102 protein-coding genes, 2 tRNA genes and 1 other RNA gene (1 of these 105 running past the window's edge) are annotated in these 115,343 nt (G+C 59.9%); 45 read left to right on the top strand and 60 right to left on the bottom strand.

The window, feature by feature from the left end:
- Positions 1–282: 282 nt before the first annotated feature.
- Positions 283–1,482 (bottom strand): tyrosine--tRNA ligase, encoded by a 1,200-nt coding sequence (gene tyrS / locus Q0Y02_RS08275; protein ID WP_297766850.1) that lies wholly within the window; start codon positions 1,480–1,482, stop codon positions 283–285.
- A 174-nt stretch (positions 1,483–1,656) separates the two neighbouring features.
- Here tyrS and Q0Y02_RS08280 point away from each other — a divergent pair, with 174 nt between their 5' ends.
- Together Q0Y02_RS08280 and Q0Y02_RS08285 are read left to right on the top strand one after the other, a co-directional pair.
- Positions 1,657–2,976: a peptidoglycan DD-metalloendopeptidase family protein gene (locus tag Q0Y02_RS08280; RefSeq protein ID WP_297766852.1), complete on the top strand. Its 1,320-nt coding sequence runs from the start codon at positions 1,657–1,659 to the stop codon at positions 2,974–2,976.
- Positions 2,966–4,066 carry an anhydro-N-acetylmuramic acid kinase gene (locus Q0Y02_RS08285; RefSeq protein WP_297766854.1) on the top strand — a complete coding sequence of 367 codons (1,101 nt, stop codon included), beginning with the start codon at positions 2,966–2,968 and terminating at the stop codon, positions 4,064–4,066. The genes Q0Y02_RS08280 and Q0Y02_RS08285 overlap by 11 nt, the downstream gene beginning before the upstream one ends.
- Before the next feature lie 193 nt (positions 4,067–4,259).
- Here the strand turns inward: Q0Y02_RS08285 and Q0Y02_RS08290 are convergent, their stop codons facing one another.
- The 6 genes from Q0Y02_RS08290 to Q0Y02_RS08315 form a co-directional block, all read right to left on the bottom strand.
- The gene (locus tag Q0Y02_RS08290) at positions 4,260–4,793 is read right to left on the bottom strand and encodes a phosphatase PAP2 family protein (protein ID WP_297766856.1); all 534 of its coding nucleotides are present in this window, start codon (positions 4,791–4,793) and stop codon (positions 4,260–4,262) included.
- 201 nt (positions 4,794–4,994) lie between these two features.
- Positions 4,995–5,333 carry an iron-sulfur cluster insertion protein ErpA gene (erpA, locus tag Q0Y02_RS08295; protein WP_297766858.1) on the bottom strand — a complete coding sequence of 113 codons (339 nt, stop codon included), beginning with the start codon at positions 5,331–5,333 and terminating at the stop codon, positions 4,995–4,997.
- Positions 5,334–5,424: 91 nt separating this feature from the next.
- The gene (locus Q0Y02_RS08300) at positions 5,425–5,889 is read right to left on the bottom strand and encodes a polymer-forming cytoskeletal protein (RefSeq protein ID WP_297766860.1); all 465 of its coding nucleotides are present in this window, start codon (positions 5,887–5,889) and stop codon (positions 5,425–5,427) included.
- Between the two features lie 9 nt (positions 5,890–5,898).
- Positions 5,899–6,624, bottom strand: a complete 726-nt coding sequence (locus Q0Y02_RS08305) for a DUF6776 family protein (RefSeq protein ID WP_297766862.1) — start codon at positions 6,622–6,624, stop codon at positions 5,899–5,901.
- Between the two features lies 1 nt (position 6,625).
- Positions 6,626–7,675, bottom strand: coding sequence for an N-acetyl-gamma-glutamyl-phosphate reductase (gene argC / locus Q0Y02_RS08310; RefSeq protein ID WP_297766864.1), 1,050 nt, complete (start codon positions 7,673–7,675; stop codon positions 6,626–6,628).
- Between the two features lie 81 nt (positions 7,676–7,756).
- Positions 7,757–9,175, bottom strand: a complete 1,419-nt coding sequence (locus Q0Y02_RS08315; RefSeq protein WP_297766866.1) for a chloride channel protein — start codon at positions 9,173–9,175, stop codon at positions 7,757–7,759.
- A gap of 115 nt (positions 9,176–9,290) precedes the next feature.
- On the opposite strand from Q0Y02_RS08315, the gene hemJ reads away from it, so the two are divergent.
- The 6 genes from hemJ (at position 9,291) to hemL (ending at position 16,249) form a co-directional block, all read left to right on the top strand.
- The gene (hemJ, locus tag Q0Y02_RS08320; protein WP_297767010.1) at positions 9,291–9,734 is read left to right on the top strand and encodes a protoporphyrinogen oxidase HemJ; all 444 of its coding nucleotides are present in this window, start codon (positions 9,291–9,293) and stop codon (positions 9,732–9,734) included.
- 72 nt (positions 9,735–9,806) lie between these two features.
- A complete protein-coding gene (locus Q0Y02_RS08325) occupies positions 9,807–10,565 on the top strand; it encodes a hydroxymethylpyrimidine/phosphomethylpyrimidine kinase (protein WP_297766868.1) in 759 nt (252 codons plus the stop codon).
- Complete coding sequence (gene thiE, locus Q0Y02_RS08330; protein WP_297766870.1) at positions 10,562–11,194, top strand: thiamine phosphate synthase; 633 nt, start codon at positions 10,562–10,564, stop codon at positions 11,192–11,194. The genes Q0Y02_RS08325 and thiE overlap by 4 nt, the downstream gene beginning before the upstream one ends.
- A 163-nt stretch (positions 11,195–11,357) precedes the next feature.
- Positions 11,358–14,156, top strand: coding sequence for a M12 family metallo-peptidase (locus Q0Y02_RS08335; RefSeq protein WP_297766871.1), 2,799 nt, complete (start codon positions 11,358–11,360; stop codon positions 14,154–14,156).
- Positions 14,150–14,599 (top strand): DUF6174 domain-containing protein, encoded by a 450-nt coding sequence (locus Q0Y02_RS08340; RefSeq protein ID WP_297766873.1) that lies wholly within the window; start codon positions 14,150–14,152, stop codon positions 14,597–14,599. The genes Q0Y02_RS08335 and Q0Y02_RS08340 overlap by 7 nt, the downstream gene beginning before the upstream one ends.
- Positions 14,600–14,968: 369 nt before the next feature.
- Positions 14,969–16,249 carry a glutamate-1-semialdehyde 2,1-aminomutase gene (hemL, locus tag Q0Y02_RS08345; protein ID WP_297766875.1) on the top strand — a complete coding sequence of 427 codons (1,281 nt, stop codon included), beginning with the start codon at positions 14,969–14,971 and terminating at the stop codon, positions 16,247–16,249.
- Positions 16,250–16,415: 166 nt separating this feature from the next.
- Here the strand turns inward: hemL and ybaK are convergent, their stop codons facing one another.
- From ybaK to mrcB, 3 genes are all read right to left on the bottom strand, one after another.
- Positions 16,416–16,883 (bottom strand): Cys-tRNA(Pro) deacylase, encoded by a 468-nt coding sequence (ybaK, locus tag Q0Y02_RS08350; RefSeq protein WP_297766877.1) that lies wholly within the window; start codon positions 16,881–16,883, stop codon positions 16,416–16,418.
- Positions 16,880–17,341 (bottom strand): tetratricopeptide repeat protein, encoded by a 462-nt coding sequence (locus tag Q0Y02_RS08355; protein WP_297766879.1) that lies wholly within the window; start codon positions 17,339–17,341, stop codon positions 16,880–16,882. The genes ybaK and Q0Y02_RS08355 overlap by 4 nt, the downstream gene beginning before the upstream one ends.
- Before the next feature lie 121 nt (positions 17,342–17,462).
- Positions 17,463–19,700: a penicillin-binding protein 1B gene (gene mrcB, locus Q0Y02_RS08360; protein ID WP_232222087.1), complete on the bottom strand. Its 2,238-nt coding sequence runs from the start codon at positions 19,698–19,700 to the stop codon at positions 17,463–17,465.
- A 252-nt stretch (positions 19,701–19,952) separates the two neighbouring features.
- On the opposite strand from mrcB, the gene Q0Y02_RS08365 reads away from it, so the two are divergent.
- The 3 genes from Q0Y02_RS08365 to Q0Y02_RS08375 all read left to right on the top strand — a co-directional run bounded on the left by Q0Y02_RS08365 (position 19,953) and on the right by Q0Y02_RS08375 (position 22,351).
- The gene (locus Q0Y02_RS08365) at positions 19,953–20,957 is read left to right on the top strand and encodes an adenosine kinase (RefSeq protein ID WP_297766882.1); all 1,005 of its coding nucleotides are present in this window, start codon (positions 19,953–19,955) and stop codon (positions 20,955–20,957) included.
- Positions 20,958–21,062: 105 nt separating this feature from the next.
- Positions 21,063–21,395 carry a Rieske (2Fe-2S) protein gene (locus Q0Y02_RS08370; RefSeq protein ID WP_297766883.1) on the top strand — a complete coding sequence of 111 codons (333 nt, stop codon included), beginning with the start codon at positions 21,063–21,065 and terminating at the stop codon, positions 21,393–21,395.
- A complete protein-coding gene (locus Q0Y02_RS08375; protein WP_297766885.1) occupies positions 21,392–22,351 on the top strand; it encodes a serine/threonine protein kinase in 960 nt (319 codons plus the stop codon). The genes Q0Y02_RS08370 and Q0Y02_RS08375 overlap by 4 nt, the downstream gene beginning before the upstream one ends.
- 288 nt (positions 22,352–22,639) lie before the next feature.
- Here the strand turns inward: Q0Y02_RS08375 and sfsA are convergent, their stop codons facing one another.
- The 4 genes from sfsA to Q0Y02_RS08395 form a co-directional block, all read right to left on the bottom strand.
- Positions 22,640–23,359, bottom strand: a complete 720-nt coding sequence (sfsA, locus tag Q0Y02_RS08380; RefSeq protein WP_297766887.1) for a DNA/RNA nuclease SfsA — start codon at positions 23,357–23,359, stop codon at positions 22,640–22,642.
- Positions 23,356–24,522: an aminotransferase class I/II-fold pyridoxal phosphate-dependent enzyme gene (locus Q0Y02_RS08385; protein ID WP_297766889.1), complete on the bottom strand. Its 1,167-nt coding sequence runs from the start codon at positions 24,520–24,522 to the stop codon at positions 23,356–23,358. The genes sfsA and Q0Y02_RS08385 overlap by 4 nt, the downstream gene beginning before the upstream one ends.
- 122 nt (positions 24,523–24,644) lie before the next feature.
- The gene (locus Q0Y02_RS08390) at positions 24,645–25,202 is read right to left on the bottom strand and encodes a hypothetical protein (protein ID WP_297766891.1); all 558 of its coding nucleotides are present in this window, start codon (positions 25,200–25,202) and stop codon (positions 24,645–24,647) included.
- Positions 25,203–25,205: 3 nt separating this feature from the next.
- Positions 25,206–25,421: a hypothetical protein gene (locus Q0Y02_RS08395; protein ID WP_297766893.1), complete on the bottom strand. Its 216-nt coding sequence runs from the start codon at positions 25,419–25,421 to the stop codon at positions 25,206–25,208.
- A gap of 64 nt (positions 25,422–25,485) precedes the next feature.
- On the opposite strand from Q0Y02_RS08395, the gene dksA reads away from it, so the two are divergent.
- The 14 genes from dksA (at position 25,486) to Q0Y02_RS08465 (ending at position 40,090) form a co-directional block, all read left to right on the top strand.
- Positions 25,486–25,893 carry an RNA polymerase-binding protein DksA gene (dksA, locus tag Q0Y02_RS08400; RefSeq protein ID WP_052042879.1) on the top strand — a complete coding sequence of 136 codons (408 nt, stop codon included), beginning with the start codon at positions 25,486–25,488 and terminating at the stop codon, positions 25,891–25,893.
- A 171-nt stretch (positions 25,894–26,064) separates the two neighbouring features.
- Complete coding sequence (gene gluQRS / locus Q0Y02_RS08405; RefSeq protein WP_297766895.1) at positions 26,065–26,952, top strand: tRNA glutamyl-Q(34) synthetase GluQRS; 888 nt, start codon at positions 26,065–26,067, stop codon at positions 26,950–26,952.
- Between the two features lie 206 nt (positions 26,953–27,158).
- A complete protein-coding gene (locus Q0Y02_RS08410) occupies positions 27,159–27,335 on the top strand; it encodes a hypothetical protein (RefSeq protein WP_007149317.1) in 177 nt (58 codons plus the stop codon).
- Positions 27,325–30,276 (top strand): sensor histidine kinase, encoded by a 2,952-nt coding sequence (locus tag Q0Y02_RS08415; RefSeq protein ID WP_297767013.1) that lies wholly within the window; start codon positions 27,325–27,327, stop codon positions 30,274–30,276. Before Q0Y02_RS08410 ends, Q0Y02_RS08415 begins: the two co-directional genes overlap by 11 nt.
- 44 nt (positions 30,277–30,320) lie before the next feature.
- Entirely contained in the window at positions 30,321–31,649 is a 1,329-nt protein-coding gene (locus Q0Y02_RS08420) for a sigma-54 dependent transcriptional regulator (protein ID WP_297766897.1), read from the top strand.
- 362 nt (positions 31,650–32,011) lie between these two features.
- Positions 32,012–32,263, top strand: a complete 252-nt coding sequence (locus Q0Y02_RS08425) for a hypothetical protein (protein WP_156964890.1) — start codon at positions 32,012–32,014, stop codon at positions 32,261–32,263.
- Positions 32,247–33,602: a polynucleotide adenylyltransferase PcnB gene (gene pcnB, locus Q0Y02_RS08430; protein WP_297766899.1), complete on the top strand. Its 1,356-nt coding sequence runs from the start codon at positions 32,247–32,249 to the stop codon at positions 33,600–33,602. The genes Q0Y02_RS08425 and pcnB overlap by 17 nt, the downstream gene beginning before the upstream one ends.
- A gap of 110 nt (positions 33,603–33,712) precedes the next feature.
- Positions 33,713–34,216, top strand: a complete 504-nt coding sequence (gene folK / locus Q0Y02_RS08435; RefSeq protein WP_297766900.1) for a 2-amino-4-hydroxy-6-hydroxymethyldihydropteridine diphosphokinase — start codon at positions 33,713–33,715, stop codon at positions 34,214–34,216.
- A complete protein-coding gene (locus Q0Y02_RS08440) occupies positions 34,200–34,901 on the top strand; it encodes a deoxynucleoside kinase (protein WP_156964889.1) in 702 nt (233 codons plus the stop codon). Before folK ends, Q0Y02_RS08440 begins: the two co-directional genes overlap by 17 nt.
- Positions 34,902–34,967: 66 nt before the next feature.
- Positions 34,968–35,756: a 3-methyl-2-oxobutanoate hydroxymethyltransferase gene (gene panB, locus Q0Y02_RS08445; protein WP_297766902.1), complete on the top strand. Its 789-nt coding sequence runs from the start codon at positions 34,968–34,970 to the stop codon at positions 35,754–35,756.
- Between the two features lie 184 nt (positions 35,757–35,940).
- On the top strand, positions 35,941–36,798 hold the full coding sequence (gene panC / locus Q0Y02_RS08450; RefSeq protein WP_297766904.1) for a pantoate--beta-alanine ligase: 858 nt from the start codon (positions 35,941–35,943) through the stop codon (positions 36,796–36,798).
- A gap of 88 nt (positions 36,799–36,886) precedes the next feature.
- The gene (gene panD, locus Q0Y02_RS08455) at positions 36,887–37,267 is read left to right on the top strand and encodes an aspartate 1-decarboxylase (protein WP_035248421.1); all 381 of its coding nucleotides are present in this window, start codon (positions 36,887–36,889) and stop codon (positions 37,265–37,267) included.
- Positions 37,268–37,609: 342 nt separating this feature from the next.
- Positions 37,610–39,547 (top strand): acetate--CoA ligase, encoded by a 1,938-nt coding sequence (acs, locus tag Q0Y02_RS08460; protein WP_297766906.1) that lies wholly within the window; start codon positions 37,610–37,612, stop codon positions 39,545–39,547.
- A 231-nt stretch (positions 39,548–39,778) separates the two neighbouring features.
- Entirely contained in the window at positions 39,779–40,090 is a 312-nt protein-coding gene (locus Q0Y02_RS08465; protein ID WP_297766908.1) for a TRL-like family protein, read from the top strand.
- 80 nt (positions 40,091–40,170) lie between these two features.
- On the opposite strand, the gene Q0Y02_RS08470 is transcribed toward Q0Y02_RS08465, so the two are convergent.
- The 16 genes from Q0Y02_RS08470 to rlmE all read right to left on the bottom strand — a co-directional run bounded on the left by Q0Y02_RS08470 (position 40,171) and on the right by rlmE (position 56,745).
- Positions 40,171–40,734 carry a hypothetical protein gene (locus Q0Y02_RS08470; protein ID WP_297766911.1) on the bottom strand — a complete coding sequence of 188 codons (564 nt, stop codon included), beginning with the start codon at positions 40,732–40,734 and terminating at the stop codon, positions 40,171–40,173.
- A 94-nt stretch (positions 40,735–40,828) separates the two neighbouring features.
- Positions 40,829–42,922 (bottom strand): polyribonucleotide nucleotidyltransferase, encoded by a 2,094-nt coding sequence (pnp, locus tag Q0Y02_RS08475; RefSeq protein ID WP_297766913.1) that lies wholly within the window; start codon positions 42,920–42,922, stop codon positions 40,829–40,831.
- A 244-nt stretch (positions 42,923–43,166) separates the two neighbouring features.
- Complete coding sequence (gene rpsO, locus Q0Y02_RS08480) at positions 43,167–43,436, bottom strand: 30S ribosomal protein S15 (RefSeq protein WP_035248417.1); 270 nt, start codon at positions 43,434–43,436, stop codon at positions 43,167–43,169.
- 75 nt (positions 43,437–43,511) lie between these two features.
- Positions 43,512–44,429 (bottom strand): tRNA pseudouridine(55) synthase TruB, encoded by a 918-nt coding sequence (truB, locus tag Q0Y02_RS08485; protein WP_297766914.1) that lies wholly within the window; start codon positions 44,427–44,429, stop codon positions 43,512–43,514.
- Positions 44,430–44,446: 17 nt separating this feature from the next.
- On the bottom strand, positions 44,447–44,857 hold the full coding sequence (rbfA, locus tag Q0Y02_RS08490; protein ID WP_290509610.1) for a 30S ribosome-binding factor RbfA: 411 nt from the start codon (positions 44,855–44,857) through the stop codon (positions 44,447–44,449).
- A gap of 19 nt (positions 44,858–44,876) precedes the next feature.
- A complete protein-coding gene (infB, locus tag Q0Y02_RS08495; RefSeq protein ID WP_297766917.1) occupies positions 44,877–47,567 on the bottom strand; it encodes a translation initiation factor IF-2 in 2,691 nt (896 codons plus the stop codon).
- 218 nt (positions 47,568–47,785) lie between these two features.
- A complete protein-coding gene (gene nusA / locus Q0Y02_RS08500) occupies positions 47,786–49,294 on the bottom strand; it encodes a transcription termination factor NusA (protein ID WP_297766919.1) in 1,509 nt (502 codons plus the stop codon).
- Between the two features lie 39 nt (positions 49,295–49,333).
- Positions 49,334–49,789: a ribosome maturation factor RimP gene (rimP, locus tag Q0Y02_RS08505; protein ID WP_297766921.1), complete on the bottom strand. Its 456-nt coding sequence runs from the start codon at positions 49,787–49,789 to the stop codon at positions 49,334–49,336.
- Between the two features lie 173 nt (positions 49,790–49,962).
- Positions 49,963–50,039 (bottom strand) — tRNA-Met (locus tag Q0Y02_RS08510).
- A gap of 425 nt (positions 50,040–50,464) precedes the next feature.
- Positions 50,465–50,550, bottom strand: a tRNA-Leu gene (locus tag Q0Y02_RS08515).
- A gap of 14 nt (positions 50,551–50,564) precedes the next feature.
- Positions 50,565–51,011 carry a preprotein translocase subunit SecG gene (gene secG / locus Q0Y02_RS08520; RefSeq protein WP_297766923.1) on the bottom strand — a complete coding sequence of 149 codons (447 nt, stop codon included), beginning with the start codon at positions 51,009–51,011 and terminating at the stop codon, positions 50,565–50,567.
- A gap of 10 nt (positions 51,012–51,021) precedes the next feature.
- Positions 51,022–51,768, bottom strand: a complete 747-nt coding sequence (gene tpiA, locus Q0Y02_RS08525; protein ID WP_297766925.1) for a triose-phosphate isomerase — start codon at positions 51,766–51,768, stop codon at positions 51,022–51,024.
- An 87-nt stretch (positions 51,769–51,855) separates the two neighbouring features.
- Complete coding sequence (gene glmM / locus Q0Y02_RS08530) at positions 51,856–53,190, bottom strand: phosphoglucosamine mutase (protein ID WP_297766927.1); 1,335 nt, start codon at positions 53,188–53,190, stop codon at positions 51,856–51,858.
- A 17-nt stretch (positions 53,191–53,207) separates the two neighbouring features.
- Positions 53,208–54,062 (bottom strand): dihydropteroate synthase, encoded by an 855-nt coding sequence (gene folP / locus Q0Y02_RS08535; RefSeq protein ID WP_297766929.1) that lies wholly within the window; start codon positions 54,060–54,062, stop codon positions 53,208–53,210.
- Positions 54,063–54,074: 12 nt separating this feature from the next.
- Positions 54,075–55,982, bottom strand: coding sequence for an ATP-dependent zinc metalloprotease FtsH (gene ftsH / locus Q0Y02_RS08540; protein WP_297766930.1), 1,908 nt, complete (start codon positions 55,980–55,982; stop codon positions 54,075–54,077).
- 136 nt (positions 55,983–56,118) lie between these two features.
- The gene (rlmE, locus tag Q0Y02_RS08545; protein ID WP_297766932.1) at positions 56,119–56,745 is read right to left on the bottom strand and encodes a 23S rRNA (uridine(2552)-2'-O)-methyltransferase RlmE; all 627 of its coding nucleotides are present in this window, start codon (positions 56,743–56,745) and stop codon (positions 56,119–56,121) included.
- 157 nt (positions 56,746–56,902) lie between these two features.
- On the opposite strand from rlmE, the gene Q0Y02_RS08550 reads away from it, so the two are divergent.
- Positions 56,903–57,217, top strand: a complete 315-nt coding sequence (locus Q0Y02_RS08550) for a YhbY family RNA-binding protein (RefSeq protein ID WP_290539492.1) — start codon at positions 56,903–56,905, stop codon at positions 57,215–57,217.
- 76 nt (positions 57,218–57,293) lie between these two features.
- On the opposite strand, the gene greA is transcribed toward Q0Y02_RS08550, so the two are convergent.
- The 12 genes from greA to hrcA all read right to left on the bottom strand — a co-directional run bounded on the left by greA (position 57,294) and on the right by hrcA (position 72,694).
- The gene (gene greA / locus Q0Y02_RS08555; protein WP_297766936.1) at positions 57,294–57,770 is read right to left on the bottom strand and encodes a transcription elongation factor GreA; all 477 of its coding nucleotides are present in this window, start codon (positions 57,768–57,770) and stop codon (positions 57,294–57,296) included.
- Between the two features lie 66 nt (positions 57,771–57,836).
- Positions 57,837–61,055, bottom strand: a complete 3,219-nt coding sequence (carB, locus tag Q0Y02_RS08560) for a carbamoyl-phosphate synthase large subunit (RefSeq protein ID WP_297766938.1) — start codon at positions 61,053–61,055, stop codon at positions 57,837–57,839.
- A 66-nt stretch (positions 61,056–61,121) separates the two neighbouring features.
- Positions 61,122–62,255, bottom strand: a complete 1,134-nt coding sequence (carA, locus tag Q0Y02_RS08565; protein WP_272974758.1) for a glutamine-hydrolyzing carbamoyl-phosphate synthase small subunit — start codon at positions 62,253–62,255, stop codon at positions 61,122–61,124.
- A 210-nt stretch (positions 62,256–62,465) separates the two neighbouring features.
- The gene (gene dapB, locus Q0Y02_RS08570; protein WP_272974757.1) at positions 62,466–63,293 is read right to left on the bottom strand and encodes a 4-hydroxy-tetrahydrodipicolinate reductase; all 828 of its coding nucleotides are present in this window, start codon (positions 63,291–63,293) and stop codon (positions 62,466–62,468) included.
- A 71-nt stretch (positions 63,294–63,364) separates the two neighbouring features.
- On the bottom strand, positions 63,365–64,450 hold the full coding sequence (locus Q0Y02_RS08575; protein ID WP_297766942.1) for a hypothetical protein: 1,086 nt from the start codon (positions 64,448–64,450) through the stop codon (positions 63,365–63,367).
- Positions 64,451–64,776: 326 nt separating this feature from the next.
- Entirely contained in the window at positions 64,777–65,814 is a 1,038-nt protein-coding gene (locus Q0Y02_RS08580; protein WP_297766943.1) for a DUF2169 domain-containing protein, read from the bottom strand.
- Positions 65,807–66,868 (bottom strand): hypothetical protein, encoded by a 1,062-nt coding sequence (locus tag Q0Y02_RS08585; protein ID WP_297766945.1) that lies wholly within the window; start codon positions 66,866–66,868, stop codon positions 65,807–65,809. The genes Q0Y02_RS08580 and Q0Y02_RS08585 overlap by 8 nt, the downstream gene beginning before the upstream one ends.
- Before the next feature lie 5 nt (positions 66,869–66,873).
- Positions 66,874–67,302 (bottom strand): hypothetical protein, encoded by a 429-nt coding sequence (locus Q0Y02_RS08590; RefSeq protein WP_297766947.1) that lies wholly within the window; start codon positions 67,300–67,302, stop codon positions 66,874–66,876.
- Positions 67,303–67,504: 202 nt separating this feature from the next.
- Positions 67,505–68,632 (bottom strand): molecular chaperone DnaJ, encoded by a 1,128-nt coding sequence (gene dnaJ, locus Q0Y02_RS08595; RefSeq protein ID WP_297766949.1) that lies wholly within the window; start codon positions 68,630–68,632, stop codon positions 67,505–67,507.
- A 119-nt stretch (positions 68,633–68,751) separates the two neighbouring features.
- Positions 68,752–70,683, bottom strand: coding sequence for a molecular chaperone DnaK (gene dnaK, locus Q0Y02_RS08600; RefSeq protein WP_035248399.1), 1,932 nt, complete (start codon positions 70,681–70,683; stop codon positions 68,752–68,754).
- Positions 70,684–70,804: 121 nt separating this feature from the next.
- The gene (gene grpE / locus Q0Y02_RS08605; RefSeq protein ID WP_297766952.1) at positions 70,805–71,404 is read right to left on the bottom strand and encodes a nucleotide exchange factor GrpE; all 600 of its coding nucleotides are present in this window, start codon (positions 71,402–71,404) and stop codon (positions 70,805–70,807) included.
- A gap of 240 nt (positions 71,405–71,644) precedes the next feature.
- On the bottom strand, positions 71,645–72,694 hold the full coding sequence (gene hrcA, locus Q0Y02_RS08610; RefSeq protein WP_035248397.1) for a heat-inducible transcriptional repressor HrcA: 1,050 nt from the start codon (positions 72,692–72,694) through the stop codon (positions 71,645–71,647).
- Positions 72,695–72,836: 142 nt separating this feature from the next.
- On the opposite strand from hrcA, the gene Q0Y02_RS08615 reads away from it, so the two are divergent.
- The gene (locus Q0Y02_RS08615) at positions 72,837–73,355 is read left to right on the top strand and encodes an RDD family protein (protein ID WP_297766954.1); all 519 of its coding nucleotides are present in this window, start codon (positions 72,837–72,839) and stop codon (positions 73,353–73,355) included.
- Positions 73,356–73,390: 35 nt separating this feature from the next.
- On the top strand, positions 73,391–75,058 hold the full coding sequence (gene recN, locus Q0Y02_RS08620) for a DNA repair protein RecN (RefSeq protein WP_297766956.1): 1,668 nt from the start codon (positions 73,391–73,393) through the stop codon (positions 75,056–75,058).
- A gap of 229 nt (positions 75,059–75,287) precedes the next feature.
- Here recN and fur read toward each other — a convergent pair whose 3' ends face one another.
- The gene (gene fur / locus Q0Y02_RS08625) at positions 75,288–75,689 is read right to left on the bottom strand and encodes a ferric iron uptake transcriptional regulator (protein ID WP_035248394.1); all 402 of its coding nucleotides are present in this window, start codon (positions 75,687–75,689) and stop codon (positions 75,288–75,290) included.
- A 277-nt stretch (positions 75,690–75,966) separates the two neighbouring features.
- On the opposite strand from fur, the gene bamE reads away from it, so the two are divergent.
- The gene (gene bamE, locus Q0Y02_RS08630; protein WP_297766960.1) at positions 75,967–76,464 is read left to right on the top strand and encodes an outer membrane protein assembly factor BamE; all 498 of its coding nucleotides are present in this window, start codon (positions 75,967–75,969) and stop codon (positions 76,462–76,464) included.
- Between the two features lie 9 nt (positions 76,465–76,473).
- Here bamE and Q0Y02_RS08635 read toward each other — a convergent pair whose 3' ends face one another.
- Together Q0Y02_RS08635 and Q0Y02_RS08640 are read right to left on the bottom strand one after the other, a co-directional pair.
- Entirely contained in the window at positions 76,474–76,773 is a 300-nt protein-coding gene (locus Q0Y02_RS08635) for an RnfH family protein (protein WP_297766962.1), read from the bottom strand.
- The gene (locus tag Q0Y02_RS08640; protein WP_297766963.1) at positions 76,773–78,311 is read right to left on the bottom strand and encodes a sodium-dependent transporter; all 1,539 of its coding nucleotides are present in this window, start codon (positions 78,309–78,311) and stop codon (positions 76,773–76,775) included. Before Q0Y02_RS08640 ends, Q0Y02_RS08635 begins: the two co-directional genes overlap by 1 nt.
- Before the next feature lie 141 nt (positions 78,312–78,452).
- Between Q0Y02_RS08640 and smpB the strand changes: the two genes are divergently transcribed.
- The gene (smpB, locus tag Q0Y02_RS08645; RefSeq protein ID WP_297767015.1) at positions 78,453–78,935 is read left to right on the top strand and encodes an SsrA-binding protein SmpB; all 483 of its coding nucleotides are present in this window, start codon (positions 78,453–78,455) and stop codon (positions 78,933–78,935) included.
- 61 nt (positions 78,936–78,996) lie between these two features.
- On the opposite strand, the gene Q0Y02_RS08650 is transcribed toward smpB, so the two are convergent.
- Positions 78,997–79,278: a hypothetical protein gene (locus Q0Y02_RS08650; protein WP_297766964.1), complete on the bottom strand. Its 282-nt coding sequence runs from the start codon at positions 79,276–79,278 to the stop codon at positions 78,997–78,999.
- 401 nt (positions 79,279–79,679) lie between these two features.
- Here Q0Y02_RS08650 and ssrA point away from each other — a divergent pair.
- The 5 genes from ssrA (at position 79,680) to Q0Y02_RS08675 (ending at position 84,850) form a co-directional block, all read left to right on the top strand.
- Positions 79,680–80,036: a transfer-messenger RNA gene (gene ssrA / locus Q0Y02_RS08655) on the top strand.
- A gap of 143 nt (positions 80,037–80,179) precedes the next feature.
- Complete coding sequence (locus Q0Y02_RS08660; RefSeq protein ID WP_297766966.1) at positions 80,180–81,112, top strand: HNH endonuclease; 933 nt, start codon at positions 80,180–80,182, stop codon at positions 81,110–81,112.
- A 253-nt stretch (positions 81,113–81,365) separates the two neighbouring features.
- Positions 81,366–82,340, top strand: a complete 975-nt coding sequence (locus tag Q0Y02_RS08665) for a calcium/sodium antiporter (protein ID WP_297766967.1) — start codon at positions 81,366–81,368, stop codon at positions 82,338–82,340.
- A gap of 161 nt (positions 82,341–82,501) precedes the next feature.
- The gene (locus Q0Y02_RS08670) at positions 82,502–82,858 is read left to right on the top strand and encodes a roadblock/LC7 domain-containing protein (protein WP_035248363.1); all 357 of its coding nucleotides are present in this window, start codon (positions 82,502–82,504) and stop codon (positions 82,856–82,858) included.
- A gap of 171 nt (positions 82,859–83,029) precedes the next feature.
- Positions 83,030–84,850, top strand: coding sequence for a S8 family serine peptidase (locus Q0Y02_RS08675; RefSeq protein ID WP_297766969.1), 1,821 nt, complete (start codon positions 83,030–83,032; stop codon positions 84,848–84,850).
- A gap of 74 nt (positions 84,851–84,924) precedes the next feature.
- Here Q0Y02_RS08675 and ahpF read toward each other — a convergent pair whose 3' ends face one another.
- From ahpF to Q0Y02_RS08710, 7 genes are all read right to left on the bottom strand, one after another.
- On the bottom strand, positions 84,925–86,547 hold the full coding sequence (gene ahpF, locus Q0Y02_RS08680; protein WP_297766970.1) for an alkyl hydroperoxide reductase subunit F: 1,623 nt from the start codon (positions 86,545–86,547) through the stop codon (positions 84,925–84,927).
- Between the two features lie 132 nt (positions 86,548–86,679).
- A complete protein-coding gene (gene ahpC / locus Q0Y02_RS08685; RefSeq protein ID WP_035248357.1) occupies positions 86,680–87,243 on the bottom strand; it encodes an alkyl hydroperoxide reductase subunit C in 564 nt (187 codons plus the stop codon).
- 131 nt (positions 87,244–87,374) lie between these two features.
- Positions 87,375–88,880, bottom strand: coding sequence for a deoxyribodipyrimidine photo-lyase (locus Q0Y02_RS08690; protein ID WP_297766972.1), 1,506 nt, complete (start codon positions 88,878–88,880; stop codon positions 87,375–87,377).
- Positions 88,877–90,301 (bottom strand): DASH family cryptochrome, encoded by a 1,425-nt coding sequence (locus Q0Y02_RS08695; RefSeq protein WP_297766974.1) that lies wholly within the window; start codon positions 90,299–90,301, stop codon positions 88,877–88,879. Before Q0Y02_RS08695 ends, Q0Y02_RS08690 begins: the two co-directional genes overlap by 4 nt.
- Positions 90,298–90,453 (bottom strand): DUF2256 domain-containing protein, encoded by a 156-nt coding sequence (locus tag Q0Y02_RS08700; protein ID WP_297766975.1) that lies wholly within the window; start codon positions 90,451–90,453, stop codon positions 90,298–90,300. Before Q0Y02_RS08700 ends, Q0Y02_RS08695 begins: the two co-directional genes overlap by 4 nt.
- The gene (locus Q0Y02_RS08705) at positions 90,450–91,970 is read right to left on the bottom strand and encodes a cryptochrome/photolyase family protein (RefSeq protein WP_297766976.1); all 1,521 of its coding nucleotides are present in this window, start codon (positions 91,968–91,970) and stop codon (positions 90,450–90,452) included. The genes Q0Y02_RS08700 and Q0Y02_RS08705 overlap by 4 nt, the downstream gene beginning before the upstream one ends.
- A 137-nt stretch (positions 91,971–92,107) precedes the next feature.
- Positions 92,108–94,690 carry an EAL domain-containing protein gene (locus Q0Y02_RS08710; protein WP_297766977.1) on the bottom strand — a complete coding sequence of 861 codons (2,583 nt, stop codon included), beginning with the start codon at positions 94,688–94,690 and terminating at the stop codon, positions 92,108–92,110.
- A gap of 208 nt (positions 94,691–94,898) precedes the next feature.
- Here Q0Y02_RS08710 and mtgA point away from each other — a divergent pair, with 208 nt between their 5' ends.
- From mtgA to Q0Y02_RS08725, 3 genes are read left to right on the top strand one after another with little or no spacing between them, the layout of a single operon-like run.
- Entirely contained in the window at positions 94,899–95,633 is a 735-nt protein-coding gene (gene mtgA, locus Q0Y02_RS08715) for a monofunctional biosynthetic peptidoglycan transglycosylase (RefSeq protein ID WP_297766979.1), read from the top strand.
- Entirely contained in the window at positions 95,630–96,961 is a 1,332-nt protein-coding gene (locus tag Q0Y02_RS08720; RefSeq protein WP_297766981.1) for an META domain-containing protein, read from the top strand. The genes mtgA and Q0Y02_RS08720 overlap by 4 nt, the downstream gene beginning before the upstream one ends.
- 29 nt (positions 96,962–96,990) lie before the next feature.
- Complete coding sequence (locus Q0Y02_RS08725) at positions 96,991–97,680, top strand: type 1 glutamine amidotransferase (RefSeq protein WP_297766982.1); 690 nt, start codon at positions 96,991–96,993, stop codon at positions 97,678–97,680.
- Between the two features lie 101 nt (positions 97,681–97,781).
- On the opposite strand, the gene Q0Y02_RS08730 is transcribed toward Q0Y02_RS08725, so the two are convergent.
- The gene (locus tag Q0Y02_RS08730) at positions 97,782–99,461 is read right to left on the bottom strand and encodes a 2-isopropylmalate synthase (protein WP_297766984.1); all 1,680 of its coding nucleotides are present in this window, start codon (positions 99,459–99,461) and stop codon (positions 97,782–97,784) included.
- 301 nt (positions 99,462–99,762) lie between these two features.
- Between Q0Y02_RS08730 and Q0Y02_RS08735 the strand changes: the two genes are divergently transcribed.
- Both Q0Y02_RS08735 and Q0Y02_RS08740 read left to right on the top strand, forming a co-directional pair.
- Complete coding sequence (locus tag Q0Y02_RS08735) at positions 99,763–100,257, top strand: Lrp/AsnC family transcriptional regulator (protein ID WP_297766986.1); 495 nt, start codon at positions 99,763–99,765, stop codon at positions 100,255–100,257.
- A gap of 163 nt (positions 100,258–100,420) precedes the next feature.
- The gene (locus tag Q0Y02_RS08740) at positions 100,421–100,882 is read left to right on the top strand and encodes a flavodoxin family protein (protein WP_297766988.1); all 462 of its coding nucleotides are present in this window, start codon (positions 100,421–100,423) and stop codon (positions 100,880–100,882) included.
- Between the two features lie 155 nt (positions 100,883–101,037).
- Here the strand turns inward: Q0Y02_RS08740 and Q0Y02_RS08745 are convergent, their stop codons facing one another.
- Positions 101,038–101,805 carry an enoyl-CoA hydratase-related protein gene (locus Q0Y02_RS08745; protein WP_297766990.1) on the bottom strand — a complete coding sequence of 256 codons (768 nt, stop codon included), beginning with the start codon at positions 101,803–101,805 and terminating at the stop codon, positions 101,038–101,040.
- 137 nt (positions 101,806–101,942) lie between these two features.
- Between Q0Y02_RS08745 and Q0Y02_RS08750 the strand changes: the two genes are divergently transcribed.
- Complete coding sequence (locus tag Q0Y02_RS08750; protein WP_297766991.1) at positions 101,943–102,740, top strand: hypothetical protein; 798 nt, start codon at positions 101,943–101,945, stop codon at positions 102,738–102,740.
- Here the strand turns inward: Q0Y02_RS08750 and Q0Y02_RS08755 are convergent.
- Entirely contained in the window at positions 102,683–103,876 is a 1,194-nt protein-coding gene (locus Q0Y02_RS08755) for a hypothetical protein (RefSeq protein ID WP_297766992.1), read from the bottom strand. The two genes, Q0Y02_RS08750 and Q0Y02_RS08755, sit on opposite strands and share 58 nt — an antisense overlap.
- A gap of 484 nt (positions 103,877–104,360) precedes the next feature.
- Between Q0Y02_RS08755 and serB the strand changes: the two genes are divergently transcribed.
- Positions 104,361–105,596, top strand: a complete 1,236-nt coding sequence (serB, locus tag Q0Y02_RS08760) for a phosphoserine phosphatase SerB (RefSeq protein ID WP_035248335.1) — start codon at positions 104,361–104,363, stop codon at positions 105,594–105,596.
- 161 nt (positions 105,597–105,757) lie between these two features.
- On the opposite strand, the gene Q0Y02_RS08765 is transcribed toward serB, so the two are convergent.
- The 3 genes from Q0Y02_RS08765 to epmB all read right to left on the bottom strand — a co-directional run bounded on the left by Q0Y02_RS08765 (position 105,758) and on the right by epmB (position 111,070).
- A complete protein-coding gene (locus Q0Y02_RS08765) occupies positions 105,758–107,845 on the bottom strand; it encodes an EAL domain-containing protein (protein WP_297766993.1) in 2,088 nt (695 codons plus the stop codon).
- A 222-nt stretch (positions 107,846–108,067) separates the two neighbouring features.
- On the bottom strand, positions 108,068–109,834 hold the full coding sequence (locus Q0Y02_RS08770) for a hypothetical protein (protein ID WP_297766994.1): 1,767 nt from the start codon (positions 109,832–109,834) through the stop codon (positions 108,068–108,070).
- Between the two features lie 222 nt (positions 109,835–110,056).
- Positions 110,057–111,070 (bottom strand): EF-P beta-lysylation protein EpmB, encoded by a 1,014-nt coding sequence (gene epmB, locus Q0Y02_RS08775; RefSeq protein WP_366516911.1) that lies wholly within the window; start codon positions 111,068–111,070, stop codon positions 110,057–110,059.
- A gap of 39 nt (positions 111,071–111,109) precedes the next feature.
- Between epmB and efp the strand changes: the two genes are divergently transcribed.
- The 3 genes from efp (at position 111,110) to Q0Y02_RS08790 (ending at position 114,628) form a co-directional block, all read left to right on the top strand.
- Positions 111,110–111,679: an elongation factor P gene (gene efp, locus Q0Y02_RS08780; protein ID WP_297766995.1), complete on the top strand. Its 570-nt coding sequence runs from the start codon at positions 111,110–111,112 to the stop codon at positions 111,677–111,679.
- Positions 111,680–111,681: 2 nt separating this feature from the next.
- On the top strand, positions 111,682–112,617 hold the full coding sequence (gene epmA, locus Q0Y02_RS08785) for an EF-P lysine aminoacylase EpmA (protein WP_297766997.1): 936 nt from the start codon (positions 111,682–111,684) through the stop codon (positions 112,615–112,617).
- A 307-nt stretch (positions 112,618–112,924) separates the two neighbouring features.
- Positions 112,925–114,628, top strand: a complete 1,704-nt coding sequence (locus Q0Y02_RS08790) for a BCCT family transporter (RefSeq protein ID WP_297766999.1) — start codon at positions 112,925–112,927, stop codon at positions 114,626–114,628.
- Positions 114,629–114,784: 156 nt separating this feature from the next.
- Here the strand turns inward: Q0Y02_RS08790 and Q0Y02_RS08795 are convergent, their stop codons facing one another.
- Positions 114,785–115,343 carry the 3' portion of an alpha/beta hydrolase gene (locus tag Q0Y02_RS08795; RefSeq protein ID WP_297767000.1) on the bottom strand. The gene runs 359 nt beyond the window's last position, so the window shows 559 of its 918 coding nt (coding positions 360–918); the start codon falls outside the window, past its right edge; it ends in the stop codon at positions 114,785–114,787.

Raw genomic sequence — 115,343 nt, forward strand, 5'->3', positions numbered from 1 at the left:
ACTTAAACCATGCTCAGTTCATCATCTGAATTAACAAAAACTTTGTTGACTCGTTCAGAACTGATTATCTGTAAAGACATCGTCCCGAACAGGTCCCACACGTTTGCTTGCCTGATTGTTAAAGAGCGTCTCGTCCGTGGCGTGTTTCGTTGTTGCCCCGTCGAGGAGTGCGCATTCTAGGGATTTCGCTGGGGGAGTCAAACCCTTTTTTGCACTTTTTCAGAAAAACCGTCTAACCGCTCACTTTCTGCTCAAATCGATGGAAAAACCACCGATATCGACCTATTTGAGGATCACCCGGGCGATCTTCTTCTTGCCCGCCTGCAGCACAAGGCTCTCACCCCGACCGAAACTGCGCTCCTCGGTGAGCTGGGCACCATCCAGATAAACCGCCCCACGGCCGAATACATCCTTGGCGGCCTTGCCGTTCTGCACCAGACCCGCCTCTCGCAGCAGCGGCAGGATATGAATGCTGTCCTGCTCGCCCAGCAGCACTTCGACTTCAGGCAGGTTGTCCGGGATGTCGCCAAGGGCAATCTGGTTGCCCGCGGATTTGGGCGCTGCGGCCGCTGCCTGGGCACCGTGAAACCGCTCGACCATCTCCAGGGCAAAGGCCTTCTTGGCCTCCTGCGGAGACCCCAGCGTCTCTGCCTCCGCTTTCAGTGCCTCGATACGCTCGTTGGAACAGGCACTGAGCAGTTCATAGTAACGCCAGGTGAGGCTGTCGGGAAGAGACAGTAGCTTGCGATACATTTCCCCCGGCGCATCGCTCACCCCCACATAGTTGCCAAGGGACTTGGACATCTTCTGCACCCCGTCCAATCCCTCCAGGATCGGCATGGTCAGACAGATCTGCGGCGCCTGACCATAGGACTTCTGCAGGGTACGCCCCATCAGCAGGTTGAACTTCTGATCGGTGCCACCCAGCTCCACGTCCGCTTCCAGCGCCACAGAGTCATAGCCCTGCACCAGCGGGTAGAGGAATTCGTGGATAGCAATGGACTGATTGCCCTTATAGCGCTTATCGAAATCGTCACGCTCAAGCATCCGTGCCACGGTGTACTGCCCGGCCAGCTTGATCATGCCGGCAGCCCCCACCTCATTCATCCAGTCAGAATTGAATACCACCCGGGTTTTCGCCGGATCAAGGACCTTGAACACCTGCTCCTTGTAGGTCTCCGCATTGCGCAGCACATCCTCCCGGGTCAGCGGTGGCCGGGTCGCACTCTTGCCGGTGGGATCACCAATCATGCCGGTGAAATCACCAATCAGGAAAATCACCTGATGGCCCAGCTCCTGAAACTGGCGCATCTTGTTAATCAGCACGGTATGCCCAAGATGCAGATCCGGCGCGGTGGGATCAAACCCTGCCTTGATCCTCAGGGGCCGGCCAGAGGCCAGCTTTTCCCGCAATTCGTCTTCCTGGATGATTTCATCCGCACCGCGGGAAATGAGCGCCAGTTGTTCGTCCACCGTGGCCATGCCTACCTCTATACTGTCCGGGTACCGTTGACGCAGGAATAAAGCCCTGCGAGAAAGCCGGCTATTGTAGCACTTGAACGCGGCCAGAGAAGGCAGGTATCTTTGCAGGTCAGTTTTCGCTGTGCCTCCCGGGCACGACCGGCTTTTTACCCAACCAGGTCCTTCGCACTCTCCATGAAAGAACTTTTATCCTCTGCTGGCAGGCTGGTGCGCCAGTTCCCCCGCACCCATTTACTGCTGAGCATGGTTTTGCTGGGCGGCGTCATCCTTATTGCCCTTAGCCCCGACAGCCCCCCGGAACAACCCAGACAACAGGCAAAGACAATTTCCCTGCCGGCCAAGCCGGCCCGCAAACCCGAGCCACAGCCACAAGCCCCGCAGGCACCAGAGTGGCAAACCCTGACCGTGGAAGCCGGTGACAGCCTGTCCTCGCTGCTTCAACCGCTGGGCGTCGGCGCCGGCCAGGTATTCGCCCTGATCAACAGCGACGACAAGCTGCAGCGGCTGACCAAGATCCGCCCAGGCGAAACCCTTCAGGTCACCGTGGATAACGACAACCGACTGACTCAGGTGCAGTACCACCCCTCCAAAGTGGAAACCCTCACTGCCCGCCTCAGGGGCGGCGGCTGGGAAACCCGTCTGAGCCAGCGCGAATACCAGAAACAGACCCGCTTTGCCGAGGCGGACATCACCGACTCCCTGTTTCTGGCCGGCGCCGCTGCCGGCATCAGCGACAAGCTCACCATGCAGCTGGCCAATCTGTTTGCCTGGGACGTGGATTTCGTCCTCGATATTCGCCGGGGCGACCGGTTCCGCATTATTTATGAAGAGCTGTACCTGGACGGCGAGAAAGTGGGCGAGGGCGATATCCTGATGGCCGAGTTCTGGAATCAGGACCGCCATCTGACCGCCTTCCGCTACGAAACCCGGTCCGGCGATGTGGAATACCTGGATATCAAGGGGGACTCCATGCGCAAGGAGTTCATCCGCACCCCGGTGGCCTTCTCCCGAATCAGTTCGCGCTTCAACCTGAGCCGCAAACACCCGGTACTTAATCGGATTCGCGCCCACAAAGGCATCGACTATGCCGCCCCGTCCGGCACTCCGATCAAGGCCGCCGGCGATGGCAAGGTGATCTTTGCCGGGGTAAAGGGAGGCTACGGCAACGTGATCATTCTCAAACACGGCCAGATCTATACCACCCTTTACGCGCACATGCGCAGTTTTGCCAAGGGCATCCGCGTCGGCAAACGGGTCAAACAGAGCCAGACCATTGGCTATGTGGGCGCCTCCGGCCTCGCCACCGGTCCGCACCTCCACTACGAATTCCGCATTAACGGCTCTCACCGCAATCCGCTCACCGTGCCCCTGCCCAAGGCGCGAGGCATCAACGACAATGAGCGTTCGGAATTCCTGATTGCCGCCAATCGCCTCAAGGCCCAGATGACCCTGTTCGCCGAGGCCTCAACCCTGGCAAGCAGCGATGTCCTCTGACACCCCTGGCGATTACCTGATTGGCCTGATGACCGGCACCAGCGTGGATGGCATCGACGCGGTGCTGACCCGGATCGGTGACGGACATTTCTCCCTGCAGGGAACCCTTACCCAGCCTCTGCCCGACGCCCTGCAAGACGCGGTACTGGCCCTATGCCAGCCTGGCGACAACGAAATTGACCGGGCCGGGACCGTCAGCCGCCAACTCTCCCTGTGCTATGCAACGGCCTGCCAAACCCTGCTGGAACAAACCGGCCTGAAGCCCGAGCAGATACGCGCCATTGGTTGCCACGGCCAGACCGTACGCCACCGGCCCGGCGAAAGTGGCTTCAGCCTGCAGCTGGGCTGCCCGGATACCCTGGCGGTGGAAACCGGCATCAGCGTGGTGAGCAACTTCCGCAATAAGGACATGGCGCTGGGCGGCCAGGGGGCACCCCTGGTCCCGCCCTTCCACCAGCAACTGTTTGCCCGCCCCGGCCAGCGCCGCGCCATTGCCAACATCGGCGGCATGGCCAACGTGACCCTCCTGGACGGCAACACCCTGCTGGGCGGTTTCGATAGCGGCCCGGGCAATGTACTGATGGATCACTGGATCCAGCAGCACCGCCAGCAACCGTTCGATCGCAACGGTGACTGGGCCGCTGGCGGCGAGCCAGACTCGACGCTGCTGGCACAGCTGCTGGATGATCCCTACTTCCGTCTGCCGCCCCCCAAAAGCACCGGCCGCGAGCTTTTCCATGGGGACTGGCTGGCAAAGCACCTTCCTGGCCACAGTGAACCACAACAGGTTCAGGCCACCCTGGCCGAGCTGACTGCCTGCAGCATCAGTGACGCACTGAGGGATTTCTCCCCGCAGCAACTGCTGGTGTGCGGCGGCGGCGCCCACAACCACCACCTGCTGGCACGGCTACAGCATCATCTGGGTATTCCTGTGACCAGCACCGAGAGCGAGGGCCTGCACCCGGATTGGGTAGAAGCCGCCGCCTTTGCCTGGCTGGCATGGGCACGTTTGGAGAGAAGGAACGGGAATGCGCCGGTGGTCACCGGGGCGTCCAGAGAAGCCATTCTGGGCCAGGTCACCTTGCCCTGAAAGGCGAAGAGCCGCCTCTCATAACCTCGCCATCCCCCTTAGGAGCGGCGCTCTCTGTGCCCCACGGGTATGAGCCGCGAGCCATCCGGCCTTTATCGCAAGCAAATTCGCGGCTCGAGCGCCGCTCCTACGGAGGATTAGAAAACTGTGCGGCCGTATGGCCAGAGCGGGAGAGGATCGTCGAGGGGGAAGACTAAACCAGCCAGAGCGCCAGCATGGCACAGCTGACGCCCAGGGTGGCGCCAGCGAGGATATCGCTGGGGTAATGCACGCCCAGCAGCACCCGTGACAGCCCTACCATCACCGCCAGACCCAGCGCCAACAGCATCACCGGCGGGTAGAACACGCAGAGCAGGGATGCCATCACAAAGGCGGCCGCAGTATGACCGGAAGGGAAACTGAAGCGATCTGCCGGCTGGATAAACGCAGACAGGCTTTCCAGTGCATCCGCAGGGCGCGGTCGTTTGATCAGGTGCTTCAACAACACGAACAGCGGCACCTCCAGGGCGTAGGCGGCCATGGCGGTAAGGGCAAATACACTGCCCCCCTGCCGATCCATCCACCAGATCAGCAGTGTCAGGGCCACATAGAAGGGCCCATCGCCGAGCCGCGACACCAGACGGGCCATACGAGCGCGACGGGCAGCCTGGGGCTGCTGAAGCAACCAGCACATGGCGCGGGTGTCCGCGGCGGTCATTCTTTGAAATGTGGGTTTAGTAGTCATCATGGGGACAGTGTCTCCCACGAAAACGACGGAAAGTTGATCAAACGGTGAAGGTTTTGTGACAGCAGGAAAAGCTGCACGCTTCATGCAACAAACGCCTGTGGGAGCGGTCGTTCGACCGCGAAAGTGGCTGCCAAGGCGGTTATTTCAAAAACCGGGGAGAATCGCGGTCGAACGACCGCTCCCACAGAGGGACAGGAAAGCCTAGACGGAGAAAGAAGACCCGCAGCCGCAGGTAGTGGCCGCATTGGGGTTGCTGACCACAAAGCGCGAGCCCATCAGCCCCTTCTCGTAGTCCACCTGGGAACCATCAAGATACTGGATGCTCATGGCATCGACCAGCAGGGTAACGCCTTCCTTTTCAACGATGGTGTCGTCGTCGTTGACCGCCTCATCGAAAGTGAAGCCATAGGAAAAACCGGCACAGCCTCCCCCCGTGATATACACGCGCAGCTTGAGTTGCGGATTGCCTTCGTCGTCACGCAGTTCCTTGACCTTGGCGGCGGCGGCATCGGTGAATGAGATCGGGGCGATTTCGGTCATACTCTCGCTAGCAACGGGTGGCAGATTGGCCCGTGGCCGATAAGGCCAACGGGCTGATTATGTTCCAGTACCCGACTAAAACAGTCAAGAATTATTCAGCTACCGCAGACTTGGTCGCGGTCTTGCCGGCATTCTTGCCCGTGGCATCCGGTGCCGGCAGGTTGCGACGCTCATCATCCAGCCGCACCAGCTTGCCGTTTACCCGGGCCCCCATGACCATTTCGATCATCAGGTAATAGACATTCCCTTCCACAGCGGCTTTCTCGGCCAGCTCCAGATTCTCGGTAGCGTGCACATCCCCTTCCACACGACCGTTGATGATGACATTGGGCACCTGAATCTCACCTTTGACCACACCTGTCTCACCAATAATCAGACGGCCACCGTCCTTGCCCACACTGATATTGCCTTCCACGGTGCCTTGCACGTGCAGGCCACCAGTGAATTCGATATCACCCCGAACCGTGGCGCTGGGCGCGACCAGGGTGTGGTTACGATAGTCCTGGGACGAACCGGATGTACTACCTGTTGCGGATTTCTTGTCTCGGCCAAGCACGGGTCTCTCCTACTGCCATTTTACGGTTTTTTGTATCTGATAACGGTTTCTGCCACCGCTCTCAGCTTCTACGTCCACAGCGTCCAGCTCCACCCCTTCCGGTACCTGAAAGCGGCCACTCAGCTCCTGAAAGTAACGAAACCGGAAGCGCGTCTCACTGCCATCTTCCAGCCAGTCGGTTCCCTTTCGGGAAAAAGCCTCACCATCACGGCTGCCACGCAGGGTCAGACTGATGTCGCCAGACAGGTAATTGCGGTTATCCCCTGCCTGCACCAGCACCAAGCGGTAGCGGTAAAAGCCGTTTTCATCATCCGGCTGCAGCACCATTTTTTCAATCTGCAGCCCTTCACTGGCACCCGGCGCCATGACGCTCTTGTAAAACACCACCGCCTCTTCCAGCTCGGCGGCCTGATCGCGCAGGGATTTTATCTCCTGGCGCAGGGTTTCCCGGGCCTCCCGGGTGACTTCGGTATCGGTGCGGTAAAGAGCCAGCTCATTACGAGCCGCTTCCAGCTCACGCTTGGCGGTCTTCAGATCGCTGCGCAGGCGCTGGTTGGCCGCAGAAGTATCCAGGGCGCCACTGCTACCGGTCCAGAAACCGCCGGCAAACAGCACTACGGCGAGGATCAACAGGGCTACGGTCCACAACCGGCGGCGTTTTTTCTGCCGGGACGGACTCACCGGCATCAGCATCACATCATCAATGCCTGCCCGACTTTTCGGTTTGCGTGCCATATCAGGGCATCAGCGGAACGACTGCCAGTCCCGCCCCTTCATCCAGCCCGAACATGATATTCATCGCTTGCACCGCCTGCCCGGAGGCTCCCTTGACCAGGTTGTCGATCACCGACAGTACCACAATCACGTTCTCGCCCCGGGGCTGGTGCAAGGCAATCCGGCAGGTGTTCGCGCCTTTCACGAAACGGGTCTCCGGGTGGCTACCCAAGGGCATCACATCCACAAAGGGCTCATTGGCATAACGGGCCTCATAGGCCGCCTGGATCTCTTCCAGCGACGGCGATTGGTCGGTGAGCTGCCCATAGAGAGTGGCATGAATACCGCGGATCATGGGAATCAGGTGCGGCACGAAGGTAGCCCTGACCGGCCCACCGGCGATATCCGCCAGGCCTTGTTCGATTTCCGGCAGGTGACGGTGACCACTGGCGCCATAGGCCTTGTAGCTCTCACCAGCTTCCGCCAGCAGCATGGGCACCTTGGCCCCCTTGCCGCCACCACTGGCACCACTGGCCGCGTTGGCAATCAGTTGGTCCGGCTTGATCCAGCCGTTTTCCAGCAATGGCAGGTAGCCAAGCTGGATGGCGGTGGGATAACAACCGGCACAGGCCACCAGTCGCGCATCACGCAACTTTTCCCGGTTCACTTCCGGCAGGCCGTACACCGCGTCCGCCAGCAATTCAGGGCACGCATGCGGTTCACCGTACCAGTCGCTCCACAATTCATGGTCACGCAGCCGGAAATCCGCGGACAGATCCACCACCCGCACGCCGGCATCCATCAGCTCGGGCATCATGCGCATGGCCACATTGTGGGGGGTCGCGAAAAACACCACGTCACAGGCGGCCAGCCGCTTCACGTCCGGCTCGCTAAAGACCAGGTCGGTGCGTCCGCGCAGGGAGGGGAACAGATCCGCCACCGCGGTACCTGCCTCCCCCCGGGAGGTAATCACATCCAGAGCCACATGGGGGTGGTTGACCAGCAGGCGCAACAATTCCACCCCAGTGTATCCGGTACCACCAACTACGCCGACCTTGAGGGGCTCTGCCATATCATTCTCCACCCTGCTAACCAGGGAACTGCATTTAACAAATGACCCCGCATGATAGGGGCGCCACCCGAGACCGGCAACTTATCCGGGTAATTGCCGTTCGGGTTCCTTCCCCGCGGCCCGTTCCGCGCCCCCGTCCTCACCTTTTTCCCGGGGTTTTTCCAGCGCCATGCCGCGCCCATCCGACAGCCGCTCTGCCAGGGAATCATAAAGCGGGCGGGCCCAGACGATCTTGGCCACCGCCGTTGCCAGAAACGCCCCGGCCATCAGCGGCAACAGGATGTCATGGCGGTTACCGGTCAGCTCCATGACGATCACAAAAGAGGTAATGGGACGCTGGATCACGCCAGCCAGAAAGGCCGCCATGGCTACCAGGGTAATCCCCACCAGGGAAGACTCCGGGAAGAACCCGCCAATGACATTACCGAACCCGGCCCCCGCAGCCAGGCTCGGCGAGAACAGTCCGCCGGGAATGCCGGTGAAGTAGGACACCAGAGTGGCGGACATTTTGGCCAGGGCAAAACTCCAGTTCCCCGGGTGCTCCCCGTCCAGCAGGGTACTGGCCTGCTCGTAGCCACTGCCATAGGTGGCACCACCGGTGAGCAGCCCCAGCAACACCAACACCAGTGCGCACATCAGCACGACTCGATAGGGGTGCGCCCTGGCATGGGGAGAAAGAAACTGACTGCCCTTGATCAGCAACCGGCTGAACAGGCCGCCGAACAGACCACATACCAGTCCGGTGACGCCAATCGCCGCCCAGTCCCGGGTAATATCCAGGGCGCCCTGCGGATGCCCGAAAAAGCTGTAGTGCCCCATGATCATCAGCACCACCACACCGGACAGGATAATGGCCAGAATCAGGGTACCGCTGGTGCGCTGCTCGAAGGAGCCGGACAGCTCCTCAATGGCGAATACAATGCCGGCCAGCGGCGCATTGAACGCCGCCGACACCCCGGCGGCCCCACCGGCCACGATCAGGGAATTATCCACATATTTCTGATTCAGGCGTCCCAGCCGACCCACCGAATACATCATTGCGGCGCCCATATGCACACTGGGGCCCTCGCGACCGATACTGGCGCCGCACAGCAACCCCAGGCAGGTCAGAATGAACTTGCCGAAGATCACACGCAGAGAAAGAAAGGTGGGGCGCAGCCAATGGTAGCGCTGCTTGAGCACCACCAGCACCTGGGGAATACCACTGCCCTGGGATTCGGTGCCCAGCTGACGCATCAACCAGACAATCAACAGCATGCCCAGCGGCGTAATCAGCACTGGCAACAGCGGCGATTGCTCGTGTATCTGGATAAAAGTGTGTGACGCCAGTTCTGCCACCCAGGCGAACGCCACCACCAGCAACCCCACCAGCACGGCACCGATCCAGAACACCGCGCGCAGCTTCCAGTCTTCCCAGGACCCCAACTGACGACGACTCACGCGGCGAGTGCGAAACAGGTAGTAACGCATCAGACGACGATGGCGTGGCCGCTTATTCACGGGACTCCTTGGCAATCAATGCAGGTTGACGAAACAATGGCAGGAAGTCGGTATAGTCTACGCTCTGACTTCCGATCCCTCCACTCACTACACTGCGGAGATTTGCCACATCATGATGCAGTTCGCCCTGGACCACCTGCTCTGGATCAAAGCGTTCCACCTGATCGCCGTGATCTGCTGGTTTGCCGCCATCTTTTACCTGCCGCGACTGTTCGTCTATCACGCCATGGCGGAAGACACCGTCAGCCGGGAACGCTTCAAGGTGATGGAACGCAAACTGTACCGGGGCATCATGAACCCCAGCATGATCGTCACCGTGCTGCTAGGCCTGTGGATGCTGATGGCCAACTGGGACGCCTACAAAGGCTTCGGCTGGATGCACGCCAAACTGACCCTGGTGTTCCTGCTGATCGGCTATCACCACGTCTGCCTGGCCTACCTGAAAAAATTCGCCGCCGACGCCAATACCAAAAGCGACAAGTTTTACCGAATCTTCAATGAGATCCCCGTGTTTCTCCTGGTGGCCATTGTTATATTGGCGGTAGTGCGACCATTCTGAAAAACGCTTAACGCCTGACACCGGACGAGAAGATCGCCCGCACGTCAGGCGTCCAGCGTCAGGCATGCTTTTATGAAACCCAATATTCTCGTCATCGCTGGCCATGACCCTTCCGGGGGAGCCGGTATCCATGCAGACATTGAAGCCATTCGCGCCCTGGGCGGCTTTGCTTCCACCCTGATCACCGGGCTCACCGTGCAGAATAGTCAGAACGTGCGCGGTTTCCGGCTCACCGACGTGGATCTGCTGCGCCAGCAGGCCACCGCCCTGCTGGAAGACTACGACTTCCAGGCAGTGAAAATCGGCATGACCGGTTCCGTAGCCATTATCGATTTTATCGCCGAGCTGTTGCCGCAACTGCCCGGCGTGCCAGTGGTGCTCGACCCGGTGCTGGCCGCCGAAGCCGGCGGCAGCCTGGCCAGCGAATCCCTGGCAGATGCCATGCTGGAAAAACTGGCACCCCTCTGCGACGTGATGACCCCGAACCTGCCCGAAGCCCAGGCACTCACCGGCTGCGAATCCGTGGCCGACTGTGGCGCCGCGCTGATTCAACGCACCGGCCGCGCCGCCCTGATCACCGGCACCCACGACGACACCGACCAGGTCACCAACCATCTGTTCAGCGCCGACGGTGAACAACAGTGGAACTGGGAGCGTCTGCCACATAGCTATCATGGCTCCGGCTGCACCCTGGCGTCGTCCATTGCCTGCCTGCGCGGCCACGGGGAATCCCTGGCCAATGCAGTGGCAGACGGCCAGGCCCATGTGGACCGCTTCCTGCGCAACGCCTTCCGCCCGGGCCAGGGCCAGCACGTCCCCGACCGGCGATGAAGCACCCCGCCATCCACGGTCTGTACGCCATCACCGACCCGGCCCTGATCCCCGATCGGCAATTACTGCCAGCCGCAGAGGCGGCTCTGCGCGGTGGCGCCCGCCTGCTGCAATACCGGGACAAGACCGCCACCCCGGAGCAACGGCGCCAGCGCGCCGCCCAGCTGCAAGCCCTGTGCCGACAGCATGGCGCCCTCTTTCTGGTCAACGATGACCCGGCCCTGGCCGCCGACATTGATGCCGACGGCGTCCACATCGGTCAGAGCGACGGCGGCATCGCCCGCGCCCGGCGCTTGCTGGGTCCGGGCAAGATCATTGGCGTTACCTGTCATAGCGATCTGACCCTGGCAGAACAGGCCGCCGCGGCAGGCGCCGACTACGTGGCCTTCGGGCGCTTCTTCCCCTCTCGCACCAAACCGCAGGCACCACCCGCTGATCCGGCCATCCTCGACCGGGCCCGTCAGCGGCTGACGATTCCGCTGGTCGCCATCGGCGGCATTGATCCTAGCAACGGCGCCCAGCTACTGAAGTGGGGCGCAGACGCCCTGGCCGTAATCCACGCCCTTTTCTCCTACCCAGCACCCGATCAGGTAGAGCAGGCAGCGCAGCAGCTAAGCGCCCTGTTTTAGCGCTGTCTGAACCCCAAACAACCCTGCACGCCCGTTCAGATAGTGAAGAATGGGATACGCCGCACAACATACCCGCCCGCAGGTACGCAAAATCCCTCGCAACGTCTACACCGAAATAACCACACCGAAAATACGAAAAACCCAGTAAGGGGGAGAACCACCCATGGCAATGCGCTTCCGTCGGCCACTGGCATCCTGGCTCGGCCTGCTGTTGGCTACCCTGCTTTTCCCGGGTAGCCATGCAGCCGCTGCAGACCCTCAAACCAGCACCGAACTGTTTATTGATGGCAGCCTTTACCGGGCGGTACTGGAACCCAGCAGCGCCCGGATCGGCATGTCCGACGCGGACCGCAAACTCCTTCAGGGCAATCACTACAGCGGCTCTCTGGAACAGGTTCCGGGAAGCTGGGTGCGCCTGTCCCAGCTCGGAGATGACTGGTCCGGGGTGGTGTCACTGAATGGCGAAATGCACATTATCGACAGCGCCGCGTTCAGCCAGCACAACAACCTCCCCGTTGCCCGTTCCCTGCAAAGCCTGCAGGCACCCGGCACTTGCGGCGTAGGCAATGGCGCCCACAGTTCGCTGGAACTGCCGACCCGGGAAGGGGCCAGCGCTCGTTCAGGCGAGTACCACATTGCCGCGGCCACACTGGAAGAGATGTGCACCGAGCAGGTGGACGGTGTCTGCCTGCTGCCGGAGAAATACCTGATCGTCGACCACCTGTTTCAACAGAAGCACCCGGATACCTATCAGGACAAGGTGGTGGAACTGCTCAACATCATCGACGGTTTCTACCGCAACGATCTGAACATGGTGTTCGACAACCTGCATGTGGAATTTCCCAGTGAAGAGCTGCTGCTGGAGTCCACCAGTTCCAATGAACTGCTTGTGGATTTGCGCGACAAGTACCACACCTTCCCGTTTGCCGACACCTCCAGTTCCAGCCCATTGATCGAACTGCTCTCAGGCCGTGAATTCGATGGCTCCACGGTGGGCCTTGCCTATGTCGGCACCCTCTGTAATACCAATGGCTACGCCACCGGCGTCACCCAGGAGTACGTCAACATTCCCCTGACGGCCATCGTCATGGCCCATGAGATCGGCCATAACTTCGGCGCCAACCACGACAATGTGGAAGCCGACCAGGTCGACAACCCGGAGCGTTACTGCGGCAACGGCAATATCATGTCCAGCTATGCCGACCCCAGCGCCACCGGCTTTTCCAGTTGCTCGGTAGCCCAGATGACCGCCAAGGTCGACAGCCTGGGCAACCACGATGCCTGCTTCAACTACCCGGTGGATGCAGGATTCAGCGCCGACAGCGCCAACCCGGAGAGCTTCGACAACAGCACCGGCACCACCCTGGCCCTGGCCTTTACCGTGGACTACCAGCAAGCCTCACGAGCACCGGACCAAATCCAGCTGCAGGGGACTCTCAGCAATGCCCGGATCGACCAACTGACCCTGCCTGATGGTGACTGCAGCATTGCCCCGGATCAGCGCAGCTATAGCTGCTCTCTGACACCGCCCTTCGCCCCTGCCAGCCTGACACTACGCATCATCAGCAGTACCCCGGCTGACGCTCTCCTGACACAGACAGCCACGATCAGTGGCAGCGAAGTGAAAGACATCCTTTCCGGTAACAACCAACTGAGCACCCCTCTGGCCTATAACATTGTGTCCAGCCAGCCGAACAACCTGCAGGCCCAGGTCCAGCAGGAGCCACCACAGGTGACTCTGACCTGGACCGACCGGGCGTTTACCGAAACCGGCTACCGGGTCGAGCGCTCCAGTAACAACAATAGCTGGGCGCCGCTGATCAGCCTTCCGGCTGACAGCGAAACCCATATCGACACCGGCATCGACACTGATCTCAACTATCAATACCGCGTCATTGCCGAAGGCAGCGACATCACCGGCGACAGCTCAAACATCGTCAGCATCATGGTCGAAGGCACACCGGCAGCCCCGGTCAACCTGGCCACAGCCTTGGCGCAAGGCGGCATCCAGTTGACCTGGGGCGACCAGGCGGACAATGAACAACGCTACGAAATCCAGCGCCGCCGGGACGACAATGGCAGCTGGACAGCCTGGACCCGTCTTGTCGAAGACCTGGCCACGAACAGTGAGCAATATCTGGACAGCACCGCTGTGCTCGGCGAGCGCTACCAGTACCGCGTCATTGCCCATAACGCCACGCTGGCTTCCGCTCCATCCAATTTGGCCGAGATTCAGTTTGGTTCACGGCCCGAAGCGCCCTCCAACCTGACCAGCCGCCTGCTGGAAGACGCCGTCCGCCTGACCTGGCAGGACAATGCGGACAACGAAACCGGCTTGCGGATTCTGCGCCAGCAATTCAACGGGCAGACCTGGAGCGAGTGGCAAAGTATCGCCGAGCTGGGCAGCAACCAGACCCGCCACGATGACAGCTCAGTCCTCGCAGGCACGCTATACCGCTATCAGGTGCAGGCCTTCAATGCCGTGGGCCCCTCACCGCTCAGTAACAGCGCGGAGCGGCTCTTCGAGCGCGCACCGGCTGCCCCTGACAACCTGCAGGCACAGCGCCAAAACACCGCCGTGGTATTGCAATGGCAGGATAATGCCGACAATGAATTCGGCTTCCGCATCGAACGCCAGCGCCGGGACGGCGATACTTGGCTGGCTTGGCAGGCCATCGCTGAGCTGAATGCCGACAGCACCCGCTACACCGATACCCGAGTCACCATCGGCAACCGTTATCGCTACCGGGTAGCCAGCCTCAACAGTGCAGGCAGCTCCACGCCCTCGGCGGCGGCGACCATCGCCCTGAACAACGACATCACTCCAACCGGCGATGACAACACCCTTAACGACGGCACTGTGCCACAAGATTTCGGCGATGACGGCGGTAGCGCAGGCTTCCTGACCGGCCTGCTGGCACTGCTGGTGTTGCTGCGTCGTAGAGGCAATACCCCATGCTGAACTCGCACCCGCTGATAACACTGCTGCTTGCCACCCTGCTGTCCGCCTGTCAGGCGGGCAGCAACGCCAGCGAAAACGATCCCCTGGCCGAGGCCCGGCAGCGCTGGGCCGACCAGGGCCTGGAGCACTACCGCTACCAGGCCCGCCAGCAATGCTACTGCGGCGCAGGAGCGCTGCAGCCTGCCAGCATCCTTGTCAGCGACCAACAGGCCCGGCTTGAAGACCCGGCTAACCAGGAGCTGCGCCCCCTGGCCCGCACCGTGGAAGCCTGGTTTGCCCTGATTGAGGAAAAACAACGCAAAGGGTGGCACCAGGTAGAGGTGGACTACCACCCAGAGCAGGGTTATCCCCGCCATATCCGCCTGGATTTCGATCCACGCATGGCGGATGACGAGCAGCAATACTGGATCAAGGATCTGGCGCCGACAGCGGCCACCCCCTAACCCCCGGACGCCCTACTGGCCAAGCCGTCACTCACCCCTCATAATGCCGCCACTTTCCGTGGCGGGCCCTGGTGATCTATGCGGAAAGTTCTGTAACAGTTCGCTGCGCCAAAACACCCAGCTCTGTGTTGAGAAAACTTGAATTAGACCCACTAGTCCTGCGCTTTCTCGCCTTGATCTGGATGTTTTGGCTTTGCTCCGTTGTCACATAACTTTCCGCATGGATCACAGGCTCGCCCGTGTCACGGGGTCTTCATGCCCCGACGACACCATCAACCGTAATTTCCCGTGTGTGCTCAGGCGCACACCCGCCGCCCGCGCGGCCTGCGATGCCAGGCATCGCCAACAGCCAGACAAAGAGGACTCCCCATGAGCCGCAAGCACTCCGAACAGCTTTTCCGTCAGGCCCAGAAACACATTCCCGGGGGGGTGAATTCCCCCGTGCGAGCCTTCAAAAGCGTAGGCGGCACCCCGGTGTTTTTCCACTCCGCCAGCGGCGCCTATCTGCACGATGAAGATGACAACCGCTACATCGACTATGTGGGATCCTGGGGCCCGATGATCCTCGGCCACAACCATCCCCAGGTAATTGCCGCCGTGCAGGCAGCCGTGCAGAACGGCCTCAGCTTCGGCGCCCCCACCGCCACCGAAGTGGCCATGGCGGACAAGGTCTGCGAACTGGTGCCCTCCATGGACATGGTGCGCATGGTCAACTCCGGCACCGAAGCCACCATGAGTGCCATCCGCCTGGCCCGGGGCTATACCGGCCGCGACAAGATCATCAAATTCGAAGGGTGCTACCACGGCCATGTGGACAGCCTGCTGGTGAAGGCCGGCTCCGGCGCCATGGGCATCCCCGGCTCACCGGGCGTCCCCGCCGCCGTGACCGGCGATACCCTGGTGCTGGATTACAACGACGCTGCCAGCGTGGAAGCTGCCTTCAAGGAGTACGGCGACCAGATTGCCGCCGTCATCGTCGAGCCGGTGGCCGGCAACATGAACTGCGTGCCGCCCACCAAGGCGTTCCTGCAGGCCCTGCGCCAATACTGTGATGACCACGGCAGCGTGCTGATCTTCGACGAAGTCATGACCGGCTTCCGGGTGGCACTGGGCGGCGCCCAGGCGCTCTACGATGTGACCCCGGACATGACCACCCTGGGCAAGATCATCGGTGGCGGTATGCCGGTGGGCGCCTTTGGCGGCAAGAAATCCATCATGGAACACCTGGCACCGCTGGGCCCGGTCTATCAGGCAGGCACCCTGTCCGGTAACCCGGTGGCCATGGCGGCAGGGCTGACCACCCTCAACCTGCTCAGCGAACCCGGCTTCCATGAGGCGCTGACAGAAAAAACCACCCGCCTGCTGGATGGCATGACGGCAGCCGCCCACGCCGAAGGCGTCGCCTTCACCACCGCGCAAGCGGGCGCCATGTTCGGCTTGTTCTTCACCGACCAGAGCCGCATCAGCAGCTTTGCCGACGTGATGGCCTGCGACAGCGAGCGCTTCAACCGCTTCTTCCACGCCATGCTGGACCAGGGCGTGTACCTGGCCCCCAGTGCTTTTGAAGCCGGTTTCGTGTCAGCAGCGCACAGCGATGAGGATATCGAGGCCACCATTGCGGCAGCGCGCAAGGCGTTTGCGAAGGTGTAAAGGCCTGACAAGAATCTCACCTGTAGGAGCACCTCTTGAGGTGCGAACCGTGCCGCGCAAGCAGAGGTTTGTGAGCGACGCTTGCGTGAAAGCAGTATCGTTTTCCCTCGCCAAGGCTCGGGTTCGCGCCTCAAGAGGCGCTCCTACAGCGCCCTCATAAGCAAGGTCAGTCGCGAACCAGCGCCACCATCTTTCCACCAGTCAGCCCCAGCAGATCCTGCGGCGCCATGGCGATTTCCAGCCCGCGCCGACCGGCGCTCATGTAGATGGGATTGTGTGATTGGGCACTAAAATCCAGATACAGCGGCAACTGTTTTTTCTGCCCCAGCGGACTGATACCACCGAGTACATAGCCTGTCAGGCGCTGCGCCTTGTCCCCCGGACACATGGCCGCTTTCTTGCCGCCGTGGGCGCGGGCCAGACATTTCAGATCCAGTTGATGAGCCACCGGCACCATGGCCACCACCGGCTGTTCATCCACCAGTGCCAGCAGCGTCTTGAAGACGGTTTGCGGGGGCAGCTGCAAGGCGTCCGCCGCTTCCAGCCCGTAGCTTTGCGCCTTGGGATCATGGTCATAACTGTGCAATTGAAAGGAAACGCCGGCCTTTTTCGCAGCCTGCACCGCCGGTGTCATACCGGCCTGGCCTTGGGATTGCGCAACGCCGTCGCTTTGCTGCGGGCCTGACGGGCGCCGGATTTGTCACCCTGGCGATCACGGGCAGTGGCCACCAGATCCCACAAGCCAGCCCGGTAATCGTCATGCTCAGGAGCCAGTCGTAACGCCTTCAATGCGAAGCCTTCTGCGCCGCGGGGATCGCCCTCGGAAAGCCGCAACCCCGCCAGCTCCTTGTACAGCCAGGAGGAATCCGGGGCGATATTCAGGGCTCGCTCCAGATAACGCTCTGCAGCCGATGTCTGCCCCTGCTGACGGGCCTGTTCCGCCCGACTCAACAGGCCCAGTGCCGGCGAGCCTTCCAGTTCCTGACTGGCGGTCATCGGCTCTGCGGGTTCCTCCACCGGAGCACGGACCGCACAGCCCGCCAGCACCATACTGATCAGCATCAGCTGAACAAGCCTTTGCACACTCAACATCCTGACTATCCTTGAACAGCGCCACGGCAAGACCCGGCTGGGAATGCAGACGATCTGCAGCTGTAACCGGGACCGGCCTTATCGAACGCTGTGTTCTCAGTGGTAAAAGTTTGCTGCAACGCTAGTCAAACAGCCCCTTGAACCAGCCCTTGATGCCTTTCCCGGCTTCTTTTACCGAGCCACAGCCGTCGCTGTCCTGGGGAATCGAGGCTTCCAGCATCGGGTAGCGACGGGCATCGCCGCACCCCTCAGCACTAACGCGCTTGCCATCCGGGTTCATCCATACCCAGTCCACGCCGGCAGGCGGCGTCTGCGACAGGCTGCGCTGGGGGAGTTTACCCATCAGCTGCGCCCATACCGGCAAGGCACCGCTGGAGCCGGTAATACCCGCATTGCGGTTATCATCCCGGCCCACCCAGACTACCGCCAGATGGTTGGCAGAGAAACCGGCAAACCAGGCGTCACGGAAATCATTACTGGTGCCGGTCTTGCCTGCCACCTTGAGGTCCTGCGGCAATGACGCCCGGGCGGCACGGCCGGTCCCTTTCTCGACTACCTGCTGCATGGCCCACTGGGTCAGGAAGGCCGGGCCGGCATCCACCACCTCGTCGGTATTGACCGGGTAACGGGCCAGCGGCTTGGCTTCCTTGTCGAGCACATCGGTAATGGAGCGCAGGCGAGTGCTGAACCCACCCGTTGAAAGAGGCTGATACATCATCGCCACCTCGAACGGGGTCAATTCCAGGCTTCCCAGCAGAATACTCGGGTAAAGGGGAATATTGCGGGTCACCCCCAGGGTATTCATGGTGCCAGCCACCTTGTCCAGGCCCACATCCAGCCCCAGGCGAGCGGTGCCCTGATTGCGCGAATAGGTCAGCACATCCACCACCGGCATGGCGCCACGGGACTGATTGTCGAAGTTCTGCGGCGACCAGGTCGTGCCATTGGGCAGCGTGACTTCCACGGGCCCGTCTTCCACCAGGGTAGCCAGGGACCATTGCTTGGGCTGGCTCACCGCCGACAGCACCACCGCCGGCTTGGCCAGGGAGCCGATCGGGCGCTGGGCATCCAGGGCCCGGTTGAAACCGGCCTCCCGGGAGCTGCGATTGCTGACCAGCGCCAGCACATCGCCCTGGGCGGGCGCCACCACTACCACCGCACCATTAAGTTTTTTGCTTTCGTCAGGATCGCGGCGGTCGAGATGATCGCTCAGCGCCCCTTCGGCAGCGAGCTGGGCCAGCACATCCAGGGTGGAGTGAATACGTAGCCCCTCATCACTGAGCACCTCCGGCGGGTAATCCCGAGCCAGCTGCCGCCTTACCAGATCAATGAAGGCGGGGAATGCATAAAGCGCGGAGGCACCACGCGGCACCACTTCCAGGGAGCGGTTACTGTATTTGTCGTAATCCGCTTTCGACAGCGCCCCCTCATTCAGTGCCACCTTCAATACCGTGTTGCGACGCTCCAGGGAGCGCTCCGGGTGGCGGCGCGGGTCATACCAGCTGGGCCCCTTGAGCAGCGCCACCAGAGTGGCCAGATGATGGGGTTCCAGTTCTTCCAGAGGTCGACCGAACAGGAACTGGGCGCCCAGCCCCATGCCATGAATGGCCCGGGCTCCGTCCTGCCCCAGGTACACTTCGTTGAGGTATGCCTCGAGAATCTGCTCCTTGCTGTAATGCAGCTCCAGCAGCATGGCCATGGGCATTTCCAGGAGCTTGCGTGACAGGGTGCGCTCTGAGGTAAGCCAGAAATTTTTCACCAGTTGCTGTGTCAGGGTGCTGCCACCCTGAACCAGCCGCCCGGCTTTGACATTCGCCAGCATGGCCCGGGCCAGACCGCGCAGGGAAATGCCATGGTGGTCGTAGAAGGCCTGGTCCTCGGTGGCAATCAGCATCTCCACCAGTAGCGGCGGTACCTTGTCCAACGGCACCAGCACCCGGTCTTCCGCATGCTGGGGATGAATACTGCCGATCTGCAACGGCTCCAGGCGTGCCAGCCGATCACCGCCGGCCTCCAGGGACCGAACCTGACCACCAGACAGACTTAACCGGATCCGCTCCGCCTTTTCGCCGCCATCACTGTCGTTGAAACCACGGGTATGCAGCAGCAAGCTGTTGCCCTGCACCGCATAGCTGCCAGGGGTAGCCGCCCGGGAGTCGCGCCGATAGCGCATCAGATCCAGCAACTTGAGCATGTCCTCGCGGGACAGTACGCGGCCTTCATAAAGCTCTACCGGGCGCGCATACACCCGTGCCGGCAACTGCCAGACATGGGCATCAAAACGCTCGCGTACCAGCGCATCCAGGTAGGCCAGTCCCGCAGCCCCCAGCACCAGGCACACCAACGCGGCCTTGCCCACAAAGGACCAGCTGAACCAGCGACGTGGTTGTCCGCTGCTGCGTTTTTTTCGATTCGGTTGCCGCCGCGATCGCGCGGGGGACTTTTTCGCTTTTTTCGCCATGGCAGGGAGTATAGAGAAAAGTGTGAGTGTTTTATGAGTCTCTCTTGCCTTATCCGTTCCCTTCACAGTGATTTGAGTAAATTTTGCAACCTGACCCGGGGCGCCCATAATAGCCGCCCTTGCTTATCCGAACCGAAAGACGGAGCCTCCATGACGAAAAAATACGACGTTTATGCCCTCGGCAACGCCCTGGTGGATACAGAAATCGAGGTCAGCGACGCCTTCCTTGAGCGCATGGAGGTAGGCAAGGGCCTGATGACCCTGGTGGACGAAGCCCGTCAGGCGGAGCTGATCGCTGCTCTGGCCGACGAAGCCGAGCCTCATAAACAAACCAGCGGCGGTTCTGCCTGCAACACCGTGGTCGCCACCCGCTACTTCGGTGGCAACAGCTACTACGCCTGCAAGGTAGCGGACGACGCCACCGGCGACATCTTTGTCAACGATCTGACCGCCGCCGGCGTCGATACCAACATGAACGGCAGCCGCGACAGCGGCATTTCCGGCAAATGTCTGGTCATGCTGACGCCGGATGCGGAACGCACCATGAATACCTATCTGGGTATTTCCAGTCAGGTTTCCGAGGCGGAGCTGGACGAAGCCGCCATCGCCGCCAGCCACTATGTGTACCTGGAGGGTTATCTGGTCAGCGGTGACAGCTCCCGGGCGGCGGCCATCAAACTGCGCCAGCTGGCCGAGAAGCATGGCGTGAAAACCTCACTGACTTTCTCTGACCCGGCCATGGTGCAGTTCTTCAAGGACGGCCTGTCCGACATGCTGGGCGACGGCGTGGACCTGCTGTTCTGCAACGATGCCGAAGCCACCAGCTATACCGATACCGACAGCCCGGAAGCGGCGCTGGAAAAGCTCAAGACCGTATGCCGTTCCGCCGTCATCACCCTGGGCGCCAAAGGCGCGCTGGTGTGGGATGGCGAACAGACGCATCACATCGATCCGGTGCCGGTGAAGGCCATCGACAGTAACGGTGCCGGCGACATGTTTGCCGGTGCCTTCCTGTACGCCATCACCCACGGCCACGATTTTGCCGCTGCCGGCAAGCTGGCCTCTGCCGCCGCCGCCCGGCTGGTGACCGAATTCGGCCCACGCCTTTCTGCGGACGTGCATCAGGAAATGCGTCAGACCGTCCTTGGCGACTAATCGCCACTTAGCGAAGGGCAGACATGGCCTCAAGCCATCTCTGCCTGACCCAACAACGGCGGGGATGTGCTGCACCCCGCCCGATGAACAGCACACAGGTACGCCATGGAACACATCTGCAACGTGAACGACATCGAACACGAGAGCGCGCGGGAATTTCAGAAAGACGGCCAGCCCGTCATCGTGGTCAAATTTGATGGACAGATTCACGCTTACATCAACTGGTGCCCGCACCTGGGCATCGAACTGAACTTCATGCCTGACCAGTTCATGGATGGCGACAACCAGTTTCTCATGTGCGCCAACCACGGCGCCCTGTTCGACATTGATACAGGTGATTGCCTGTCCGGCCCCTGCAGCGGCGACAAGCTGATCCCGGTTCCCCTGGAAGTTCGCGGCGATGAAGTCTGGCTAGGCGAGGTAACACAACCGGCATGAGCCACCCCTTTGATGACCTTACCCCGGATTACATGCTGGATGCGGTAGACGCCGCCGGCTTCCTCAGCGACGGACGCCTGCTGCAACTGAACAGCTTCGAAAACCGGGTATACCAGGTGGGCCAGGAAGAGGGCCCGCCGGTAATCGTCAAGTTCTACCGCCCGCAGCGCTGGAGCGACGAACAGATTCTCGAAGAGCACGCCTTCAGCCTGTTCCTGGTGGAGCGGGACCTGCCCGTGGTTGCCCCCATCGAAAAGAATGGCACCACCCTGTTCCACTGCGACGGCTTTGCCTTTGCGGTGTTCCGCAGAGCGGGCGGCCACGCGCCAGAGCTGGACAACGACAACCATCTGGAACAACTCGGCCGCACCCTGGCACGCTGGCATGCCTGCGGCAGCGACCGCCCCTATCAGCTCCGCCACACCATGGACCCGGTCGCCGATATTCGTGCCGCCAGCACCTTTCTGATCAATGACGTGGTAGATCTGAATTACCGCAGCCAGTATCGGGATGTCTCGGGCCAACTGCTGGAAGCCATCGAACAACGCCTGCGCGATGTGGATTTCCCGCTGCTCAATGTGCATGGCGACTGCCATACCGGCAACATCCTGTGGCGCGATGACAAACCGCATTTTGTGGATCTGGACGACAGCCTGCGCGCGCCAGCCATGCAGGATCTCTGGATGCTGCTGTCCGGCGAACAGGACGAACAACAACATCAGCTACGCGTCCTCGCCAGCGGTTATGACACCTTTCTGCCCTTCCCCTGGCAGCAGGTTTCCCTGATCGAGCCATTACGCACACGCCGCATCATCTGCTACGACGCCTGGCTGGCCAAACGCTGGGATGACCCTGCCTTTCCGCCCGCCTTTCCCTGGTTTGAATCGATGAACTACTGGCGGATACAGGTGGAGTTATTGCAGCAGCAACTGCGCAGCTTGCAGGCCCCGCTGTAGAGGAACAGCGACTTTCTGTAGGCGCGTCGCTCGCGGCGCGATAGGGCTGGCACCGTGTTTTCTACAACGCCGCTGTAGGAACGTAGCGCAGCGGAGTAACGCACGTAGTTCCGTGCGGCCCGAAGGGTGAGCGAAGCGAATAATTCCTCTCGAGGGACGAACCCGAGCCCAGGCGAGGGAAAAGGCGAGGCAGGGGCTACCCGATCACGACAGCAACGGCGTTAATGGCTTGGGAGCCTCTGAGGCGTTTCCCACGCTAACGCGTGGTTCGTCCCTCGAGAGGAACTCCTACATCCGAATCGGCAAGGGTTTTTCCAGTTCGAAACCATCGGCGGATATCGCCACCTTCCATGCCAGCACTTCTACCCCCTTCTGCACGGCTTCACGCAGCAGTTCCCCGTAACGGGCATCAATCTCATCCGCTGGCCGGGCAGCGGTCGCGCCACTGTGCTGCACACAGAAAAACAGTACCGCCCGCTTTCCGGATGCCACCACGTCCATCAGCGTCAGCAGATGTTTCTGGCCGCGCACGGTGACGGAATCCGGAAAGGCAATCATGCCATCATCGGTGTCATCGGGCCCCGGCCCCAGGGTGACGTTTTTCACCTCGATAAAGGTGTGGGGGTCGCTGCGCTCCCCCAATGCCAGATCAAAGCGGCTGTCACCGTATTTCACTTCCCGTTCCACGCCGGTGCCAGGGCTCAGTGCGTCAACATGGCCGGCGCGGACCGCCTCTTCCACCAGCGCATTGGGTCGGCTGGTATTGACCCCGGCCCAGTGGCCATGGCCCACCTGCAGCGCCTCCAGGGTGTGTCGATATTTGCGCTTGGGATTACCACTGTCGGAAATCAGCGCCTGCTGGGGCTCACCGAGTACGCAGTTTTTCATGGAGCCTGTGTTGGCGCAGTGCACGGTCATTTCAGTGCCATCGGCGCGCACTACATCAGCCATAAACCGCTTGTAGCGTCGCAGTAGCGTGACCGTTTCCAGGTGAGGAGAAAACTTCACAGGGACTCCAGGTAGTGGCCCAACCGGTGCAGGGCATCAACAAGACGGGACTCGGCACAGGTATAGGCCAGGCGAACATAGCGATGGTGATCATGGCCATCACCGAAATCCAGACCCGGCGTCATGGCCACCTTTTCCTTTTCCAGCAGGTCTGCACAGAAAGCAAAGCTGTCGTTGGTCCAGTCGCTCACATCCACATAGACATAGAAAGCGCCGTCAGCCTTGGACACCACCGGCAACTTCAGATGGGCAAGCCCATTGAGCAGACACTGGCGGCGGCGGGCAAACAGCTGATGGCGCTGCTCCAGGATCGTCAGGGAAGGCTCCTGCAGAGCGGCAAGCGCTCCGTATTGCGCCGGGGTGGAGGGCGCCAGAAACAGATTCTGTGCCAGCCGCTCAATGGCCGGCACCAACGGCTCCGGCGCCACCAGCCAGCCCAGCCGCCAACCGGTCATGCAGAAATATTTACTGAAGCTGTTGATCACCAGCACCTGATCGGTTCGCGACAACACCGATTGCGCCGGCCCGCGATAACAGAGGCCCTGATAGATTTCGTCCACCAGCAGCAGACCACCTTGCTGCACCGCCCCCTCAGCCATGGCCTGCAGCGTATCCAGTGACAGCATATTGCCGGTGGGATTATCCGGGCTGGCCACCATGGCCAAACGGGTATCCGGTTGCCAGGCCGCCAGCAACTCACTGGCCGTCAGGGTGAAGTCATCCTCTGCCTTTAATACCAGCGGCTGGGGTTTCCCTCCCACCAGATTCACGAACTGGCGATTGCAGGGGTAGCCCGGATCGCTCAGCAATACGCCGTCACCGGGATTGATCAGGGCCGCCAGTGCCAATTGCAACGCCCCCGAAGCGCCTGGCGTCACCACGATCTGCGCCGGTGAGACGGTAGCGGAAAACCGCTCCCGGTAGTCATCCGCAATAGCCTGGCGCAAAGCAGGGAGACCTGCCGCCGGCGTGTAGCCAGTCCCGCGATCACGGGTGGCGGCAGCTATGGCTTCCAACACCGGTGCCGGCGTTTCAAAATCCGGCTCCCCCACTTCCAGATGAATCACATCGTGCCCCTGAGCAGCCAGTTGCTGGGCTCGCTCCAGCAGCGCCATAACATGGAAGGGCGGGATCTGCTCGGCAAAGTGCGACAGCGTTATCACAAGATTCCTCTTTCCTATAAGGGTGGCATGGCTATAATCGGCCAGATTTTCACCAACTGGTGACAAGACTTACCCGGACGGGGTAAGGTCAAAAGATTACATTACGCCCGTGCCTGGTTATATCAAGCGGGCCCCAGGGATAGTGGGACAGGATAGAGAGTCGAGAAGATGCTAAGGGAGTTACTCAAAATGGCCACCGGCAAAAAGAAAGCCCCGAAAAAGGCGGCTAAAAAACAAACTACCGGGTCTGCTTCCAGCAGCAAGAAAGCCACTACATCGACCGCTGCCCGCAAGGCGCCAGCCAAGAAGGCTGCCGTGAAGAAGGCTCCGGCCAAGAAAGCAGCGGCGAAAAAGGTGACAGCAAAGCCTGCGGCCAAAAAGGCCCCAGCCAAAACCGCAGCCAAAAAAGCTGCCGTAAAGAAACCCGCCACCAAGCCTGCCGCTAAAAAGGCGCCGGCCAAGAAGGCCTCTGTGAAAAAAACCACTCCCAAAAAAGCGGTCGCCAAAAAAACGGCACCGGCGAAGAAAGCCGTCACCGCAAAGCCTGCAGCGAAACCCGCTGCAAAGAAAGCCGTCGCGAAGAAAGCACCGGTCAAAAAAACCGCAGTGAAAGCGCCAGCCAGTAAGCCCGTCGCCAAAAAAGCGGCCAGCAAACCTGCGGCGAAGCCGGCCACCAGCAAGCCTCAATCCACTGCTGCCAACGCCAAGTCAGCGAAGGCCAGCAAGCCCGCTGCCAAAAGAACGGCAGCCAAAAAAGCAGCACCCGCTGCACCTAGAACAAAATTGCCTACCTCCGGGAAGGCATCGGCAGCGGCCCGGGCCGCTGCCAGAGACGCATCGAATACCGGTAACGCACGGAGCGCGACTGCCGGCAAAGGGACTTCGCCGAGCCGATCCATCTCTTCTGCTCAGGTAAAAGCAAACGTGAAAAAGAAAACCGCCTCATCCGCCTCGCAGGCTCAAATGCACGGCTTCAAGCCCTACATGCCAGCCAAAAACGAGGAGTACATGAACGAGAAGCAACGCGAACACTTCCGCCAGATTCTGCTGGCCTGGCGCCAGGAGTTGATGGAAGAAGCCGATCGCACCATGCACCATCTGCAGGACGAGCAGGCCAACCTGCCCGACCCGGCAGACCGCGCCACCCAGGAAGAAGAATTTGCCCTGGAACTGCGTACCCGCGATCGCGAGCGCAAGCTGCTGAAGAAGATCGAGAAGACTCTGGATCTGGTCGACAAGGACGATTACGGCTTCTGCGAAGCCTGTGGCATCGAAATCGGCATCCGCCGCCTGGAAGCCCGTCCCACCGCCGACCTGTGCATCGACTGCAAGGAACTGGCGGAGATCAAGGAAAAGCAGCTGGCAGGGTAAGACCAGTGAATAGTTAACAGTGAACAGTTAATAGCTCGCGGTAGCGGGCTTTTGTTCTTGAAATGCTGGAAGCCGCGAACAAGTTTGGACGCGGCTTCCTCGTTTTTAAACTACTGTTAACCGTATTTCGCGCAACTATTAACTGTTAACTATTCACTATTAACTGCCTTTATGACCTATCGCGGACGTTTCGCCCCCACCCCCTCCGGGCCCCTGCATTTCGGGTCGCTGGTGGCTGCGCTGGCCAGTTGGCTGGAAGCGCGCCATGCGGGTGGGGAATGGCTGGTGCGGGTGGATGATCTGGATCCGCCCCGGGAAATGCCTGGGGCCGCCGATGCCATCCTGCGTCAGCTGGAAAGCTTCGGGCTGTTTTGGGATGGCCCGGTGCGTTACCAGAGCCAGCGGCACAGCGGCTATCAGCAGGCAGTGGAGACCCTACTCGACAGCGGCCATGCCTTCCACTGTCGCCTGACCCGCAAACAACTGGCCACTCTGAATCACAACCATCCCGGCATCAGCGCCGCTGTGCCACCGGCCACCGATACCGCCATCCGCCTCCAGGTTCCCGATCGAGAGCTGATCTACCAGGATGGTATTCAGGGAGCCATCATCAACAATCTGCAACACGATGGTGGCGCCTTCGTCATTCGTCGTCGCGACGGCCTGTTCGGTTATCAACTGGCCTGCGCCCTGGACGATGCGGATGAGGGCATTACCCATGTGTTGCGGGGCGCCGACCTGCTCGATTCCACCCTGCGCCAGCGCTGGCTACTGGAATGCCTGGGCAGGCCGGCACCTGAGTATGCGCATTTACCGGTAGTCACCGATGGCCGGAACCTGAAGTTGTCCAAGTCCGCGGGTAGTGAAGCCCTGGACCCCGCTCGGGCCAGCCGGTTACTTACCGCCGCCCTTCACTGCCTGGGCCTTCAGCCACCCTCAGACTTGCAAGGCGCAAGCCCGGCAGCACTTCTGGCATGGGGCACAGCACACTACCCCGATCACCAGTGGCCAGCCGGCCGCCAGCAACCATTGCCAGAGGAGTTGCAAGCTACAAGCTGAAGGTTCTAACTCGAACCGGGGAAAACCCACAGCAAATGCTGTGCCCGCCTTTAACGGTATAAGCGCGGAGACAGCCGACCAGAACACAAATACACATCCCGCGCCTTGCAGCTTGAAACTTGTAGCTTGTAACTTGCCGCTGTCCTCGCTTTTACACGCCCCACCCCCTGGCGTATGCTCATCGGCCCGGAGGGGTTAAACCACCTATGTATACCGACCGACTGCTGATCATCTTTATTCTCGGCACTTATCTGCTTTCCCCCGCCATCATCGACTGGTGGAGTGAAGGTGGGCGCGCCTGGTATCGCCCCTATCTGATCTGGCTGGGCCTGATCGCCCTGAGCTACTGGATTGCCAAGAGCAAGGATGTCGATGGTCTATAGTGTCAGCGATCTGATCCTGATTGCCGGTTGCTACCTGCTGTTTCTGTTTGCGGTGGCCTGGATCACCGAGCGTGGCTGGTTGCCCGCTCACTGGGTACGTCACCCGGCGGTCTACGTGCTGTCACTGGGGGTCTATGCCAGTGCCTGGGCGGTATACGGGTCAGTGGGCTACGCCTACCAGTACGGCTACAACTTCCTGTCCTATTTCCTGGGTATTTCCGGGGTCTTCCTGCTTGCTCCCATTCTTCTGGCACCGATCCTCAGACTGACCACCACCTATCAGCTCAGCTCCCTGGCGGACCTGTTTGCCTTCCGCTACCGCAGCCGGCTGGCCGGGGCCATGACCACCATCATCATGCTGATCGGGGTACTGCCCCTGCTGGCCCTGCAACTGAAGGCCGTAGCCGAGTCGATCCAGATACTCAGTGGCACCGCCGACCCCCGCGATCTGGCCGCCGGGTTCTGCCTGATGATGGTGATTTTTGCCATCCTGTTCGGCGCCCGCCATACCACTGCCCGGGAAAAGCACGAAGGGCTGGTGATGGCCATCGCCATGGAATCACTGATCAAGTTGCTGGCCTTCGGTGCGGTGGCGTTGCTCGGCCTTTACGGAGTGTTCGATGGGCCTTCCAGCCTGAATGCCTGGCTGGATGACCACCCGGAAATGCTGGCGCGACTCTACTATCCCCTGCAGGACGGCACCTGGCATTCCATGATCATGGCGTTCTTTGTCTCCGCCGTGGTGCTGCCGCACATGTTCTATATGGCCTTTACCGAGAACATGAACCCGCGCGCGCTGGTCACTGCCAGCTGGGCGCTGCCGTTGATGTTCCTGCTGATGGCACTGTGCGTGCCGGTCATCCTGTGGGCCGCGGCGGCCGGCAATGCCCCCACCCCGCCCGATTATTACGCCCTCGGCATCGGCATGATTACCGGTGGTCACGGCGCGGTGCTCGGCTATATCGCCGGGCTTGCCGGCGCCAGTGGCATGCTCATCGTGGCCACCCTGGCCCTGTCCGGCATGTGTCTGAATCATCTGGTACTGCCCGCCAGCCCGCTGCAGGGCCAGAACCTGTATCGCAATCTGCTCTGGACCCGGCGCATTCTGATCGCCGCCATTCTCGCTCTGGCTTATCTGTTCTACCGCTTCACCGGCACGGATCACACCCTGGTGGAACTGGGCGTGCTCACCTTTGTGGCGACCCTGCAGTTCGTTCCCGGGCTGATCGGCGCCCTGTTCTGGCCCTCCGGCAATCGCAACGGCCTCTTCGCCGGGCTACTGGTCGGCTTTATCTTATGGGTCATGCTGCTGCTGGTACCCATCGCCTACCCGAACTGGCAATTCCAGCCACTGATGGAACTGCTGGGCATGCGTTTCCAGACCGGCGCCAGCCAGTGGCACCACGTGGCCATCGCCTCGGTAACCGCCAATGCCCTGATCTATGCCATCGTATCCATCGTCACGCCCATGTCCCGGTCGGAAAAGAACGCCGCCGAAGCCTGTGCCGTGGACAGCCTGCGCCGCCCCTATCGCTGGGAGCTGGAAGCAAAAAGCGTGGACGATTTCATTGATGCCATGAGCCAGCCGCTGGGGCCGATCACCGCCACCCGGGAAGTGGAAATGTCGCTGCGCGATCTGCACCTGCCACGCACGGAAACCCGCCCCTATGCCCTGCGGCGACTGCGCGACCAGCTGGAAACCAATCTGTCCGGCCTGCTCGGCCCCTCGGTGTCCCACCAACTGATCGACGATCACCTGCCCTACCTGCCGGAGGAGGAACAACACTCCAGCGAAGACATCCAGTTCATTGAATCGCGCCTGGAACAGTACCGGGATCGCCTGTCCGGGCTGGCGGCGGAACTGGATGGCCTGCGCCGTTTCCATCGTCAGACCCTGCTGGAGCTGCCCATGGGGGTCATTTCCCTGGGTGCTGACCGGGAAATCATCGGCTGGAACCGGGCCATGGAAAGCCTCACCGGCATTACCGCCGAAGACACCATCGGCTCGCGGCTGGCAGACCTGGACCCGCCCTGGGGCGACTTCTTTACTCGCTTCAGCCACGACGACAATGCCCATCAGCCCCAGCAGTCACTGGAAGTGGAAAACCAGACACGCTGGCTGAGTCTGCACAAGTCCGAGGTGATGGGCGCTGGCACCGCCGAGCAGGCCGGCGGCCAGGTACTGGTAATCGAGGACATTACTGAACTGCGCCACATGGAAGCGCACCTGGCTCATAACGAACGCCTGGCCTCCATCGGCCGCCTGGCCGCCGGGGTGGCCCACGAAATCGGCAACCCGGTCACCGCCATTGCCTGTCTGACCCAGAATCTGGATGAAGACAGCGACCTGGAGGAACAGCAGGAGGCCTGCGACCAGATTCTCGAACAGACCCGGCGTATCACGCGTATCGTGGAATCCCTGGTAACCTTCAGTCATTCCGGTGGTATCAAGCTCAGTGAGCAGGTACCGGTAAACCTGTGCGACACCGTGGACGAAGCCATCTCATTGCTGCTGCTGGACCCGGATCACCGCCAGCAACCGTTCGAGAATCACTGCCCGGCAAGCTACTGGGTCAAGGGCGACCCGCAACGCTTGCTCCAGGTGTTCATCAACCTGCTTGGCAATGCCGCCGATGCCAGCGAAGACCAGCAGCCAGTCACCGTGCACTGTGAGCCACGCGGTGACTTCCTCGATATTCTGCTGGAGGATCAGGGCCACGGCATTCCGGATACATTGCGCGATGCCCTGTTCGAACCCTTCGTCACCAGCAAGCCACCGGGCCGCGGTACCGGCCTGGGCCTGGCGCTGGTGTACAGTATTATCGAAGAACATCAGGGCACCATCCGGGTAGAAAGCCCGCTCAGCGAAAAAGGTGGCACCCGCTTTGTGGTCAGTCTGCCGGTGCACAGGCAACAAGCCGCTGCCCCCGGGCAGCCGTAAACGTAGTATCCTGCTCAACCAGATAAGTAAGGACCCAGCGATACATGAGCCACATCCTGATTGTTGAAGATGAACCGGTGATTCGCGGCGCCCTGCGCAAACTGCTGGTACGCCACGAACACTCCGTGGCAGAAGCCGACTCCGTGGAGCAGGCCCGGGAACAGCACCTCAATCAGTTTGATCTCATCATCAGCGACCTGCGTCTGCCCGGCGAGCCCGGCACCGCCCTGATAGACAGCGCCGGCACCACCCCGGTACTGATCATGACCAGCTATGCCAGCCTGCGTTCTGCGGTGGACGCCATGCGCCAGGGTGCGGTGGACTATATCCCCAAACCGTTCGATCACGATGAAATGCTGCTGGCCGTTGAGCGTGTGCTCAAGGAAGGTCGACTGAACAGAGGCAATCGCGCCCTGCGACGGGATATGGAGCGCAGCTACCCGGTACACAACATGATCGGCGACAGTGATGCCATGCAGGAACTCAAGCATCGCATCCACCGGGTGGGCCCCACTAATACACCGGTCTTGATCATGGGCGAATCCGGTACCGGCAAGGAACTCACCGCCCGCGCCCTGCACGAACAAAGTGAGCGTGCCGGCGGCCCGCTGATCTCGGTGCAGTGCGCCGCCCTGCCGAAAAACCTGCAGCTGACAGAACTGTTCGGCGATGAAGACAGCGCCGGGCGTATCGAGGAAGCCGATGGTGGCACCCTGTTTCTCGACGAAGTGGGCGAGCTGAATAGCGACGTGCAGAGCCGCCTGCTGACCCTGCTCACCCACCACGAAATCCACCGCCAGGGTTCCCTGTCACCGCGCAAGGTTGACGTGCGTATTCTTGCCAGCAGCCAGCTGGATTTACCCGGGCGAGTGGCAGAAGGTCATTTCCGTCAGGATCTGTACTACCGGCTCAATGTCATGGAGCTGACCCTGCCCCCCCTGCGCGACCGTCAGGACGATCTGCAAAGTCTGGCCAACGCCCTGCTTGCCCGCGGCTGCGAGAAGCTCAACCGACACGACCTCTATTTCACCGACGCCGCCTGGCAGGCCATGGTCGGCTATAGCTGGCCCGGCAATGTGCGCGAACTGGAAAACGTGATTGAGCGGGCCATTATTCTCACCGAGGAAGATGGCATCGGTCCGTCACAGCTGGGCCTGAATCCCAACCGAACGCCCCAGCGGGTAAGCCGCGCCAGCCTGGATCCCAGCGAAGATCTGTCCCTGGAGGATTACTTCACCCGCTTCGTGATGGAAAACCAGGACAGCATGACCGAGACCGAACTGGCCCAGAAACTGGGCATCAGCCGCAAGAGCCTGTGGGAGCGCCGCCAGCGACTGGGAATTCCCCGCAAAAAAGCCGGTAGTCGCCGCTAACACCCCGCCTGTCATTGCTGCACGACCGGCGAGACGGGTTTTTGCTCCAGGCTATGTAAAAAACTTCTGACCTTGGCAGTAGAGAAACACTCCCTATTCCCCGGCAAAAGACCGCAGGCAGCAACAAGTGTTACCGCGCTACACAGACAGGTAACACCAGGGTTACACATTCCTGGAAACTATTTACTTTCGCTTTAGGTTTCTCTCTTAACTCATTGTTTTAAAAGAAATTCACTCTTTGTTGCATTGCCCCGGTGGGACGGGCACTATGAATCCCACGCCAGCAAACAATAAAAACAGCGGCGTAACAGGCTCAACAATAACAACAAGAAAGAAGAAGAATAATTTCACGAGCCGATGCAATGCTGCTGCAACTGATGATTGCAGCGACAAGGCAGAAAACAACACAAACAATAATAACAACAGAATCAGCGCAAAATATGGGAGTCACAACTTCGGTTGTGGCTCCTTTTTACTTTCTGGGCCAGGCCAACGTCGGCCAGTATCTCAATGAACCAGAAAAAGTGCTACTATCGCCGCTTTATTGCACACCTTTGAGGCTAATACTGACGCATGCCCTGCAAGTTCCTGGAACGTATGACTGGCTGGTTTAAGAAGGGTTCCCTAAAAAACCGCAGAACGTTCGAACCGCGAGTCATTCCCCGCGACCAACATCCCATTTCCCGCAAACAGGTGTCCCGCGCTGCGCTGGATGTCCTTTATGGCCTGCACAAGGCGGGCTTTGAAGCCTACCTGGTTGGCGGCTGCCTGCGGGATATTCTCTGTGGTCGCGAGCCCAAGGATTTCGATGTGAGCACCAATGCCACGCCGGAACAGGTCAATCGCCTGTTCAAGCGTAGCCGCATCATTGGTCGCCGCTTCCAGATCGTGCATGTGCGCTTTGGCCGCGAAGTCATTGAAGTCTCCACCTTCCGCGCCATGAATCGGGAGGACAACCCGGACCGCGACCAGCACCACGCCCACGAAGAAACCGGCCTGGTACTGCGCGACAACACCTGGGGCAGTATCGAGGAAGATGCCCTGCGCCGGGATTTCACCATTAACGCGCTGTACTACAACATTGCCGATTTCACCCTGCATGATTTCGTCGGCAGTCTGGATGACATCGACGAGCAGGTCATTCACCTGATCGGCGACCCGGAAACCCGCTTCCGCGAAGACCCGGTGCGCATGCTGCGCGCTGCCCGCTTCGCCGCCAAGTTGGGGTTCCATATCGATCCCGCCACCGGCGACCCGATTCCCGACCTGGCGGAGCTGCTGTTGCAGGTCCCCTCCGCCCGCCTGTTTGATGAAGTACTCAAGCTGTTCCTCAGTGGCCATGCCCGGGATTCCTATGAACAGTTGCAGAGCCTTGGCCTGTTCCGCTTCCTGTTCCCGGAAACCCAGCAGGCCCTGGAGGGAGAAAAAGGCCAGATATGGGAAGCCATGCTGCTGGCCGCCATGGATAACACCGACAAGCGACTGGCCGATGGCAAACCGGTCACTCCCGCCTTTATCTACGCGGTACTACTGTGGCCGATCATTCAGGAACGCATGGGCCATTACCTGTCCAGCGGCCTGCCGCCGGCCCAGGCCCTGCACAAGAGCGCCACTCGCGCCCTCAACACCCAGATCAAACACACCGCGATTCCCCGCCGCTTCTCCACCGTGATGCGTGAAATGTGGGAGCTGCAGCTTCGCCTGGACAAGCGTGCCGGCAAGCGTGCTGACGCCATGATGGAGCACCCTCGCTTCCGCGCCGCCTACGATTTCCTGTTACTGCGTGAACAGGCAGAAGAGATCAAACCGGGGCTCGGCGACTGGTGGACTCGCTATCAGGAACAGGATGAGCAGGGCCGCCGCCAGATGATCAGCGAGCTGGGCAACCAGCCCGGCGGTGGCGGCAACAAGCGACGCCGGCGCCGGCGCAAGAAACCGGCAGCGGAAGGCTGACAAGAAGCACCGAGTGACAAGGAGCGAGTCTCGAAGGGCAAACCCGGTTTTTGATTTTCGCTTCTCGAAACTTGTAACGTGTCATTCCCCTGATCAGAACAGAGAGCCCCATGCAGGCATTGATCGGCCTTGGCAGCAATCTGGACCACCCCTCGCAACGGCTTATCTCTGCGTTGCGGGCGCTGCAACGCCTGCCTGGCATCACCCTGCGCCAACACTCCCGGCTCTACACCAGTGCTCCGGTGGGTCCTCAGGATCAGCCTGACTATGTTAATGCGGTTGCCGAAATCGACACCGCCCTCGCCCCCCACTCCCTGCTCCACACCCTGCAGGCCCTGGAACTGGCAGCAGGCCGCCTGCGCCTGCGCCATTGGGGCGAACGCACCCTCGATCTGGATATCCTGCTGGTTGGTAACCGCGCCATCGATAGCGATGACTTGCAGGTTCCTCACCCGCAAATGACCCGGCGGGCCTTTGTGCTGCTGCCACTACTGGAAATTTGCCCCCACGCCCTCTTGCCGGATGGCACCGCACTGAGTAGCTTTCTGGGGCAGGTAGCTGATCAACCGATTTCACCGCTGGCAGAGCTGGATCGAAATGCACTCATCGAATGACAAGACAATAACCGAACGCATTGAGCAACGCCGACAGGCCCGCACCCTGCCGCGCTTTATTGCTGTTGAGGGCCCCATTGGTGCTGGCAAGACCAGCCTGGCGAAACGTCTCGCCATGACCTTCGGCTACGATCTGCTGCTGGAGAAGGCTGATGACAATCCTTTCCTCACCCGCTTCTACCAGGACCCGGCCCGTTATGCCCTGCAGACCGAGCTGTTTTTCCTGTTTCAGCGCGCCGACCAGCTACGCCAGATTCAGCAGCAGGACCTGTTCGCCGGGCCGCGCATTGCCGACTTTCTGATCGACAAGAACCGCCTGTTTGCCCAGGTCACCCTGGACGAAGATGAATTCGAGTTATACCGCAATGTGGATGACCACCTGACGCTGGACGCCCCACAGCCTGATCTGGTGATCTACCTACAGGCTCCTGCCCAGGTGCTACGTCAGCGTATCAGCCGCCGCGGCAACGATTTCGAGCAAGGCATCCAGAGCGATTACCTGGACCGGCTCAGCAATGCCTACACGGAATTCTTCCATTTCTACGACCGCGCACCACTGCTGATCGTCAATGCCGCAGAAATCGATCTGGTCAATCACGACCAGGACTACCAGCAACTGGTCAGCGAGTTGCTGGACATCCGTTCCGGGCGCCACTATTTTAACCCCCGGCCGCTGGTCGGCTGAAAACTCGCTATGGGCTTCTAGCTGTACGCTTCAAGCTCGCCCCTGAATGTCCCCGGGAGGTTTCCCATGTCAGTCACCATCCGCACCCTGCATAAACGCAAACAGGACGGTGAGAAGTTTTCCGTGCTCACTGCCTACGATGCCTGTTTTTCCCGGCTGATCTCCGATGCCGGCGTGGACGCCATCCTGGTGGGCGACTCCCTGGGGAACGTGATCCAGGGGCAGGCCAGCACCGTGCCGGTGACCCTGGAGCAGATGGCCTACCACACCGAATGCGTAGCCAGGGGCAATCAGGGCAGTCTGATTATTGCCGACGTCCCCTTCATGGGCGCCGCCACCGTTGAGCGTGCACTGGAGACCGCCACCGCGTTAATGCAGGCCGGGGCAAACATGGTCAAACTGGAAGGCAGCGCCTGGCTGGCAGACAGCATCGAGATTCTCAACCGCAATGGCATCCCGGTCTGCGCCCATCTGGGCCTCACCCCCCAAGCAGTCAATGCCCTCGGCGGCTACCGCGTGCAGGGCAAGGATGATGCCGGCGCCAGCGAGTTGCTGGAAGCGGCCAAAACCCTGGATCAGGCCGGCGCCGCCATGCTGCTGCTGGAGTGCGTACCCCGGGAACTCAGCGCTCGCATAACCCGGCAAGTGAGCGTGCCGGTCATCGGCATCGGCGCGGCCCCGGAATGCGATGCCCAGGTACTGGTGATGCATGACATGCTCGGCATCAGCCCCGGCAAGCCGGCCCGCTTCGTAAAGGACTTCATGGCAGAAACCGGCGACATCCGTGCTGCCTTCAAGGCCTATGACCAGGCGGTGAAAGACGGCAGTTTTCCTGCTGACGAACACTGCTTCTAAAACAGCTTCGAGCTGCTAGTGACTAGCTGCGAGACACGATCCAAAACATGGCGAGACAGAAAGCATTGAGGCCGCGCTTGATCAATAACCGCGAGCAACAATGTTTATTCGGTGGCAACGATTTCGCCCGCGCCTAGTAGCTCACAACTAGCAGCTCGTCGCTTTCTTTACCCGAGGATTCCCGATGCAAACCGTCCATACCGTCTCCCAGGTTCGTGAATATGTGCGCGGCTGGCACCAGAAAGGTCAGTCCGTCGGTTTCGTGCCCACCATGGGCAATCTTCATGACGGTCATATCAGCCTGATCAAGGAGGCGCGTGCCCGCTGCGACGTGGTGGTGGTGTCCATTTTCGTCAACCCGACCCAGTTTGGCCCCAACGAGGATTTTGATCGCTACCCGCGCACCCTGGACGCGGATGCCGCCGCCCTGGTGGATGCGGGCACCGATCTGTTATTCGCCCCCTCCGTGGACGAGATGTATCCGTTGGGCCAGAACCAGACCTGGGTGGATGTTGATGGCCTTGGCGACCATCTGTGCGGCGCCAGCCGGGAAGGTCACTTCCGTGGCGTCACCACGGTGGTATCCAAACTGTTCAATATCGTACAGCCGGATGTGGCCGTGTTCGGCGAAAAGGACTTCCAGCAACTGGCCATTCTTCGTCGCATGAGCGAAGAACTGCTGTTCCCGATCAAGATCGTCGGCGCCTCCACCAGCCGGGAGAGTGACGGTCTGGCACGCAGTTCGCGCAATGGTTTTCTCGACGAAAGTGAGCGCACACTTGCGCCGCAACTCTATCAGGCACTGCAACAGCTGAAAGCGGATATCGAAGCCGGTGAGCAGGACTATCAGGGCCTGCAAAGCCGCTACCGTGACAGCCTCGAACAGGCCGGTTTTCGGGTGGACTACCTGACCGTGGCCAACGCCCGCAGCCTGGCCCCCGCCAGCGCAGACGACACCGATCTGGTGGTCGCTGTGGCCGCCAAACTGGGCAATACACGATTGATAGACAATGTCAGTCTGGCCGTTGTGCGTGACCGGTGATTCATGCATACTTCCGGCCCCTTGAAGCGCCTGCTTGGTCGTAACACCGTGTATCCGCAGGCTTCGGGTAGCGCAAGAGGTAACCAAGATGCAGTGCACCATGCTGAAAGCAAAACTCCATCAGGCTCGGGTAACCCACGCAGAGCTTGAGTACGAAGGCTCCTGTGCCATTGATGGTGACCTGATGGACATGGCGGGTATCCTGGAATACGAACAGATCCAGATCTATAACATCGATAACGGTGAGCGCTTTGAAACCTACGCCATTCGTGGCGAAGCCGGTTCCAAGATCATCTCCGTCAACGGTGCCGCTGCGCATAAAGCCCAGCCCGGCCACCGGGTGATTATCTGCGCCTACGCCAGCTATTCCAGCGCCGAACTGGTCAACTTCAAGCCCAGCCTGATTTATATGGCAGAAGGCAACGAAGTAAAGGGCACCAGCAACGCGATTCCGGTACAGGTTGCCTGATACCGAAATCCGAAAAGGAATTCCTGAAACGCCGGCTTTTGCCGGCGTTTTTTTGCCGCTCAGGTAAGCCACCACAGCGGCACCACCCGCGCCCATTCGCGCCCACCTTCACCTCACCGCCCACCCAAGCCCTCCCGCGCCACTATTAACTGTTAACTATTCACTGTTAACTGCCTTCCCTCCTTGGCCATTCACCAACACATTGTTTACTCTTGATGCCAACAAAACCGCTCCCCCTTCGACCATGGTTGAATAGCCAGCCAGGGAGCGTCACACAATAATCTAGGGAAAGCCGGGAGCCCCACGGGCGCTCCCTACTGGCAGTATCCCAAGGAGGCCCCGATGTCCAAGACCCACATTCATCCTGTTCCCGCAGACTTCAAAGCCCAAACCCTGATGGACCGCGACACCTACGAAACCTGGTACGCGCAGTCCATCAATGACCCGGATACCTTCTGGGCCGACCGGGCCCGGGAATTTCTGGACTGGAAAACCCCCTGGGACACCGTCAGCGACTGGGACTTCAACGAAGGTCGCGCCACCTGGTTTCAGGGGGCCACCCTCAATGTCTGCTACAACTGCGTGGATCGGCACCTCCCCGAGCGTGCCAACCAGACTGCGATCATCTGGGAAGGCGACGAACCGGATCAGGACAAGCACATTTCCTACCAGCAACTGTTCGAAGAAGTGAGCAAGTTCGGTAACGTACTGAAAGGCCGCGGCGTCAAGAAAGGGGATCGCGTGGTTATTTACATGCCGATGATCCCGGAAGCCGCCTACGCCATGCTGGCCTGTGCTCGCATCGGCGCCATTCACTCCGTGGTGTTCGGCGGTTTCTCCCCGGAAGCCCTGAAAGACCGCATTCAGGATGCCGGCGCCTGTGCCGTGATCACCGCCGACGAGGGGGTACGCGGCGGCAAGACCGTGCCGCTGAAAGTGAACGCCGACAAGGCCATGGCCGATATCGAGAGCGTGCATACCTGCCTGACGGTCAAACGCACCGGCGGTAATGTGGACTGGCAGGCCGATCGGGATGTCTGGTTCCACGAGGCCATGGCGCAAGCGTCCAGCGACTGTGAACCGGAATGGGTCGACGCGGAAGACCCGCTATTCACCCTTTACACCTCCGGCTCCACCGGCAAGCCCAAGGGCGTGGTACACACCACCGCCGGCTATCTGCTCAACACCGCGCTGACCCATAAATATGTATTCGATTACCACGAAGGTGACATCTACTGGTGCACCGCCGACGTGGGCTGGATCACCGGGCACAGCTACATTGTCTATGGGCCACTGGCCAACGGCGCCACCACCCTGATGTTCGAGGGCGTGCCCACCTACCCGGATGCCTCTCGCTGCTGGCAGGTGGTCGACAAGCACAAGGTCAACATCTTCTACACCGCCCCCACCGCCATCCGTGCCCTGATGGGCCTGGGCGACGAGCCAGTGACCAAAACCTCCCGGGCCAGCCTGAAGCTGCTGGGCACCGTGGGCGAGCCGATCAACCCGGAAGCCTGGGAGTGGTACTACAAGGTGGTGGGCGAGTCCCGCTGCCCCATCGTCGATACCTGGTGGCAGACCGAAACCGGCGCCATCATGATCGCGCCGCTACCGGGTGCTGTGGACTTGAAAGCCGGCTCTGCCACCCTGCCCATGTTCGGTGTACAGCCGGTACTGATGGACCCGGACGGCAACGAACTGGAGGGCGCCACCTCCGGCAATCTGGCGATCAAGGCCAGCTGGCCCAGCCAGATCCGTACCGTCTATGGCGACCACCAACGGCTGATCGATACCTATTTCAGCGCCTACAAGGGCTACTACTTCACCGGTGACGGCGCCCGTCGTGATGAAGACGGCTATTACTGGATCACCGGCCGGGTGGACGACGTGCTCAACGTGTCCGGCCACCGCCTGGGTACCGCCGAGATCGAGTCCGCCCTGGTGCTGCACACCAGCATTTCCGAAGCGGCCGTGGTCGGCTACCAGCACGACGTGAAGGGCCAGGGTATCTATGCCTATGTGTCCCTCATGGCTGGCAAGGAGGGCAGTGACGAGCTGGTGCAGGAACTGCGCGACATGGTGACACAGGAAATCGGCCCCATCGCCAAACCGGACCTGATCCATTTCGCCCCCGGCCTGCCCAAGACCCGTTCCGGCAAGATCATGCGACGCATCCTGCGCAAGATCGCCGCCAACGAGCTGGACAGCCTGGGCGACACCTCCACCCTGGCCGACCCGGCGGTGGTGGATCAGCTGATCGACACCCGGCTGAATCAGTAAGCACAACCCAGCGCCATCGTAAGCAACAACAAAAAGGCAGCCACATGGCTGCCTTTTTGTTGCTGATCGGCAGGCACGCTACCTGTCCCTGTCACAGCTACCCTCCGCATTTCTCTCACAGTCGTAATAGTCAATTTCTTACATACATCAACTCACCTGACCGACAGACATATTTCTGTCATAAGGCATCCTTGCGCACGGAAACAACATGTTGAAAACCAAGGAGAAAATATGAAGAAGCTGATTGCGCTTGCCGCCGTTTCCGGCAGCCTGTTCCTGACCGGCTGTCAGACCCCCTACTCCCCCGGCCTGATCTACAGCGACATGGCCGCCCCTGTGGACGTACGCGACAACGCCGTTGCCTGCACCAAGGAAGGCACAGCCACCATGAAGAACTATCTGGGCTTCCTGGCCACCGGCGATGCCTCCACCGCCAAGGCCAAGCAGAATGCCGGTATTGCTCGTGTCGGCACTGTGGATGTGCATTTCACCAACATCCTCGGCCTGTACGGCGAAACCACCACCACCGTATGTGGTGACTGAGTCTGAGATTACCGGCCAGCCCGGTATTCAGGCACAAAAAAGGCCGACATTTGCCGGCCTTTTTTGTGTGCCTACTGCAGTTAATGAATCTGCACCAAACTATTACGGTAATGAGCGGGAATCTGATCAATGGTCAGCAATGTTAGCTGATCTGCCAGATTCTCTGTTTTTTCTACCTGTTCCTGGGATTTCTCACCCCCAACCTCATCCGCAACGGGCTCGGCAATGTCTTCTTTGGGTTGTTGCTTGAGTGCTACCCGGACGCTTTCGTCCAGTTTCCACATAGAGCCTGTTGCAGGGTCAATAATCAATATCCCCAGCAATCCTCCAAACAAAATATTGCCCACATACCAGCCGTCCATTCCTGCTCTGAGCGGGACACTTACCGGGTCATAACCCGTTTTTTCGAAAGTCACCGCGTAATGCGCTTTAGAAAAGAACCCATTGGATGCCGGTAGCGTGACAGTTGCCGGCGTCTCGCCAGACATCATGTCATAGCCTTTTTTGGTATTGGTGATCGTGTAACTGACCCCGGATGGCGTTGTCGTCAACGTCACCGGATAGGAAGAGTCAGACACAATCGATGCACAACCAGATACGCCCACGCCACTGGCAAGGACCATCGCCCCCAGAATTTTTTTCATTTGTCGTCCCTTATTATCAAACTTCGTCCAAAAAAAAGCCCGCCTATAAAGGCGGGCCTGAATTGTAACCATATTGTTACAGATTGAAAGCCAATCAGTCTTCCTTGGCTTCCTTCATGGACAGCTTGATACGGCCACGTTGATCCACGTCGAGCACCTTCACCTTGATCAGGTCGCCCTCATTGACGTAGTCAGACACCTTCTCCACTCGCTCTTCAGCGATCTGGGAGATGTGCAGCAGGCCTTCGGTACCGGGCATGATCGCCACGAAAGCACCGAAATCCACCACCTTGGTGACCTTGCCTTCGTAGATGGCACCCACTTCCGCTTCGGCAGTGATTTCTTCCACACGACGCACGGCTTCTTCTGCTTTCTCGCGGGTTTCACCGTAGATCTTCACGCTGCCATCGTCTTCCAGATCGATGGTGCAGCCGGTTTCGTCGGTCAGCGCACGGATGGTGGCGCCGCCTTTACCAATCACGTCACGGATCTTGTCCGGGTTGATCTTCAGGGTCAGCAGGGTGGGCGCATTGTCAGATACCTGGGTGCGGGATTCAGCAATCGCCTTGGCCATTTCACCGAGAATATGGATTCGGCCGGCATTCGCCTGTTCCAGCGCCTTCTCCATGATCTCTTCGGTAATGCCTTCGATCTTGATGTCCATCTGCAGGGCGGTTACGCCACGGGCAGTACCGGCCACCTTGAAGTCCATGTCGCCCAGGTGATCTTCATCACCGAGGATATCGGACAGTACCGCGAAGCGGCCGTCTTCTTCCTTCACCAGACCCATGGCAATACCCGCCACCGGCGCGGTCAGCGGAACACCGGCATCCATCAGCGCCATGGAGGTACCACATACGGACGCCATGGAGGAGGAACCGTTGGATTCGGTAATCTCGGACACCACACGAATGGAGTACGGGAAGGCTTTCTCGTCAGGCACTACCGCTTCCACACCACGACGGGCAAGGCGGCCGTGACCGATCTCGCGACGCTTGGGAGAGCCGATCATGCCGGTTTCGCCCACACAGTAGGGAGGGAAGTTGTACTGCAGCATGAAGTGATCCTGGCGGGACCCTTCCAGTGCGTCGATGAACTGAGCATCGCGCATGCCGCCCAGGGTGGCGGTAACGATGGCCTGGGTTTCACCACGGGTGAACAGGGAAGAACCATGGGTCTTGGCCAGCACGCCGACTTCACATTCGATGGCACGTACTGCATCAAGAGCACGGCCGTCGATACGCGGCTTGCCGGACACTACCGCTTCACGGACCACGGATTTCTCGACCTTGCCGAACAGCTCTTTCACTTCGCCGGCTTCCGGAGCGCCTTCTTCGCCGGTGGCAAACGCTTCCACACAGGCATCACGCAGCTCGCCCACTTTGGCGTAACGGGCCATCTTCTCGGTGATGGTATAGGCTTCGCCCAGCGCGCCTTCAAATTTTTCCTTGATGGCGTTTTTCAGCTCGGTGTTCTCGGTAGCGGGCTGCCACTCCCAGGTGGGGGTGCCCACTTCGGCAGCAAATTCCTTGATACCCTGAATAACCGGCTGCATTTCCATGTGACCGAACAGGACAGCGCCCAGCATCTGGTCTTCGGACAGCTCTTTGGCTTCGGATTCCACCATCAACACCGCAGGCTCGGTACCAGCAACCACCAGATCCAGGGCGGATTCTTCCAGTTCGCTGCGGCTAGGGTTAAGGATGTACATGCCATCCTTGAAACCGACCCGGGCAGCACCGATGGGGCCACCGAAAGGAATGCCGGAGATGGACAGGGCGGCGGAGGTGCCGATCAGGGCAGCGATATCCGGATCCTGATTCTTGTCGGCAGACATGACCGTGGCGACCACCTGCACTTCATTCATGAAGCCCTTGGGAAACAGCGGGCGGATCGGGCGGTCGATCAGGCGGCAAGTGAGGGTTTCTTTCTCGCTGGGTCGACCTTCACGCTTGAAAAAGCCACCGGGGATACGGCCGGCTGCGTAGGTCTTTTCCTGATAGTTAACGGTCAGGGGGAAAAAGGGTTTGTTGGGATCCGCTTCTTTCTTGCCTACCACGGTAACCAGCACTTCGGTGTTACCGATACGAACCATGACAGCAGCGGTGGCCTGGCGGGCGATCTGCCCGGTTTCCAGGGTTACCGTGTCACGGCCGAACTGAATCTGTTTAGTGATTTTATTGAACATATCTCGTCTCTTCTCTCTTCACGACAATCTTCGAGGCCCATGCCTCTGATAACAATTCATCTTTTGCCCGGGCATCATAGCCCGCCAGGGCGCCTGGCCCAACCGTAAATTAGCCAACAGATACGCCCGAAGCCCTTAGCCAGCGGCATTCCGAACGTGATCTCCAACCATTTTCCACAGGCCAGAAACAACAGAAGCCCGGCGGCTGCCGAGCTTCTGGTGTGGTTACCCAATCTGCGGTCTATTAACGACGCAGACCCAGCTTTTCGATCAGCTGCAGGTAACGGGTGCGGTCTTTCTTGGCCAGGTAGTCCAGCAGCTTACGACGCTGGTTTACCATGCGGATCAGGCCGCGACGGCTATGGTGATCCTTCTTGTGACCCTTGAAGTGGTCCTGCAGGCCATTGATATTGGCACTCAGCAGAGCAACCTGTACTTCCGGGGACCCGGTATCGCCTTCTTTCTGGCCGTGCTCTTTCAGGATTTCCGCTTTCTGTTCAGTGGTTAACGCCATGGAGCTTCTCCAATATGCTCAGTGAGTGTCACGGTCAGCCATGCATATTTATAGCTGCCGTCGTTTATTCGGGTCTTAACCCGATACCAGCCGACGGGGGGCAATCCGCCCATCTTCCAGCACTTCACCGACACCCAGAAATTCCTCACTGGATGCCTGGTAAATACTTACCCAACCGTCCGCGGGACGGTCTGAGCTCATCACTGGCTGACCCTGCTGCAGGTAGTAGGCAGCGTTGTCACCCAGCTCAATGCGCGGCCAGTCTGCCACGCTGGTGGATAAAGGCAAGAGCAGCTCGTCGATTGCCTCGAAGCCGCCGGTTTCCTTGATCTTGCCCAGTTGCTCCAGAGTCAGCATGCGCTCTGCCGGATAGGGCCCGGCAGACAGGCGGCGCAGGGCGGTTACATGGCCGCCACAACCCAGCTTCTCACCAGTATCTTCTACCAGCGAGCGCACATAGGTGCCTTTGGAACAATCCACTTCGAATTCCAGCTCATCGCCTTCGATACGCAGAATGCGAAGATCATAAATCGTTACCGGGCGCGGTTTACGCTCCACGGTCTTGCCTTCACGAGCCAGTTTGTAGAGCGGCACACCCTGGTGCTTGATCGCCGAATACATGCTCGGCACCTGCTCGATATCGCCCATAAAGGACATCAGGGCATCTTCGATCTGGGCTGCACTGGCGGTCACTTCAGTGGTACTGACCACATCACCGTCCGCATCGCCGGTTTCGGTGATCACGCCCAGCTTGGCAGTAACCCGGTAGCTCTTGTCCGATTCCAGCAGGAACTGGCTGAACTTGGTGGCTTCGCCAAAGCAGATCGGCAACATGCCGGTAGCCAACGGATCCAGACTACCGGTGTGGCCGGCCTTGGCCGCCGCAAACATTTTCTTGACCATTTGCAGGGCGCCATTACTACTGACACCACCGACTTTATCCAACAGCAGGATGCCGTTGACGTTACGGCCACGGGGACGACGTTTTGCCACCTGACAGCTCCGCTACACTAATCGTTTTCGGTTTCGTCGTTGTCCGGACGCAATTCCCGGTCTTCCGCGCGGGCGTCATCAATCAGCTGTGACAGATGCGCCGCCCGTTCCGGGGTCATGTCGTAATGGAAACGCAATTTGGGGGTGGTGCGGGTGTTGAGGCTCTGAGCCAGGCTGCTGCGCAGGAAACCACTGGCTTTTACCAGCACTTCCTCCGCCTCGGCGCCTTCTTCCTCGCCCTTGCCCAACAATGTGAAGTACACATCGGCAAAGGACAGGTCCCGGGACACCGTTACATCCTGAATGGTGGCCAGATTCACCCGCGGGTCTTTCATTTCAAACTGCAGTAACCGCGACAGCTCGCGCTGTATCTGATCGGCAATCCGGTCGGTACGGTTAAAGCCCTGCGGGCGACGATGACGGCTCATGGCTAACGGGGCACGCTCCTTACAGGAAGCGCGCCACCTCCTTCACTTCAAAGACTTCGATCTTGTCGCCGGCTTTCACGTCGTTGTAGCTCTTCACGGCGATACCACACTCCATGCCGTTGCGCACTTCCTGGACATCGTCCTTGAAGCGACGCAGCGATTCGAGCTCGCCTTCGAAGACCACCACATCGTCGCGCAACACGCGGATCGGACGATTGCGGTACAGGGTACCCTCGATAACCATACAACCGGCCACGGCACCGAACTTGGAAGAACGGAACACGTCGCGAACCTGGGCGGTACCAAGGATCTCTTCGCGCTTCTCCGGCGCCAGCAGACCACTCATGGCCGACTTGACGTCGTCGATCAGCTCATAGATCACGCTGTAGTAGCGCAGATCCAGGCCTTCCTGCTCGCACAGTTTCTTGGCCTTGGAATCGGCACGGACGTTGAAGCCCAGCAGCACGCCTTCACTGGTCATGGCCAGGTTGACGTCGGATTCGTTGATCGCACCCACCCCGGCAGACACGAGGTTGACCTTCACTTCGTCGGTGCCCAGATCATGCAGTGCGCCAGTGAGCGCTTCCAGGGAACCGCGTACATCGGTTTTGAGGACGATGTTGACGGTCTTGGTTTCTGCGCTGCCCATGTTCTCAAACAGGTTCTCCAGTTTGGAGGCCTGCTGACGCTTGAGCTTCAGGTCGCGATCACGTTCCTGACGGAATTCAGCCACTTCACGGGCTTTCTTCTCGTCGGGTACCACCTGCACCTGTTCACCGGCTTCCGGCGCACCATCCAGACCCAGCACTTCCACCGGGATGGAAGGACCGGCGGTTTTGATGGGCTTGCCGTTCTCGTCGACCATCGCTCGTACGCGGCCGAAGTGAGCGCCAGCCAGCAGCATGTCACCGATATTCAGCTCACCTGCCTGGATCAGAATGGACGCAACGGTACCGCGACCTTTTTCAATGCGCGATTCAATCACCACACCGGTGGCAGAGCCCGTGGACGGTGCTTTCAATTCCAGCAGTTCGGACTGCAGCAGGATGGCATCAAGCAGGTCGTCCACACCCTGACCAGAGTGCGCAGAGACGTTGATGAACTGGTATTCACCGCCCCACTCTTCCGGGATCACATCTTTGGTGGCCAGCTCGTTGCGCACCCGATCCGGGTCCGCCTGCTCTTTATCAATTTTGTTCACGGCGATGATGATCGGTGCGCCGGACGCCTTGGCGTGGTCGATCGCCTCGGCGGTTTGCGGCATCACACCATCGTCAGCAGCAACCACGATCACCACGATATCGGTAGCCTTGGCACCACGGGCACGCATGGCCGTAAAGGCGGCGTGGCCCGGAGTATCCAGGAAGGTGATCATGCCCTTCTCGTGCTCTACATGGTAGGCACCGATATGCTGGGTAATACCACCGGCTTCGCCGTCGGCAACCTTGGCCTTGCGGATGTAATCCAGCAGGGAGGTCTTGCCGTGATCCACGTGGCCCATGATGGTCACCACTGGAGCGCGATCATTGAGATCCCCCTCATCACGGTTAACAACCATGCCGGCCAGGTGATCTTCAAGCACTTCTTCCTGCCCTTTGCTGGCAACGGGCTTGTGGCCCATTTCTTCTACCAGAAGGAATGCGGTCTCTTGATCAATAAACTGATTGACCGTCGCCATTTCACCCATCTTCATCATGGCCTTGATCAATTGCTTGGCCTTGATGTTCATGCGCTGGGCCAGATCGCCCACGGTAATGGTTTCCGGTACTTCGACTTCGTAGATTTTCTTCTCCGTCGGGGTTTTAAAGCCGTGCTGCTTGTTCATGGAGCTCTTCATCTGACCGTGAGCAACGCCGGCTGATTTCGGCTTGCGACGACGACGGCGAGATTGACGCTCTTCACGCTGATAGCTGGCTTCCTGAGCGGCAACAACAATGGAAGACCCTTTGTCTTCCTCTTCCTCAGGCTTTTTCTCTTCCTGATCGCCACGCTTTTCCAGCTCCGCCGCGATACGAGCCGCTTCTTCAGCGGTACGGCGAGCAGCTTCCTCTTCCGCTTTCTTGCGGGTTTCGGCTTCCTGTTTGCGCTTGGCTTCATCGGCTTCACGCTGCTTGCGTTCGGCTTCTTCGCGCTTGGCTTTTTCTTCCGCCGTTTCTGCCTTGGCAGGCTTCTTGACGGCCGCGGTCTTCGGCACGGAGACACGCTTGGTCTTCTCTTCTGCCGCCTTTTCGCCGGCAGCCTTGCGCTCGGCTTCCGCACGAGCCTTGGCGTCTTCTTCTTTCTTGCTGGCCGCTTCTTCCGCCTGACGCTTGGCAACTTCTTCGGCCTGGCGTTTCTCTTCTTCCGCCAGACGCGCAGCCTCTTCGGCCGCCTTACGTTCGGCTTCTTCGCGTTCCTGCTCTTCAAGCGTCTCGCGTTTCACGTAGGTACGCTTCTTGCGCACTTCCACGTTCACGGTCTTTGATTTGCCAGCCGCACCGGTCGTCTTGATAGTGCTGGTGGACTTGCGCTTGAGGGTAATCTTCTTGGCTTCGGTATCCGCGGCACCATGGGACTTGCGCAGATGAGCCAGCAGCTGCTGCTTCTGCTCATCGGAGACCACTTCGCTGGCATCGCCATGGGGTAGCCCGGCGTCTTTCATCTGCGTAAGCAGTTTCTCGACGGGGGTCCCTACGATGTCGGCCAGTTTCTTTACGGTCGTTTCTGCCATGTCAGCAACACTCTCCTGTCCGTCTCTAGCAGGCTATTGAAAATAGCCTGGGCCATTACCCTTGGGGCGAATGACCGCACTGCCCGGCACATTCCGGTCAGCGCATTGTGTGCTTATCTTTGCGGACCGTACCGCGAAGATAGCTTGAAAAGCACCTTGTGGCCTTTTCAACACCCTGCTGTTGGTGCCCGCGTCTAATCCGCCAGAACTAAAGGCTGTCAGGCCCCGGCTTCACCTTCATCGGCGAACCATGGAGCCCGGGCTGTCATGATCAACTCGGCGGCACGCTCTTCGCTCATGCCACTGATTTCCATCAGATCATCCACCGCCTGTTCGGCCAGGTCTTCCATGGTGGCGATACCACGGGACGCCAGCTCAACCGCCAGGTCACGATCCATGCCGTCCATGTTGAGAAGATCTTCAGCAGGCTCGGCCAGTTCAAACCTTTCTTCGGATACCAGTGCTTTGGTCAGCAGGACATCCTTGGCGCGCTGACGCAGGGCATCGACAATATCTTCATCGAAACCGTCGATAGCGAGCATCTCTTCTTCCGGCACATAGGCCACTTCTTCCAGGGTGGCAAAGCCTTCGTCCACCAGAATGCCGGCCACATCCTCATCCACGTCCAGTTCTTTCATGAACGTTTCCAGGGCCTGGGCGGCTTCCTCTTCCTGCTTGTTCTGGGCATCGTCAAGGGTCATGACGTTGAGTTCCCAGCCAGTCAGCTCAGAGGCCAAACGGATATTCTGACCACTGCGGCCAATGGCCTGGGCCAGGGCGGATTCGTCTTCCACCGCAATATCCATGGAGTGACTTTCTTCATCCATTACGATGGAGGCCACTTCCGCCGGCTGCATGGCATTGATCACCAGTTGCGCCGGGTTGTCGTCCCACAGGACGATATCAATACGTTCACCGGCCAGCTCGTTGGAGACGGCCTGAACGCGAGCACCGCGCATACCGACACAAGCGCCCACCGGATCAATACGCTGATCGTTGCTTTTCACGGCAATCTTGGCGCGTGAGCCGGGATCACGGGCTGCGCCCTTGATTTCGATCAGCTCTTCACCGATTTCCGGCACTTCAATCTTGAACAGCTCAACCAGCATGTCCGGGCAGGCACGGCTGGCAAACAGCTGCGGGCCACGATTCTCTTCGTTCACGCCCAGCAAGTAAGCCCGAATCCGGTCATTCTGACGCACCGCTTCGCGGGGAATCATGTGCTCTCGGGTGATCAGCGCTTCTGCGTTACCGCCCAGATCCAGAACGATGGAATCCCGGCTGGCTTTCTTGACGATGCCGCTGATCAGCTCACCAATGCGATCACGATACTCTTCGATGATCTGGCGACGCTCGGCTTCGCGCACTTTCTGCACGATGACCTGCTTGGCTGTCTGGGCACCGATACGACCAAAGGCTTCGGATTCGATTTCCTCTTCCCAGGTGTCGCCGATCTGCAGCGATGTATCCTGCTCATGGGCTTCATCGAGGGTCAGTTGCTTACCGAATTCGTAGAGCTCTTCATCGGGCACCACGTGCCAAACGCGGAAAGTGCGAGAATCGCCGGACACCCGGTCGATATCCACGCGGATTTCCACGTCTTCTTCCTTAAAGCGTTTTTTGGTAGCGGCCGCCAGAGCAAGCTCGATGGCCTCGAAAATCACGTCACGGCTGACGCCTTTTTCGTTTGATACGGTTTCCGCTACCAGCAGGATCTCTTTGTTCATGGCCAGGCCTTTACAAAGACAAAGTTCTTCAGGGCGTGCTCAGTCGAAGCGAGGCTGCAACCGGGCACGATCTACCTGACTGTAAGGAATACGCAGGGTGTCGCCATCAAGCTCCACCACCAGCGTTTCGCCATCCACGGCCACAATGGCCGCCGTCATTTTACGCTTGCCAGACACCGGCGCCAGCAACTTCAGCTGAACGTCTTCACCGATGTAGTCGGCATATTGCGCAATATAAAACATGGGTCGATCCATGCCCGGCGAGGACACTTCAAGGTTATATTCGCCGGGAATTGGATCTTCCACATCCAGCACGCCGCTGACTTCGTGACTCACCGCCGCGCAATTATCTACCGAAATACCGTCTTCATGGTCGATATACACACGCAAAACAGCCCCGCGCCCCTGGATATGTTCAATACCCCAAAGCACGAAGCCCAAGTCTTCAACGACCGGAGCCAGTAGCTCCGTTAATTGTTCTACGCGTTTCGACATGTCCTTTCCGACAGTACAAACAAAAAATGGGCCTGGGGACATTACAGTGACTGCAAGGAAGCCATGCAATCGACCGCACATCCACCGCCCATTCCACTGCTGCGGATAACAAAAGGCCCCTGCTAGAGGGGCCTTTTGTCCGCTTTGAACCAGCCTTGGCTGATTCCTCTAAGTGGTAGCGGGGGCAGGATTTGAACCTACGACCTTCGGGTTATGAGCCCGACGAGCTACCAGACTGCTCCACCCCGCAATAAACCGTTGAACCTTTAGCGCCCCTCGGCACTCGATTTACATTCTGGTGAGTGTAAATCTTTTCGGTTCCAGCTGGTTGAATCTTACTGATTCAAGCGTTCAACCCGCCTCAAATATCGAGCGCAAATAGTACTTAGAGGCGCTCACTCTGTCAAGGCAATCACGAAAAAAACATTTACTTTTCGCTGCCTTAGCACCACCGGGAGCAAGCTCCAGACTGTGCCCGCAAACGCCATGGCATCTGCACTGCCGGGACTGATTTCTACGGCTGGTCGTAGCAGAAATCAATCGGGGCCGGCACAAAAAAACACGTTGCGCCATGCCATGGAGCGATGACAAACCACCTTCATCGCGCCCGGTCGGAAAGCTAGCACCACCAGACCGGGTTACAGCGAGATCCGCCAGCGGATCTCATTTCCAAATTGGTGCCGAAGGCCGGACTTGAACCGGCACGAGCGAAGCTCACTACCCCCTCAAGATAGCGTGTCTACCAATTCCACCACTTCGGCAAAGAACGCTTTCGTTACTGCTCCGACTGAGGCACTTCAGCCGGGGCCGGGGATTCTACCCCAGCTTGAGGCACATCTGAAACCTCTTTTTGTGCCTGAGCATCATCAGATGCCACCGGCACTTCAGACATGGTCGCCGGCACGTCGGAATCCGCTGGAGCAGCCGGCACATCATCTTCCTGCTGCTCGAGGGTTTCCAGTTCCGGCAGGTAGCTGCGCACACCCTCAGCTTCCTGGCGAGCCATCCAGGCCAGCCCCATGCTGGTGATGAAGAACACCACCGCCAGCATCGCCGTGGCGCGAGTCAGAAAGTTGGCCGACCCGGCACTGCCAAATACAGTCTGGGAGCCGCCGCCACCGAAAGAGGCACCGGCATCGGCACCTTTCCCGTGCTGAATCAGCACCAGCCCAATCAGGCCAAGGGCCGCAAGCACATGCACTACATGAACAACAATATCCATAATGACTCTATTATTCCGCCGCCTGACAGATAGCAATAAAACTGTCGGCTGTTAACGATGCCCCACCTATCAGACCCCCATCGATGTCTGACTGGGCAAACAGAAGGGCGGCATTATCCGCCTTTACACTGCCGCCGTAAAGCAAGCACAGCGATTCAGCGATATCCTTATCGTTTTGAGCCAGTGACTCCCGCAGAGAGGCATGCACTTCCTGGGCCTGCTCGGGGCTCGCGGTTCGACCGGTACCGATAGCCCATACCGGTTCATACGCCACTACAGCCTTGGCGAAAGCGGCAATACCTACCGTATCCACCACTGCCTGCAGCTGCCCGCACACCACGGCTTGCGTGTCACCGGCCTCACGCTCTTCAAGGGTTTCACCCACACAGAGGATCGGCACAAGGCCGGCAGCCTGAGCCCGGGAAAACTTGGCGGCGATCAACGCATCAGTTTCAGCATACAACGCGCGGCGCTCGGAATGACCAATAATCACGTGACCACAGCCCACCTCGGCCAGCATCGGCGCGGAGACTTCTCCGGTGAAAGCGCCATCATCCTGATCGCTCAGATTCTGCCCGCCTACACCAATGGTCGACGGTAGCACGGATCTGGCCGCAGCCAGGTAAGGATAAGGCGGACAGATCACCACCTCCGCCACACCTTCATAGCCAGCCAGAGCTTGCGCCATCTCGGCCAGCAGATCCTGCCGCCCGTTCATTTTCCAGTTACCGGCAACCAGCGGTGTTCTTGATTTCATCTGTTATTCCTTGGATATAAAAAGCCTGCCGCCTGACAAAGCGTGACGCCTGCCATTGCCGCGTCCGTCGCCAGGCAGCCAGCGTTACTAGGCAATCGCCTTTTCCACCACGTCGGCCAGTTTCCGACACAAGCTGGCTACCTGATCCGCATCCTTGCCCTCGATCATCACCCGCACCAGTGGCTCGGTTCCGGAGGGGCGCAGCAGAATCCGGCCATTGCCGCCCAGCTTCTCTTCCACGTCCGCCATGGCGGCCTTCACTTCTGCCTTGTCCATGAAACCATCACGGCTGGAGCCGCGCACATTGATCATGGTCTGCGGCAACAACGCCACATCCGCCACTGCATCCGCCAGACTCTGGTCACGGCGGGATAGCGCCGCCAGCACCTGCAGGGCAGACACTGTGCCATCGCCGGTGGAGGTGCAATCGAGACAGACCAGATGGCCGGAGGATTCGCCGCCGATCAGCCAGCCTCGTTGATCGAGCTGCTCCATCACGTAGCGGTCGCCCACCTTGGCACGGACGAACTCGATACCCTGCGCCTGCAGTGCCAGCTCAAGACCGAAGTTGGACATCAAGGTGCCGACAACCCCGGGCATTTCTGCCCCACTTTCCTTGCGATCCCGGGCCACCACGAACAGCAGCTGATCCCCATCCACCAGCTTGCCGGTATGATCGACCATGATCAGCCGGTCCGCATCACCGTCCAGGGCAACCCCCAGATCCGCCTTTTCATCCAGCACGCGCTGCTGCAGCTTTTCCGGGTGAGTCGAACCGCAATCGCGGTTGATATTGAAACCGTCCGGGGTATTGGCCATGGCCACCACCTCGGCACCCAGCTCCTCGAACACATCCGGGGCAATGTGATACGCCGCACCATTGGCGGTATCGACCACGATCTTCATGCCACTCAGGTTCAGGCCGGGAACGGTGCTCTTGCAGAATTCGATATAACGGCCACGGGCATCATCGATCCGGCGCACCTTGCCGATCTGGTCAGTGGCAACCACCGACATGTCTTCGTCGAGCAGACGCTCGATTTCCAGCTCAATCTCATCATTGAGCTTGCGGCCATCGGCCCCGAAGAATTTGATGCCATTATCGGTATAGGCATTATGGGAAGCGGAAATAACGATCCCCGCCTGGGCCGACAGGGTGCGAGTCAGGTAGGCGATGCCCGGTGTTGGCAGCGGGCCAAGCAGACGAACATCGACACCGGCGGCAGAAATACCGGCCTCAAGCGCCGATTCAAACATGTACCCGGAGATACGGGTATCTTTGCCGATCAGAATCTTGCTGCCACCATGGGCGGCAAGTACCTTGCCGGCGGCCCAGCCCAGCTTGAGCACGAAATCCGGGGTAATGGGGAATTCCCCCACCGTGCCTCGCACGCCATCCGTCCCGAAATACTTACGCGCCATGACTACTCCTTGTGCGGTTATTTTATGCGATGACTATCGCCTGACTGCCTCACGGCGTGGGCGAAACGCACCACATCCACGGTTTCCTTTACATCATGGGCACGGACAATCTTCGCTCCGCGCTCAATACACATGACCGCCGCCGCCAGGCTGGCCGGCAATCGCTGGTTCACTTCCCGGCCCAGCAGCTTGCCGAACAGGGACTTGCGCGAAATACCAATCAGGACTGGCAGAGCGAGCTCCTGCAACGCGGCCATTTCATTCATCAAGGTAAGATTGTGCGCCACGGTCTTGGCAAAGCCAAAGCCCGGGTCTACCAGCAGTCGCTCACGGGGAATCCCCACCTGGTCGCAGGCAGCGATACGCTGACGCAGAAAATCGATCACTTCAGCGGTCACATCCCCGTAACGGGGATCGTCCTGCATGTTGCCGGGCTCACCCAGCATATGCATCAGACACACCGGCAATTCACTGGCGGCGGCGGCCTCCAGCGCACCGGGGCGCCGCAGGGCGCGCACATCATTGATCATGCCGGCACCGGCAACAGCAGCATCACGAATCACTGCCGCTGTGCTGGTATCCACCGACACCAGGGCGCCAAGCTCACCAGTCAGGGCCTCCACCACCGGCACCACCCGGTCCAACTCCTGCTGCTCGGAGACCGGTGCTGCACCGGGGCGCGTGGACTCGCCACCCACATCAATGATCGCCGCGCCGTCCACCAGCATCTGTTCAGCCTGGCGCAGGGCGGCATCGCGCTCGGTAAAGCGGCCACCATCGGAGAAGGAGTCCGGGGTTACGTTGAGTATCCCCATAACGACAGGCGCGGACAGGTTTAGTGTCCGCGCCCCACAGGTCAGCGTTTCAATCATGGATCAGAGGGATCAATGGGTATTGGCAGGCCCGCCGATGGCATCGTCGCCCGGCTCCTTGTCACCGCCGGCTGCAGCGCCATTACCCGGCCCCTGGTCACGCCAGTCTTTCGGCGGACGCGGCTTGTGGCCGGTCATAATGTCCTCGATCTGGTTAGCATCAATGGTTTCGTACTGCATTAATGCTTCAGCCATCAGATCCAGCTTGTCGCGGTTATCTTCGAGAATTTGCTTGGCGCGGCCATAACAGCTGTCGATGATCGCCCGCACTTCACGGTCAATCTCTTCTGCAGTCTGCTCGGACATGCTCTTGCGCTGGGACATCTGCTTGCCGAGGAAGACCTCACCCTCTTCTTCCTCGTAGGCCAGCGGCCCCAGCTTCTCGCTCAGGCCCCACTTGGTCACCATGGCACGAGCCAGCTTGGTGGCACGCTCGATATCGTTGGAGGCACCGGTAGTGACACCATCAAAGCCCAACGTCATTTCCTCCGCCAGACGCCCGCCATAGAGCGAACAAATGGAGGATTCCAGGCCGCGCTTGGACTGGGAATATCGATCTTCTTCCGGCAAATACATGGTCACACCCAGCGCACGACCGCGCGGAATAATGCTCACCTTGTAGACCGGGTCATGCTCAGGCACCAGACGGCCAACAATGGCGTGACCGGCCTCGTGATAAGCAGTATTCAGCTTCTCTTTCTCGCTCATCACCATGGAGCGACGTTCGGCACCCATGAGGATCTTGTCCTTGGCTTTCTCGAACTCTTCCATGGACACCATGCGCTTGTTGGCGCGGGCGGCGAACAGGGCCGCCTCGTTAACGAGATTGGCCAGATCGGCACCGGAGAAACCGGGGGTACCACGGGCAATCACGCTGGGATCCACGTCTTCTGAGATCGGCACCTGGCGCATGTGAACCTTGAGCACGTGCTCGCGACCACGGATATCCGGCAAGGGCACCGTTACCTGGCGATCGAAACGACCCGGGCGCAGCAGCGCCGGATCCAGCACGTCGGGGCGGTTAGTGGCAGCGATGACGATGATGCCTTCATTGCCATCAAACCCGTCCATTTCCACCAGCAGCTGGTTCAAGGTTTGTTCACGCTCATCGTGGCCGCCACCGACACCGGCACCACGGGAACGGCCCACCGCATCAATCTCATCGATAAAGATGATGCAGGGAGAATGCTTCTTGGCCTGCTCGAACATGTCACGGACACGGCTGGCACCAACACCCACAAACATTTCCACAAAGTCAGAGCCGGAAATGCTGAAGAAAGGCACCTTGGCCTCCCCCGCAATGGCCTTGGCCAGCAGGGTCTTACCGGTACCCGGTGAACCGACCATCAGCACGCCACGGGGAATCTTGCCACCCAGGCGCTGAAATTTTGCCGGATCACGCAGGAACTCGACCAGCTCCTGCACTTCTTCCTTGGCTTCTTCCACCCCTGCCACATCGGCAAAAGTGGTCTTGATCTGGTCTTCGCCAAGCAGCTTGGCCTTGGACTTGCCGAAGGTCATCGGCCCGCCGCCGCCTTTACCACCACCCTGCATCTGGCGCATGAAGAAGATGAAGATCGCCAGAATAATCAGGATCGGCAGTACCGACAGGAACAACTGCATCAAGAAGCCCTGACGCTCAGGCTCCACACCTACCACATTCACCTTGTTCTGGATCAGCGTAGGCATCAGGTTGGTATCCAGTGTCGGCGGTTTCACCGTCTTGAACTGGCTGCCATCCTTGTAGGTGCCAGTGATCGCGCTTTCGCCGATCTTGGCTTCCTGCACGTCACCACTCTCTACCCGAGAAATAAAATCCGAGTAGGGGATACTGGTTGAAGCAGGCTGAGTGCTGATGCTGGATGCCACCACGTAAAGTACGCCGGCAATAACCAGCCACAGCACAATATTCTTGGTCATGTCGTTCAAGGGAGACCTCGATCAATTCCGGGCGCTTCACGCGCACACTAACGAACTTACACCTTACACCATTTGCCGAACCCTGCGTAATGCCGGTTCGGACAGCAAAAGCGCCATTTCACGGCTTTTTTACAGCTCATTTCAGACCACTGGCCAGCTGATACACCTCGGTGGAACGGGCACGGCTGGCGGCCGGCTTGCGGCTGACTACCCGGTGAAAACGCTGCAACAGCAGCTGCCGGTACTCATCAAACCCCTCACCCTGGAATACCTTGACCAGAAACTGGCCATCCGGTTCCAGCACCCGCTCGGCCATATCCAGTGCCAGTTCGGCGAGATACATGGCCCGCGGCTGATCCACGCCCTTGTTACCACTCATATTGGGGGCCATGTCGGACATTACAAGGTTTGCCTTGCGATCCCCGAGCGCCGCAAGGATTTGCTCATAGATGGCGTCTTCGCGAAAATCTCCTTCAATGAAGGTCACATCCGGCAGGGCATCCATGGGCAGGATATCGCTGGCGATGACAGTGCCGTGTGAACCCATCAGCCGGCCTGCCACCTGGGACCACCCTCCCGGCGCGGCCCCCAGATCCAGCACCGTCATGCCGGGCCGGAACAAGCGATCCTTTTCGTTCATTTCCAGCAACTTGAAACTGGCACGGGAGCGATAGCCCTCTGCCTGGGCCTTTGCCACCCACTGGTCGCTGAAATGCTCCTTGAGCCAGGCCTTGCTGGTTTTGGAACGGCTCGATTTCGCCATCAGAGATCACCTCGTCAATCCGCTTTGCCGCTGCCTTGCTTAACGGCTGCTTTTCACCCTGCTAACCCGTAGAATACGCCCATCGCCGGGACAGCCCGGACATTCCCTCATTTTGTGTTGCCCTGCTGGCGACACCCTGCAGCTCTGGAGCCACACCGTGCCGCTATCTCAACAGGACATCAAACGGCTGCGCCGTATTGGCCACCACCTCAAACCCGTACTGATCTTCGGCGGCAAGGGCCTCACCGAGACCTTCGTCGAGGAGCTCAACCTGCGCCTGGAAGATCACGAACTGATCAAGGTGAAGGTCAATGCAGAAACCCGCGATGACCGGGCCGCCATCGTTCAGGCCCTGAGCGAAAAAGGCAGCGCCGAGCTGATTCAGCGCATCGGCAATATCGCACTGCTTTACCGGCCCGCACAGAAGCCGAACCCGAAATTATCCAACATCCTGCGCTATCAGGACGCGTGACTGCCATCCGGCTGATTTCGCGCAGAGCACATAAAAAAGGCGACGTTTAACGTCGCCTTTTCTTTTGCCTTGCAACTCAGATGTGCTCGACCTTGTCGACCTCGTACTCCCGGGTACCACCCGGAGTATCGATCTGCACCACATCCCCTTCTTCACGGCCGATCAGACCACGGGCGATGGGAGAATTGACGCTCAGCTTGCCCTGCTTGATATTGGCTTCATCGTCACCCACGATCTGGTACACCTTCTCTTCATCGGTATCCACATCGATGATGGTCACGGTAACGCCAAAAATCACCTTGCCGGTATTTGTCAGCTCAGTGATATCAATGATCTGGGCCGCGCCGAGCTTGGACTCGATCTCGTTGATGCGCCCCTCGCAGAACCCCTGCTGTTCACGAGCCGCGTGGTATTCCGCATTTTCCTTCAGATCACCGTGCTCGCGGGCCTCGGCAATGGCTGCGGTAATGCGCGGACGATCTTCTCTTTTCAGCTTTTCCAGCTCTTCGCGCAGGGCCTTTGCACCCTTGGCGGTCATCGGTATGCGTTGCATAGTCATCCTCGTCTAATCCATGAAAACCGCCCGGAGCACTCGGCTCCGAGCGCCCCATGGGACGATTTACTGCATTTGTGCGTGCAAATCCTGCAGGCGCCGAACCGTGGGCTCGCCGCTGATTCCCAGCGCCTGACACACCGCATGGGCGGCGGTGATCGTGGTGGTATAAAACACCCGGTGCTGCAGAGCAGAGCGACGAATCGCAAAGGAATCGCGGATCGCCTGCTTGCCCTCGGTGGTGTTCACGATCAGGGCAACTTCGTCATTCTTGATCATGTCCACAATGTGCGGACGCCCTTCCAGCACCTTGTTGACCACCTTCACATCCAGACCGGCGTCAGCAATTACCTTGGCGGTACCGCGGGTGGCAACCAGATTGAAACCACGCTCGATCAGCATGCGCGCCACTTCGATGGCTGCCGGCTTGTCCACTTCCCGCACGGAAATAAAGGCCGTCCCCTTCTCGGGCAGGGCTTCACCCGCACCCAGAGACGCCTTGCCAAACGCTTCGGCAAAGGTGGCGCCGATACCCATCACTTCACCGGTGGACTTCATTTCCGGACCGAGAATCGGATCTACCTTCGGGAATTTGGCGAACGGGAACACCGCTTCCTTCACGAAGTAATGCTGCGGTTTGATTTCCTGAGTGAAGCCCTGTTCCTTGAGGCTGGTGCCCGCCATGCAGCGAGCCGCCACCTTGGCCAGGGACACACCGATGCACTTGGACACGTAAGGCACGGTCCGTGATGCACGGGGATTCACTTCCAGAACATACACCTCGCCGCTCTTGACCGCGAACTGCACATTCATCAGGCCGATCACGCCCAGCTCCAGCGCCATGTCTGCCGCCTGCTGGCGCATCACATTCTGCACCTCTTCCCCAAGGGAATACGGCGGCAGGGAACAAGCGGAGTCACCGGAGTGCACGCCGGCCTGTTCGATATGCTGCATGATGCCGCCGATAACCACATCGGTGCCGTCACAGACCGCATCCACATCCACTTCGATGGCGTCATCCAGGAAGCGGTCCAGCAATACTGGCGAGTCGTTGGACACGGACACCGCGTTCATCATGTAGTTACGCAGCTCGGCCTCGCTGTAAACGATTTCCATGGCGCGACCACCCAGTACATAGGAGGGGCGCACCACCAGCGGGTAACCGATTTCTTCCGCCAGACGCACACCATCTTCCATGGAGCGGGCAGTCCGGTTGGGCGGCTGCTTGAGGCCAAGCTTGTTGACCATCAACTGGAAGCGCTCGCGATCTTCCGCCTCGTCGATGGCGTCCGGCGGGGTACCGATAATCGGTACGCCGGCGGCCTGCAGGGCACGAGCCAGTTTCAGCGGCGTCTGGCCACCGTACTGCACGATCACACCCTTGGGTTTTTCCTTGGCAACGATGGCCAGCACGTCTTCCAGGGTCACCGGCTCGAAATACAGGCGATCGGAGGTATCGTAATCGGTGGACACGGTTTCCGGGTTACAGTTGACCATGATGGTCTCGTAGCCGTCGTCCTTCATGGCGAAGGCGGCGTGTACACAGCAGTAATCGAACTCGATGCCTTGACCGATACGGTTGGGCCCACCACCGATAACCATGATCTTGTCACGGTCGGACGGGTTGGACTCGCACTCTTCGTCATAGCTGGAGTACATGTAAGCGGTGTCGGTGGAAAATTCCGCCGCACAGGTGTCCACCCGCTTGTAGATCGGTTGTACGCCGAACTCGTCACGCTTGCCGCGCACGTCGGATTCCTTCACACCCAGCAGCTGTGCCAAGCGGGCATCGGAAAAGCCCTTGCGCTTGAGTGCATACAGGCTGTAGCGGTTCAGGTCACTGAACGTGGTGGCCGCCAGCTGCTGCTCGGTGCGCACCAGGTCCTCGATCTGTACCAGGTACCAGCGGTCGATCTTGGTGATGTTGAAGATATCGTCCACGGTCATGCCGACACGGAAAGCATCACCGACAATCCAGATCCGCTCCGGACCCGGAGTGGCCAGCAACTGGGCCACCTGCTCGCGGGCATCCGGTGAAGCCGGATCCACACTGGGATCAAAGCCGACGGAATCGGTTTCCAAACCACGCAGGGCTTTCTGCACGGATTCCTGGAAGTTACGGCCAATGGCCATCACTTCGCCCACGGACTTCATCTGGGTGGTCAACACCGCGTCCGCTTCGGCAAATTTCTCGAAGTTGAAGCGCGGAATCTTGGTAACCACGTAATCGATGGACGGCTCGAAAGAGGCCGGGGTCTTGCCACCGGTAATCTCGTTCTGCAGCTCGTCCAGGGTGTAACCCACCGCCAGCTTGGCGGCCACCTTGGCAATCGGGAAACCGGTGGCCTTGGAGGCCAGCGCCGAGGAGCGGCTTACCCGCGGGTTCATTTCGATCACCACCATGCGGCCGTTGTCCGGGTTGACCCCGAACTGCACGTTGGACCCGCCGGTTTCCACACCGATCTCGCGCAGTACCGCCAGAGAGGCGTCACGCATGATCTGGAACTCTTTATCGGTGAGCGTCTGCGCCGGGGCCACGGTAATGGAGTCACCGGTGTGCACACCCATGGGATCGAAGTTCTCGATGGAGCAGACGATGATGCAGTTGTCCTTTTTGTCGCGGACCACTTCCATCTCGTACTCTTTCCAGCCCAGCAGGGACTCGTCGATCAACAGCTCGTTGGTGGGCGACAGGTCCAGACCGCGCTGGCAGATCTCTTCAAACTCTTCCCGATTATAGGCAACACCGCCACCGGAACCGCCCATGGTGAAACTGGGCCGGATAATGCAGGGAAAGCCCAGATCTTCCAGGGCCGCATTGGCCTCTTCCATGTTGTGGGCGATGGCAGAGCGCGGGCACTCCAGACCAATGGCCTTCATGGCCTGGTCGAAACGGTGCCGATCTTCCGCCTTGTCGATGGCATCCTGGGTGGCGCCGATCATTTCCACACCGAACTCGGCCAGCACGCCGTGCTTGTCCAGATCCAGCGCGCAATTCAGGGCGGTCTGTCCGCCCATGGTGGGCAGCAGGGCGTCCGGACGCTCCTTCTCGATGATCTTGGCCACGGTTTGCCAGGTAATCGGCTCGATGTAGGTCGCATCGGCCATGGCCGGGTCGGTCATGATGGTGGCCGGATTAGAGTTCACCAGGATGACCCGGAAACCCTCTTCACGCAGGGCCTTGCAGGCCTGGGCACCGGAGTAGTCAAACTCACAGGCCTGGCCGATGACAATCGGGCCAGCGCCAATGATGAGAATGCTTTGTATGTCAGTTCTTTTCGGCATAGTTCACTAACCGTCAGACGTAAATGGCTGCATCAGGGACCCGGCGATGCCGGGTCTGGCTCTGGCTTACTTTTGGCTCTTCGCTTCCATCAGTTCGATGAAATGATCGAACAGCGGCGCGCAATCTCGCGGGCCCGGGCTGGCTTCCGGGTGACCCTGGAAGCTGAACGCCGGCACATCGGTGCGATGAATGCCCTGCAAAGTGCCATCGAAGAGGGACACATGGGTGACCTTAAGAGTCTCCGGCAGGGAGTCCATATCCACGGCAAAACCATGGTTCTGACTGGTAATCATCACCGTGTCGTCGGCCAGGGTTTTCACCGGGTGGTTGGCACCGTGGTGGCCGGTGCCCATCTTCATGGTTTTCGCCCCGCTGGCCAGCGCCAGCAACTGATGGCCCAGGCAGATACCGAACACCGGCTTGCCGGTGGCAACGATCTCCTTGATGGCCTCGATGGCGTAGTCACAGGGCTCCGGGTCACCCGGGCCGTTGGACAGGAAGATGCCATCGGGATTTATGGCCAGCACGTCAGCGGCCGGGGTTTGCGCCGGCACCACCGTGAGCTTGCAGCCACGCTCGACCAGCATGCGCAGAATGTTGCGCTTGACGCCGTAATCGTAGGCCACCACATGGAAGCGGCTGTCGACGCCCTCAGTGTGACCCTTCTCCAGATCCCAGGTGGACTCGGTCCAGCTATAGGCTTCACTGACGGTGACTTCCTTCGCCAGATCCATGCCCTTCAGACCCGGGAAGCCCTTGGCCGCTTCCAGTGCCTTGGCCTCATCCAGGTTATCGCCGGCAATGATGCAGCCGTTCTGGGCACCCTTGTCGCGCAGGATGCGGGTCAGGCGGCGGGTATCGATCTCCGCAATGGCCACGATATTGTTATCGCGCAGGTAGTCCGGCAGGGACTGCTGGCTACGCCAGTTGCTGACCGTCATGGCCAGATCGCGAATCACCAGGCCGGACGCCCAGATCTGGGCGGACTCTTCGTCCTCGGGCGTCACACCGGTGTTACCGATATGCGGATAGGTCAGGGTCACAATCTGTTTGGCGTAGGAGGGATCCGTCAGGATCTCCTGGTAGCCGGTCATAGCAGTGTTGAACACCACTTCACCCACGGTCTGACCCGTGGCACCGATAGCAACACCCCGAAAGATGCTTCCGTCTTCAAGAGCGAGAATGGCGGGAACCGTCAACGCAACCTCCAGGCTGGTAAGAATATAGGGAGATATGCGGCAGGGCACATTCGCAAAAAAGCGAGATGGATTGCTCCACCTCGCTTTTTCATGAAATTCGTCATCAGTGCCCCGCACGCCCATCACGGGCTGCGCGCTATTTTAGGGCCTCAGCGGGCAAATGTCACCCTTTGCTCGGTGCAACCGACCGCTGGCAGCCCGCCGGCTTTTTCAGGCCTTGCCCCAGCCGGCGCTTTCACCCGCCAGGCCAAGCACATCCTGCATGTCGAACAATCCCTTATCGTGGGTTGCCAGCCAGGCCGCAGCCCTTACCGCCCCGCGGCCAAAGGCCATACGGCTGGAAGCCTTGTGGGTGATTTCCACCCGCTCGCCGTCTGCGGCGAACATGACGGTGTGATCGCCGACAATATCCCCGGCACGAATGGTCTCGAAACCGATGGTCTGGCGATCGCGCTCACCGGTACGGCCCTCACGCCCATAGACGGCGCATTCGTTCAGGTCGCGCCCCAGGGTCTGCGCCACCACCTCCCCCATACGCAGGGCGGTGCCGGAGGGTGCATCGATCTTGTGACGGTGATGGGCCTCAATCACCTCGATATCGGCCTCTTCCGCCATCACCCGAGCGGCGGTTTCCAGCAGCTTGAAGCACAGATTCACGCCGATGGAGTAGTTGGGCGCAAAACAGATCGCGATGTCTTCACTGGCGGTGCGCAGGGCGGCCTTCTGGTCGTCATCCAGCCCGGTGGTACCGATCACCAGCTTGGTACCCGCAGCACGGCACACTTCCACATTGCGGGCAGTGGCCTCCGGCACGGTGAAATCGATAAACACATCGGCATCGTTGACCACCTTGCCCAGGTCATCCGCCAGCATCACACCACTGGCACCCTGCCCCACCAGCTCACCGGCATCGGCACCGATCAGGCTGGAACCGGGCACGTCCACCGCCGCTGCCAGAGTGGTATCCGGGTTGGCCAGAGTGGCCTCGATCAGAATCCGGCCCATGCGACCGGCCGCACCGATAATGCCTACTTTCATGCTACTTCCTTGGAAATGGCACCGTGGCAGGCGCCCTTTGAGCCCCACCACAGCAAAACGATTGAAGGCCGCTAGTCTACCAGAAAGGGCGGCCGGGTCACCGCGTAGAGATTGATGTTCTCCTTGCGCATGAACTTGCGCCGCTTGCGGTCAAACCGCTTGAAGCTCATGCCACTGTCACGCCAGGCCTGCACTTCCTGCAGCCGCTTGCGGGCATAGGCCCGATCCAGCCACTCCATGGCAAAGCGCGCCGGCATGTCGGCCGCCGCCTGCAATTGCGCCAGCGCCTGCTCCGCCGATGCCTCCTGATAGGTATAAAGCAGACTGTTGGCATACTCATAGCGAACAATCGCCAGATCCGGCACCGCCACCAGCGATGTCTCAAAAGGTTGCGTGGCATCCTCACTGTCTGCCGCCAGGGTCAGCCTGCCCGCTGCCTTGCCCACCCGGCGCAGTACATTGGCCTCAAAGGCCGCACTGAGCGACAACGCCAACGGATGTTCCGGCTCCACCGCCAGAATCTCGGTGGCCGCATTGATCACCATGGCCGCATAGTTGCGCTGCAACGTGGCCGGCACCGACTCATCCTCCGCCAGGCGCGCCACCGCATAACCAAAACCGAGCCGCAACATGCAGTAATCCGCCGTCAGGCCCTGCTCGCTCGGCAGAATTGCCACCTGTTCACCAAACCAGGCCATCTCGTTAATGGCCTCCTGCAGCAGCTGCTGCTTTTGAGTGTGGCTCGGCGCCAGATAAGTGGCATAAATAATCTGCGCTACCAGCCCCGGCACCCGGGCATAGCCTCCATAGCGCTTGCCAAGTTCACGGGCATGGCGGAAATCCCCACGGAAAAACGCCTGCCAGACCTCCAGCACATTGCGGCTATGCTGCTCCCAGTTGTCATCCTGGTAATGCAGATCCCGATACAGCGCAGGGAAACGCTGATAGCGCGCCTTCAGATAGTCCGGCGACGGAAACGGTATCCGCAGGCCCCGCATAAAGTCGGGCCAAGACTGGCGAATTTCATCATAGGTGTAGGTAAAGGAAGACGCCTCAAACGGCGCCGGCACCCAGGGCGTGTCCAGCACCTGCGCATCCAGCGTCAGCGGCGCCTTCTGGGCAAAGGTGGCACGTGCCCGCTCGTGAGCCTGATCCACAGGCGCCGCATATAAAGAAAGGGGAAGACAACACAACATACCCCCCAGCATCCCTGCCAGTCGCCGCGCAGCCATGATTACCTCTGTTATTGTTGTTTTTATGCACAATATCGCAGGCGGGGTTAAAGCGGCAACGACAGTGGTCAAATTTCAGACTATTGGCTTACGCGTGCGAAAGGGCGATTGCAGACGCCGTACAATGACAGCTCATCAAGTTGATCGCGTCACCACTTCTCAATGCCAAACAATGCCTCCAGCGTCTAATCAAACTTTCCGGCAGCACCATCAACTACTGAGGCAAGAATGCCGAGCACGGGCCGCTGACGTCATGCCTCCACCTCCTGTGCCAACGACGAAGATGCCAGCAGTCGCAACCAGGCGGGATGACCGCCAAGGACGGACGGATCGACAAGCGTTCTGGCAATCAGAGACAGGCGACGTTGCTCCGTGTCGATTACCAGCGTGTCGCACACAGTGGTCAGACGTTGCGACGGATGGCCACGACGAACCAGCAGCGCGGGGGGCTGCCAGCGTGGCAGCGTCAGTGATACCGGCTCCGGGTGCTCCGGGAAGAAGCCCTGCAACGTCAACTGCTCGCCTCCCGCAAAGGGGTGGGACAGCCATTGATCCTGCGGAGCGCAATGATGGAGTGACGGTTCGGCATCCTGACCCCAGGGGCAACCTTGCTCATCCAGCGGCATCTGCGAGGGTGAACCGAAACGCGCCTGGCGGGGAGCCCAGAACACTGGCAAGGGTGCAAAGCTGGCCACCGCACAGGGCCGCGAAGGAGACAGGGCTGAGCGCCCCTCATATTCAATCTGTGGCGCGCGGGGATCGAGAATCTTCCACCCCGACGGATTGAAGCCACGCCCCACCGGGTTGCGCTTCTCCCGCTGGCCGCTTTTCTCATGGCTGCCGCCATAGGCGTTTTCATAGCACAACGGCAACGAGGTAAAAGCTGCCGGCTCTCCACGACGGGCACCGACCAGGCTTTTTTCCCAGCCATGCTCCCCCAGTGCAATCAATCGCTTTCGGCTGGCGCTATCTCGTTGACGAATTTCCACACTGACATGGGCTCGATTCTCCGCGCCGGTACGGGTGTAAGCCTTGCCGTGCAGGTAGTACTCGGCGCCCTGCTTGAACGCGCCGATTTCATTCGCTGCCAGCAAACTGGTTTCCATGGGCTTGCCGTAATGGCTATCCGCCAGCAACGGCGAAGGCTGCTCGTCCGCCACCACAATCTGCCCGTTCAGATCAAAATGCAGCGTCAAACGGGCAACCAGAACAGACCGGTAATTGCCAACCAGATCCCAGCCGGGAACCACCACCGCCCCGGCGTCGGTTTCATTGACTAACTCAAGCATGGGCGCCCCCCTCACTCAGGGAGTGAAACTGCCATCCTGAGACGGGCAGTACGCGACGCTCGGCCAGCCAGCTTTGTTGCGCGGCAATCAACGGGGCGATCTGTCCTGCCCATTGTTGGTCAAGTAACTCCAGAGACGAGACCGTCACGGGTTCACCAAAGAAATAACGCGCCTCGCTCGGCAACTGTTTCGCTTGCCAACTGATGGCCGCCGCCGGTGCATCGGGCAAAGTCTCTTTCGACTCTCGCGATGACTCATCACTCACCCCCACCGCTTGCAAGCGCGGCTTGCGGGGCACCATTTCACCAGTGAGCCAGAACCAGGCCTGCGCCGCGTCTTCGCAGCAGGCCACTTGCTCCATGGCATCCAGCAGCTGACGCGCCGCTGATACCGAACCACCAAACGCGATTCCGAGGAGGTTTTCCGGCGGGTGACCACTCTGCGCCAACAACAACGTAAAGAGAGGATCATCCTGGTAATCCCGGGCAGCCTGAACGGCCAGCGAATCCCTGCGTACCAGCCCGGCCTGCAAGGCATGATGACGGGAGCGGGGAAAATCATGACGCTGATACCAGGACTGGAAACAGGAAAGATCCGCACCGGCGGCATCCTGAAAAAAAAGCCAGCGTGCCAACAGCGCATCATGCTCGGCAGCCTCTTCCTCGCTCATGGCCATGGCCGTCTGCTCTGACATCAGCGCGGCACGCAGTTCAGGATGCCTCACCTCGCCGCTGCAAGACGACAGCGTCATGGCCTCAATGACGGCGCCCTGCTGCTCCGGCTTCAGCTCCGGAAAAATCCCGTCAAGGCTCTCCAGGCAGCCGACGCTATCTCGCTGCAACCCCACCCAGGTTTCCACGAACAACGCCGGAGGGCGCAGTGACACCTCCGGACGCCCCTCCTGATGAATCGCCACCGCATCCAGATTGGCCGCCAGTCGCCAGTCCAGCTGCCGCAACGCTTCCAGCGGCGAGGCGGTCGCCTTCAACAAACCACAGCGGCGCTGAAACAACGCCGTGGCTTCGCGATAGTGGGTGTCGATCTGAGGCAGCATAACCACTAGTTGATCTGCACCAAACCGCCCATGATGCGCTGCAAACCGCTGGCCAGGGTGTGGATTTCCTTGCCGTCCACGGTGATGCAGCCTTCCGGGGTGATCGCGATGAAGGCGTCGCCGACCTGCAATTGCAGGCCCTTGTCACAGCGCAGACACAAGGCACCACTGTCGATGAACTGAAACGGCGAGGCGTCGAGACCGCTCAGCTGGGCGGTGATCACCCATCCCTGGAGGGTGGGCTGCACCAGCACGGTATCGCCGGCCTGTAGCGGAGGCAGATTTCGTATCGCATCCACTGGCGTCACCCGTTCACCGGAATCCTGCAATCTGAGTGTAAGCTCCCCTACTGCGCCGGCCTCAACCGTGGCCAGTTGCGCCATTGCCTCATTGTCTGGAGCCCGGACTGCCCTGGTGGCTTGCTGCTGTTTCATGGCTGCTGTCATCCCCTGACTGGCCCATTCAAAAGCAGGGATGGTCGAGGGTTAGCGCGGGATTGTCATTGCGCTGAGGAGGATTCTGCTGTGCGAGGATGCTTACATCGGGATTTTTGCGGGGTGGGTCGCAGCAAAAACCGGCCACAAAAAAGCCCGGGCAAGATGCACCGGGCTTTTTTGATGGCGCTGGGCTCAGGGATTATTTGGCGTCGAAGAAACGCTTCACCCCTTCAAACCAGCTGCTCTTGCGCGGGTTGTGGCGGTTGCCACCGCTTTCCAGGGATTCCTGGAATTTGCGCAGCAGATCTTTCTGTTCGCTGGACAGTTTCACCGGCGTTTCGATCACCACCTTGCAGAGCAGGTCACCCGGGCCACCACCGCGTACCGGGGTCACCCCCTTGCCACGCAAGCGGAACAGCTTGCCGCTCTGGGTTTCCGCAGGGACCTTCAGTTTGACCTTGCCATTCAGGGTCGGCACATCGAGCTCGCCGCCCAAGGTGGCATCGACAAAACTGATCGGCACTTCGCAGAACAGATTGGCACCGTCGCGCTGGAAGATGTCGTGCTCGCGCACCGCCACCTGCACGTACAGGTCGCCGGCGGGGGCGCCATGCATGCCCGCTTCGCCTTCGCCAGCCAGACGGATACGGTCACCGGTATCAACGCCCGCCGGAATTTTCACCGACAGGGTCTTGGTGTTTTGTACCCGGCCCTGACCACCACAACTGGTGCAGGGATCCTTGATGACACGCCCTTCGCCCTTACAGGTAGGACAGGCCTGCTGCACGGTGAAGAAACCCTGCTGCATGCGCACTTGGCCCATGCCGCCACAGGTGTTACAGGCCACTGGCTGTGAGCCTTCCTTGGCACCACTGCCATGGCAGACTTCACAGCTATCCCAGGTCGGCACGCGGATTTTTTCATCGCAGCCACGCACGGCCTGCTCAAGAGACAGCTCCAGGGTATAACGCAGGTCGGCGCCACGGGCCGGCCCACGACGACCACCACCGCCGCCGCCAAAGATATCGCCGAAAATGTCGCCGAAAATGTCACCAAAACCGCCACCGCCGAAGCCACCGGCTCCGCCGCCGCCCGCTTGGCCATCCACGCCGGCATGGCCGAACTGGTCGTAGGCAGCGCGCTTCTGCTCATCGGAGAGCACTTCGTAGGCTTCCTTGGCTTCCTTGAACTTGGCCAGGGCTTCCTGGTCATCCGGGTTGCGATCCGGATGGTATTTCATGGCAAGCCGTCGATAGGCCTTTTTCAGATCCTGCTGGCTGGCATCTTTTGATGCGCCCAGCACTTCGTAATAATCACGTTTGGACATAGTGGGCCTTTTTGAATCAGTCCCGTCACACAAAAACGCCGGCAAGGCGCCGGCAATAAAGAAGTTGCGCGGATCTCCCGGCTACCGCGCCTGAGCGCGGCACCGGGATGTCCGACGACTTACTTCTTCTTGTCGTCGTCCACTTCTTCAAACTCGGCGTCGACTACGTCATCACCAGAAGCTTTCTGCTGCTCGCCAGCGGCGTCCGCGGCTGCGCCTTCCGCCTGCTGAGCCTGCTCGGCATACAGCTTCTCGGCCAGCGGCGCAGAGACTTCCGACAGCGCCTTGATCTTGGCGTCGATGTCGTCCTTGTCGCTGCCTTTGGCGGCTTCTTCCAGCTCGTCAGCCGCCTTGGTGATAGCTTCTTTCTCTTCGTCAGTCGCCTTGTCACCGGCTTCTTCCAGAGTCTTCTTGGTGGCGTGCACCAAGTGGTCAGCCTGGTTGCGGGTCTGCACCAGCTCTTCGAACTTTTTGTCTTCGTCCGCGTGAGCTTCGGCGTCCTGCACCATCTTTTCCACTTCCTCGTCGGACAGACCGGAGGAGGCCTTGATCTGGATGGTCTGCTCTTTACCGGTGGCCTTGTCTTTCGCGCCCACGTGCAGAATACCGTTGGCATCGATGTCGAAGGTCACTTCGATCTGCGGCATACCGCGCGGTGCCGGCGGAATGTCTTCCAGGTTGAACTGGCCCAGCGACTTGTTCTGTGCCGCCTGCTTACGCTCACCCTGCAGTACATGCACGGTCACTGCGGTCTGGTTGTCATCCGCCGTGGAGAACACCTGGGACGCGTTGGTCGGGATGGTGGTGTTCTTCTCGATCAGCGGCGTCATCACGCCACCCATGGTTTCGATACCCAGGGTCAGCGGCGTCACATCCAGCAGCAGCACGTCGGTGACGTCACCGCTCAGTACCGCACCCTGAATGGCTGCGCCCATGGCAACCGCTTCATCCGGGTTCACGTCCTTGCGCGGCTCTTTGCCGAAGAACTCGGTGACTTTCTTCTGCACCATCGGCATACGGGTCTGACCACCCACCAGAATCACGTCGGTGATATCGGCAGTTTTCACGCCCGCATCAGTCAGCGCAGTCTTGCATGGCTCCAGGGAGCGGCTAACCAGATCACCCACCAGGGATTCCAGCTTGGCACGGGTCACTTTCACCACCAGGTGCTTGGGACCGGTGCTGTCGGCGGTGATGTACGGCAGGTTCACTTCGGTCTGCTCGGCGGAGGACAGCTCGATCTTGGCTTTCTCGGCCGCTTCTTTCAGACGCTGCATGGCCAGCGGGTCGCCGCCCAGGTCTATGCCGGAATCTGCCTTGAACTGGTCTGCCAGGAAGTTGATCAGCGCCAGGTCGAAATCTTCACCACCCAGGAAGGTGTCACCGTTGGTGGCCAGCACTTCAAACTGGTGCTCACCGTCCACTTCGGCAATCTCGATGATGGAGATATCGAAGGTACCGCCGCCCAGATCGTAGACCGCGATGGTGCGGTCGCCGCCTTTCTTGTCCAGGCCATAGGCCAGGGCCGCCGCGGTGGGCTCGTTGATGATGCGCTTCACGTCCAGACCGGCGATGCGACCGGCATCCTTGGTGGCCTGACGCTGGGAATCGTTGAAGTACGCGGGCACGGTGATGACGGCCTCGGTAACGGCCTCACCCAGGTAATCTTCCGCGGTCTTCTTCATTTTCTTGAGCACCTGCGCAGAGATCTGCGGCGGCGCCATTTTTTCGCCCTTCACTTCTACCCAGGCATCGCCATTGTCGGCCTTGGTGATCTTGTAGGGGACCATCTTGATGTCTTTCTGAACGACGCTGTCGTCAAAACGACGGCCGATCAGACGCTTCACCGCGTACAGGGTGTTTTCCGGGTTGGTCACCGCCTGACGCTTGGCGGACTGACCGACCAGGGTTTCCTTGTCGTCGGTGTAGGCGATGATGGACGGCGTGGTACGCGCGCCTTCAGCGTTTTCAATAACCTTGGCTTTATCACCTTCCAGCACGGCCACACAGCTGTTGGTCGTACCCAGGTCGATACCGATAATCTTACCCATATCTCTCGTTCTCCTTCACACCAGCCGGGCCCCTTTCGGCGACCCAGGCAGTTGAATTGTTAATTCGTCTGGCATCTATATGGCGCTGTCGCGCGCCGTTTCAAGGGGCCAGCACCGCTTTTTACTCAGCCGCCTTGCTGACGATGACGCGGGCCGGGCGGATCAGGCGACCATTGAGCTGGTAGCCCTTTTCCAACACATCAATCACGGTGTTGGGCTCCACATTGGGCACCGGCACCATGGTCATGGCCTCGTGCAGTTCCGGGTTGAACGGCTCATCAGACGGACTGATCTGCTCCAGGTTGTACTTGGCAAACGCATCGAGCAGCGACTTGAGGGTCAGCTCGATACCTTCGCGGGCACCTTGCAGGGCGTCGTCGTCGGCATCCAGGGCGGCCAGGCCGCGCTCCAGGTTGTCCGCCACGCTCAACAGATCGCCGGCAAACTTCTCCAGGGCAAACTTGCGGGCGTGCTGCACGTCCCGCTCGGCGCGCTTGCGCACATTCTGGATTTCCGCCTGAGCGCGGATATCCGCCTCACTCAGGGCTTTCTTGACCTTGGCCAGCTCGACTTCCGCCTCTGCCAGCTTTTCTTCCGCTGAGGGCTCTTCTGGCGCGGAAGGCTCTGCCTGGGCCGCTTCAGCCTCCTTTGCCGCCTGCTGCTCTTCGGCAGTCTCTACCTGCGCCTCGGCGTTTTTAGGGTCTTTTTCCTGATCACTCATTCTCTACTCCACATCCCAATCCGGGCTTTTCCAGGAAAGCGGGCAAATATATGGGAGCGGATGGCGAGGATTCAAGGGGGGAAGGAAAGGCAGTTAACAGTTAATAGTGAATAGTTCACAGCTCGCGATAGAGCTTCGTGATTACAGAGACCCCGGCGGCCGCGCCCGAAGCCTGCTCGCGGGTGCCTGCATTTGCACCCCTCCGGAGCGATCTCGCGTAACTGTTAACTGTTAACTGCCCTAAAGCTGCGTCAGGGCCGCCGAGAGGATTTTGGCGGTGATATCCACGGTGGGGATGACCTTTTCGTAGTCCATGCGGGTGGGGCCGACCACGGCGAGGACGCCCACCGGACCATTGTCTGCCCGGTAAGGAGCCGAGATCAGCGAGTAGTCCTCGAATGGCTGGAAGCCGGATTCCCGGCCGATGAAGATCTGCACCCCGTCCGCTTTCATGGAGCGCTCCAGCAGGTGCAAGATGTCGCGCTTGTGGCTGAACGCATCGAACAGGTTGCGCAACTGACCGATATTGTCGGCTTCTGCGGACTTCAGCAGGTTGGACTCACCGGACACCACATAATCGGAATCCTCCTGCTCAGTGCGTAATGCCTTGCCCGCGACAGCGACCGCCGTCTCCATCAATACATCCATCTGTGCCCGATCTGCATTCATGGTGTTAAGCAACCCATCGCAGATGCTGTTCAGGTCACAGCCGGCATAGGTGTGATTGATGTAGTTGGCAGCTTGGCGCAGCTCCACCTCATCGTAATCCCGGTCGGTATGGATGATGCGGTTCTGCACCTCGGAGCGGTTGACCACCAGTACCACCAACACCCGCTTGCCCGATAACGGCAAGAATTCCACCTGGCGCAGGGTCGTCACCTCCCGGCGCGGCACCGCCACCAGCCCGGCCATGCGGGTCAGCTCCGCCAGGGTTCGCGATGCCTGGGCAATCAACTCCTGGGGCGACTGCTCCGGCGCCAGTAACTGACCCAGCTCCTTTTTCAGTGAGCGGTGGCCCGGACGATCCATGACACTGGATGCCAGCAGGGAGTCCACATACAACCGGTAACCCAGCTCCGTGGGCACGCGCCCGGCAGACGTATGAGGGCTGGTCAGCACACCAAGATCTTCCAGCTCCGCCATGATATTGCGGATGGTGGCCGGGCTCACGGTGAGCCCACTGCCGGAAGCCAGGGTCTTGGACCCCACCGGCTGACCGTCGCGGATATGGCGCTCCACCAGCGCCATCAGCAATCGTTGTTTGCGTTCGTTCAGATCCAGCTTCGTCATAGCGGTATATGTACCAGAAAATCAGTACGACATTATATAGCCTTCTCGTTCGGAGTTTATCGGGGGCTTACACTGGCGACCGGAATCCCCTAAGATTACAACCACTGCCCAAAAGAACAGTTATCGTAACAAGGACGTCACCATGACCGACAACAGCAACCCCTACCAGAGCCCCGCCGCCGACACACAGAACCGCCCGACTCTGGACAACCCGGCGCTTGCCAGCCGCTGGTATCGCTTTTTCGGTGCCCTGATCGACGGCCTGGTCCAGCTCGCCATTATCGGCCCTATCGTGTTCTTTTCCGGCACCTGGGCTGACATGATGGCTAACAATGGCGCTCTCGACCTGACCGCCACCCTGGTCTGGTTCATTGTCGGCGAAGTAATCTTCCTGGCCCTGCAGGGCTGGCTGCTGTTCAACCGCCAGCAGACCATCGGCAAGTGGCTGCTGGGCATGAAAATTATCGGCATGGAGCAGCTGGACGTGCCCCCCGGCAAACTCTACGGTCTGCGCTATCTACTGTTCCATGTGCTGGCACAGGTGCCCGGCATCAACCTGGTCATGCTTGTCGACCCGCTGCTGATATTCCGCGGTGATCGCCGCTGCCTGCACGATCTGCTGGCCAGCACCCAGGTGATACAGGTCCCTGCCAGCCGCTAATCGTCACCCTGACTCGCCCGTTTCGGAGAGATACCATGCTGACCCATCTGAGCGTTCGTCACTTTGCCACCGTGGACCAGTTGGAACTGGAGCCGGAGAACGGCCTCACCGCAATCAGCGGGGAAACCGGGGCGGGCAAGTCCGTGATCATCGATGCCCTGGGCCTGACCCTGGGCGATCGAGCCGACTCCAGCATCGTCCGCCACGGCCACGACCGGGCTGAGGTACTCGCCACCTTTGATGTCAGCGACAACGCGACCGCCCGCCAGTGGCTGGCCGACCGGGAGCTGGATGATGACGACCAGTGCCTGCTGCGCCGCACCGTACGCGCCGATGGTCGCTCCCGGGCCTATGTGAACGGCACTCCCACTCCGCTGGCGGAAGTGCGGGAACTGGGCGAGCGGCTGATCAGCATCCACAGCCAGCACGAACACCAGGCCCTGATGAAGAAAGAAGCCCATCGGCAGCTGCTGGACAACTTTGCCGACGCCCGCGATCTAGCCAACACCGTTCGCGAACACTGGCGCCACTGGCAAAAAGCGCGCCGGGCACACGACGATGCCCTGAATCAGGCCCGCGAGCAAAACGAAAAGGAAGAGTTGCTGCGCTTCCAGCTGGAAGAGCTGGACGCCCTCGCCCTGCAGGACGGCGAACTGGAACAGCTGGAGCAGGAACAGCAGCGTCTGGGCAACGCGGAAAGCCTGATTCGTACCTGCCAGCAGTCTCTCAACGCCCTTTACGAAGGCGATGACGGCACCTGCAACGACCACCTCAGCCAGGTCAGCCACTGGCTGGACGAGGCTCGCAACCAGGATGAAGGCCTGACAACCATCGCCGACACCGTGGAATCCGCCCGCCTGCAAGTGGAAGCCGCCGCCGATGACCTGCGCCATTACCTGGAACGGCTGGACCTGGACCCGGAGCGCCTGGCCCAGGTGGAAGAGCGGCTCAGCCAGAGCTACACCCTGGCCCGCAAGCACCGCATTCGCCCGGAAGAACTGGTTGAACACCACCGGCAACTGCTGGCGGAGTCCGACGCCCTGGGCAATGTGGATGCCCATCTGCACGCCCTCTCCGAGCAGGAAGCCGCGGCCCAGCAACAATACATGGACAGCGCCCGCCAGCTCAGCAAAGCCCGCCGCAGCGCCGCCAAGAACCTCACCCAGCAGGTACAGAAACAGCTCACCGCCCTGAGTATGAAAGCCGCCAAGCTGGAAGCCCAGCTGGGCGAATGCGCCCCTGGCGCCGACGGCCTGGAAGACGTGGAATTCCTGTTCTCTGCCAACCCGGGCCAGCCCCTCAAGCCGCTTGGCAAAGTGGCTTCCGGCGGCGAATTGTCACGGGTAAGCCTGGCGATCCAGGTGATCTGCGCCCGCAACCTGACAGTACCGAGCCTGGTATTCGATGAAGTGGACGTGGGTGTCGGTGGTGGCGTGGCCGAGATCGTCGGCCGGCTGCTGCGTGAACTGGGCAGCCACGCCCAGGTGCTATGCATCACCCACCAGCCCCAGGTCGCCAGCCAGGGTCACCAGCACTGGCAGGTCCACAAGATTCAGGGGGACGACACTACCCATACCCGTATCCAGGGGCTGGATGACAACGCAAGAATTGAAGAGTTGGCGCGGATGCTGGGCGGCGTGGAAATCACCGAATCCACCCGCAACCATGCCAGGGAGATGCTGAGTAAGGCTCAGGCAGCGTAGAAAGGCAGTGAAGAGTTAATAGTGAAGAGTTAACAGCGGCGCGGGCAGGCCCCAAAGAACCGGCAGCGCCCAGCCCGCGCACAAACGCCGGCGCACCACGCAGGACGGAGGGTGGATTAGCCGCAGGCGTAATCCACCATGCCTGCCTCACCATAACGCAACCGGTAAAAGGTGGATTACGCCTGCGGCTAATCCACCCTACCCAGGCCACCTGGGCCGGGGTGCTGGATCACTTCTTCGGCTTTACGTACAGCACCAGCGAGTGGTCCATGATTTCATAGCCGTGTTCCTCGGCAATGGCGTGCTGGCGTTTCTCGATCACGTCATCCATGAACTCGATCACCTGGCCGGTTTCCATGCACACCATATGATCATGATGGTCCTCGTCCGCCAGCTCGAAAACGGCAGAGCCACCCTCGAAGTTGTGGCGCAGCACCATGCCCGCCTGCTCGAACTGGGTCAGCACACGGTAGACGGTGGCCAACCCCACATCCTCGCCGGCGTCCATCAGCGACTTGTAGATATCTTCGGCGCTCAGGTGGCGCTCTTCAGATTTCTCCAGTTGCTGCAGGATTTTCACCCGCGGCAGGGTCACTTTAAGGCCCGCTTTTCTGAGATCCTGATTATCCAATGCGTATGCTCCAATTTGCCAAAAGGTGGCGATGCCCCTGAATCCGTGACTTCATCGCGGCGCCTGACGCAAGCCTTTGCCGCCACAGAGGATTTTTTCAGTCGATCGTATTCAGATAATACGACCCTCCCTCAGAAAACCCACTGTGACAACAAATTCTCACGCCGTGCATCCACGCTGAAGCCACAGATTCAGGGCGATATGAAAAAAGCGGGAAACTTGTACCGCTACTGCAAGTCTGTATTATCGCCCGAACACTTAGTGAAGTCGAAAAACCATGCCACGAATTCTAGCCGTCCTTAGTCTGACAGCCCTGCTGGCCACCACTGGCTGCAGCTCCTTGCGCTTTCCCGGTGTCTACCGGATCGATATTCCGCAGGGCAACTTCGTCACCGAGGAGATGCTCGGCGAACTCGAGCCCGGCATGAGCCCGGAGCAGGTGCGCTATGTGCTTGGTGCCCCCACCCTGGTGGACCCGTTCACGCCTGACAAATGGTTTTATCTGATGACCTACCGCCCCGGCAAGGGCGATAACGTCAGCCAGCAGATTGTGCTGCACTTCGAAAACGGCAGCTATAGCCGCCATGAAGGCGAAGTGATCGAGGATTTCCGCAAGAAAACCAGCTCACAACAGGACCGCGAATTGCAGCGCAAACTGGATGAGCGCAAGCAGGAAGAAACCAGCCCCGAGCCCGCCCCTGCTACCGAGCAATCGGCGCCAGATCCGGAAACACTGCCTCAGGAACCGAGCGACCCGGGCCAGCCGGCAGCCTGATCCGCACCATCAGCGGGCCTTTTCCGCCGCCCGCTTCTTGCGATTGAGCTTCGGATCCGCCTGCAGCGGGCGGTAGATCTCCACCCGCTCGCCAGGCTTGAGCACCTGGCCGGCCGGATTGGCCACCACCTTGCCGAAAATCCCCATGGGCGCCTTGTCCAGCACCAGCCCTTCGAACTGCTCTTCGATACCGGACAGCTTTGCCGCCTCCAGCATGGTGGTACCTTCCGGCACATCCAGACCGATCAGGCGCTGCTTGTCCGGCAGCGCATAGGTCACTTCCACATGAATACGCGCATCATCGGCCATCAGGGCGACTCCTGCTCCACGGGCACCTCAGCGGCATCCTCTTGCGGCAGTGGCGCAGCATCCTGCTGCGCCGGCGCCTCATTGGTAACCGCATCCGCCTGCTCCTGAGCAGGCGCATCAGCAGACTGCGCCTCTTCTTCTGGCGCGAACGTGGCCCAGATGGAATAGACAAACAACACAATCACCGCCACCGGCGAGAAAATCCGCACCAGTGCCCGCCATACCAGATAGAGCTTGAAGTTCTGCATGGCCAGCTCCTTGCGCGCCTGGGTCTCCTTCATCACCCAGCCAGCAAAGATGGCGATCAGCAGCCCGCCCAGCGGCAACATCACCGTGGTGGACAGGAATTCCATATTGTCGAAGAAGGTGCCCACCAGGAAGGTGTGATCCTTCCATACGTTAAAGGACAACACCGAGCCCACACCCAGTAGCCAGGCCCCCAGGCCCACCACCAGTGCCGCCATCGGGCGCTTGAGCCCCCGCTCTACCAGCCAGGCCACCACCGGCTCGCCAAGACTGATGGACGAGCTCCAGGCGGCACACACCACCAGCACAAAGAACAGTGAACCGAACAACAGCCCGCCCGGCATCTGACCGAAGGCCAGCGGCAGGGTCACAAACATCATCCCCGGCCCCTGGCTCACTTCCAGCCCATTGGAGAACAACAGCGGGAACATGGCCACACCGGCGCCCAGCGCCACCAGGGTATCGAGCAGCGCAATGATGGCCACGGTCGACATGATCGACACCGGCCGGCTGCGCCCGGTCTTCTTGTCCTTCACCGTTTTGGGCATATACGCCCCATAGGCCATGATCGCCCCCATGCCCAGACTCAGGGTAAAGAAGGCCTGCCCCACAGCCACGATGACTGCCTTGCCGGTCAACTTGGAGAAATCAAAGGCAAACAGGAAGCCAACCCCCTCCTTGAAACCCGGTGTAGTCGCCGCGTAGCCCACCAATACCAGCAACAGCACGAACAGCAGCGGCATCAGAATCTGCACCGCCTTTTCCAGGCCACCCTTCACGCCCCTGGCTACCACCGCCATGGTCAGCACCATAAAGAGCGTGTGGTAAGCCAGCAGCAACCCGGGGTTGGCCAGCATATCGTTGAAATGGGCTTCCGACTGGGTCGCGGTAATGCCCTCAAAGACACCGCGCACTGCCTCCCAGGCGTAATACAACGCCCAGCTGGCCACCGCAGAGTAGAACGACAAAATCAGAAACGCCGACAGTGCGCCCAGGTAACCGATACCCGCCCAGCGCTGGGTGACCTTGCTGTCCGTCGCCACCTTGCGCATGGAATTGATCGGGCTCAGCCCGCCCTTGCGGCCCAGCATCACCTCTGCCGCCATGATGGGAATGCCCACCACGGCGATACACAGCAGGTACAGCAACACAAAGGCGCCACCACCGTTCTCGCCGGTGATATACGGGAAACGCCAGATATTCCCCAGCCCCACGGCCGACCCGGTCGCCGCCAGAATAAACACCCAACGGCTGGCCCACATGCCATGGACCGGCTTGCTCTCTTGCTTCATAACAGGACTACCCTCGTTAGCGTGGCGCTATTGTCTTTTTTTTAACTGGGCGGCTCAAGTAAGGGTAAGTCACAACTCACCTCCATCCTGACAGACAAAGCCCTGTCAGCCGCCAAACGCATGCTCTATAATCGTCCGCCTATGGGAAACGCCAAGAAAAAAGCCAAAGCGCCGTCGGCCACCATTGCGCAAAACCGCAAGGCACGCCACGAATATCATCTGGAAGAGCACTTCGAAGCCGGCCTGGTCCTGGAAGGCTGGGAGGCGAAGTCACTGCGTGCCGGTAAAGGCAACCTGACCGAGGCCTACGTCCTGCTCAAGGACGGGGAAGCCTTTCTGTTCGGTGCTCGCTTCGAGCCCCTGATCGCCGCCAGTACCCACGTCAACCCGGATCCGGTGCGCACACGCAAGCTGCTGCTGCATCGCAGCGAACTGGGGCGCATTTTTGGTGGCGTACAGAAAGAGGGCTACACCTGCGTACCGGTGAGCCTGTTCTGGAAGAAAGGGTTTGCCAAGTGCAATATCGCCCTGGCCAAAGGTAAGCAGAAGTTTGATAAGCGCGCCACCGAGAAGGAGCGCGACTGGAACCGTCAGAAGCAGCGTCTGATGCGGCAGGGCAGCTGACCCGGGTTAACGGGCCGCCCCCTGCACGCGTGACACTGTCTTCAGACTGTACCGGTTGGCGTTACACCGACTGGTGGGTGTTCACGTCCTGAGCCCGGCTGTCGCCGCGCAGCTGCCAGTAAAGCTGCAGCCAGGCGCGTAGCACCGCAGGCAGGAAGTAAACAGCGAACAGAATCACCGGAAGACGTGCCTCCGGGGTCGCCATATCCACCAGGTACACACCACCTGCATACGCAGCCAGCGCGAATACCAGTTGCAACGCTCTGTAGAGCAGCGGCTGAGCCTTCAAAGGCGACAGTGCCTTCTCGGAAACTTGCCCTGCTGACCGAAAGATCGTGTTCATCGGCTTTCTCCTTTAATGAACGACAATGCTTTGATCAGCGGCCTTCATATAACGTCTATTTCAAGGCTCGCTGTAAAGCCATTGTGTGATACACAATTTCGAGCAGGATGTTTCATGGTGGCTTGTGGCTACCTGAGCATCACTCGCTCAACCTCACCATCGGCCAATGACACAGTGCCGTGGTGACACCTGTATAGTGCGCCTGAAAAATGACAAAACAAGCATTCGGGGTCTGATTGTCAGACAAGACATGTGTATTCGGGTAACACTTTTCACAATCTGATTACATTCCGAACATTATTCATGGCGTTTACCCCCACAATATGGCCGATCCGGAACATCCCGGACCCCACTTGTGAATCGACTTCCCTGCCCCCATCACCTACAATGAACCCATCACAGGGGCCGACCTGGATTCGACGCCGGTATTGAATTCTGTGGTGCATGCCGAGAAGGTCACGAGTCTCGTAAATCATTTGTGGCACATTAAAGCAATCGCTAACGACGATTCTTACGCACTAGCAGCTTAAACCCTGCTTATCGCCAATCGACCCTGCCTGTGGGGAAGAGCGGCGAGCATCGCAACACAGGCTCGCAGCAAAGTCCGCCCCGGATGGCGCTGTTAAAACTCTTAGGGGCCCGGCTTTCACGTCCTGCCAGTTGGGTTGTGAAGGCTTAAATCAATAAACTTGGCTAAGCATGTAGATCTGCAGATGGATTGCTGACGGACGCGGGTTCGATTCCCGCCGGCTCCACCAAACAGCAAAAAGAAAGGGCCGCCCCATTGGGGTGGCCCTTTTTTTGTGCCGCGCTACGGCGGCCTCCCTCTCCAAACACAAAACCTTGCCTCCTCCCCCAACATCCACCAACCTGGCAACTCACCATCTCAGCCAGGATTCACATGTCGGATCCAGACATCCTCAATGCAGCGTTTACTAGAGTCGGACTGCTGAAAGCGCTTTATGATGACGCCATTCCGTGGGCTGCCATCGAAGCTGGCTTTATGTATCAGGGCCAGAGAATCCACTTTGCCAGCCGTGCGAACGGTATCTTCAAACCTTCACAGATGAAGCATGGGGCACTAAGCATCAAAACAGTGGTACCTAGAACGGGACGAATCAATATATACAACGACTACCAGTCTTCAGATGACTACTACCGCTACGCCCTGCAAGCTGGCGATGTTCACCGAGGGCCTAATCGGTACCTCTGGCAATCAAAAGAGCTGGGGCAGCCATTCATCTATTTCCACGGGATTTCCCCCGGATTCTATACCGCACTATGGCCCTGCTTTATTTCCGAAATTAAAGACTTGGGAAGCCAACACTCTTACTGCAACATCTATGTGGGCCTGAATGATCCTCAGAACCACCTCCCTCCCCTGGTTGATGGGCACTATTCCATACCAACTACTTTTGAACGTCGCTATGCGGTGAGAGAAACCCGAACACGGTTGCATCAGTCATCATTTCGACAAGCCGTTCTGACCGCTTATAACAACAAATGCGCAATGACTGGACTACCAACAACGCACCTTCTTGATGCCGCTCACATAATCCCAGATGCTGATGAACGCGGTGAAGCTAGCATTCAAAACGGGATTGCACTGAGCAAACTGCACCACAGCGCTTTCGACAAATATCTCATCGGTATTGATGGGAACCTTACGATTCATATTAGTGAAGAGGTCATGGCTTCCAGCGATGGTCCTTTGCTGGAACTCGGCATTAAAGACCTTCACGGAAAATGCCTCAGCATTCCCGAGCAGGAAAAACTGCAGCCAAACAGGGACTTTCTCGCTGCCCGCTTTGAAGCTTTCCTAAGGGAAAACTAAACCCCTGATCAGGAACCCGCCTTCGCACTGGAGCAGACCAGACTGCCTACCGTAGAGAACGCATCCGCCTCTGACGAAAACACATTAATCACTTTAATTCCGGCTCCTCTCAGCCTTAAGCTAGCGGGTAGACTGGCAGCTCTGTAGAGCGCTTCGGCTTCTGCCATGTGCGCATCAAGCGGTGAACGCTTGCCCACCCTATCACTGACAAACAACCTGTCGGTTCATCGACGCTAAGGAGCGCCTGATCCCTATGATTCTGGCCACTGCTGCTATCGCATTTGGTTTGTTGCTGCTGGTATGGAGTGCCAACCGGTTTGTGGAAGGCTCCGCCTCCACCGCCTCCCATTTCGGTATGCCGCCGTTGTTGATCGGCATGGTGGTCGTCGGTTTCGGTACCTCCGCACCGGAGATGGTGGTGTCGGCCCTGGCGGCGTCGCAGGGTAATCCGGGCATCGCCCTGGGTAACGCCTATGGCTCGAACATCACCAACATTGCCCTGATCCTGGGGGTTACCGCCCTGATCAGCCCTATCGCCGTGCATTCGCAGGTGCTACGCAAGGAGCTGCCCATCCTTGCACTGGTCACCGGCCTGGCCGCGTGGCAGCTGCTGGACGGCGAAATCACACGGGTTGATGCGCTGGTGCTGCTCGGTGTATTCGGCGCCCTGATGACCTGGACGATCTGGCAGGGCATGCGAAAGAAGGAAGATGCACTAGCCAGTGAGATCGAGCAGGAACTTGAGGGCCGCGCCCTGCCTCTGCGGCGAGCCATTTTCTGGCTGGTGGCCGGGCTGTTGCTGCTGATTGTCAGCTCCCGCGTGCTGGTATGGGGCGCGGTAGAGATTGCCCAGGGGTTTGGCGTCAGCGACCTGATTATCGGCCTGACCATCATCGCGGTGGGCACGTCGCTACCGGAGCTGGCATCGTCGATCATTGCTGCCAGAAAGGGCGAACACGATATCGCTCTGGGCAACATCCTGGGGTCCAACCTGTTCAATACCCTTGCCGTAGTAGGTATCGCCGGCACGATCCATCCATTGGCGGTGGGACCCGAGGTGTTCAATCGGGACATGCTGGTCATGGCGGCGCTGACCCTGTCGCTATTCGTGATCGGTTACGGGTTCCGGGGGCAAGGGCGCATCAACCGCATTGAGGGCACACTGCTGCTGGCTGCTTACGTTGGCTATACCCTTTACTTGCTCAGTACGGTATTCGGCCAGGCGTAATAGACACATGCGGCTTGCCGATGGCGAGCCGAACCAGCGACCGTAAATCGGACACACGGTGACTTTCACCTGCCAATAACGGGCCACACCGTTATTGGCTTTGATTCCAGTTACCCCTGCCCTTAAGCTGACCTGAAAGCCACCATGCAGGGATAACAATAATGAAGCTCACCACCCTTACTCCGCCCCTGCAGGCTCTCCACGATTCCTCTGATGATATCCTGCTGGTATCGCTGATCAGTAGTGACGGTATGCCGGTGGTGCATATTGGTGAGGGGCTGGATTATGACGAGCAGAGTGCGCTTTTTTTCGAGATGAAAAAAGCCTGTGACCGGGTACTCGACGGGTTACGGCTGGGTCATAGCGAAGAAATCTTCATCCGCTGCCGGGAAGGATGCATCTGTATCTGGCCCGTGGGCGATATGGTGTTTGCCTGTATGGCACGGCCATCGGTGAACTCTCAACGCATGCAGATGCTCGCCTGGAAAACCGTATCGGCACTGGGAGCACTGGTTTAGTCCTTCACTCACCCTGTCTTCACACCCAGATCACAAAATGCATCCTGCCCAGCAGGTACGCGGCCTCCAACCTCCTGAATTCTCTTCAGCGCAACAAAAAAACACAGCCATTGCATAGAGAGATACACCCGTACTAATTAGGGTCAGAGCACGACTTTTGGAGGGATCTTCATGCAGAGAAAAACAGGTATTGCCGCCCTGCTGGCGGCGCTACTGGGTGGCAGTGTGCTCAGCCCGGTGTGGGCGGATGATTCACCGTCTTTTGCGACGCAAACGCAGAATGAGGTCATCGACAATCAGTACATCGTGACACTGGCCCCGGACATTATTCAGCGCCTTGGTGTTACGGATCTGACCACGGCGATTCGCACCCTGCTGGCAACGGTGGGTGGCGGCGACGTGCTTTATACCTACCAGCATGCGCTCACCGGCATGACAGTGCGGCTAACGGATCTGCAGGCCACTCTGCTAGGCCAGCTGCCCGGTGTGATCGGTCTGGAACAGGACCGTCGGGTGCAGGCCATCGCTACCCAGGCAAACGCCACCTGGGGCCTGGACCGGGTGGATCAGCCGGCACTGCCACTGGATGGCAGCTACCAGTACCCCAACAGCGCCGGTAACGATGTCACCGTCTATGTGATCGACACCGGTCTGCGCGCCAGCCATAACGAATTCAGCGGGCGGGTCAGTCCTGGCCGTAACTTCGTCAGCAGTGGCGGCGGTTTCCTGTTTGGCGGCGGCAGCGTCGACCCGGCCAATACCAACGACTGTAATGGCCACGGCACCCATGTGGCCGGCACGGCCACTGGCACCATTTACGGGGTGGCCAAGCAGGCACAGATTGCCCCCGTCAGAGTCCTCGACTGTAACGGTAGCGGCAGCAATTCCGGCGTCATTGCCGGGGTGGACTGGGTAGCCGGCAATCACCGCAAACCCGCCGTGGCGAATATGTCTCTGGGGGGCGGCAGCTCCAGCGCCCTGGATACCGCCGTGCGCAATGCGGTATCCGCAGGGGTGAGCATGGTGGTGGCCGCCGGCAACGACAATTCCAATGCCTGTAACGGCTCCCCCAACCGGGTCGCAGAAGCCCTGACTGTCGGGGCAACCACCCGAACAGACCAGCGCTCTTCGTTCTCCAATTTCGGCGCCTGTGTGGACCTGTTCGCCCCGGGTAGCGACATTACCTCTGCCTGGTTTCAATCCGACACCCAGACCGCACGCCTGAACGGCACCTCCATGGCAGCCCCTCATGCTGCCGGTGCAGCGGCCGTGTATCTGGGAACGAATCCCAGCGCCAGCCCTGAGCAGGTGTTCGCGGCACTGGTCGATGGCAGCGCCACCGGCATGATCAGCAATGCCGGCAGCCAGTCACCCAACCGCCTGTTGCAGGTAGGTGAAGACGATGGCGGCACAGTGATAGATCGTTTGCCCACGGCCGCCTTTACGGCCCAGTGCAGCGGCACCGTCTGCCAGTTCGATGCCAGCGGCAGCAGCGATGATATTGGCGTGGCTGCATGGGACTGGACCCTGGGCGACGGCAATGTGGCCAGCGGCGAACAGATCAGCCATGACTACGGCAGCGCCGGCAGCTTTACCGTGACCTTGACCGTCACCGACACTGCCAACCAAACCGCCAGCATCGACAAGAGCGTCACCAGCGAAGACACCAGCAACCCTTGCCCAAGCTGCACACGCTATGAAGGCAATCTGGGGAATGGCAGCTCCGTAACCTTGCCTTCCGGTGGCTTCAGCTACGGTGGTGGTAATGTGGAGGCCTACCTGTACAGCCCTGCCGGTGGCGCCTTCTCACTGGCCCTGGAGCAACGTAGCTGCTTCCTCTTTTTCGGCTGTAGCTGGTCCCAGGTGGGCAGCGCCCAGCCGCAGAACGGCGTGGCGACCCTGAACGGCTCGGTGGGCAGCGGTACCTACCGCTGGCGCGTCACGGCGCAAAGCGGCTCCGGCGCTTATACGCTGTTGGCGAACCCGCGCTAAACACGCCTTGCCCTTAAACGAAAAAACCACCGCGTGCGGTGGTTTTTTCGTTCTACCGGTAAGCGTCAGCAGGATCAGGCCACGGCAGCATCCTGTTGCTCATCATGATTCTGCTCACCCTCATACAGGTCTTCCAGACGGTCACCCTGAGTCATCAGGTATTCGAAGGCAGCCAGCGATGCCTTGGACCCTTCACCCATGGCAATGACGATCTGCTTGTAGGGCACAGTGGTGACATCGCCACAGGCATAGATACCTTCTTGTGACGTCTGGCACTTCTCGTTGATGACGATCTCGCCGAAGCGGGAGCGCTCCACCACGCCGTCCATAAAGTCGCTGTTAGGCACCAGACCGATCTGCACGAACACCCCTTCCAGCGGCAGCTCGTGTACGGCTTCGGTGGCACGGTCCTGATACTCGATGGCGCTCACCTTGCCATTGCTGGCCTTGATCTCACGGGTGGCCGCGTTGCGGTGAATGGTGACGTTGGCCTTCTGTTCTGCCTTGTCCACCAGCACCTTATCCGCCTTCAGCTCGGGCATGAATTCGAACACGGTGACGGATTTGACGATGCCGGCCAGGTCCAGTGCCGCTTCGATGCCGGAGTTACCGCCACCGATCACCGCCACGTCCTTGCCCTTGAAGAAGGGACCATCGCAGTGCGGACAGTAGGCCACACCGTTACCGATGTTCTCTTTCTCGCCGGGCACACCCAACTCTCGCCATTTGGCACCGGTGGCCACGATCAGGGTCTTGGTATCGATTTCCTCACCGGAGGACAGCACCACGGTCTTGATCTCGCCGTTGCGTACCTCGGCCACTTTCAGGTGCTCCTTCACGGTCACATCGTAGTCATTCATGTGGGCGTGCAGAGCGCCGGACAATTCCGGCCCGGTGGTTTTCTTCACCGAAATCAGGTTCTCGATATCCATGGTGTCTTTCACCTGGCCACCGATACGATCGGCAATCAGGGTGACCTTCAGGCCCTTGCGGGCGCTGTAGATGGCCGACGCCACGCCGGCGGGGCCACCACCGATCACGGTCACGTCCTGCAACGGCAGTTTTTCTCCGCCGCCTGCCTGGGCGATGGCCGGGTCGAAAGCCAGCAACTTGTCGATCAGCTCGGCGGCGGTGACCTTGCCGTTGGCGAACAGCTCACCGTTCAGGTACACGCTGGGCACGCCCTGAATGTCGCGCTCGTTGACTGTGTCCTGGAACAGACCGCCGTCGATCATTTCACTCTTGATGCGCGGATTGAGCAGGGCGAACTGGTTGAGCGCCTGCACCACGTCCGGGCAGTTGTGACAGCTCAGGCTGATGAATACCTCGAAGTGCAGGTCGTCTTTCACGTTGGCAACCATGCGCTGCAGGCTGTCATCCAGCTTGATGTCGGTCCCTGATGCATGCAGAAACGCCAGCACCAGGGAATTGAATTCGTGGCCGGCCGGGATACCGGAAAAACGGATACCGGTATCCTCGCCGTCCGCCTCCAGCAGGAAGGAAATGGGGCTGCGCAGAGCATCACCCAGGTCCCGTTCCTCGAAGGCCAGATTGTCACTGACACCGGCGATATCGGAGAGAAACGTCACCAGTTCATCGCGCTTTTCGTGCGCACCGGTCTGCAGCACGAAGGTGATCTTTTTCTGCATGTTGGCTGCATAGCCTTTCAGGGCCTGCAGGATGTCATTCGTGAGCATGAGTCTTCCCTTAACGTGAGTTCAGTAATCAGTGACTAAAAAAAACATACCCTCTCCCTGTCCCTCTCCCGCAAGCGGGAGAGGGGCCCTTCCATTGAAGGAAGGTGCTAACGGGGAGCGGGATAGGCCGGTTTAGATCTTGCCGACCAGGTCCAGGGAAGGCGCCAGGGTTTGTTCGCCTTCTTTCCACTTGGCCGGGCACACTTCGCCAGGATTGTTGCGGACGTACTGGGCCGCTTTGACCTTGCGCATCAGGTCGTCGGCGTCACGGCCGATGCCTTCGGCGGTGATTTCCATGGCCTGGATAACGCCATCCGGATCAATCAGGAAGGTAGCGCGATCTGCAAGGCCCTGACCTTCACGCATCACACCAAAATTGTTGGTGATGGTGCCGGTCTGGTCGCCAACCATGTAGTAGTTGATCTTGCCGATGGTGTCGGAGGTGTCGTGCCAGGCCTTGTGAGTGAAGTGGGTATCGGTGGATACGGAAAACACTTCCACGCCCAGCTTCTGCAGCTCTTCATACTTGTCAGCCACGTCGCCCAGCTCGGTGGGGCAGACGAAAGTAAAGTCGGCCGGATAGAAGAAGAAAATGGCCCACTTGCCTTTCACGTCGGCTTCGGAGATGTCGACGAATTCGCCCTGTTTGAAGGCGGTGGCGTTAAACGGTTGGATCTCGCTGTTGATCAGTGCCATGTGGTTAAGACTCCCTCGATTGGTCGTTGATTCGTTTCGGCGAGGGATAGAATGGGGAATCCACACTAATAGTTAAATTTGAAACTTCTTATCATGGCGATAGAAAATTTCTAACGGACTGCAACCGCGGTTCAGAACAGCGACAACTGGGAATCGTCCGGCTTGCGACTACGGCGGGAGCGACGCCGACGGCTACCGTGGCGCTGATTAACGGCCAGGCTTTCATCCCGGAAGCCGGCTTGCTGGCGTGCCTGGGCCAGGCGCTGACGGGCCTCGCGCACCGCTGTGTCGAAACACACCAGCGGCGCCGGATAATCCTGCCCTATCACCACCCCGGCATCCCGTTGCTGGCGCGGGCCCATCTGCCAGGGCTGGTGGATCCAGGTGGCTGATACCCGCTTAAGCTCGGGCACCCAGCGGCGGATAAAGCTGCCATCCGGGTCCAGCTTGCGGGCCTGCAAGGTGGGGTTGTACATGCGCAGGGCATTGATACCGGTGACACCGGCCTGCATCTGCACCTGGGGGAAATGAATGCCCGGCTCGTAATCCACAAACAGGCGCGCCAGATGCAGCGCCGGTTCGCGCCAATGCAGCCAGAGCGGGTAACAGGCCATGGACACCAACATGGCGCGCATGCGGAAGTTGATCCAGCCATGGTGATGCAGATAACGCATGGCCGCGTCCACCAGCGGCCAGCCGGTGTGACCGCTTTGCCAGGCCGACAACCACTGCGGGTTATCAGGCCCGTCGCGCAGGTTGCGCAACAACGGGTGCACACTGCAGGTCTCCATAGAGACCTGGTCTTCCAGTTTCTGGATAAAGTGGCAGTGCCACCAGAGTCGCGATTCGAAGGCGGACAAGCCGGCCCGCAGGGCCGGGTCATCCTCTTGCTCTAACGCCTCCCAAGTCTCCTGCACCACCCGGCGCAGGCTCAGACAGCCCCAGGCCAGATAGGGACTAATGCGCGCCCCGCAGTGTTCGGCTTTCTGCGGCGCACTGATGCCACCGCGATAGCCTCGTGCCCGCCGCTCCAGAAAACTCTGCCAGACCGGCTCCGCCGTATCGGTACCACCATGCTGACGCCCCGGGCAGTCGGACCGGTCGGCACCACGGGCGGTGCGCAGGTCCGGCCAGGGATCGGCGGGGGCCGCCGCCTGAATAGTGGACGGCAGCGTGGCCAGGGGCCGGGTCATAAAATCCTGCCAGTGTGTCCCCCAGTGATCCCGGTCCAGGCAGGGACGCTGGACGCCGAAGGGGGCTTCCTCATGCCAGGGCACCCGACGCTCCCCGCACCACTGCTTCACGGCCCGGTCGCGGGCATAGGTCCAGGCGCCGCCGTATTCCTCATGACTGTGCAGCACCATGGCACCAAAGCGCTGTTGCAGGTTCGCCAGCACGGTCACGGCCTCCCCTTCCACCACCCACAGCGGCAACCCCAGCCGGGCCAGTTGGCCGCGTAAATCCCGCAGGCTTTCCGCCACGAAACGCCACTGGCGCAGGCTGGTGTCCGGCTGCTGCCAGTAACCAGGCTCCAGGATATACAGGGGCAGCACCGGGCCCTCCCGGCAGGCGCGGGCCAGCGGGCCGTGATCATGTGCCCGCAGGTCACGCTTGAACCAGACCACTTGCAGCGTCATGCCAGTTTCAGATCCGCAGCAGGAAGCGGCAGCATGGCCGCCGGGTAATCCGGCAGCGGATCATCCTGCCCGAAGGTGAAATGCAGCGACAGACACTGGCGGGCAGACAGTGCGCGCAAGGCGGGCAACCAATAGTGCAGGTGCTCGCCCTCGGGATCGTACTGCTGGCACTGGCGAGTAGGGCTGAAGCGACGGCCGCCGCGGGCATCGTGCCCCACGCCGGCGATGTAGGCCCAGTTGCCCCAGTTGGAGGCCACATCATCATCCACCAGGTGGTGCTGAAACCAGCGGGCACCCCGGCGCCAGTCCAGCCCCATGTCGTGCACCCAGAAGCTGGCCAGGTTCTGCCGCCCCCGGTTGGAGGCATAGCCGGTGGCCATCAGCTCGCGCAGGTTGGCGTCGATAAAGGGCAGACCGGTGTTGGCCTGACACCAACGCTGCCAGTATTCACGGGCCAGTGACGTTGCCGGTTCCGGTCGCCGCGGCGCCTGGTCATTGAGCCCGGCATAGTGAAACACCCGGGCACCGTGTTCTCGCAGCGACCAGTGGTAAAACTCCCTCCACAGCAATTCCACCCGCAGCCATTCACTGCCCGGGTTGGCGCCATGACCGGCTTCGTAGTCGAGAATGCGCTGCCAGACCCGCCTTACAGAGAGATTCCCCCAGGCCAGGAAGGCGCTCAAACGGCTGGAATAATGCTCCCCGATCAGCCGGTTCCGGGTCTGCTTGTAGTGGTCCGCGCTGCGGGTCTCAAACAGGTAATGCTCCAGCCATTGCAGGCCCGCCTGCTCTCCACCGTGCAGAGAAAAGTAGTCCTGGGAATTGCGCTGCCAGTGCTGGCTGCGTTTCGCCAAAAGCTCACGGGCAAGCTCGGCGAAGGGAGGCGTGGGCAATGACTGGGCGGCGGTAAGGGACGGCGGCGGACCGTCCGGCTGGGACACCGGCACGCCATCGCGACTATCCACCTTGCGCCGAAAACGGCTGAAAGTGGCCGGGAAAGATCCCTCCCAGGGCAAGGCGTCAGCGGCAAGCAGGGTCTGGGTCTCTTCTTCGATAACCCGGATACCGGCCTGTCGCAACGCGGCGATCATGGCGGCCTCTTCCGGAGCCTGGGCCGCCGCTGTTATCACCTGCAACGGCTGCCGGGCGTGCCAGTGGCTCAGCAGCGTTACCGGCTCCGCCCGCAGGCACTGCAGGGTCAGACCACGTTGTGCCAACTGCGCCTGCAAGTCGCTGAGACTTTCCAGTAAAAAAGCTGACTTGGCCGGGCCCAGCCGGTCCATGCCATCCACATCCGCTTGCAGCCAGTGGTCGGGCAACAGATACAGCCCCAGCACCGGCTGCGACAGACTGGCCGCCCGCTGCAGCAGCGGCTGGTCCGCCACGCGCAGGTCTTGCCGGAACCAGACCACGGTAATCATTGCGGTCTCCCCTGGCGGCGACAGCGTTCACTGCAGTACACCACCTGCTCCCAGTTCCGCGCCCATTTGCGGCGCCAGCTGAAGGGCCGCTGACACACCGGGCAGGTCTTCTGCGGCAGCGCCGCCTTGTTGCCTTTCCAGCCGCTGCTCACAGGGCCTCCGGGTCCGCCAGCAATTGTTCCGCCCGAGTCAGCATGGCGTTGACCTTGGCCGGGTCCATGCGATCCAGGTTGCGATAGATCATGCGCATGCGGTGGTTGTTCTGGAACTGGCCGCGATGCCGATGAATGAAATGCCAGTAGAGGCTGTTGAACGGACAGCTGTCATCGTCACTGGCGGTTTTGACGTTGTACTGGCAGTGCTTGCAGTAGTCCGACATGCGATTGATATAACTGCCGGACGCCGCATAGGGCTTGCTGCCCAGGTAGCCGCCATCGGCATGCATCACCATGCCCAGGGTGTTGGGCAGCTCCACCCAGTCGAAGGCATCTGCATACACTTCCAGGTACCACTGGCAAATGGCTTCCGGCAGCACGCCCAGCAGCAGGGCAAAATTGCCGGTGACCATCAAACGCTGGATGTGATGGGCATAGGCGTGGTCCAGGGTATTGCGCAATGCCTCGGACATGCAGTGCATGCGGGTGTGGCCGCTCCAGTAATAACCGGGCAGCGGACGCTGATTGTTAAGCCGGTTTTCGCCGGCGTAATCCGGCATCAGCAGCCAATAGATGCCCCGCACATATTCCCGCCAGCCCAGGATCTGGCGAATGAAGCCCTCCACCGCATTGAGCGGCGCCTGACCATCCCAGTAAGCCTGCTCGGCGGCCTGACAGACCACCAGCGGATCCAGCAAACCAATATTCAGATAGGGCGACAGCAGGCTGTGGAACAGGGTGTCTTCCCCGGTGACCATGGCATCCTGGAAATCACCGAAGTGCGGGAGCCGCTGTTCGATAAAATGTGCCAGTGCCTGCTGTGCCTGGGCGGCGGTGGTGCCCCAGCGAAAATCTGTCAGGTTGCCGATGTGATCGGGGAAGTGCTGCTCCACCAGCGCCAGCACCTGCTCGTCGATGGCATCGCGAGGGAAAGAAAGGTCCACGGGCAAGGGCACGTCACCCTTGTAGGCCTTGCGGTTGCTGGCATCAAAATTCCACTGACCGCCCACCGGTGCATCCCCTTCCATGAGCAGGCCGGTGTGGCGACGCATTTCCCGGTAGAAGAATTCCATGCGCAGCTGTTTCTTGCCGCTGGCCCAGCGCTGGAAGAAGGCCGGGGAACAGAGGAACCGACTGTCTTCCAGACAGGTGACGGGACAGGACAATTGCTCCGGCCACTGCTCATTGATCTGCTGCTGCAGACGGTATTCGCCGCAATGGGTAACCACCAGCTCCTCGGCCTGCTCACAGAGCGGGCCCAGCACCTCAGGCAGGCTGCCATGGTCATGCTCGCCATAGGCAAAGTAATCCAGCTGCCAACCTGACTCGCGCAGGTCTGCGGCAAAGTGGCGCATGGCGCTGAAGATAAAGGCAATCTTCTGCTTGTGGTGGCCCACATAGGTCGCCTCGGCGGGCACCTCCGCCATCACCAGCCGGTCGCGTTTTTTGTCCAGCGCCTGCAGCGTGGGCAGAGACAGGCTGAGCTGGTCACCCAGAATAATTCCGACTTTCACGACCTCTCCCACAACATCTCAAAACTCAAGAATGCCGTCAGGGGAGTGGCCGCCGGGTGAAGGAACCCTGTCCGGGCAAGGAGTAATAGATGTCAGTTGGCGCCTTGTTCACAAGGCGCCAACAAGTCCTGCCGGATTCAAGCGTCCCGATTCACCAGCCGCAGTTGCCGCCCTTGGAGTACCGAGGGTGCCGCCAGTTGCTCGAACAGCATGGTCAACGGTTGGGGCCGACCAATGGCATAGCCTTGCACAAAGTCCACACCAGCCTGCTCCAGTATCGGAATCATGGCGATATCTTCCACGTATTCCGCCACGGTTTTCACGCCCAGTCGGTGGGCCACTTCGCTGATGGATTCGACAATGGTGCGGTCCACGCTGGAATAGAGCAGGTTGCGCACGAAACTGCCATCGATCTTGATGAAGTCCACCTGGAAATGCTTGAGATAATTGAACGAGCTGAAGCCACTGCCAAAGTCATCCAGCGCCACCTTGCTGCCCTTCTGGCGAATCCGCGCCAGCAATTCGCTGGCACTGGACAGCTGATTGACCACGGTGGTTTCGGTGATCTCGAAGGTAAGCCGCTCTGGCGCCACCGTGGTGCGATCAAGCAGTTCCTCCAGAAACGGAATAAAGGTGGGATCATCCAGGGAAGTGGCTGACAGATTGATCGCCAGATGCAGGCTGGGCAGGGCGGCCAATTCCTCGCTGAGCGTAACCAGCACCTGGGTGAGTACCCAGCGATCGATGTGCGGCATCATCTGGTAGCGTTCCGCCGCGGGGATAAAGGCACCGGGGTTGAGAATGTCACCGTTGCGGTCGCGCAGGCGCAACAGGATTTCGTAATGGGAGGCATCCGTTTCCCCGCCGATGGGGCGGATTTCCTGGGCATAAAGCAGAAAGCGATTCGACTCCAGGGACTCGCGCAGACCCGCGGCCATCTGCAGCTCCAGATGCCGGCGAGAGGCTTCGCTGTCATCCGGGGTGTACACCGAAACCCGGTTACGACCCCGGTGTTTGGCGGCGTAGCAGGCCACGTCTGCCCGACTCATGGCCTCTTCCACGCTGATCAGATTGCCATCCAGCTGCACCAGACCGACGCTGGCACCGATATCGTAAAGGGAATCCTTCCAGGCAAAACGGATGTCTCCCAGGGCCGCGATCAGTCGCTCGGCAATTTGCACGGCCTTGTCTGACGGGCAGCTACGCAGCAGCAGGCCAAATTCGTCGCCGCCCAACCGGGCTACCACATCCCCGTCGCGAATCTGACGGCCAATGACACGGGCGCATTCGCGCAACAGGGCATCGCCGGCCACATGGCCGGCGGTATCGTTGACCACCTTGAAACGATCCAGGTCGATAAAGCACAACACGCTATGCTCGGCGATGCCTTCATCCAGTGTCTGCTGCAAGGTGTTTTCAAATTCGCGCCGGTTGGTCAGGCCGGTCAGGGCATCATGGGTAGCGTGATAGCGCAGCTTCTTCTGCATGGCGCGACGGGCGCTCACATCACGAAACACCATCACCGCCCCTTTCACTTCACCCTCGGCGGTCTTCACCGGGGCGGCCGAATCCTGGATTTCATAGCGGCTGCCATCGCGGCTCAGCAGAAAACAATCCTCGCGCAAAAAACACATGTCTCCGCCGCGCAAGGCCACCGCAATGGGATTGGTGGGCGCTGGCCGACCCTCTTCATCACTGAGCTGCAGCACCGTATCCACGGGCTCACCCTCGGCATCCCTTTCCCGCCAGCCCGTTAATGATTCTGCCACCGGATTCATGAAGGTAATCCGCCCGCCTTGATCCGTGGCGATCACCCCGTCGGCAATGGAGTTAAGCGTCACCCTCAGGCTTTCTTTCTCATGGGCCAGTGAGTGCTGCATGGTCCGTTCGGCAGTCACATCCCAGTTGGTTCCCACCATCAGTGGCACCTTGTCCGGGCCAACCAGGGTGGTCTCGGCGCGGGCGCGGATATAGCGCTCTTCGCCATCCGGGGTGAGGATGCGGAATTCCCCATCCAGCTCGCCGGGGGCATCCATCACCTGTTGCAGTCGGGGCTGCAGCTGGGCCAGGTCATCCGGGTGAATGCGGTCGTACCAGATTTTCAGGGTACCATCGCCCTGCTGCCCGGGCTTGACCCCGTACATCTCATAAATACGCTCATCCCAGTCCAGCTGGCCGGTGACGGTGTTGTACTGCCAGATCCCCACGCCACCGGCAGACAGGGCCAGTTGCAGTTGGTGGCGGCTTTCCGCCAGGGCATGTTCGGCCTCCTTGGCGGCCTGGATATCCTCGCACTGCACGATAAGATAGCGAACGCTGCCGTCTTCACTCACGGCAGCAATGGACAGGCGCACCCAGACCAGCTCGCCGGCCTTGGTGACATAGCGTTTTTCCAGGCGAAGGCTCTCCACCCGGCCTGCCAGTATCGCTCCCAGCTGCTGAAGATCCTCCTGCAGGTCATCCGGGTAAATCATCTGCTGGAAGGAACTCGCCAGTAGCTCTTCCTCCCGATAGCCGCTCAGACGGCACAGGGCACGATTGACCGCCAGCCAGCGCCCATCGGGGCCCATCAGCGCCATGGCTATCGCCGAACACTCCATGGTCAGCCTGAAACGCTTTTCCCGCTCCTCCAGGGCCAATCGCCCAGACCGTTCACGGCGGAAAAAAATGACCGCCAGGGCCACTACCCCCACGGCTGCCCCAATTAGCAAAGCCTGCATGGTTCACGTCCATTGTTGATTATTGTAATTCCTGACCACCTGTTCACTTTTTGAACTGCCTGCCTCTTACTTGCCAGCGTCACCTGACAAAACCGGAACTTTCACCGACAATTGGGTGACTATCAGAGGGCCTCCTGCCCGAACATTCGCCTGCGGCTTGCCCATCGCTTTCCGCAAAAGGAGTATCGCCTACCCGGCTGTGCAGACCATGACGCTCCGATACCGTGCTCTACAATGCCTCGCCCTGCTGTTTGTGGCCTTCGCCCTGTCCCAGCTCTGGTATCTGGGCCAGGTGCTGCGCCTGCAGCACCACAATCCGGAAGGCAGCGCCTATATGCAGCGGGCCAAGGCGCAGGGACAGGTGCAGCAGCACTGGCGGGACTACGATCAGATCAGCGATTACCTGAAGCGCTCGGTACTGATTTCCGAGGACGCCCAGTTCACCAATCACAGCGGTTTTGACTGGCAGGGCATCCGTTATGCCCTGCGCCGCAACCTGGAAGCCGGCAAGCCGGTGGCCGGTGGCTCCACCATCACCCAGCAACTGGCCAAGAACCTGTATCTTTCCGGCGCACGCAGTTATACCCGCAAGGTTCAGGAAGCCATGATTGCGTTGATGCTGGAAATCGGCCTGAGCAAACGCCGCATTCTGGAGCTGTATCTGAATGTGGCCCAGTGGGGCCACCAGATTTACGGCGCAGAGGCGGCGGCCAGACACTATTTCCAGGTCAGCGCCGCCGAACTGAGCATCGTCCAGGCGGCGCAACTGGCGGCCATGCTGCCGCGCCCCAATTACTATGATTTCAAGGGCCCGACCGATTACGTACAACAACGTGCCAACTGGATTCAGGAGCAAATGGCGCTGGTGCGCATCCCCGATCCCGGGAACCTGCCGCTGTCACAGCCGTCTGAACCCGACCCCCGCCAAGGAAACACGCAATGAAGCAGTTTGTAGTACTTTGCCTGACCGGCCTGGCCCTGCTGGGCTGCAGCGACAATGACAGCCGTACTCCGCCGATCTCGTCACCGGCCACCAGCGACACCAGCAACCCGCTGGTAGGGGCCTGGCAAAACGGCGAACAGACACTGGTACTGGAAGAAAACGGCGATTTCTACCTACCCGCCGACAACCAGCGCCAGGGTCTGAGCTGGGAAAACACCGATGGCACCTTCACCTTCCGCTACCTGGATAACAGCCGGCTGGCGGTAGAAACCCAGAGTGCCCGTGGCGAACAACAGCAGGACACACTCAGCCTCAGCCCCGCCACCCCCTCTACCGGGGAACAAGAGCAAACCGACAGCCCCCTGTTCACCGGCGACTATCAACGGGCCAACAGCGCCGTTGGCCATCTCAGCGGCAAGGTGGAGCTCCCCGAGGATAGCGAACTGCCCGACAAGGCGGTGCTGACCGTCTCCCTGCTCACCCGCAACGACGAGGCGGTCATCCGCCGTCTGATTCCCCTGACCAGCGATGCACTCAGCCAGCCCTTCCGGCTTTATTACCCGGCCAGCGCCGTGAACGCGGATAGCGACTATCAGGTGCGTAGCCAGATCCTTGCCGATGGCGGCCTGTTCTTCCAGTCCGAGCCCACGCCGCTGGACTTTACCCGCGGCCAGTTTGCCGATATCACCCTGCCCCTCAGTGCGGTAATGACGGCCAGCGAAACCCTGCGCGGCGCCCTGGTATACCAGTACGGCACCACCAGCCTGATCCTTTGCAACAGCGATCGCCGCCTGCAACTGGCCGGCCCCCAGCGCGACGACCTGATCGACGCCTATGAAGCCGCTCGCGAGTACCCGCTGCAGCCCCGCGTCGCCACCGTCAGCGGTCTGCTGCGCAAGGTGCCCGGCGAACAGGAAGGCAGCACCCAGAGTGGCGTCATTGTGGAAAGCTTTTCCCTGGAAAGCGGCTATGACGACTGCCGCCTGCCCGGCGCAGAGCTGACCAACACCCGCTGGCAGCTCAGTGCGCTCGGTGACAAGACGCTTGATGCGAGCCAACAACAGCCCTATCTGACCCTGGACGGTGAAGGCAACGTGCATGGCAATGCCGGGTGCAACGGTCTCAACGGCAGCTACCAACTCAAGGATGACACCCTGTCTTTCGGCACCATCGCGACGACCCGCAAGGCCTGCCCGGACATGGCGAGAGAGCAGGCCTTTTTGCAGGCACTGAAAGCGGCCAGTGGTTTGCGCATCGACGGCGAGTTACTGACCCTGTTCGATGACAATAATCAGCCGCTGGCCGGTTTCCAGGCCATCGCGCTGTAACCGCCCGCTGAGTCCTGGAGGGAAAGACCATGCGCATCCATTACCTGTCCCATGTGCCGTTCGAACAACTGGGCGCCATGGAAGCCTGGTTCCGGGAGCGCGACGCCACCATCAGCCAGTCACTGCTGTTTCAGGGCGACCCACTCCCTGACACCGCCGAGTTTGATGTGCTGGTGGTCATGGGTGGCCCCATGGGGGCGGATGATGATGGTCACCATGTCTGGATGACCCCGGAAAAGGCGCTGATACGCGACAGTATCGCCGCCGGCAAGAAAGTGCTGGGGATCTGTCTGGGCGCGCAACTGATTGCCCGGGTGCTGGGCGCCCCGGTAACGGCCAACCCGGACAAGGAAATCGGCTGGTTTGCGGTCTACCCCACCAGCGCCGGCAAGTCCGACAGCATCGGCAAACTGTTTGCCAGTGCCCCGCCGGTGCTGCACTGGCACGGCGACACCTTTGCCATTCCTGACGGTGCCGTACACCTGCTGGAAAGCAAAGGCTGTCCCAATCAGGCATTTCGTTACGGCGATAATGTGCTGGGCCTGCAGTTTCACCTGGAGCTGCAAGCCGACAATGCCGCCGCCCTGTGCGATGCCTGCCCGCAAGACCTGGCAGACGGCCCCTGGGTGGAACCCCGCGCCAGCATGCTGGCGGACGAACAGCGCTTTGAGGATGCCCGCCAGTTACTGGGCCGAGTGTTGAGCGCCTTTCTTCGCTAAGCCGGCCAAACCCCGTACCCCTACAAAAACAAGAAGCCGCACCCCTACCAGGAGCGCGGCTTCTTCGTTTTCAGCTCACTCAACGCGACCTAGCGCCGCTGTTAACTATTCACTATTAACTGTTCACTGCCTTCCTGCACCCTGCCCACTGCCGACAGAATCGCCTGCAAGGCAGCCGCCGTCGTATCAGCCGCAGTGGCCACCGCACTCTGCACCGTTTCCCCCACCTGAACCCGCACACAGGCCATGGCGTTGGCTTCGGTGTTGTCACCCAATGAATACTCATCGAAGGACACAACCTTCACCTCGCCACCGATACGACGGTTGAGGGCATCCACCAGTGCCGACATGGCGCCGTCGCCGCGGCCGGACAACAGGGTGACCGGCTGGCTGGCATCGCCGATGCTGATCTGGGCCTGCACCTGATCGTTACTGCGGTTCAGGTCGTAGGAGCGCAACATCCAGCCCAGCGGCACATTGAGATAATCGCTGTTGAAGCGACGGTGCACACGCTCGCTGGTGATCTCGCCACCATCCTCTTCCGCATCGCGCTGCACCACCCCGGCCAGCTCCTGCTGCAACCAGCGCGGCAAGTCGATACCGAAATCCCGCTCCAGCACGTGGGCGACCCCGCCCTTGCCGGACTGGGAGTTGATACGCACCACTTCCTCGTAGCGACGCCCCACATCGGCAGGATCGATGGGCAGGTAGGCCACTTGCCAGATATCGCCTTCCTGGTAGCGGGCCAGGCACTTGCGGATAGCATCCTGATGGCTACCGGAGAAGGCGCTGAATACCAGATCGCCGGCATAGGGGTGGCGCGGGTGGGTCTGGATATCGGTAATTTCCTCCACCAGGGCAATGATCTCCTTCATGCGCGAGAAGTCGATTTGCGGGTCGATGCCCTGGCTGTACAGATTCATGCCAGCGGTGACCAGATCCATGTTGCCGGTACGCTCGCCGTTGCCCAGCAAGGTGCCTTCCACACGATCCGCTCCCGCCATCACCGCCATTTCTGCAGCCGCCACGCCACAACCACGGTCATCGTGGGTATGCACACTGATAATCACATGCTCGCGGTACTGAATATTGTCATGCACCAGCTCCACCTGGTCGGCAAACACATTGGGCGTGCTCACCTCCACGGTGGCCGGCAGGTTGATGATCACCCGCTGGCCCTGGTCCGGGCGCCACACCGCGTTCACCGCATCAATCACCTCGATGGCGAAATCGGTTTCCGTGGCACTGAAGGTTTCCGGGGAATACTGAAAGCTCCAATTCGTTTCCGGCTGCGTCGCGGCACAGGCTTTTACCCAACCGGCCGCGCGTTCGGCAATCGCCTTGCAGCCAGCCTTGTCCACGCTGAACACCTGCTCGCGGAAGGTAGGCGAGGTGGCGTTGTAGATATGCACGATGGCGTTCTTCGCCCCCTTGAGGGATTCAAAGGTACGGGCGATCAACTCTTCCCGAGCCTGGGTGAGCACCTGAATATGCACGTCATCCGGCACCAGGTCTTCTTCGATCAAGGCACGGCAGAAATCGAAATCGATCTGGCTGGCAGACGGGAAGCCCACTTCGATTTCCTTGAAACCCAGCTCCACCAGCATCTGGAAGAAGCGACGTTTCTGAGCCACGGACATGGGTTTGATCAGCGCCTGATTGCCATCACGCAGGTCCACCGCCGCCCACAGGGGGGCTTTTTCGATACGCTGACTGGGCCAGCGACGGTCGGGTTTGTCGATAACGGGGAAAGGCTGGTATTTACGGTGATCAAAGCTCATGTCGTTTCCTCAAACCAAAAAGGGGCATCGTCTGCCCCCCGAAGGAGAATTCCCGGCCGAATCCAGGGGGTGAGCCGGATGGGGCCAACAACTCGCTGTCTGTGATCTCGGGTCTCGATCAGCACGCCGATAGGCACGGATGGCAACGAAGAGTGGCGGCCCGCTTGTGACGGTTCGCATCATCGCCCCACGAGAGATACTTTACGGCAGCAAACCGGCAATGTGCTTGCTTTTTTCATCGAAAAACCGCCTTATTGGCAATAATATTGCGCCAAAAAAGCGAATAAAGGCTGAAATCATCATGAGCAAGCAAGAACTGGCAAAACTGGACCGCACTGACCTGCGCATCCTGGAAGCCCTGCAACATAATGGCGGGCTTACCAACCAACAGCTGGCGGAAACCGTGGGCCTGTCGCCCTCCCCCTGTTCCCGGCGGGTACAGAAGCTGGAAGCCGCCGGCATCATTCTCAAACGGGAAACCGTGCTGGACGCCCGCAAACTGGGACTGGACCTGACCGTGATCATCCAGATCAGCATGGACCGCCATACCCCTGAGCGTTTCGCCAACTTTGAGGAAAAGGTCGCCAGTTATCCGGAAGTGCAGCAGTGCTACCTGGTCACCGGCCAGGAAGCCGACTACCTGTTGAAAGTGGTGGTGCCGGATATTGATGGCTACCAGCATTTCCTGCTCAACAAGATCACCCGCATCGAAGGGGTCAGCGGGGTGCATTCCAGCTTTGTCATGCGGCGGGTGGTGGATACGGCGGCATTGCCGTTGAATTATGTGGAGGCGTAGTTCTCGCATTCGCAAACCCTGGCCCCCTTTGTAGGAGCACCTCTCTCTGTGCTCCTACAGCTGCTTCGTGGCCGGGCCTAGCCATCCATCAAGCGACACACCTACAGATACTCCCAACCAAGCTGATATGCTGATGTCGTTGATCGCGTAGAGTTGCGAGACCATGAAAAAACTATTGATCGTCGCCCACGCCCCGTCGCCGAATACGCTGAAACTGCGCGAGGCTGCCGCCCGTGGCGCTGGGCATGAGGATATCGAGAACGTGTCCGTGATCGTAAAGGCACCGCTGGACGCCGGTCCCGACGATGTGATGGCCTGCGATGCCATTCTGCTCGGCACCACGGAAAACCTGGGCTACATGAGCGGAGCCCTGAAGGATTTTTTCGACCGCAGCTATTACCCGGTGCTGGAAGAAAAACAGGGACTCCCCTGCGCTCTCTACATCCGCGCCGGCCAGGACGGCACCGGCACCCGTCGAGCCGTGGAAAGCATTGCTACGGGGTTGCGCTGGAACTGGGTACAGGACCCACTGGTGCTGCGCGGAGAATGGCAAGATGCCTTCGAGCAGCAGGTAGAAGAGCTGGGGATGTATCTGGCGGCAGGGCTGGATGCGGGAATTCTTTAGGTACAAGCGTCTAGCTGCTAGCGACTAGACGCGGGTTGGCTTGTCAGTAATCGCGAGTCTGTGCCCGCGCCCATGGTTGGCCGCGGGCACAGACATTAAGCCCCCAAAGAGCGCCATCGCGACTCGAAGCTAGCCGCTAGAAGCTCACAGCTGCCTCACCCCTTGCTCTTGTTCACCATGGCCGCCAACACCGCCTTGGCCTCATCGCCTTGCAGCATCTCGCCGAACAGGGCCAGGTCTTCCTCCAGCACATCCTGCAGCGGCTTGCTGATCGCCTGGCGCATCAATCGTTTGCTCTCGCGCAGGGCCTTCGGCGGTTTCTTTGCCAGGGCGTCGGCCCAACCGCGGGCGGTGGATTGCAGTTCGTCACGCCCCACCACCTTGGCGATCAGGCCGGCCTCGAAGGCTTCCTGTGCCAGCATGGGCTCACCCAGCAGCAACATGCGGGCGGCACGCTGATAACCCAGCCAGTCAGGCAGCAGCTTGGCGGAACCGGCTTCCGGCACCGCGCCGAGATCGGCGAAGGGGGTGATGAACTTGGCATCGTCGGACGCGACCACCATGTCCATGTGCAGCAGCATGGTGGTGCCCACGCCCACCGCATTGCCCTGAACAGCGGCTACCACCACTTTCGGGAAGGCATAAATCGCCTTGATGAAATTCGCCGCCTCACCCACTTCACCGGGCTTGGCATTGAGAAAGTCCACCAGATCGTTGCCGGCGCTGAAGGATTTGCCTTCAGCGGCAAACAGCACCACGCGAATCTCCTCGCTCTGTTCGGCGGCGTTGAGCAGGGCAATCATATCCCGGTACATGGCGCCGGTAAGGGCGTTCAATTTATCCGGGCGGTTCAGGGTAATTTCCAACACTGATTCGGTGTGTGTCACCAGAATCAGATCACTTTCCAGTGTCGGCAAGGTCACGACAGCTCTCCCAATCATTATTTGTCGGGCAAGGCTAGCCGTCCGCCCCGCCCATGCCAAGGACGAATACCGACAAAGGGTATTGACCAGCCGGTCAAAGCACCTTAAAAAAGCGCACCTCTCCTGAGATCGTCACCGTGAAACTGATCACTTTCGATCCTTTCCGCACCCTGGGCCTACCCGGCGTGCGTTATATCAAGCCGGAACACATGAACCAGCACCGCGATGCGTTGGCAGAAGCGGACTGGTTGCTGTTCCCCGGCTACTGGCAGATCAACAGCCTGCATTACGTGCTCAAGCGGCCGATCTTCCCCAGCCTGAGCAGCTACCACCTGGGTCATGACAAGGTGGAGATGACCCGCGCCCTGCAGACTGCCTGCCCGGAGCATGTGCCGGAGACACTGATTGTCGCCTCCGACAAGTACGGTATTGGCCAGGTGCTGGATCAATGGCGGTTTCCGTTTGTGGCCAAATCAGTGCGCTCCAGCCAGGGCATGGGCGTCTACCTGATCGAGAACCGCCAACAGTTTCTCGACTATGCGGAGCGCGAAGCCGTGCTCTATATCCAGAAGCTGCTACCCATTGTGCGCGACCTGCGGGTGGTGGTGGTGGGCGAGGAAGTCGTAGCCAGTTACTGGCGCGAAGGGGTGGGCTTTCTGAACAACGTAAGCCAGGGCGGGCGCGTGCGCACCGATCTGTCGGTACCGGACAATGCCATTTCCCTGGTGGAGGGGCTGGCCCGTTATCTGGGCATCAACCATGCCGGCTTTGATGTGGCCATGGTGGATGGCCACCCCTACATCCTGGAATTCAATCGCCTGTTCGGCAACACCGGCATGCCCGACCTCAATCAGCGGGTACAGGGGGCCATGAGTCGTTACCTGCTGGGCGAGCCATCGTCACCGCCCTCTTCAGACAGCAAGGTGTCCGCCTGAGTGCGCAGCAGGTTCTGGTAACGGTGAGCCAGCTGCTCAACCGGCTGTAGCCTCACCTTGTGATCGCCGGCGGTCACCACCTGGGCCTTTTCCGGCTGGTACAAGGCTTTCACATCCAGCTCGGTGGCGGCCAATTGTGCTTCCGGCACATTCAGCCGTCCCGGCACCCCGGCCACACACAGGGACCAGGCTTCCTGCTGGTCCCCATCGGTGGTGACCAGTGCCTTGAATTCCAGAGGCGGTTTGCCCTGTTGCTTGCGTAACGGCGCCAGCAGACGCACCACTCGCAGGAACAACAGGCCGGCGCACAGCGCGGAAAAGGCACAGCGCGACGCCGGCTCCTGGTAAAAAAACAACCCGGCCTGATCCCCCACTCTCTGACCTACCCGGCCTCCGTAGATACCCGCCACCTTGTCGAGGATCCGCTGATAATCCGCTAACACCTCGACCATGGCCGCCTGGGTATAACGCTGACGGATGTGCTCGAAATTCACGATACTCAGGCGCAGCTGGGCCAGCGGCTCGGCCCCTTCCGGCAGGGGCTCGGTCAGCGCCTGCGTCGATGCCTGAGTGGCCAGCGGGGAAGGTGCCGGCGGCTCTACCGGAACCGCTTCTACGGGTTCCGGCGGCGCTGGCAACAAGCGTTGCTGGATCAGCGCTGCCGCGACCCGCAGCAGCAACAGGCACAATACCGCCAGCACAAAGCCGGCTTCCAGGCGCTGGCGCGGCAAGGCACTGGTATCGCCCAGCAGGGTCAGGGTCCCCGCCAGTTCACCGTCCGGCAGCGCCACCGGCACCGAGATAACCAGATCGGAACGAGACACCCCGGTCAGGCCCACCTGGATATCCGCGGCATCCTGAAACCGCACCCCGGCCACCGGGGCCAGCTGTACGGTTTCCCGACCGATCAGGTTAATGCTGATGGAATCATCGCTGGCCAGGGCCTCGGCCGCCCGGCGGGCGGTCTGTTCGGCCAGCGCCTGCAGCTGCACCTTGCGCTCCTGCTCCAGACGCGCGGAGAAGTGCTCGAGAAAATAGACACCGACCACCAGCATGGCCAGCAGCATCAGGATCAGCTCTCGCAGCAGGCTGCGCTGTTGCCGAATCCATGGCCGCCATTGTTCCCACAGGGACATAGAGTTGCATTCCGTAGTATTGAGCTCGCGCGCAGTATACCGCGACAGGGCAGACAGCCCGAACATTTCACCGAATGCTGTGTAGTAGGCGAGTGATAAAGTGCCTCCGGTGCGTTCAGGCTGTGCCGTGTCAGGCTGGACGCCTTTCCAAGCAGCCTGGGCGCGCCGGAGGGGCTTTAGCGCTCGTCTAATGCATAGCAAGCGTAGGAGTTACAAATGGCGCAGTCCCTGAACAGGCAACCAGCCACCTCACTGTGAACACGTTTGGCTCAGGAGCGCTTTGGTGAAATGTTCGGGCTCACCGTTGACCGAATCGGCGCACCTTAGCAGCGATGGTGCATCAACGGACGGTTGGCGATGTAAAACATCGCTAATCCCCAAGGCACTGCCGCTTGCGGTACCATTTCTGCTACCCTTACGCGGTTTTCGCGGGAGCCACTGCTTCCGCTTTCCGCTTGTCTGACTTGCCCCCGGGAGCCCATGCGTGCGCGAGATCATTCTGATTCAGGTATCCGGCAGTGACCGTCCCGGTCTGACCGCCGCTTTCACCCGGATTCTGGCCCGTTACCGGCTCAATATCCTGGATATCGGCCAGGCCGTGATCCACGACACCCTGTCGCTGGGTATCCTGGTGGAAACCCCGCCAGACGCGGAATCCTCGGCGGTGCTCAAGGATCTGTTGTTCGAGGCCCACAAGCTGAACATCAATGTGCGCTTCCGTCCCATCGACGAAGACCGCTACGAGGAATGGGTGTCCGGCCAGGGCAAGGACCGCCACATCATCACCCTGCTGGCGCGCAAGATCACCGCTGAACAACTCTCCGACGTGACCGCCACGGTGGCAGACAACGGCCTGAACATTGACAGCATCGCCCGCCTGTCCGGCCGGGTGCATCTGGAAGGGGAAGCGCTCAACGAGGACAGTCGCGCCTGCATCGAGATTTCCGTGCGCGGTGAGCCGAAAGACGGCGAAGCCATGCGAGCCGCCTTCCTCAGCATCGCCAACGAACGCAATCTGGACATCGCCTTCCAGCGCGACAGCGCCTTCCGCCGTAACCGTCGCCTGGTGGTGTTCGATATGGATTCCACCCTGATCCGCTCGGAAGTCATCGACGAGCTGGCCATGGAAGCCGGGGTGGGCGAAGAGGTGGCTGAAATCACCGAGCGGGCCATGCGCGGTGAGCTGGATTTCAACGAAAGTTTCCGGGCCCGGGTGGCCCTGCTCAAGGGGCTGGATGAAGGCGCCCTGGAGCGGGTGCGCGAACGCATCCAGCTCACCGAAGGGGCGCAACGGCTGATCAGCACCCTGCGCGCCCTGGGCTATCGCACGGCCATTCTATCCGGCGGCTTCACCTGGTTCGGTCAGTGGCTGCAACAGTTGCTGGGCATCGATTATGTGTACGCCAACGAGCTGGAAATCGAGAACGGCCAGGTCACCGGCCGGGTAGTCGGGCAAATCGTCAACGGCCAGCGCAAGGCCGATCTGCTCAAGCAGATCGCCACCCAGGAAGGCATCAGCCTGGAACAGGTTATCGCCGTGGGCGACGGCGCCAACGACCTGCCCATGCTCGGCGAAGCCGGCTTGGGCATCGCCTTCCGCGCCAAACCCCTGGTAAAACAGAACGCCGAACAGGCCATCTCCACGCTGGGCCTGGACGGGATTCTTTATCTGATCGGGGTACGGGACAAGGATCAGGCAGAACTGCTTAAGAGCAATTAATAGTTAATAGTGAATAATTAATAGTTGCGCGAGACAGCTTTGCCTTGTCTTTAAACATAAGAGGCCGCGCCCAGGCTATGGGCGCGGCCTCTTGCGTTTCAGACAAGACAGACCCAAACCGCGAATTATTAATTATTCACTATTAACTATTAATTGCCTTTTCACGCCGACTCCGGAATCTGCAACGTATCCATCGGCGCCTGCAGGTAGAAACCCTGCAGGTAATCGATCCCGCCGAGGGTCCACAGAGCCTGCATCTGGGCGGCGGATTCCACGAAACCTACCACCGTCTTGCGGTTGCCTTCCTTCACCTGTTTGACGATCTCGGTGAGACGCTGGCGGCCTTCTGACTTGGCCACATCCTGGGTGAAGGAGCCTTCGAATTTCACCATGGTGGCAGGAATGTGCTGGAACAGTTTGAACGGGTCCAGGCCACCGCCAAAACGGCTGATGGAAATGCCGCAGCCGGCACTCTTCATCTTCTCGGCAAACACGCCGGCCTGCTTCAGGTAAGTGGTGGCATCGCCTTCGGTAAGCTGGAAGGTCACGCGGGAGCCGTCCATCTTGGCCGCTCGCATGGCCTTGAGCAGCCAGTCAGCCAGGGACGCATCGGCCAGCGACCCACCATTGATATTGAACACCAGTTTCACCGGTTCGCTCATGGTCGCCGCCGAGCGCATGGCGTTAAGTACCACCCAGCGATCAATCTTGCCCACCAGCCCCTGCTCGGCCGCCACCGGAATGAACTCGCTGGCCTCCATGGCTTCGCCCTGTTTCTGGGGCAGGTTCACAAACACCTCGAAAACATGCTCACTGTCGTCTTCCAGATTCATCAGCGGCTGGTAGCGCAGATTGAAACTGCCCTGCTCCAGCGCCTGACGCAGCAGCATGACAATGGCCTCGGAAGAACCGGCGGCCACCTCGTCCATGGGGTCGTGCACCTTGATGCTGTTGCCCTTGCCACTGTTTTCCCGTTGGGCCTGGTTACAACATTTCAGGGCCGTGGTCAGGGTGCCCTGACCGCTGCGAGCATCCTCACGGACAAAGGCGACACCCACACTGGCGGTTACCTGGATGGTCTTGGCCGCCACTTCCGGCATCAGCCCTTCAATACCGGCCCGCAGGCGCTCGGCCAAATCCTCGGCCTCGTCGGTGTCAGCCACCGGCAGCAGCACGGCAAAATCCTCACCATCCACCCGGGCCAGCTTGGCATCGCCAACCTGACCTCCGAGCCAGTCGGCTACTGCCCGCAAAATTTCATCGGCGCCATCAATCCCCAGGGAGGATTGATGTTGCTCGAAGTCATCCAGACGCAGATACAGCACGGTAGCCAACTGCCCTTCGCGGGCCGCTTCGGCCACCGCATCATCAAGCTGATCCATAAACCATTTGCGGGCGAACAGGCCGGTGACCTGATCTTTCTGGCTCATCTCATGGAGCCGTTCCTGCATTTCGTTCTCGTCCACGCCGCCGGCGCGGATCACGATCTGGGTACAGGCTTCGCCGTCGTAGGTGCTGGACGAGAAAGTAAAGGACGCATCGAATTCATTGCCCTCGGTGTGAACCCCCTTGCAATCCAGCTCCTGGGTCTGGCTTTCATCCTGGGCGCGGCTACGCAGCAGCTGCTTGAGCTTGTCGTGATCCGCCGCCGACACCATGTCCATGATTGGCACGCCAGCGAGATCATCGGCGCTTTCATAGCCGAACAGCTCCACATAATTGTCGTTGGCGTGAATATGCATGCCATCAAGCACATAGGCGATGGCATCGCGGCTCTGATCCATCAACAGCGCCAGACGTTTTTCCGCATCGTGGCGAACAATCTCGGAATGCTGCAGCTCCTTGCGCAGGCGCAGATTTTCCACCACCCGGTCCACCATCAGGGTGAGCATGTCCCGATCGTCATTGGGGACCACGCCACTGGCACCTTGCAGCAATGCAGCTTTTACGGTCTCGGCAGAAAAGGTGTTTTCCAGCAGAATCACCGGCACCGCCTTACCCAGACGCTTGAGGTGAGCCATGGCGGATTCGAAGCTGCCATCACCAAAGGAAGGCCGGCATAGCATCAGCTCCCAGGCACCGCCCTTGAGGGCACGCAGCAAGTCATCCTCGCCCAGCGCCAGTTGCGCACGGGTCGCCCGGCCGGCATTGCGCAGCATATTCATCAGCTGCTCAGCCTCATCCTGTGAATCGTGGGCGATCAGTAGGCGGAGATTATCCAGGGCATAGCTCATGGGGTGACGACTCATACTGTTTTCGTACGGCCCACCATTGTGCCTGACAACCCTGTCTTGGCAACTTTCCAGCAGAAAAAGAGAGAACCGACCGACCTTTCCCGGGAGAGATCGCCACAGATTCCGTGTTTTCTGTTTATGAAAAGCAACCCGGCCAATGGCAGAAGACCATCACACAGCATCCTCGCTGTGAACATAGCAAACGGGTCAGACGCGCATCAGCGCGCCTTGGAATTATTAAAGACTGGACCAGATTGAATCCAGATCACCTTCATCATCATCGCTCACCGGCCTGACAGGAGCCGCTGGGGTCGCCATATCCCGGAACGGGTACTGGCTGAATCCAGATGCCCCCTGAGTGCGGCGCATCAACTGTACGCGACGGGGCTCGCCGGCCTCAACCAGCTCCACCTTAACGCCTTCGTTGAAACCCACGGTAGGCAGCAACAGGGTGGCCGGCTGGCCAACACCGGTCAACTCCGGCAGCAGGATGGCCCGCATGAAATCACTGTCCTCTCCCTGCTTGCGCAGCGCGCGCGCCGCTACCGGTCGCCCCCCCGGAGCCAGCAACTCCACCCCGAAACGAGCACCGTGATTGGGTAACTGGGTGACCCAGCGCACCACCGCCAGCATCCACTGGCTTTCCGGGTGATCACGCAGGGCCAGCAACTCCCCCGTGCGCATCAGGCTTGGCGTATTGCCTTGCCAGGACAGGCAATAGCCACCGGGGCTGGCATTGACCTTCTGGCAATGATAGCTCTCCGGCAGCGCAGCCTCGCTGCGAAACGAGGAGTCGGGTTTGCCGATATCAATCGTTTCATTGGGGAATTCAGACTGATACGCCGTGGCCCAGGGATCTTCATGTTGTTGCTTTTGCCGGGTGCTCACTTTGATATTGCGCAGGAAGGGATTGTTCTCTTCTCCATCCCCCATCACCGTCAGGCTGCCGCGCTCGATCAGGGTTTCAAACGGCACCTTGCCGGACAGAAAATAATGTACGCCCACCAGCCCGAAGCACAGCTCGATCTCGCCGCTTTCCGCCATGCGTTTGAAGGCCCGCTCAGTAAGCGCGCCCCACACCTGCTGCAGATGGCTCATCATGCTGTCAGTGAGCCCTTTGGGCACGACCAGCTCGCTGCTCTGCGGATCGCCTTTCCAGGCACTGATGGCCTGCACCAACCGGGTAGAATCAATATAGCGCCAGCTATCCGTTGCCTGGGAGGCGTGGGTGCGATAAATCGGCGGACGATCCGCCTGCAGATCGAACACGAACAGGTCTTCATCATCACTGGCGGTTTTGATCTCGATCAGATCCCCCCAGGTGAACGCGGCCTTGAACAGGGCTGCCAGTTCCTGCTGGCGCAATTGATTGGGCTTGGCGGTGGCCAGTAACAGACAACGGGCATAGGCAGACTGGATACTGGAATTGCCCTTCTCGTCTTCCACCGGCGAAGCCGCGATGCCGTGCAGCTCCGCCAGCAGATAAAGTTGATGCAACTCCAGCCAGAGATGGCGAGGGCTGGGGAAGTACAACTGGTAGCAACGCAACAGCGTATCGCCAAGGGCGCTGATAGCACGATGGATCGATGTGGTCACTGCGCGCCGAACCGTTTTGTCCTTGAGCTTACGCATCCCCCTCACGGCCACCAGTTTGTAACCATTGGCCAGGTGCCCCTGCAGGGCCTGGGCCAGACTGGCCACGCGACGCGCCTTGTCCGGCAAAACCAGAGACTGATTCAGGTAATGTTTCTGCAGGGAATCGCTGACATGCAGAATGGAAGGGCGCACCACTTCCAGCAACTGGAAGCGCTGCTTGGAGTCGATGTGCAGCCGATTCAGCTCCTGAATGAACTGATAGAGCTGACGGGCCGTTTCCCCCATGTTCATAACCGGGAGAGCATCAACCCATTGTTGCAGCTTCTTTGGCTGATCAGCGCCAAGTGTCAGGTGCGGCAAATCCTGCTCGGGCAGTTTCAAACGCACCGTTTGGGCTGGTTGCTCCATGAAGATAATCCTTATCTCGGTGGCACCCAGATGGGGAACCCTGAACAATTTCTTCTGGAAGCCTGCCAACGACTTCGCACGGCTAAAATATGCAAGAAATTGTTAGGCGAGCCCTCTAGTTATTAAGTAGTAGTTCTTGTTTTCTATGTGTCCTTCGTCACATGACTTTACGATACCGTTACAGACCTGTAAATATTGTGTTCGCGCCGACCAGCGGATGCCCTAGCCCGCCAATACGGTCTTTGCCGGCTCCCCGGGCTCTTCCCGGGACAGTCTGGGGACCAGAAAACCTGGTAAGCGGCTGCGCAACTCCTTATGCAATTGCATGGCAGCCGAATCCGACACCGCAAAGTGCGCCGCCCCTTGCACCGCATCCAGCTGGTGCAGGTAATAGGGCATCACCCCGGCCTCATGGAGCCGGTCCGACAGCGCTTCCAGCGCATCCACCGAATCGTTCACCCCGGCCAGCAACACACTCTGATTCAGCAGAGTGATACCTTGCCGTCGCCACTGCCGGCAGCGATTCACCAGCTCATCGCTGATTTCCCGGGAGTGATTGGCGTGCAACACCAGGGCGGTCTGCCAGCGTGCATCCGAGAGCAGCGCCAGCAGGGGCCCATCCAACCGCCCGGGAATGACCACCGGTGTGCGGCTATGAATGCGTAGCCGGCGCAGATGGGGGATCTTCGCCAGTGCCGCCAGCAGTTCCTGCAAACGGCGATTGTTCAGGGTCAGCGGGTCACCGCCGCTGAGGATCACCTCACGGATGTCCGAGCGCGATGCCAGCCATTCCAGCGCCTGGTCCCAGCGCTTGCCGCTCAGATGGCTCTGGTAGGGAAAATGCCGGCGAAAACAGTAGCGGCAGTGCACCGCACAGGCGCCGGTTACCACCAGCAGCGCCCGGCCATGGTACTTGTGCAACAACCCGGGCACCGGAGTGTGGGAGGCTTCCTCCAGCGGATCGCTGCTGTAGCCCTCCTCTTCCCGCAGCTCCGCCGGCACACTGAGCACCTGCCTCAACAGCGGATCATCCGGGTTGCCCGGCTCCATCAGCCGCACATAGCCACGGGGCACGCGCAGGGGGAAATCCTGCGCTGCGGCCAGCATTTCGGGCAGCGACTCCGCCTCAAGCTGCAGCAGGCTCAGCAATTCCGCCGGATCGGTAATCAGGTCCGCCTGCTGGCGCTGCCAGCCCGGCAACTCCCAACCAGCTTCTTCCTGCGTTATGATTGCCACCCTCTGCGACGCCATACATCAACCTTTGGAACAACATTTATGGCCAACTATTCTACCAGTGAATTCAAGTCCGGCTTGAAAGTAATGCTTGATGGCGATCCCTGCGCCATCATCGAGAACGAATTCGTCAAGCCCGGCAAGGGCCAGGCGTTCAGCCGTGTCCGCCTGCGCAACCTGCGCAGCGGCAAGGTCTGGGACCGCACCTTCAAGTCCGGCGACTCCCTGGAAGGTGCCGACGTGATGGACGTGTCCATGCAGTACATCTTCAACGACGGCGAATTCTGGCACTTCATGGACCAGACCAGCTTCGAACAGAAGCAAGCCGATGAAGCTGCCGTGGGCGACGCCAAAAAGTGGCTGAAAGAAGAAGACATCTGCGAGGTCACTCTCTACAACGGTGAGCCCCTGTCTGTCAGCCCGCCGAACTTCGTGGAACTGCAGATCGTGGAAACCGACCCGGGCCTGAAAGGCGACACCGCCGGCACCGGCGGCAAGCCCGCCACCCTGAGCACCGGCGCGGTTGTCCGTGTGCCACTGTTCGTGCAGGAAGGCGAAATCGTCAAGGTGGACACCCGCACCGGCGATTACGTGGGTCGCATCAAGAGCTAGTCGTGACCGACTGGCAACCCACCGCCTCGCTGGAGGCCATCAAGGCGCGCGCCGAGCTGCTGAGCACGGTGCGCGCTTTTTTTGCTGCCCGCAACATACTGGAAGTGGACACCCCACAGCTGGCCCGCTACGGCGTCAGCGACCCGCACATCCAGTGCATCCCGGTACCCGGTTACGGCTACCTGCAAAGCTCACCGGAATACCACATGAAACGCCTGCTGGCAGCAGGCAGCGGCCCCATCTACCAGATCTGCAAGGCCTACCGGGATGGCGAAGCCGGCGGCCGCCACAATCCTGAATTCACCATGCTGGAATGGTACCGCCCCGGCTTCGAACTGAATGATCTGATTCAAGAATGCCTAATCCTGTTCGCCGAACTATTCCCCGGCGCCCCGTCAGAGTGCTTCCGCTTCCGGGACCTGTTCAGTGACATCACCGGCCTGGACCCACTCACCGCCAATGACGCAGACCTGATTGCCCACGCCGAATCCCACGGCGCCCCGGAAGGCCTGAACAAAACCGCCGCCGTGGACTACCTGATGGCCACCCGGGTAGAAGCCGCTCTGCCCGCCGAGCAACTGTCCGTGGTCACCGACTTCCCCGGCTGGGCCGCCGCCCTGGCGCAGACCCATGAAGACAAAGACGGCGTCACCGTCGCCCGCCGCTTTGAGATCTATTATCGGGGGCTTGAACTAGCTAACGGCTATCAGGAGCTGACCGATGGGGAGGAACAGAGGCGACGATTCAAGAGGGATAATGCGCTGCGGCGGAAACTGGGACTGAATACCATGGAGGCAGACCCCTATCTACTCGCAGCAATGGCCTCATCTTTACCCGAATGCAGTGGCGTCGCCGTCGGGGTTGAGCGACTTCTCATGACCCGTCAGCGTTTCAGCAATATCAACCAGGCCTTGATGTTCCCCTATAGCAGAGCCTGACTCCCCCAAAAACGCCAACGCCCTCCCCTCTTTTGTCGGCGAACCACGCCTGTATTCACAGGAAAAGGGCGCCATCAAGCGCTCATTCTCCGACAGCCAATGCATTTAAAATGATCTATCACAACGCCCGACATTCCGCCTTCTATATAGTTTGCTGCCGCTTGTATGTCACCGCGAGCGCGCTCACGCTGCGCAGAGAGATGTGGATTGCTGAATTTTGTGGCGACGAGGCAGACTCCGCTCCTTACCTGGCGGTTTATGCCAACCCCAAGCCAGATACACAGACACTGATCCTATGAGGAGCACTATGGAGAGGCTAAGACGGTGGAGAAACCAGCTACTCGGCGATGTAGGCACCGTCTTCTATCTATCGCTGCTGTTGATTGCCGTCTTTCTGGCGGCAGCGATGGCCGACCCCCAGGCGGTGCAGAGGCAAGCGCAGAAAATCCTCGATGCAACGGCCAATAATTTTGGCTGGCTGTACCTGATGACGACCAGCGGCTTTGTTCTGTTCGCCCTGGGCCTGGCCTTTTCCCGTTTCGGCAGTATTCGTCTTGGGCCGGATGACGAGCCACCGGAGTTCAGTTTCAAAAGCTGGCTGGCCATGATCTTTTCGGGTGGCATGGGCGTTGGCCTGGTGTTCTGGGGGGTAGCCGAACCCATGATGCATTTTAACTCCCCTCCCCTGGGGATCGGCACACCTCGAACCGCAGAAGCGGCACAGACAGGTATGCGCTATGCTTTTTTCCATTGGGGGCTGCATCAGTGGGCTAATTTTACGGTGGTGGGGCTGGCCATTGCCTACGTGCGTTTCCGGCACAACAGCCACGGGTTGATCAGTGAGACCTTCAGGCCCTTGCTCGGTGAAAGAGTGGATCACGGCTGGGGCAAAGCAATCGACATTCTGGCTGTCGTCTCCACTCTTTTTGGTGTCGCCACCACGCTCGGGCTGGGTGCGCTGCAGATCAACAGCGGGCTCGCCAGGCTCACCAGTGTGTCCTACGGGGCAACGCCGCAACTACTGATCATGGCCGGGCTCGGTCTGCTGTTTATTCTCTCTGCCATGACACCCCTGAAGTGGGGGATCCGCTATCTGAGCAGTGCCAACATGGCACTGGCGGCGGGTCTGTTACTGTTTGTACTGATACTCGGCCCCACCGCGTTCATCTTCAGCGAATTCACGCAAACTGTCGGCGAATATCTGGGCAACATTGTGCAAATGAGCCTGGTGACCACCCCTTATTCCAGTGAACACTGGGTGCAGCAGTGGACCATTTTCTACTGGGCCTGGGGCCTTAGCTGGGCACCTTTCGTGGGCAGCTTTATCGCCCGTATTTCCAAAGGCCGCTCAATTCGCGAGTTTGTCCTTGGTGTCATGATCGTGCCAGTGATCCTGAGCATGCTCTGGTTCTCCACCTTTGGCGGGGCAGCCATCCACTTCGAGTTATTCGGGCAAGCAGGTATCGCTGACGCCGTTGCACAGGAAGTACCAGCAGGGCTTTATGTACTGCTGGAGCAGCTGCCAGGCGGATTCTATGCCGCGATTGGCGCAATCCTTCTGGTCGCCATGTTTGTGGTCACCTCGGCAGACTCCGCCACCTTCGTGCTGGGCATGTTTACCTCCAAAGGCATCCTCAACCCTACCCGCTTTGTGCGCATCCTGTGGGGCGTGGTGCAGCTGTTGATGGCGTCAGCACTGCTACTCAGCGGCGGCCTGCTCGGCCTTCGCACCGTCTCCATTGTCGCCGCATTCCCGTTTATGTTGCTGATGGTGCTGATGGCTTATTCCCTTTATCTGGACCTGGCTCTGGAATCACGCCGCCGAGAAGAGAGAGACAAACTGCTGAATGAACGGATTGAACGGCTGCTACTTCGAGAATCAGAACGGGAAGCGGAACGACTGGCGGCAGAAGAAATACACCCCAGCGCACCGGAGACGCCACACCCTGAGCCTGAAGAGGCCGATGCATTGCAGTCAAAGCAGGCTGCAGTGGGCGATAAACCCAGCTGAACACGCAAGGGGACATGCCGAGCCGGTAAAAAGCATTCCCCTCAAGCAAAAGAGGCCGCACCCAGGCATGGGCGCGGCCTCTTTCATCTCAGCATCAACAACCCGACCTCGCGAGCTATTAACTATTCACTGTTAACTGTTAACTATTCACTGCCTTCACGCCATCGCCGGCTGCGCCACCGAATTGGCCCGTGCCACCGTCTCGGCAATCAGATCGCCAATACGATCAATCGCTGATGGCGGAAAGTCATGGCCCATGCCGGGAATGATGACCAGCTTGGCGCCGCGAATGTGACGGGCAGAGGCCTTGCCACCGGCGGGACGGATCAGCGGGTCGGCACCGCCGTGGATCACGGTGGTCGGGCAGCGAATCTGTTTGAGGTGTTTGCTGAGGGCACCAGTGGCCAGGACGGCCAGGAACTGGTTGCGAATGCCGCGCGGGTTGATGCCGCGGGCCCAGCACTCACGATACATGGCTTCCAGTTCATCGCGGCCCTGGGGCAGAGTACCGGCCAGTTTGCTCATCATTTCCAGGCCGAAAGCCACGAACTGGTCTTCGGTTTCCACCTTCACCCTCGGAGCCACCAGGGTCTTGAGGGCCGCCGGTTTCGGCAATGGCAGGTAGGGGCTGTTGTTGCTGGACATGATGGAGGAGAGCGACAGCACCCGGCCCGGGTGGGTGGCAGCGATCAACTGGCTGATCATGCCGCCCATG

Source organism: uncultured Alcanivorax sp., assembly GCF_947258575.1.
In the GTDB taxonomy this organism is placed as follows: domain Bacteria; phylum Pseudomonadota; class Gammaproteobacteria; order Pseudomonadales; family Alcanivoracaceae; genus Alcanivorax.

What these genes read in the sequence shown, in the direction of transcription:
- tyrS (WP_297766850.1), bottom strand. Translation starts at nt 1,482, where the DNA reads ATGGCCACGGTGGACGAACAACTGGCGCTCATTTCCCGCGGTGCGGAT.
- Q0Y02_RS08280 (WP_297766852.1), top strand. Translation starts at nt 1,657, where the DNA reads ATGAAAGAACTTTTATCCTCTGCTGGCAGGCTGGTGCGCCAGTTCCCC.
- Q0Y02_RS08285 (WP_297766854.1), top strand. Translation starts at nt 2,966, where the DNA reads ATGTCCTCTGACACCCCTGGCGATTACCTGATTGGCCTGATGACCGGC.
- Q0Y02_RS08290 (WP_297766856.1), bottom strand. Translation starts at nt 4,793, where the DNA reads ATGATGACTACTAAACCCACATTTCAAAGAATGACCGCCGCGGACACC.
- erpA (WP_297766858.1), bottom strand. Translation starts at nt 5,333, where the DNA reads ATGACCGAAATCGCCCCGATCTCATTCACCGATGCCGCCGCCGCCAAG.
- Q0Y02_RS08305 (WP_297766862.1), bottom strand. Translation starts at nt 6,624, where the DNA reads ATGGCACGCAAACCGAAAAGTCGGGCAGGCATTGATGATGTGATGCTG.
- argC (WP_297766864.1), bottom strand. Translation starts at nt 7,675, where the DNA reads ATGGCAGAGCCCCTCAAGGTCGGCGTAGTTGGTGGTACCGGATACACT.
- hemJ (WP_297767010.1), top strand. Translation starts at nt 9,291, where the DNA reads ATGCAGTTCGCCCTGGACCACCTGCTCTGGATCAAAGCGTTCCACCTG.
- Q0Y02_RS08325 (WP_297766868.1), top strand. Translation starts at nt 9,807, where the DNA reads ATGAAACCCAATATTCTCGTCATCGCTGGCCATGACCCTTCCGGGGGA.
- thiE (WP_297766870.1), top strand. Translation starts at nt 10,562, where the DNA reads ATGAAGCACCCCGCCATCCACGGTCTGTACGCCATCACCGACCCGGCC.
- Q0Y02_RS08335 (WP_297766871.1), top strand. Translation starts at nt 11,358, where the DNA reads ATGGCAATGCGCTTCCGTCGGCCACTGGCATCCTGGCTCGGCCTGCTG.
- Q0Y02_RS08340 (WP_297766873.1), top strand. Translation starts at nt 14,150, where the DNA reads ATGCTGAACTCGCACCCGCTGATAACACTGCTGCTTGCCACCCTGCTG.
- hemL (WP_297766875.1), top strand. Translation starts at nt 14,969, where the DNA reads ATGAGCCGCAAGCACTCCGAACAGCTTTTCCGTCAGGCCCAGAAACAC.
- ybaK (WP_297766877.1), bottom strand. Translation starts at nt 16,883, where the DNA reads ATGACACCGGCGGTGCAGGCTGCGAAAAAGGCCGGCGTTTCCTTTCAA.
- Q0Y02_RS08355 (WP_297766879.1), bottom strand. Translation starts at nt 17,341, where the DNA reads ATGTTGAGTGTGCAAAGGCTTGTTCAGCTGATGCTGATCAGTATGGTG.
- Q0Y02_RS08365 (WP_297766882.1), top strand. Translation starts at nt 19,953, where the DNA reads ATGACGAAAAAATACGACGTTTATGCCCTCGGCAACGCCCTGGTGGAT.
- Q0Y02_RS08370 (WP_297766883.1), top strand. Translation starts at nt 21,063, where the DNA reads ATGGAACACATCTGCAACGTGAACGACATCGAACACGAGAGCGCGCGG.
- Q0Y02_RS08375 (WP_297766885.1), top strand. Translation starts at nt 21,392, where the DNA reads ATGAGCCACCCCTTTGATGACCTTACCCCGGATTACATGCTGGATGCG.
- Q0Y02_RS08395 (WP_297766893.1), bottom strand. Translation starts at nt 25,421, where the DNA reads ATGGATCGGCTCGGCGAAGTCCCTTTGCCGGCAGTCGCGCTCCGTGCG.
- dksA (WP_052042879.1), top strand. Translation starts at nt 25,486, where the DNA reads ATGCACGGCTTCAAGCCCTACATGCCAGCCAAAAACGAGGAGTACATG.
- gluQRS (WP_297766895.1), top strand. Translation starts at nt 26,065, where the DNA reads ATGACCTATCGCGGACGTTTCGCCCCCACCCCCTCCGGGCCCCTGCAT.
- Q0Y02_RS08410 (WP_007149317.1), top strand. Translation starts at nt 27,159, where the DNA reads ATGTATACCGACCGACTGCTGATCATCTTTATTCTCGGCACTTATCTG.
- Q0Y02_RS08415 (WP_297767013.1), top strand. Translation starts at nt 27,325, where the DNA reads ATGGTCTATAGTGTCAGCGATCTGATCCTGATTGCCGGTTGCTACCTG.
- Q0Y02_RS08420 (WP_297766897.1), top strand. Translation starts at nt 30,321, where the DNA reads ATGAGCCACATCCTGATTGTTGAAGATGAACCGGTGATTCGCGGCGCC.
- Q0Y02_RS08425 (WP_156964890.1), top strand. Translation starts at nt 32,012, where the DNA reads ATGCTGCTGCAACTGATGATTGCAGCGACAAGGCAGAAAACAACACAA.
- pcnB (WP_297766899.1), top strand. Translation starts at nt 32,247, where the DNA reads ATGACTGGCTGGTTTAAGAAGGGTTCCCTAAAAAACCGCAGAACGTTC.
- folK (WP_297766900.1), top strand. Translation starts at nt 33,713, where the DNA reads ATGCAGGCATTGATCGGCCTTGGCAGCAATCTGGACCACCCCTCGCAA.
- Q0Y02_RS08440 (WP_156964889.1), top strand. Translation starts at nt 34,200, where the DNA reads ATGCACTCATCGAATGACAAGACAATAACCGAACGCATTGAGCAACGC.
- panB (WP_297766902.1), top strand. Translation starts at nt 34,968, where the DNA reads ATGTCAGTCACCATCCGCACCCTGCATAAACGCAAACAGGACGGTGAG.
- panC (WP_297766904.1), top strand. Translation starts at nt 35,941, where the DNA reads ATGCAAACCGTCCATACCGTCTCCCAGGTTCGTGAATATGTGCGCGGC.
- panD (WP_035248421.1), top strand. Translation starts at nt 36,887, where the DNA reads ATGCAGTGCACCATGCTGAAAGCAAAACTCCATCAGGCTCGGGTAACC.
- acs (WP_297766906.1), top strand. Translation starts at nt 37,610, where the DNA reads ATGTCCAAGACCCACATTCATCCTGTTCCCGCAGACTTCAAAGCCCAA.
- Q0Y02_RS08465 (WP_297766908.1), top strand. Translation starts at nt 39,779, where the DNA reads ATGAAGAAGCTGATTGCGCTTGCCGCCGTTTCCGGCAGCCTGTTCCTG.
- Q0Y02_RS08470 (WP_297766911.1), bottom strand. Translation starts at nt 40,734, where the DNA reads ATGAAAAAAATTCTGGGGGCGATGGTCCTTGCCAGTGGCGTGGGCGTA.
- pnp (WP_297766913.1), bottom strand. Translation starts at nt 42,922, where the DNA reads ATGTTCAATAAAATCACTAAACAGATTCAGTTCGGCCGTGACACGGTA.
- rpsO (WP_035248417.1), bottom strand. Translation starts at nt 43,436, where the DNA reads ATGGCGTTAACCACTGAACAGAAAGCGGAAATCCTGAAAGAGCACGGC.
- rbfA (WP_290509610.1), bottom strand. Translation starts at nt 44,857, where the DNA reads ATGAGCCGTCATCGTCGCCCGCAGGGCTTTAACCGTACCGACCGGATT.
- infB (WP_297766917.1), bottom strand. Translation starts at nt 47,567, where the DNA reads ATGGCAGAAACGACCGTAAAGAAACTGGCCGACATCGTAGGGACCCCC.
- nusA (WP_297766919.1), bottom strand. Translation starts at nt 49,294, where the DNA reads ATGAACAAAGAGATCCTGCTGGTAGCGGAAACCGTATCAAACGAAAAA.
- rimP (WP_297766921.1), bottom strand. Translation starts at nt 49,789, where the DNA reads ATGTCGAAACGCGTAGAACAATTAACGGAGCTACTGGCTCCGGTCGTT.
- secG (WP_297766923.1), bottom strand. Translation starts at nt 51,011, where the DNA reads ATGGATATTGTTGTTCATGTAGTGCATGTGCTTGCGGCCCTTGGCCTG.
- tpiA (WP_297766925.1), bottom strand. Translation starts at nt 51,768, where the DNA reads ATGAAATCAAGAACACCGCTGGTTGCCGGTAACTGGAAAATGAACGGG.
- glmM (WP_297766927.1), bottom strand. Translation starts at nt 53,190, where the DNA reads ATGGCGCGTAAGTATTTCGGGACGGATGGCGTGCGAGGCACGGTGGGG.
- folP (WP_297766929.1), bottom strand. Translation starts at nt 54,062, where the DNA reads ATGATTGAAACGCTGACCTGTGGGGCGCGGACACTAAACCTGTCCGCG.
- ftsH (WP_297766930.1), bottom strand. Translation starts at nt 55,982, where the DNA reads ATGACCAAGAATATTGTGCTGTGGCTGGTTATTGCCGGCGTACTTTAC.
- rlmE (WP_297766932.1), bottom strand. Translation starts at nt 56,745, where the DNA reads ATGGCGAAATCGAGCCGTTCCAAAACCAGCAAGGCCTGGCTCAAGGAG.
- greA (WP_297766936.1), bottom strand. Translation starts at nt 57,770, where the DNA reads ATGCAACGCATACCGATGACCGCCAAGGGTGCAAAGGCCCTGCGCGAA.
- carB (WP_297766938.1), bottom strand. Translation starts at nt 61,055, where the DNA reads ATGCCGAAAAGAACTGACATACAAAGCATTCTCATCATTGGCGCTGGC.
- dapB (WP_272974757.1), bottom strand. Translation starts at nt 63,293, where the DNA reads ATGAAAGTAGGCATTATCGGTGCGGCCGGTCGCATGGGCCGGATTCTG.
- Q0Y02_RS08580 (WP_297766943.1), bottom strand. Translation starts at nt 65,814, where the DNA reads ATGCTTGAGTTAGTCAATGAAACCGACGCCGGGGCGGTGGTGGTTCCC.
- Q0Y02_RS08585 (WP_297766945.1), bottom strand. Translation starts at nt 66,868, where the DNA reads ATGCTGCCTCAGATCGACACCCACTATCGCGAAGCCACGGCGTTGTTT.
- Q0Y02_RS08590 (WP_297766947.1), bottom strand. Translation starts at nt 67,302, where the DNA reads ATGAAACAGCAGCAAGCCACCAGGGCAGTCCGGGCTCCAGACAATGAG.
- dnaJ (WP_297766949.1), bottom strand. Translation starts at nt 68,632, where the DNA reads ATGTCCAAACGTGATTATTACGAAGTGCTGGGCGCATCAAAAGATGCC.
- dnaK (WP_035248399.1), bottom strand. Translation starts at nt 70,683, where the DNA reads ATGGGTAAGATTATCGGTATCGACCTGGGTACGACCAACAGCTGTGTG.
- grpE (WP_297766952.1), bottom strand. Translation starts at nt 71,404, where the DNA reads ATGAGTGATCAGGAAAAAGACCCTAAAAACGCCGAGGCGCAGGTAGAG.
- hrcA (WP_035248397.1), bottom strand. Translation starts at nt 72,694, where the DNA reads ATGACGAAGCTGGATCTGAACGAACGCAAACAACGATTGCTGATGGCG.
- Q0Y02_RS08615 (WP_297766954.1), top strand. Translation starts at nt 72,837, where the DNA reads ATGACCGACAACAGCAACCCCTACCAGAGCCCCGCCGCCGACACACAG.
- recN (WP_297766956.1), top strand. Translation starts at nt 73,391, where the DNA reads ATGCTGACCCATCTGAGCGTTCGTCACTTTGCCACCGTGGACCAGTTG.
- bamE (WP_297766960.1), top strand. Translation starts at nt 75,967, where the DNA reads ATGCCACGAATTCTAGCCGTCCTTAGTCTGACAGCCCTGCTGGCCACC.
- Q0Y02_RS08635 (WP_297766962.1), bottom strand. Translation starts at nt 76,773, where the DNA reads ATGGCCGATGATGCGCGTATTCATGTGGAAGTGACCTATGCGCTGCCG.
- Q0Y02_RS08640 (WP_297766963.1), bottom strand. Translation starts at nt 78,311, where the DNA reads ATGAAGCAAGAGAGCAAGCCGGTCCATGGCATGTGGGCCAGCCGTTGG.
- smpB (WP_297767015.1), top strand. Translation starts at nt 78,453, where the DNA reads ATGGGAAACGCCAAGAAAAAAGCCAAAGCGCCGTCGGCCACCATTGCG.
- Q0Y02_RS08650 (WP_297766964.1), bottom strand. Translation starts at nt 79,278, where the DNA reads ATGAACACGATCTTTCGGTCAGCAGGGCAAGTTTCCGAGAAGGCACTG.
- Q0Y02_RS08660 (WP_297766966.1), top strand. Translation starts at nt 80,180, where the DNA reads ATGTCGGATCCAGACATCCTCAATGCAGCGTTTACTAGAGTCGGACTG.
- Q0Y02_RS08665 (WP_297766967.1), top strand. Translation starts at nt 81,366, where the DNA reads ATGATTCTGGCCACTGCTGCTATCGCATTTGGTTTGTTGCTGCTGGTA.
- Q0Y02_RS08670 (WP_035248363.1), top strand. Translation starts at nt 82,502, where the DNA reads ATGAAGCTCACCACCCTTACTCCGCCCCTGCAGGCTCTCCACGATTCC.
- Q0Y02_RS08675 (WP_297766969.1), top strand. Translation starts at nt 83,030, where the DNA reads ATGCAGAGAAAAACAGGTATTGCCGCCCTGCTGGCGGCGCTACTGGGT.
- ahpF (WP_297766970.1), bottom strand. Translation starts at nt 86,547, where the DNA reads ATGCTCACGAATGACATCCTGCAGGCCCTGAAAGGCTATGCAGCCAAC.
- ahpC (WP_035248357.1), bottom strand. Translation starts at nt 87,243, where the DNA reads ATGGCACTGATCAACAGCGAGATCCAACCGTTTAACGCCACCGCCTTC.
- Q0Y02_RS08690 (WP_297766972.1), bottom strand. Translation starts at nt 88,880, where the DNA reads ATGACGCTGCAAGTGGTCTGGTTCAAGCGTGACCTGCGGGCACATGAT.
- Q0Y02_RS08695 (WP_297766974.1), bottom strand. Translation starts at nt 90,301, where the DNA reads ATGATTACCGTGGTCTGGTTCCGGCAAGACCTGCGCGTGGCGGACCAG.
- Q0Y02_RS08710 (WP_297766977.1), bottom strand. Translation starts at nt 94,690, where the DNA reads ATGCAGGCTTTGCTAATTGGGGCAGCCGTGGGGGTAGTGGCCCTGGCG.
- mtgA (WP_297766979.1), top strand. Translation starts at nt 94,899, where the DNA reads ATGACGCTCCGATACCGTGCTCTACAATGCCTCGCCCTGCTGTTTGTG.
- Q0Y02_RS08720 (WP_297766981.1), top strand. Translation starts at nt 95,630, where the DNA reads ATGAAGCAGTTTGTAGTACTTTGCCTGACCGGCCTGGCCCTGCTGGGC.
- Q0Y02_RS08725 (WP_297766982.1), top strand. Translation starts at nt 96,991, where the DNA reads ATGCGCATCCATTACCTGTCCCATGTGCCGTTCGAACAACTGGGCGCC.
- Q0Y02_RS08730 (WP_297766984.1), bottom strand. Translation starts at nt 99,461, where the DNA reads ATGAGCTTTGATCACCGTAAATACCAGCCTTTCCCCGTTATCGACAAA.
- Q0Y02_RS08735 (WP_297766986.1), top strand. Translation starts at nt 99,763, where the DNA reads ATGAGCAAGCAAGAACTGGCAAAACTGGACCGCACTGACCTGCGCATC.
- Q0Y02_RS08740 (WP_297766988.1), top strand. Translation starts at nt 100,421, where the DNA reads ATGAAAAAACTATTGATCGTCGCCCACGCCCCGTCGCCGAATACGCTG.
- Q0Y02_RS08755 (WP_297766992.1), bottom strand. Translation starts at nt 103,876, where the DNA reads ATGTCCCTGTGGGAACAATGGCGGCCATGGATTCGGCAACAGCGCAGC.
- Q0Y02_RS08765 (WP_297766993.1), bottom strand. Translation starts at nt 107,845, where the DNA reads ATGAGTCGTCACCCCATGAGCTATGCCCTGGATAATCTCCGCCTACTG.
- Q0Y02_RS08770 (WP_297766994.1), bottom strand. Translation starts at nt 109,834, where the DNA reads ATGGAGCAACCAGCCCAAACGGTGCGTTTGAAACTGCCCGAGCAGGAT.
- efp (WP_297766995.1), top strand. Translation starts at nt 111,110, where the DNA reads ATGGCCAACTATTCTACCAGTGAATTCAAGTCCGGCTTGAAAGTAATG.
- Q0Y02_RS08790 (WP_297766999.1), top strand. Translation starts at nt 112,925, where the DNA reads ATGGAGAGGCTAAGACGGTGGAGAAACCAGCTACTCGGCGATGTAGGC.